Below are 112,983 nucleotides of genomic sequence, written 5' to 3'. Positions count from 1 at the left end.
GCAGCGCGGGGACAAAGCCGCTCACAGGCGACGCAACATCCAGTTGCCACGCTCGTAAGCGCAATTTTCGATGCACCTTGACGGCTGCGGCAGCGCTGAACCGCCGTCACACCGATTTTGATATCCAGCTCTATTACGCCGCAGTGGTCGTGGCGTAGTTGAACGGCAGCAGGTCGTCGATTTCGGCCGCTTCGTCCCGCTGCGGCAACTCAGTGAGCACATAGCGCAGCCAGGTGAGTGGGTCGACGCCACATGCGCGGCAAGTCAGCATCAAACTGTAGACCACTGCGCTGGCCTTGGCTCCGTCAGCGGTGTCGCTGAACAGCCACGATTTTCTTCCTGTCGCAAAGACCCTGATGTCACGCTCCAGAATGTTGTTATCGATCGGCATCCTGCCGTCGGTGATATAGCGCGTCAGATAATCCCATTGGTTGAGGGTGTAGGACACTGCATCGCCGAGCTTTGTATCAGGCATAATCTTCGGCGCGATGTTGTCAAGCCATGCCTTTAGAGCGTTCAGGACCGGCAAGCTGTGCTGTTGCCGGAAACGGCGAATGCAATCGGCCTGCGTTTCATCGGCGTCGGGCTTTTTGTCTCGCGCCTGTTTTTCGATCCGGTAGAGCTGCTCGAAGAACCGGAGTGCCTGTTCCGGCGGTCCGCCTCCATTCTTTCTGGTTTTGAGTGCCTCGACAAAGCGCCGCCGGGAATGAGCCATGCATCCGACATGGGTGGCATCATCGAAGGTGCGCCAGGCTGTGTAGCCATCCGTCATGAGTATGCCGCGGTATTTGCCAAGGAAGGTTTGTGGGTGAATCTGACCGCGGCCGGGCTGGTAGTCGAGAAGCACGATCGGCTCGTCACTGTCCTCGCCGCTGCGATAAGCCCACATATACGATGTGCTGGTGGCTTCCTTATTCTTTTCCTTGAGGACCTGAACGGTCGTCTCATCACCGTGAATGAGAGGCTGCGACCTGAGCCGCAATCTCAGCGCATCATAGATGCGGTGAAGATGCTTCTCGCTCGAGCCGATCACCCAGTGAGCGAGAGCGCCTCGGCTGATCGGAACGCCGGCACGCTCGAATGTCTGAGCCACGCGGTAGAGCGGCGTGCCATCGACGTATTTGTGGACGAGCGCGAAAGCCAGTGTCGAGGCGGTGGCGATGCTGCCCGGCAGGGGCTGCGTCGGCATCGGAGCGATCACGACAGGCGTATTGATCCCGGTGCGGTCGCAATGGCGGCAGGCATACTTGAACCGCACGTTCTGCAGGACTTTTGCCTTGACCTCGATATGGAGCTGCTCGGTGACGGCCTCGCCCATGCGATGCATTTGACTGTCGCAGCAAGGGCAAGCTTTCTGATCGTCGGCAAGGTCATATTCGACACGCTCGCGTGGCAAATCTTCCGGTAGAGGCCTTCTGCCACGCTTCTTTCCCGTTGTGCTTTGGACCACCGGCAAGCCTGTATCCGGGAGATCGGCGGCCGCGTCGCCATAATCAGGATCATCCTCGTCCGCGGCCTCTTCGGCCTCGTTGAAGATGCGATCAATGTGCTTTTCGCTGCGGGGGGCAAAACGATGGAGCCTTGCAAGCGCCAGTTCTTCTTCAAGCTTGACGACCCGCTGCGAGAGGGCCTCCTTCTCGGCTTTGAGCGCAGCAATTTCGGCGGCGTTGGCCGCCAAATGCGCCATCAGCTCTGCAACGCTCAGTTCGCCGGTTCGGGTCATCCCAGTTTTGAATCTGAGCCGTGCTGCCGCGTCAATAGCTCAATTCGCCACCTTTAGCCGGCGATCTGATACTGCCGCACGGGATGGCGGATCATCGCATCGATATCGATCCCGTCGAGGATCCAGTGCAGTTGCTCGGTCGTCAGTGTGACCACCGTCACCTCTCGGCGCGGCCATCGGAACTTGTCTTCGGTCAACCGCTTCAGGATGAGCACGAAGCCCGAGCGATCGAAGAATAGCAGCTTCACCCGGTCACGCCGGCGGTTGCAGAAGGCAAACACTGCAGGAGCAAACGGGTCCAGCGCCATCGTCTCCTGGACCAGGACCGCAAGGCTGTTGATGCCGGCCCGGAAGTCGATCGGTTCGCGATGCAGATAGACTTGAAGATCAGCGCCAAGCTTAAACATGACCCAGAGCTCCGATGATTGCCGTCAATGCGTTGAGATCGCGGCACTCCAGCGTCAATCTCACACCATTCGGCAATGATACACTCACCTTCGCTGGAGAGGTCAGCGGGTCGCTCCTCTCGTAAGCATCCGAGCAGCCACGCGGCATTAACGCGCGCGAGTGACTGCAAATCGGCTATAACGATGATGTTGGTTCAAAGTGCGGTGTTAGGCGTAGCGGGTGGTGAGGCTTTCCGGCGTGATCGACGCGCCCATTTCGCAGTGAGGTTTTCCACGGCTCTGTTGAGATCAGCGAAGGCTGCATTGTTTGGGTCGAAGTCTTTGGCGCCCAACCATTCGACAAACTCGGCGTGCCGTTCATGAGCGGGGTCGGCGAGCGCCTCGCGGAATTCCTGGTATCCCCACGGACCGCCAACGTCTTCAGGCGGGCAGCGCCCCATTGCCTCGATCAGCATTGGATCTGCAAGTGCGACGATGGGGAACGTGCGCTCGATCTTGATGCTGTGCGTCCAGCCGTCGCCGAAGTCATAGTGGTATTTGAAAGATTTCGCACCGGTGTCCTGGATTGCCGACAGGAGCGAGACCTTGCGGGCATCGAGTGGACCATCCCCCCATTCCAGATCGGGCAAACCAAAGCCAACGTCACGGATCTGGAATTCGTAGAGGTGGGTGTTCGTCCAACCCATCGCGGCCTGCAACACCTCATGCAACCGGCTAAGCCGGATGCGCCACGGCACGACAATGCGCCGTATCACGGTCGGTTCGACATGATCAAGGGTGACCTTCAGACGGACGAGAGAAGAGGCCATTGTCAAGCTGCCAGCATGAGGGCGGAGTTTTCGGCCTGGCGCATCCGCTTCCACTCCCAGGGGAGCAGTTCCGGCAGACGCGAGGCAGGCAGGTCGGCGATACGAGCAAGGACATTGGCGAGCCAAGCCTTTGGGTCTACGTCGTTCAACCGTGCGGTCATGATCAGGGTGAGCATGATGGCAGTGCGATCTGCGCCCCGGTCTGATCCGGCGAAGAGCCATGCTTTTCTTCCGCAAGCGACACCGCGCAGCGCTCTTTCCGCAGCGTTGTTCGTCATGCAGGTTCTGCCGTCATCGACATACCGGGCAAAGTCAGCCCAGCGCGACAGCATATAGTCGATCGGTCCGGCCACCGGCGATGAGCGCGATAGGCTGGCCCGCTCGGTGCGCAACCATTCTTCCATATCGCCCAGCAATGGCTTGCTCTTGTCCTGGCGTACGGCAAACCGCTCGGCCGCGCTCAGGCCGTTGATGTCGCGCTCGATGGTGAACAAGGCATCGATGCGCTTTACGGCTTCGAGGGCTACCGGCGAGATCGGCTTAGCGCCTTTGCCGCGCCGAGCGTTGCGAGCGACATCGGCCAGCTCGAAGAACTTGCGGCGTGCGTGGGCGAAGCAGAACGCGGGTGTTGCCGGCATCTGCTTCCTCGCCCTGTCGAACAACGGATTGAAGCCGTTGTAGCAATCAGCCTGAAGGATGCCGCTGAAGTCGGCTAGATGCCTTTGCGGGTGCTCGCCGCGCCGATCGCTGGAGGCGTAAAAGACCGCCGCCGGCGGTGCAGGCCCGGCGAACGGCTGATCGTCGCGCACGTAAACCCATATTCGCCCGGTTGTGCATTGGCCTTTGGCCAGGATCGGGATCGTCGTATCGTCGCCATGAAGCCGCTCAGCCTGGAACACATGTGCCTCGATCAGGTCGAAGACCGGCTTAAGGGCGAAGGTGACGTGCCCGACCTGATCGGCCAGCGTCTGGGTCGACAGATCGATGCCCTTACATTTGAACCGCGTGCTCTGGCGGTTCAGCGGGATGTGCTGCCCGAACTTGTCGAACACGATCGTCGCCAGCAACTGAGGGCCGATGAAGCCGCGCGGCGTGGCATGGAACGGTGCGGGAGCCTGACTGATCGCCTCGCAATCGCGGCAGGTAAACTTCTCGCGCACCGTCTCGATGACCTTGAAGCGGCGCGGGATCTCCTCCAGCGTTTCCGTCACATCCTCGCCCAGCTTCGACAGCCGCGAGCCGCCACAGCAGGCACATGCCGTCGGCGCTTCAATGATGATGCGTTCGCGCTCGACGTCTTCAGGCCATGGCTTGCGCACCGGCCTCTTGCGGGCGAAGGCGCGCACGGACTGCGTTTTGGCCGCGGCCTCTTGGGCGCCCAGTTCGTCCTCCGCGGCCGACGCCACGAGCTCCTCGAGCTGCAATTCCAACTGATCGATCAGCCGCTGTGTGCGCTCGCGGCGCGGCCCATGCTTCTCGCGCTCCAGCTTGCCGATCAGCAGTTGGAGATGCGCGTTCAGCGCCTCGATGCTCGACAGCTTCGCCTTCGCATTGGCCGCTTCCGCCTCGGCCTGAAGCCGGGCTGCGCGCTCGGCCAGCAGCGCCGCATGAGCGCTGGCAAGGTCCGATGGCAGTGAAAGCGGCTGCAATGTCATGATGACATTCAACCAGATTTCTCAATAATCTCAATGCAAAAATGCAGTTAGACCCGGCTAGGGCGCCAAGTTTCCTGCGGCGCGCGCCAGTCAATTCCAGACAGCAAATAGGAAAGCTGCGCCGTCGAGATGGACACCACACCATCGGCCATCGAAGGCCATATGAACCTGCCCCTTTCAAGCCTTTTAGTGAACAGGCAAGCCCCCTGGCCATCGTGCCAGACGACCTTGATCAGGTCACCACGCTTCCCCCTGAAGCAGAACAGATGACCGCCCAGCGGGTCGTGCTTCAGCACCTCCTGCACCCGTAGCGCCAGCGATGGGAACCCACATCGCATGTCCGTATGGCCCGTCGAAAGCCAGACCTTGACGCCTGTTCCCATTGGAAACGGATTCACCGTAGCGCCTCCAGTCCGCGCAGGACCCGAAGCAGCGCTTCAACGTCGACGTCGCGTCCTACGTTCACACGGCGACCATTGGCGCTGATAACCTCCATAAGCCCACTTTGTGTCATCAAAGAATTGGTCGGCGCAACAGCCGGCATGCCTGGCTCCGGGACCAGCAGTGCAGCAATAAACCCTTCACTCCGGCCATTGCTGAGCCGTCCCTCACGGGCTGCTTTACGCCAATCGTTCAACTGAAAGCGTGTGATCCCATGGCGACGTGCTGTCGCCGTGACCTGACGCGGGGCGGAATAACTCTCTGCCACGATCGCAAGTTTGACCTCGTTGCTGAAACGGCGACGCCGCCCGCTATCGACAATCTCCATGCGGCTAACTTGGGGCCGCTTCTCTATTGGTAAATCCACGGTTCTCACACTGTCTATATATTGACGTCCATATAGACAGAGCATCCAATTCGCCTCACTTCTCAGCAAGACGGCCTTCCTCGGAAGCTTACCTCCTCTCCGTCGTCGGCAATCGCTCTTCGCGATCCGTGGCAGGCATCTCAATGTCGAACTCGCTGCTCGGGGCGGCAATCTGAACTGGAATAAACGCAGATGTCGAAGACGGCGATAATGGATGTGCCGGGGTATGTTTCCTGATCCATTTCCAAACGAGGTTCGCGTTGACCCCGTGTTCTCGCGCCAGTTTCGATACTGATGCGCCGGGTTCAAGGCAGGCCGCAACAAGGCGATCTTTCGAACCTTGATCGAAGCGCCGTCTTCCATTCCGACCAACCAGCCGCACAGCAAGTTTTTGACCTTCACCCATACTTGGTGTCCACCTTTTTTAAGTGGACACCTCATGCCAAAGCTCACTCAATTACAGAAGGTGCGGAGAAATTCGCGCTTACCCACGCTCGTGCGAGCCGGCGCCATTCATATAACTGCGAGCGCGATATGCCATGTCGCCGCGCCGTCGTCGCACACAAGCCAGGTTCCGAATAGCTCTCGGCGACAATCTGCAGCTTCATCTCTTTGCTGAAGCGACGACGTCGCCCGCTATCGACAATCTCAAGTCGTTCCATTCCGCACTGTCCATATTGACGTCAATAAGGACAGTCAGTGCCAGATCCGACAGCTCCTACAAGGCGGCCCACCTCGGATGCGTACATTTTGGTGCTCGAGCTACCGCTTGAACACGCAAGTCGCGGTTCTCGACGTACTCGCGGTACCAACCCCTCAGAGCATTCTTTGTGGGATAACCCAACTGCCGAATGGTTGCCTTGAGCCGCTTGCCAAGCCGGATGTAGAGCTCAACGGCTCGAAGTCTGTCTGCGTAGGAATACATGAACTACCTCCTGCTGGTGGTCGAAGTTTTCGTCCGCACCCCCACCGGCTCAGTTCCGCATGAAAACCAACACTCTGGGACATAAACCCAGATTCGCAAATCTGAACGTAAATGTGAATCTTATGATTGCGCCAGTGCTCTAGCGGTGTATGACTTACCCATCGCGTACATGACTTTCCCGACAAGATCCGCGTTTGGGATATAACGCGATGTCAAGAAACGTCCGTCAGTCGGTTTCATGACTTCTATTTCCTCTGGATAGAGATATGTAACATCCACCGAAGAAAGCTTATCAAGAAGAGCAAAGTTACTGTTAATGTCTCGCGTTGGATTCAAAAGAATCAATTTCGGCGGATTTCTGATAAATATTATATTATGCACAAAGGATCCACCGCTACCGATTAAGACAGACGAATTGTCGAGAACAGAGAGTTGCTCTGTAAAAGATAGCGACTCCGGATAAATAATTGGCACAGCATTCTCTGACATTACCTCTTCAATTTCATGTTCGTTAACGAATCTACCTACACCACCTTTGAGTTTTTGCTTCGAGTAATACACTATATCGCGCTGTTGTGGGCTAGCCTTATTAGGAACTATAATATCTCCAATCGCAAGACACATCTCGCGATATTTCGGGAACGCGTAATTTTGCTCCATCAACGATGATTGAGGGATTAGAAGTGTCGGAAATATGCGCGGCTCGTCGAACTTTATAAAATCTGTACTTCGCAAGCCCATGACGCTAAAGATGTCTGCGATGAAAGAAATCTCAAAAAGCTCTTCAGGAGTTTGCTGCCCATGGTACACCAACTTGAAGGGCATAGTCACGCCATCGAAGATTGGCCAAAAACGAGGCAGTGAGTTTATGAGGAAATGGCCAAAATGCGAGTTAATTCGGCCCACATAGATATATAATGCATCGTCCATAACTATGGGCTGAAATTCATCTCTTGATATCGGCGATACATCCTGGTTATGTGTGATGCATTCAGGTCCCCGAAAGTCAACCGCGTCTGCAATGTTGCTTCCATTGATATCGTAGACCCCCCACTGACCTTCTAGTAGGAGTGGGAGATAAAGCACCGATTTGTGTTCGCCGGTGTGAGGGTGGTCTGATCGGATGTCAGCTGAACCCCATAGAGCATGGCAAATCGTCAGTTTTGCTTTGTCGCTTCCGACGAATAGTGAATTAATCATATTCGTCCTCTCTATATACTGCGCAAAATCGCCAGCACTCAGCCCGGTAATTGCAGGTATATGTTCCTTTAGTTGCGCGTCGTCCCAGTTCCACCAAGCGATCCGACGGAGCTTCATTATAGTGTCGCCGTTGAATCGATAACGTTTTAGCCGCGCCGGGTTACCTGCCACAATGGCATATGGCGGAACGTCTTTCGTTACAACTGCAGAGGCGGCTACTATTGCGCCGTCTCCGATAGTAACTCCAGGCAAGACTGTGCAATTTGCTCCCAGCCAAACGTCGTTTCCAATCACAATGCCATTTGCCCGGGTTTCATGGTCAGGAAGCCCACGTTCTGCGCCGGGCCAGAAGCCACTGAGGGTTCGGAAAGGATATGTACTTGCGAGGTCCGTTCGATGGTTGCCGAGGATCAAGGTCGTATTATGTGCGATTGAGCAGAATCTACCTATAGAGAGTGCACCCCACTCATGCTCCATAACCATTGGATTGCCGTAGCTATGGCTTCCTATTTCCCAACCATAACGATCTATTAAATTCGATAGATAACGTTTCGTTTCGTACTCAAAGTCCATTTTAACTCCTGCATCGAGATAGGAAATTTGCATATCCCATCGCCGTTGTTTGCGGCGAGCCTAAAAGCTAAGCTGCTGTTCAGTTGTCGCGTAGGCCTACTTAGTAGGATCAGCAATTACTCGCCTGTATAATGCAGCTAGTTCGTCGGCTTGGGAGGACGCCTTTCGAAGAGTGATGCGATGAGCGGGTGGTTTGCTATACTTCGTTTTATCCCCGTCGATTTTGTGCAAAACCTCCGAGATTGGTCCCACCGTTGAGACGTCAATTATAAATCCGTTCTCGCCGTCCGTGACATCCGCGCCCACTGCGCCACGATCTGATGCAACCACCCAGCAGCCACACGCTAATGCCTCTCTCGTCACGAGCCCAAAACCTTCAGGCCATACCGAAGGAGCTAGTAGGACATCTATTTCCGAATAGAGCTCACCTATGTTTTCCTGTTTAGTGCGCCCGCGGAAAGTGACTTTGGTCTTGCCCCAAACTTCAGTGCGCTCGACTCCAGACGGAAGAGTCGCATCTATAACTAACAGTTCAACATTTTCTAGCTGGTTTGACATAAGTCCGTATTTTACGAGATGGAAACCTTTATGTCGCTCCATGCCTCCGATGTGCGCTAGCCTCACACGACCGCGATCAGATGGTTTTTTCGGCAAGGCTGTTACTGTTGGAGCACCATTTGATATAGTTAGCACGTTTGGTACGCCGGCTTGTTTATATATTTTAGAAAATGCGTCTGAAATCGCAAGAACATGCTGAGCTCCGAATAAGGCTTTCCGTAGAAGCGCCGCACGTGAATTAATGCCCGCAGAAAAGCCACCAATGAGATCGTCCGCTGTCTGATACTCATATAGCTTAACTTTGTCGTTCTCATCTAAGAGGAACTGCTTATCCGAAATCCACCAACCATCGTGAGCCGTTATGACGTAAGGGATTTTTCGGTCGTAAGTAGTGTTAACGGCTGAAGCAGTGAGTCTCTGTATGCAATGGAAATGAATCATGTCGGGTCTGATAACGTCTAAGAGATTTGAGAACGCTTCGCCCATTTTGGTATGAACTGGATTTGAGTCGATGTCTGGCTCAGATGGGGCTGTCACGGCAAAAACTCGGACCCCGTCGATTGAGTAAACCTCGTGTGAATATGGGTCTTTCCCACCTTCCAAGGTGCAAATGATGTCGATCTCAAATTCGTCTCCATATTTTGCAAGTAAATCTAGAACGTTGTCACGAACAACTCTGGTGGCGCCTCCTATTGATTGTGGTGGGTAAAAAACGTTTACTATCAGAAGTCTTTTCTTTTTAGGTACTGTGGCTGAATCTAGTATCGTCTTCAAATTGACTGAAAGTGTCGGGATGCCGTATTGTTCAGTTGCAACAGAGTTAGCGGCAGCACCCACCGCGCTACGAAGGTTTCGGTCATTCACCAAAAGTTCAAGCGTGTTATAAAAATCTTCAGTCGTGTTACATAGATAACCAGTCGCACCGTGCTTGATTACCTTAGCGTGCGTATCAGTTCGGCTGACTATCGAAGGTATGCCAAACATAGCAGCCTCGAGCCACTTTATCTCGCTTTTTGCGTTATTCACGACCGAATTCGACAAGACTGCTAAATTTATGTCCATTTTGGAGAGAATTTCCCAATACAGACCAACGTCCCATACCGGGGGCATCATTGTCACATGTTTTCTTATTGACTGAAGCTTCTCGGTCCACTCAAAATATCCAAGCAGATAGATATGTACGCGACCAGAGAATTCGTAAGCTAGTCGAACGAGGGCGGGTTCCAGTATATCGTAGAAATCCTCTTTGTGAGCCTTAGTGCCAGATCCGTAGAATACACGGCATACATCATCAGGCTGCCTATTTGAAGTTGGTCTAGCCAGCGCAGTATAGTGCTCATGGCCTAGTCCATTCGGATGGACAGACACTAGCCCTGTCCTCACGTGTTTTGCAACCAGCGACGCGAGGGTAGGTGTAGATACAATTCCATAGTCACAAAGAGACATCGCGTGGCGGAACAACGGCACACCACATGCAATCTCCGCATGCTGCTCTGCAGTGATTGCACCGGCGTAAGTACTTAACGGCGGCGGGAACTCATTTTCATCAAAAATTAAGTCATCGATATCGTAAAAGGACGGGATACCCATATCATTCACGAGAGTAATTGCATCGATGACGGATGGAAATCCAGGAACTCTAAAGAAAATTACAGCGTCGTAATTACCAACTTCGGACACAAAATTACTCAGTTCAGTGTTATAGCCGAACGCTTTAACCGTTAATCCCGCATGCGCAAGCTGCTGCAGCTTTTGGTTGACACGGTACAGCTTGCATTGCGCGATATCGTAGCTTGCTACTAAAGCAACTCTCTGTATCGTTGCTGATCGATTTTCACAGGATACCGTACGTTCAGTACATAGATCTAGTTGTAATGCTATTTCGGATTGCGTAGCTTTGTAGCCCCTGATCAGCGCGCGGGAAGGAGCGCCGTCCCAAGACGATTCGAATAGACTCCGTGCTTGAGCTTGCTTTAGTTTTCTGATGTTGACGTCGCCAGGAAACTTAAGGCTCGCGCTTGCCAAAATCTTTGTAGCTTGATCGGGCTGACCGAGGGCTTTGTAGGACGTGCTGAGCGTCAAATACGACCATATGTCTTCACTCCCTTCCGAAATGGCCTTTTCTCTTAGTGCTACCGCGGACCCAATGTAACCTGCTCGCTCAAGCTGATCACTCTGATGTTGCAGGACCTTCGACAACATCGGCATAGAGGACGAGACGTTCTGATAAATTCTATCGGCGAGTTGTGGATTTCCGCCAAGTGCGTACCTGTCTGCCACCTTGGCCATAAACAAGCCCATCGAAGGAGAATCAATTTTGATTTCCACAATGGCAGGATGCCCCGCGGTGAGCATATGGGTTGCTATGTCATTGAGGGTCTGCGACACTAGTCCGGCGTTTAGCGCGTATAAACTTAGAGCCGTTTCAAAATCTTCCGGCAGTGCCACATTCACTCTTGAAGAGAGCCAAGCCCCCAGATTAGGAGAATAGTCGCGTTTGATTCCGTTGTGAAGCCAGTCCGCGTACAAAACACTCGGTGACGGCATGCGCTCAGCTAGATTAGCGTGATAAACCGAACCGTAGTAATCAGCATCGAACCTCATCTCATAACTAATATCTATTGACGAGAAGCGGCCTATCCGCCAGAAATGATCGATACACGTCCAGCGATCATGTGATAGAAATTCTTTATCTTGAACTTTACATCGGTAATATTCATGGTCGAAAAGATCGAGAAATTGCCTTTCGTCGATTTTATTATAAATAGCCCATTCTTCTTCGCTCAAAAAATATGCGTCGTCTTCAGAAGGTCGCTTTTTTCGCAACAGGGGAACCACATCACTTGCACGGATATCATTTGGCAATTCGAGGTCATAATATGATGCAATGAATGCACTATCGACGTGCGTAGGATCGCCAGACCGCCCTTCTTCTATGCCAAACTCGAGAAAGTGTACAAGCGCCAGAAATGGATCGTGTTTGGTAGCTTCAGCTATGTCTGGATTCTTTACCATGTACGAAATGATATTGAAACTCGAGTTCAACATTGCTCCGCGCGGATGATGATGTCGAAGCTGGCGGATTGACTTGGTTTCGAGTAGAGTTGTGACTGCTTCAACCCAACTGTCGCGCTGGGTGTCGTTGAGTAGGCGAAATTGCGTATCGAGGAGGTTCATATCGTAGTCGAGTCGTTCATGTACAGGTTCGCCGATGTCACGAACATCTTCATTGTCAATTTTAATGGAACGTTGAGTGTCCCTCACATTGTAGCTGTAACGCCGGTTTTCTTTCTGCCCGTAATCCAAGAAATGGATGATGCCCTCGAATGGCCATTGAATAGATTCCGCGACATCCTTATTCAGTTCTAAATAAGTGAATACGTCAAAGTTCGGCGGCAAATCTGGCAGTGCGCTCAATTTCCGCAGCGCATCTTCCGGACTGCTATAGAGGCCGGACGGATACCCAGTGCTTTCCCAGTGGCGCTGCAAATCCGTGTCTGTCAAATCATATCCAAGTGAATTATATTGTTTATAGAATTCAAGATCCAGCACAGTAACCCCTGATGTACTAATTCGTACTTGGTGAGATGTTATTTAGCACGCTATTCGTCGATTTGGTGACTAAACTGATTAGCCGCTACTGCTAGCAGTACTATAAGCCGAGCTGTTCGTTGTCAATCTAAGCCGCCGTCAATCCATGATGTGCGGCGAATATGAACTGAATTGACGGGGTTTTCTAATCGCCGCTGGGGGGCAAGCGTAAAGGCGTTGAGGCGGTCCTGCCGCGTACAAGGTTGTCTTCGCGGTCCACATAAGCGCCGCGTGATGGAGCTTTGTGGGACGAGCCTTCTATGTGGATGACGCATTCAGCTGCCACAGCGATGCAACCCATCCAACGAAATGACTTGTGTTCCGGCGTGCAAAATTGGCCTGACTCAGTTTTGATGCAGTTGTGACGATGCTGCTTTGCTGGTTTCCACAAAGGAATCAGCCTGATGAGCACCAAGTGTCGACCCTCTGATTTGGTACCGGCTGGTTTTATCGCCGAACGCATCACCCACATTGATGATGAGACCTGCATCTTGCTCTCCCGAGCCGGCGCTAATGCGTCATGTCCGGCATGCGTAAGCGCGAATTTCTCCGCACCTTCTGTAATTGAGTGAGCTTTGGCATGAGGTGTCCACTTAAAAAAGGTGGACACCAAGTATGGGTGAAGGTCAAAAACTTGCTGTGCGGCTGGTTGGTCGGAATGGAAGACGGCGCTTCGATCAAGGTTCGAAAGATCGCCTTGTTGCGGCCTGCCTTGAACCCGGCGCATCAGTATCGAAACTGGCGCGAGAACACGGGGTCAACGCGAACCTCGTTTGGAAATGGATCAGGAAACATACCCCGGCACATCCATTATCGCCGTCTTCGACATCTGCGTTTATTCCAGTTCAGATTGCCGCCCCGAGCAGCGAGTTCGACATTGAGATGCCTGCCACGGATCGCGAAGAGCGATTGCCGACGACGGAGAGGAGCGACCCGCTGACCTCTCCAGCGAAGGTGAGTGTATCATTGCCGAATGGTGTGAGATTGACGCTGGAGTGCCGCGATCTCAACGCATTGACGGCAATCATCGGAGCTCTGGGTCATGTTTAAGCTTGGCGCTGATCTTCAAGTCTATCTGCATCGCGAACCGATCGACTTCCGGGCCGGCATCAACAGCCTTGCGGTCCTGGTCCAGGAGACGATGGCGCTGGACCCGTTTGCTCCTGCAGTGTTTGCCTTCTGCAACCGCCGGCGTGACCGGGTGAAGCTGCTATTCTTCGATCGCTCGGGCTTCGTGCTCATCCTGAAGCGGTTGACCGAAGACAAGTTCCGATGGCCGCGCCGAGAGGTGACGGTGGTCACACTGACGACCGAGCAACTGCACTGGATCCTCGACGGGATCGATATCGATGCGATGATCCGCCATCCCGTGCGGCAGTATCAGATCGCCGGCTAAAGGTGGCGAATTGAGCTATTGACGCGGCAGCACGGCTCAGATTCAAAACTGGGATGACCCGAACCGGCGAACTGAGCGTTGCAGAGCTGATGGCGCATTTGGCGGCCAACGCCGCCGAAATTGCTGCGCTCAAAGCCGAGAAGGAGGCCCTCTCGCAGCGGGTCGTCAAGCTTGAAGAAGAACTGGCGCTTGCAAGGCTCCATCGTTTTGCCCCCCGCAGCGAAAAGCACATTGATCGCATCTTCAACGAGGCCGAAGAGGCCGCGGACGAGGATGATCCTGATTATGGCGACGCGGCCGCCGATCTCCCGGATACAGGCTTGCCGGTGGTCCAAAGCACAACGGGAAAGAAGCGTGGCAGAAGGCCTCTACCGGAAGATTTGCCACGCGAGCGTGTCGAATATGACCTTGCCGACGATCAGAAAGCTTGCCCTTGCTGCGACAGTCAAATGCATCGCATGGGCGAGGCCGTCACCGAGCAGCTCCATATCGAGGTCAAGGCAAAAGTCCTGCAGAACGTGCGGTTCAAGTATGCCTGCCGCCATTGCGACCGCACCGGGATCAATACGCCTGTCGTGATCGCTCCGATGCCGACGCAGCCCCTGCCGGGCAGCATCGCCACCGCCTCGACACTGGCTTTCGCGCTCGTCCACAAATACGTCGATGGCACGCCGCTCTACCGCGTGGCTCAGACATTCGAGCGTGCCGGCGTTCCGATCAGCCGAGGCGCTCTCGCTCACTGGGTGATCGGCTCGAGCGAGAAGCATCTTCACCGCATCTATGATGCGCTGAGATTGCGGCTCAGGTCGCAGCCTCTCATTCACGGTGATGAGACGACCGTTCAGGTCCTCAAGGAAAAGAATAAGGAAGCCACCAGCACATCGTATATGTGGGCTTATCGCAGCGGCGAGGACAGTGACGAGCCGATCGTGCTTCTCGACTACCAGCCCGGCCGCGGTCAGATTCACCCACAAACCTTCCTTGGCAAATACCGCGGCATACTCATGACGGATGGCTACACAGCCTGGCGCACCTTCGATGATGCCACCCATGTCGGATGCATGGCTCATTCCCGGCGGCGCTTTGTCGAGGCACTCAAAACCAGAAAGAATGGAGGCGGACCGCCGGAACAGGCACTCCGGTTCTTCGAGCAGCTCTACCGGATCGAAAAACAGGCGCGAGACAAAAAGCCCGACGCCGATGAAACGCAGGCCGATTGCATTCGCCGTTTCCGGCAACAGCACAGCTTGCCGGTCCTGAACGCTCTAAAGGCATGGCTTGACAACATCGCGCCGAAGATTATGCCTGATACAAAGCTCGGCGATGCAGTGTCCTACACCCTCAACCAATGGGATTATCTGACGCGCTATATCACCGACGGCAGGATGCCGATCGATAACAACATTCTGGAGCGTGACATCAGGGTCTTTGCGACAGGAAGAAAATCGTGGCTGTTCAGCGACACCGCTGACGGAGCCAAGGCCAGCGCAGTGGTCTACAGTTTGATGCTGACTTGCCGCGCATGTGGCGTCGACCCACTCACCTGGCTGCGCTATGTGCTCACTGAGTTGCCGCAGCGGGACGAAGCGGCCGAAATCGACGACCTGCTGCCGTTCAACTACGCCACGACCACTGCGGCGTAATAGAGCTGGATATCAAAATCGGTGTGACGGCGGTTCAGCGCTGCCGCAGCCGTCAAGGTGCATCGAAAATTGCGCTTACCGGCATGCGGACGAATGTCGCAACGGTTAGAAGTCGCTATTGCCGCCAGGTCGCGGACCTCCCTCTTTCGGGAAGGCGTGTCCGATTTCTAGAGCGGCACCCGATCTGACTGAATCGCACTGGCTATTCAAATCATGATTTGACTGATTCAATAGGAGCCGCCGGATAAAGGCGGCGGATATGTCGAAGGCTTTATCAATGGATTTGCGGGTGCGTGCTCTTGCTGCGGTTTTGCAGGGCCTGTCGCATCGGGCGGCGGCTGAACGTTTTGAGGTGAGCGCCGCCAGCATTAGCGGGAGTGTCAGGAATTTCGTGTACGGGCGTGCGGTTGAACATTCGCGTCTACGCCCTTGCGGCCTGAAAGCGGTCCGCAAACAGAATTGAGAATTGCGATTTTGCCATCGCCCATTCTCTCGGCGGCATCTTCCACTCTTTCTCGGATCTGTTCAAGACGAGGTAGAGCAGTTTGGTCGCCGCGTCGTCGCTCGGGAAATGACCTCTTGCCTGCCGGTTTCACAAAGTCGCGGACAGGGATTTCAGTAAGTCGCGGACACCGATTTCACTAAGTACGGGACAGTGATTTCGCGAAGTCGCGGACAGTTATCGCGGCGGATTTAGATCGATTTTCGTGAGCGCCGATCTGGCACTTTGCCCTCGTGGTTTGAGCGAGGACATGATGCCCAGGCGGAAGCAAGCGAGACATACTGACGTGAAGGATATCCGATCGATCCTGCGGCTAACGTTCGAGCAGGGATTATCGATACGTGCCGTTTCCGAGCGGCTGAAGATCAGCAAGACGTCGGTTTCGACGTACCTGCTGCGGGCAAAGGAAGCTGGGCTTGCGGTCTGGCCACTTCCTCCGGGAGTGTCAGGAATTTCGTGTACGGGCGTGCATAATGGGTACGAAGGAGATCACCCATGGCACGACGGAAAGAGCCTGTTATTTCGGATAGCATTCTGGACCAATTATTGGCCGGTTCTGATGCGAAGACAGCTTTCGAGAGCAACGGGCTTCTCGATCAGTTGAAGAAAGCCCTGGCGGAACGGGCTTTGAACGCAGAGATGGATCATCATCTCTCTGGCGAAGCGACTGCCGGCAACAGCCGCAATGGCTACGGCCGCAAGACGGTACTGACGGATAGCGGCTCGCTTGAGCTTTCCATCCCGCGCGACCGGCAGTCGAGTTTCGATCCTCAATTGCTGGCCAAATACCAGCGGCGCTTTCCGGGCTTCGACGAGAAGATCGTCTCGATGTATGCGCGTGGAATGAGCACGCGCGAGATCGTCGGGCATATCCAGGAGCTTTACGGCATCGACGTGTCGCCCGACCTGATCTCGGCTGTCACCGATGCCGTGCTGGACGAAGTTGCGACGTGGCAGGCTCGGCCCCTGGAGCCGGTCTATCCGCTGGTGTTCTTTGATGCGTTGCGCGTCAAAATCAGGGATGAAGGCCATGTTCGCAACAAGGCGGTGCATATTGCGCTTGGCGTGCGCGGGGATGGTACGAAGGAGATTCTCGGTCTCTGGATCGAAACCAACGAGGGTGCCAAGTTCTGGCTGCGGGTGATGAACGAGCTGAAGAACCGCGGCGTCGAGGACATTCTGATCGCCGTCGTTGACGGTTTGAAGGGCTTTCCAGAGGCCATCAATGCCGTCTTCGCAGAAACGACGGTGCAGACGTGCATTGTTCACCTGCTGCGAAATTCGCTGGATTTTGCCTCGTGGAAAGACCGCAAGGACCTGGCCCGAGAGCTGAAATCGATTTACGGCGCCATTGACGATAAGGCGGCGGAGACAGCCTTGACGACGTTCGAGGGTGGCTTCTGGGGCCGGAAATTCCCGGCCGTCGCCCAGATTTGGCGGCGCGCCTGGCAGGAGGTCATCCCCTTCTTTGCCTTTCCCAAGGACGTGCGCCGGATCATCTACACCACGAACGCCATCGAAGCCTTGAATTCCAAGCTGCGTCGCGCTGTGCGGGCAAGAGGTCATTTCCCGAGCGACGACGCGGCGACCAAACTGCTCTACCTCGTCTTGAACAGATCCGAGAAAGAGTGGAAGATGCCGCCGAGAGAATGGGCGATGGCAAAATCGCAATTCTCAATTCTGTTTGCGGACCGCTTTCAGGCCGCAAGGGCGTAGACGCGAATGTTCAACCGCACGCCCGTACACGAAATTCCTGACACTCCCACCATAAACGTGTCGCCAGCCACATCCGAAGCTCGCAGCGCTCGGGCCACGTCACCGTCAATGAACATATGCCCAAGGCGCATCAGCGCTACGCAAACACGACGCCCCAGACATTGCGCAGGGAAGCGGCGAAGGTGGGGACCAACACGGCGACGTTTATCGAACGTCTGCTCAGTCATCGCCCGCACCCTGAACAGGGCTACCGATCTGCTCAAGGCATTCTTTCCCTGGCGCGTCGCTACCAATCCGATCGGCTGGAGCTGGCTTGCGATCGGGCGCTGGTGATCAACGCGCTGAGCTATTCGTCTGTCGCCAACATTCTCAGATCTGGTCTCGATCAGGCTCCGGCCATGACCGACACCGTGAAGCCGGCGCCGCCGCACGGCAATATCCGCGGCAAAACCTACTACCAATAAAAAGGACATCAGATGCTGACACATCCGACACTGGAGCAAATGAATGCGCTTGGTCTGGCCGGCATGGCAACCGCCTATCGCGAACTCCTTGAGCAGGCTCATGGAAATGATCTGAGCTTCGACGAACGACTGGGGCTGATGCTTGACCGCGAGATCGCCCTCAGAACGGACCGAAGGCTGACAAACCGGCTCGCGACCGCCAAACTCCGTTTTGCCAATGCTTCCATTGAAGACATCGATTTTGGAGCGCACCGGGGCCTGGACCGCCGCAACGTCCTGTCTCTGGCGCAGGGGGCATGGCTCAAGGCAAATGAGAACCTGATCCTGACAGGCCAGACGGGCACCGGAAAGACGTGGATTGCGTGTGCCTTTGCACGCCAAGCGGCCCGCCTCGACCACTCCGTCCTCTATGTTCGTATGCCGCGGTTGTTTGAGGACCTCGCGCTTGCAAGACTGGACGGGCGCTTTCCGCGCCTCATCGACAAGCTTGCACGCGTTCATCTGCTGGTGCTCGATGACTGGGGAACCCATACCTTAAACGATCGGCAACGCCTTGATCTGCTGGAAATCTTTGAAGAAAGATACCGGCGAAAGTCCACCCTGATCACGGCCCAGCTTCCCGTGGCCGCCTGGCATGAGATGATCGGCGAGGCCACTTTAGCTGATGCGATCTTGGACCGTATCGTTCACAACGCCCACCGCATAACGCTCGAAGGCGAGAGCATGCGGAAGCGGAAAACACCAACGCTCTTGACCGGCGCCGAAATAAACGAAATCAATCACCCCTAACAGCAACCAGGCAGGCGGAATTCGATCGAACCCGCTGTCCGCGACTTAGCGAAATGCCTGTCCGCGACTTGCTGAAATGGCTGTCCCGATTCAGCGAAATCCGCATATTGCCCGCACAGCGCGACACAGCTTGGAATTCAAGGCTTCGATGGCGTTCGTGGTGTAGATGATCCGGCGCACGCCCTTGGGGAAGGCAAAGAAGGGGATGACCTCCTGCCAGGCGCGCCACCAAATCTGGGCGACGGCCGGGAATTTCCGGCCCCAGAAGCCACCCTCGAACGTCGTCAAGGCTGTCTCCGCCGCCTTATCGTCGATGGCGCCGTAAATCGATTTCAGCTCTCGGGCCAGGTCCTTGCGGTCTTTCCACGAGGCAAAATCCAGCGAATTTCGTAGCAGGTGAACAATGCACGTCTGCACCGTCGTTTCTGCGAAGACGGCATTGATGGCCTCTGGAAAGCCCTTCAAACCGTCAACGACGGCGATCAGAAGTAAGCGGTCAGCCGATCACGTCTGATTTGAAGTTCCAAGGCATGAGCGCCTCGATCTCTGATACTGGCCAGCCCTGAGCGATGCGGACCAAGGTCTGGGAGAGCCAGTAGAGCGGATCGACGCCATTCATTTTGGCTGTCTGCAAGAGGGTGGCGACCGTTGCCCAGGTGCGTCCACCACCCTCGCTGCCGGCAAATAGACTGTTTTTTCTCGTGATCGTTTGCGGCCTGATGGCACGTTCGACGATATGGGAGTCGATCTCGACCCGCCCGTCAGTCAGAAAGCGTTCCAGCGCTTCGCGCCGGGTGAGTGCGTAGCGGATCGCCTCGGCGGTCTTGGACTTGCCAGAGACCTTGCCCAGTTCCTTTTCCCAAAGATCAAAGAGGCCGGAGACGATGGTTGCAGATTTTTCCTGACGCAGTGTGGAGCGGCTGTCGGCATCCCGACCGCGGGCCTCATCCTCGATCTGCCACAACTCGGTCATCGCGATGATCGTATCCGTTGCAGCCTTCGAGACACCGCTGATGTGAAGGTCGTAAAACTTGCGGCGAAGATGCGCCCAACACCCTGCGAGCTGGATCGTTTCATTGCTGCCGGCTTTGGCACGCGTCTTGGCCAGACTGGTATAGGCCGAGTATCCGTCAACTTGCAGGATGCCGCTGAACCCGGAGAGATGCCGCGCCACGCAATCAGCGCCCCTACTATCCTCAAAACGATAGGCAACCATCGGCGGGCTGGTTCCGCCATAGGGTCTATCATCGCGAGCATAAGCCCAAAGCCATGCTTTCGTCGTTTTCCCCGAACCGGGCGCAAGCGTGGCGGCAATCCCGGACACCTCGATCTCCGGCCGCCGTATGGCTCGTGAACTGGCGGCACTGATACAACGGCGGGGGAAACCGGGAGTAGTTGTTTCGGACAACGGTACAGAACTCACCTCGAACGCCATCCTCGCCTGGTCGAAAGATCACAAGGTTGACTGGCACTACATCGCACCAGGAAGGCCAATGCAAAACGGCTATGTCGAGAGCTTCAACGGCCGCATGCGTGACGAGCTGCTGAATGAAAGCCTGTTCTTTGGTCTCGACCATGCCCGCAGCGCTATTGCTGAATGGGCGGGCGACTACAACCATTTTCGGGCGCACTCATCGCTCGGATACCAGACCCCGGCAGCCTATGCCGGAACCATCGCCGCAACCGGCTCCAACGCTACGCAATATGGAAACTTCGCGTTTCCGCCGGTTGCTCACACCACGCCATTTGGTGTATCAAAAACCGCCGAGGCTCTAATCGCTGCCGGATGAAAGTTCAGTGGCAGGTCACAGTGGCAGGTCAATACCGCACGATATCAGGCTGTAGTCGACGCTAGCACTCCATTGAGCTATAGGAACAAATATTCGATCCAGGGCTGTGTTCATATTGAAACAGCATCAAGCTATTAATTGTCAGCGTGTCTTCTGGTCGCAGTGCATTAGAACGCCAAGCGTGTAGCCAGCTATGCGTCTTGACAAACAAGAAGCTGTGCTGGATTGACTACGGGCGTGAAAAGGGACCATTCGTGGGAGTTTTGAGATTTCGCCATAAACCCAACTTGGGCATGACATCTGCTAGCAGCAATTACAAGGTCCAGGTCTTCTGCGACGGTAAACAGCTACTGACTACTGTGATGGGCATCGAAAGCCTTGAAGGTTTACTGTACAGGACGGGGGCAATGGCGGAAAAGCCAGTTTGGAAATGGGTACGTATTATCTCCAAAAGCGTGACACCTCACCAGTTCCCGCTCAACACTGAAGTTGGGATTTTCTTCACAGTTACTTTGACCACGGATGATATAGACTACGACTACCGCACGCTGGGCTGAGGAGACTACATCCCCGCTGGCGTCGGGAATACCCGAACGGGCTTCTGACCGGTACCGCATCAACAAGCTTTGTGCCGCTTTCGATTTTGCCACTGCCGACCTCTTCCGAGATGGCCGGTGCGCTCCGGTAGGACGGCGGCAAGACGATTGAGTATAGCGCGTCAATCAGGATGAGATGCTTGCGACAATCTGGATGAGATTCTTAGGTCGCGGTCGGGATGAAGTTATCATGCTGATTGCCGCTGGCAAGATCTTCGTCGTTTTCTGATTGCCGCTCCGCGACAGGCAAGGCTGAGGTCCTGATGGGCGCGAACGAGGCTGGTCGGCCGCGTTGCCGTTTCTCCTCAAGCGCCGCTCTGCGCCGGTAACTTTCGACATTCATCTCGAAGATCGTGGCGTGATGTACGAGCCGGTCGACCGCTGCGAGTGTCATCGCGGGATCGGGAAAGACCCGGTTCCATTCTCCAAAAGGTTGGTTTGCCGTGATCAGGATCGATCTATGCTCGTATCGTGCCGAGATCAGTTCGAAGAGCACGCTTGTTTCCGCCTGGTCCTTGGTGACGTAGGCGAGATCATCGAGGATGAGCAAGTCGTACTTGTTGAGTTTGTCGATGGCGGATTCGAGCTGCAGTTCCCGGCGGGCGACCTGGAGCTTCTGCACAAGATCGGTTGTCCGGGTGAACAGGACCCGCCATCCGTTCTCGATCAGCGCAAAGCCGATAGCGGCGGCGAGATGGCTTTTTCCTCCGCCGGGGGGACCGAACATGAGGATGTTAGCTCCTTTGGCGAGCCAACTGTCGCCGGCGGTCATTGCCATAACCTGCGCCTTCGAGATCATGGGTACAGCGTCAAAGGCGAAGCTGTCCAAGGTCTTTCCGGGCGGCAGGTGCGCTTCGGCGAGATGCCTTTCAATTCGGCGATTGGCACGCTCTGCCAGCTCGTGCTCGGCAATCGCCGACAGGAAACGAGCGGCTGGCCATCCCTCCCGGTCCGCCTGCTCGGCAAATTGCGGCCACAGGGTTTTGATGGTCGGTAGCCGAAGTTCGTTGAGCATGATGGCGAGCCGTGCTTCATCAATGACGTGGGCGTTCTTCATGCGGCTTCTCCCGTCCCGATCAGGGCCTCATAACCGTTGAGCGATGCGAGCTGCACATGAACGGTCGGTAGCTTCGCTGGGTCCGGACCAAAGAGTGTTCGCATGGCGACCAGATCCGGTAGGTCACCGGCGTCGAGTGTCCTGGCCAATTCTTCGGCAAGTTCGCGCTCGCAACCGCGGTCATGGGCCAGCGCCAGGAGTTCGACGGTGATCTTGCAAGCCTGCTTGTCGGGAAGATGCTCGATGAGGGCTTCGAAGGCCTTGCGATATTCCTGACGCGGGAAGAGCTTGTCGCGATAAACGAGGCCGCGGAGCGCCATCGGCTTCTTGCGCAGGGAATGGATGACGTGGTGGTAGTTGACGACCTGATCGTGTCGCCCGTCGGGGTGGCCGCGTCCTCGGCGCAATGTCATCAGATGCGTACCGCCGACAAAGACATCCAGCCGATCGTCGAACAGGCGAACTCGTAACCTGTGGCCGATCAGGCGGGATGGCACGGTGTAGAAGACCTTGCGCAAGGTGAAGCCGCCCGTCCGGGACACCGTGACGACAATCTCCTCGAAGTCGGTGGTCCGGCGCTCGGGCAGCGCCTGCAGATGGGATCGTTCTGCATCGATGCGCTTGCCATGGGCAGCATTGCGACGGCTGACGATCTCGTCGACAAAGGCGCGGTAAGAACTGAGATCGTCGAATTCCTTGGTCCCCCGCATCAGCAGGGCATCATGAACGGCGTTCTTGAGATGCCCGTGGGAGCTTTCAATCGAACCATTCTCATGCGCGACGCCCCTGTTATTGCGCGTCGGGGTCATACGATAATGGGAGCAAAGCTGGTCGTAACGGTGCGTGAGATCAACCTTGGCATCGGCGTCGAGGTTGCGGAAGGCCGCCGATAGGCTGTCGCTTCGATGATAGAGCGGCGTGCCACCCACGGACCACAGGGCATTTTGAAGTCCTTCGGCCAAAGCCACAAAGCTCTCCCCGCCGAGAATGACATGGGCATGTTCGAAGCCGGACCAGACAAGCCGGAAGTGATAGAAAAGGTGATCAAGCGGCTGGCCGGCGATCGTCACATCAAGGCCGCTGGCGTCGGTAAAATCCGACAGGCCCAGCCGGCCTGGCTCGTGCGTCTGGCGGAAGATGACCTCCTGCGCTTCGCCATGAACAGCACGCCACGACCGGATGCGTCGCTCAAGCGTGCGGCGGATACCTTCAGAAAGGTCTGGATGTCGGCGCAGCATCTCGTTGTAGACAGCGACGGCACGGATGCCGGGCGCGGCCTTCAGGAGTGGGACGACTTCTGCCTCGAATATCGGCTCCAAAGGATCAGGGCGCCGGCGTTTACGCGGCGCTTTGCCCTGAGATGGAAGTTGCGTCTCTTTGTCGAGGCGGTATGCCGTGGCCCGGCTGATCGACGCTTTTGACGCGGCGACCTCTACGGAATGCGTTTGTCGGTACTTCATGAAGAGTCTCATCTGATGATCGGTTACATGGCGACCCGGCACAAACTGGTTCTCCAATCGAGAAAACCGTAAATGTACCGGACCGACCGCGATCATGAGACGCCCAAAATTTACGCCACGCCGGGGTATGACTACGATCGGGCTACGCCCTCCCTCCGTCACACCCCGGCGCGAGTCTCATCCTGATTGACGCTGAATCTCACCTAGATTGTCGCTATGCAGGCAGCGCCACGTTGACGATGAAGAAGTCGAGCGGTGGCAAAAAGGCACCGGTCAAAAGGATGACCAGTGCCATCCATCGACGTGGATCGAGTTTGTTATTGGGATTGCTGGTGTCTCTCATAAGTCTCTCCACATCGACCAAAAAATCGATCGACGGTTTGCAATGGCAATGATTTGGAACTATTTGGTTCCAATTTTGGGTCAGCCAAGTGCCTTCAGCGCCAGTTCGACCATGGCCCTCGTCTCAGCGCGATCCGCTCCTGCCTTGGCCAGGACCCGCATACCTTGGATCTGACACACGAGGAACCTGGCGAGCGTTCGTTCATCCAGCCCTGGATCGATTTCGCCCACGGCCTGGGCTCTTATGATCGCCGCCGCATAAAGATCTTGCAGACGTCTGAACAGCCGGGAAATACGTGGTGCGACCTCTTTATCCTCTGGAAGCATTTCGACGGCTGCAAAGACGACAAAGCAGCCACGCAAACCTTCCGGTCCGGATGCTTGATCCACTTGTTGCGAGAAAGCGTCTCGAATTGCTGCTTTGGGCGACGGATTGGAATGCAGCGTTTCACCGACCGAGCGAACGGCGTCCTCGATGTAAGCGTCGAGGGCGCGCAGATAGATGCCTCTCTTGTCGACGAAAGCCTTATAAAAGCTGCCTCTGGAAAGTTCCATGCCCTCAAGCAAGTCGGGAAGGGATGCATCGTGATATCCACGATTCCAAAATACGTGCATTGCTTTTCGAACTACTTCATCGAGTTCGAATTCTCGAGGGCGACCGACGGACGCGGATATTTGATTGCGCTTGACCATGGCAAATATATGGAACCATTCGGTCCACAATACAAGCGATATTTTCGGGATGATGCGCCAAGCGTCGGTGCCCAACTTAGTTAGCGACGCCTATCGACGGGATAATCCCGAGAGAATTCCCTGACGGCCATCAAAATCGGCATAAGCCCGCGGCCTGCCGAACTCAGCGAGTATTCGACACGAGGAGGCTGCTCTTGAAAGTCGTGCCGGATTATGAGGCCGTCAATTTCCAGCTCCCTGAGATGTTGCGTTAGCATCTTCTGGGATATCCCAGGTATGTCTCTCATGAACTGCGATGCCCGCAATGATGGTTCGGCGAACAATCGGAAAAGGATCGGCAGTTTCCAACGTCCTGTGATCATCCGAAGCACCCTGCTGACATGAGAGACAGAACCGTCGGCTCCGAGGCACGTCGCCCTGTCCTCGACAGGCACTATAAAGTGCGTAATTGCCTGCTTCATCGACGAACCTCATATCTGCTGGAGACGGTAAGACGGATCAAATATCATGGACTTACAACTCCAAAACAAGGTTGCGCTGGTCACGGGAAGCAGCAAGGGGATTGGCGAGGGTGTGGCCAGAGGCCTCGCGAAGGAAGGGGCAACCGTTCTTGTCCACGGTCGCGACAGAATGAAAACAGAGGAAGTCGCGCATGATATCATATCCTCTGGAGGGCGGGCATTCGCGGTATTCGGCGACCTCACAGTGTCGGATCAGGTCGATCGTCTTGTTAGGGATTCCAAGGCTACAGCAGGGTCGGTCGACATCCTGGTCAATAATGCCGGCGGATCTGCCCCGGCGGAGGATTGGACCTCCACAAACTCTGAAACGTGGGCGGCTGTCTATGACAGGAACGTGCTCGCATCTGTGAGGATCATCTCGCTCGTTCTGCCCGCAATGAAAGCATCGCGGTGGGGTCGGATCATAAACATCTCAAGCCTGGCGGCCCTGATGCCGCCCGCAAGTCGACCGGACTACTCCGCCGCTAAGGCAGCCATGATCGCGATGACGGCGTCGCTCGCAAAAGACGTTGCTGCGCGCGGCATCACCGCAAACACCGTGTCGCCTGGAACGGTGCATAGCATTAGCCTGGATACCGCATTCCGTAAGAAAGCCGTTGAGAGGGGGATGCCCGTTGACGCCCCCTGGGACGACATAGAGAAAGAAATCCTGCCGTTGTTTGCTCAGGTGCCCGTTGGAAGGGTCGGAACCCTCGAGGAGATTGCGGATGCGATTGCTTTTCTCTCAAGCCCTCGTGCCGGCTATATCACAGGGGCGAACCTCCGACTTGACGGAGGAATGTGGCCAGGGACATAGCTGGGCAACAGAGAAGCTGCGCCAAACCTGTCTAAGTTCCCCGCCTCAGTTCCAGTTTGCCATGACGAACCGGTGAATCTCCGCTTCGAGTTCTTGGTCTTCCGGCGTCCCACCCATGAAGCCACCATGGGGCATAGCTTCGAAGACGTGCAATTCGGTTTCCACGCCAGCTTTTCGCAAGGCTCGATGCATCCTCACCGTGTTCGATAGGAACAGGTCACGCGTGCCGGTCTGCAGGAATGTCGGCGGAAAGCCCGCCAAATCGCCGAAGAGCGGCGATAGATAGGGATCGGAAAGATCGGCACCACCGGCGTAGAGCAGGTTGTTTGATCTTAGCGGGCGGGGCAGAACGAGATCGATCATCTGGTTGGTCTGGATGCTGTCACCGGATTCGGTGAGGTCAGCCTGTGGCGAGAGCAAGACTAACCTGCCAGGCATTGGCATGCCTTCATCTCTCGCCCGCAGCAGCATGGCGGTCGCGAGATTGCCGCCCGCCGATCTCCCCAGGATGATTACCTTGTCGGGGGAGTGACCTGCCAAGACATGACGGTACGTGGCTAAGCAGTCATCAAGAGCGGCCGGATAGGGATGCTCAGGCGGCATCCGGTAATCGACGCCGTAGCATCGCACGGCATGCTGGTGAGCTTGACGTCGCGCACTGACAAGACAGGCCTCACCGCCTCCGAACACCAATGCGCCGCCATGCAGGTCGATGAGTGCGCCACGCTCATGAAATGCTCCGTGCGGCGTCGCGACATGGATCGTTGCTTGTTCGACTACAATTGTCTTGACTGTGGACTGCAAACTCCCGGCAAGATCTTTGGCCGCGGCGGCGTAATGCGCATCTACTGCGGCTTTCATCATCATCCAGCCTGAAAAATCCTCTGGGGACGGCATTTCGAACCGCGCATTGATAGGGCTGCCGTCCTCGGCGACCAGGCGCGACAGTGCCGCTTGTGCTTCGACGCTGATGGACTGTGGGACCTGAATTATCCGTGAAGGGACGGCTGCACTGCGTAAGGAATTGCTCATTTCTTGCTCTGTCATGAAACGAAGCGATGACGATTTTTTCTCGAACCCGGGCGCCGGTCTGGCCTGTCGACTTTAGATGATCTGCCCGAAACATGAGATCGCTTCAGATTGGCGCTTGGGTCCGCAGCGAGATGACTGACTGTACCCATTGCGTTGAAGGGAAAATAGCATCTATTACCAAACTGACCTTGCTACCACCTCAACAGTTTGGGCCCGAATAACGCTCCCAGTGCCGTTACACATGCAATGGCGATCGAATACCATATCGCCACAAAGGCAGCGCCATCGTTGAGGCAGGCGATGGTATAGGCGAGACCACCCACGGAACCTGCAAGGAAACCTGCAACAGCGCCTGCCCGCCTGAGCCGCGTGGGCGTTCCGGCTCGCATCGCATAGAGAACAGCGGCGAGCGCCGGGATGGATGCCATGATGATAGTACCCGCACATTTTAGCACCGAGTAGGTGTGAACCCCAAGCAGGGGAAAGCCGCTCCGATCAAACAGAGCTCCGATAAGCAGGAACACCAGTGCTGGAGCAAGAAAAAGAACCGTATGAGGCGCCTGGCCCGGCTGGACCACTGTCAAAACAAGCTGAAACCCGCCGGCAGCTACAAGAACCATGCCGATGACCTTGAACAGGAACGTCCATGTCGGGAGTATCTGCATGAGGTCGGAGCGAGGTCCGGCGATCATCACAACGACACCAGTCGCTGCCAGGATCGAAAAGACCAGCGCGACAGGTAGGACGATCGAGAGACGGAGCGAAAGTGACGCGCCTTTACCAGCTTGCGCTGCAAGCCCTCGAATAAGATCGTCCGTTGGTTGTCGATTGTCATTCATGCCCGGGGCCTCTTCTCTGTGTTGCCGCCATCAGTTTCTTCAACGAGCGATGGAAAGCGACGCGCACCGCTCCCTCGGTGGAACCGATTCGCGCAGCGGCCTCTTTGGTAGAGGCACCCTCAAGCCCGATGGCTCGGACGGCTGCCTGTTCGCCAGGGGGCAAGGCGGAGATTAGTTTTTCAACATCTGCCGGATTGCGTTCAGGATCGAACACCTCAAATGAGAACAAGCCGGCCCACTGCTCCTCGGTCAAATCAACGCGCGTGCGTGCGTCACGGCCCAAGCGCCGGCTGGCATCAATGATCTTGTAGCGCGTAATTGCGTTCAGCCACGGAAGCAGAGACCGCTTCGTATCCCATTGGTGGCGACGGAAATGCACTGCTATGAGCACTTCCTGGACGACATCCTCTGCCTCGTAAAGACTGAAACCCATATATCGCAAATGCGCCTCGACGATCCGCCGCACCGAAGCGGCGAAAGCCCTGAGAAACGCCTCGTAGGCAGCGCTATCTCCAGTGCGTTCCGCGCGCATCGCTTTCGCCCATCTGTCTTCCCGTGTGTCCATGCACCCATGCTTTCGGTTGGACGAAACCCATTGTTACGACCTATCGCGAATTTATTCGAATTTACGCGCCGATCACATAGTCGTGACGATGTAAGATTGGGGAATTCCCAACGAAAGACTCCTCCGAAGCATGTGCTTTACGATGAAAGGAAGTCCGGAATGATCATGAACAGGCGCACATTTTCCGCTGCTATGCTTGCCGGCGCGGCAGCATCAATGCTTTCAACCAAAGGCATGGCCGCATCGGCGGCCGGCCACCCAGAAAAGGCCCGTAACGTTGTCTTCGTCCATGGGCTATTCGCAGATGGTTCCTGCTGGAGCGAAGTGATATCGAGGCTGCAGCCCGAGGGCTTGAACATCACATCCGTGCAGAACCCTCTGACTACTCTCTCGGAATCGGTTGCTGCTGCGGAGCGAGTACTGGCGCGGCAGGATGGGCCAACAGTATTGGTAGGGCACTCATTTGGGGGAATGATTGTAACTCAGGCCGGCATGCATCCTAATGTGTCGGCTCTCGTGTACGTCGCCGCCCGTGCACCAGACGCAAACGAGGATTTTGGCGCTTTGGCAAAAACCTTCCCTACTCCCCCCGCTTCTGCCGGGATCGTTTTCGACGGTGAGGAAGGGAGACTTAGCGAGAAGGCATTCCTCGAGGACTTCGCCGGCGACATTCCAACGGCCCGCGCGAAGGTGCTGTATGCAACGCAGTATCCGTTCCAGAAGGCGCTACTCTCAGGCAAAGTTATCGAAGCCGCTTGGCGCCACAAGCCCAGCTATTACGCGGTGTCGAGCGAGGACCGCACGATCAACCCGGACCTGCAGCGCTTTCTCGCCAAGCGCATGGACGCAAAGGCAATCGAATTGAAAGCCAGCCATCTCTCGCTGATCTCGCACCCGGACGAGGTCGCGGAGCTTATCCTGGAAGCTGCAGGCCAGAAAGCCTAACCCGATCCGCGAAATTCAGACAGTCAGACACCGCTGCGTGACCTCCCCTAAACCTGCGCTAGTCGTCCAGTGACCTCTTTGCAAAGCGGACGGTTTCTAGGCAACGAGGCAAGCAGCGCAGTCGAGAGAGGACGACAGCCAAGACTGGGGGTGTCGTTCTTTCTCCGAGCTGTTAGGCAATGAATATATGTGTGCCAGGTTGTTCAGATTTATCTCTCAAGCCATCTAGCTCTTTAACGGAATCGAACTGGAGACCCGCTAATCTCGGACACGAAGTTCTAAGCCTAGCTGGTTGGAAAGGAGTCTGGCCATTCTTGGGCTCCATGAAGAACGCGGAGAATACGAACCGCCGATGGTGTCACGGCATACGCCGCAACGTATGGAGTGCCGGTGATCACCAATTCGCGCGTACCGGCAATTCTACCGACGCGACCACTTGCCGGAAAATCGATCAGACGACGAGCGGCAGAGACAATCCTTTCGTCCACCATTATGGCAGCTGAAGGACTATCTGCCTCGATAAAGGTGAAGATGGCGTCTCGATCTGACAATGCAAATGCTGACCACGAAAGCTTCACGGCTTACGTGCCGCTGCTTTAATGCGCGCTGCCGCTCGACGTTTCTCAAAATGGGCCTGGACTTCATCATCCGGCACATCCGGTCTGGTGTCGTTCAACGCTTCGAGAACCTTGCTACGAAACCAAGCATCATGAGCTTCGCTGCCTGAAATAAGCTCGAGCGGCAGTGCTCCTTCATTGGCGGTACGGGTTAGCAAGATGCGAACCGCGTCCGACACAGTAAGGCCCATGCTTTCAAGCACCGCAGAGGCCCGATCCCGAACGTCCGCATCAATGCGAGTTTGTACTAATGAGTTCGACGCCATAGCTGTCTCCGACTACACACCACCTGTAATGCAGATGAACTACAGAGTCCATATGAAATGCTTACTCACTGGGCGACCAGGCTCTTCGCCTTGAAAGGAATCGAACCGCTGGCCCATCAAGTTCGCAGCGATTTCTTTGGTTAAACAAGATGTTGAAGATATGTCGGCAGAACTGGCGCACAGGCTAGACGAGAGACCGTGCTAGCTTCGGTGTTTCCGTTTTAACATCCGGTCCGGCTCTTAGGAGTCACCCCATCATCGCTCAACACCGAAGACAGCAGGCAAGAACCACAGTTGGTCCTCTGCCTTTGATGCGACGGCCGTAAAAACGAAAAAGCCTGCCGCGGGAGGAGGTGCGGCAGGCTATTCGAAAAGAACCGAACAGCAGAGGAGGTTTAGCATAGCGACGGCCAAGCCGGAAACCGATACCGACAGCCCCCGGCGCGCGGGTCTGCCATTGAAACGCCCGATGAGCGAAATCACCTTCCTTTTTTGGTAAGTGGTTTCATTTCATCTCAATGCGATTGGTCATGCCGGACTTTAATGATGTCCAGCAGTCGATACCGTCACACTGCAACGTTACTCGAGACATTGAAGCCCGAAGCTCGCGCGCTGAAGGGCGGCTCGAGAGGAGTTCGTCGACGAAAGCGTGCATCGACGCCGCGCTCGCCGTCGGTGGTAAAAACGCAAGAAGGAAAGTGAAGCTCCTCAAATGGACCGCCCGCAGCCACTTCATGCCGCTCTGCGTTGGGCAGCCAAAGAACCCGACACGGTTAACGGCCGGTCTCACGGCAGCCGGCATTCCGTCTTGCAGCTCATCCGCGGGTATTTCGCTGGGATATGTCATCTCCAGGAAGAGCTTCACATTCCGTCCCGCGGGCAGGCTCTGCCTCATTATGTACGGAAGCAACGGCTGAAACAGCGGCACGTCGGTGCCGCTCATACGTGCTGAGTTGTACGACATCTTCAGCAACCAACGTTTAAGCCGGTGATAGTCGTAATCCAGTGAAACCTTCTCTCCACGCTCGCGGATTACAGAAAAATCACGATCGAAGGCCTCGCAGATATAATTATCAAGCTTCGATAATTCGCCGTTGTTACAGACTGCACAAACATCCCGAATGGTAGGTTCGTTTGAAAGAGCCTTATCCAAACGGGCCACCCAGAATTTTTGCTCACCCCCGTCGAGCAAGGCTACGACGCGTCGATGGAGGCTCGCGGGCCAGAGGTGTTCCTTGGTTCGCTTCCGATCCGTTGGTCCACAGAATGCACAGACCCAGCTAGTCACCAGTCCTCCCATGCGAGTTGAAGCCGAGATATACCCATCATGTAGACTTTTCTTCAGATCGCGTCTATCCGCGCAGGCCGACGCCACGGCAGCGAAGCCGTCGTAATGTAGGGCCTGCAGAAGGTTCAGAGGTCAAGTGTTTCGATGTTAACAAGTTGAGCGAAGCCATCCAAAATCGCCGGAGGCTCGAGCAACACTAAGTTTGTACCCGATGGATGCTTCGTTGAACCAAATTCGATGGCATCGAAGCCAGCGTGGCGGGCACAGTCAGCAACAAAGCGGGTAAAAACGTACTCTCGTTTTGTCCATCCCTCCCCAAGCCGCGGCGCAGCGCAAAGTGCGGAGCGCGCCAGACATTGGAATACAATCTCTGAGCGTGTCTCTGCTTCTCCTAAGTAGCTCAAGTTCAGGACCCTTAAAGGAGACTGCAGCTCGACCTCTACGACATGGAAGCGTGCGCCAGCAGTTCCGACCTCGGCAAGTGCTGTATTTCTAGCCTTCGACAGATACATCATTGGATGGGCAGAATGATTGTATCGACCTTCAGGGACCACGTTAGCCGGAGGCGCAGCGAAATCCTGAAGTGTCGGGTATGGCAGCCCCTCCGCCCGTCTAGACCGGAAAAGTGTACCGTCTATCAATGCTGGCGTAACCTGAGGCGCGCGCGCCGCGATGGTCGAGAAAACTTCAGCGGCAAATTCGTGAGTGAGTAGGAGGAACGGCGTTCGATGAGCGATCTGAGCGATCTCACTCATCTGATTGAAAAACTCGATCGGAACGTCAAAAGGATGCTCATATATCCAGAAGTCCCGATCAAGGTCCGCACCACAGTTCGGGCACGTAAGAAATTTCGAATAATGTTCGATTTCTTCAGCATAGAATGCGTCTTGGATTCGGCTCTGTGCGATAAAGTCGTGGACGGTCTGATATCCATGCTGAAGTTCAACATCGTGAGATACGGTCCCAGGCCACTGTTCCTCGAATTCTTCTTGGCATTCGGCGCAGCAGCTGATGCTTGATGTAAAGAAACTTTCTATGTCCCTGTCAAAGTATTCCTGAAAAATTGATATCCGCTCTTCTTCAGTATTTTCTTCAAAATATTTACTACGCATAATTTTCCATATCTACGTGCCATCCGACGATCGCTTTGGTTACCACAAAACACCCGACCACTGGAGCTCGTAAGCGTAGCAATTTGTCATTCGACGCACGCATTTTGAAATTGCCGCCGAAATCTCGTCCCTTATGTAGCGAGGCTGATCGCCAACAGCTCCGTGCCAATAGAAACGTGAACACCTATGCGACAGACACGCTTAGGATAAAAGGAAGCATTTTTGCGAGTAGAACAAAACAAATACATATGCGGGGCTTACCCCGTATTGATATGGGCAGCATTCCGAGCTAATTGGAGTACATGCGTTACACTCAAAGTCAGATTCGCGAGCTACTTTCCATTTCAGTGGACGCGTTTCGTACGTGGCGGGATGCCATACCGGCATTGGCTGCGCATAAGGGGCACGCCCCAAGCTTCACACCTGGGGACGTGGTCGCGATGGCGATCGTGGCCGAACTGGTCAGAGATTTCGGTGTCCGCGTCGGCACGGTTGGCGGCCGTTTCGATCAACTGATCAGGGAGTGTCGCGGCAAGTCTTGGCTCGCGCTGGAAACCTCCGTTGCCCTGATCGAAGCCGATAGCATCCGTCTCGTTGACGCTGGCACGCATGCGCGTCCGTCGCCCGACGCCTCCACGCTATGCGTTCCTTGTGGACCCATCGTGTCGCGCTTGCAGGCGGCGCTTACGGCTACCGAAGCCGACCTGGCTCAAGGCTATCTAAAGTTTCCCCCCACTGCGATCGGCCCGCAAACTGCACGACGTGGAAGACGAGCATGACCACCATTTTGGCATCCACGTTGGCGCCGGAGTGGAAAGACCGCTTGGGGCTTACACATCGGCGCTCGCCTGAACTCTACGAGTCAGCCGAGGCCGTCAGCGACGTGCCACATGCGCCGGCCATCCGAGCCGCCCTTACAGAAATGGGCGTATCAGCGATCTTCTGCGTCCAGGGCGTCCCGACTGTCGCGATCCTGGAAGCCGATCACTATGATCGTGCCGCAATAATCGACCTTCACGGCGCGCTGTGGAATCAGGGCCTGGCAAGCCTATTGCTGGTCATCGCCGACGATACGCTCAGAGCGTTTTCGCTCGCCCGCACTCCGCTTAGCGATCCAGGCGACGCCTTTGAGGCCCGCTGCCTTATCGATAGCCTCAGCCTGATGACCGAAACCCTGAGATTTCAGAATCTCATCTACGGCGCGGAATCCGGACGTCTTTGGAAAGACTACGGCGAATATTTCCCGCCAAAAGAACGCATCGATCAGGTTCTCCTCGACAATCTGAATGCGTCCCACGACCTCCTGCAGAAGGCCGCGCTCGCCCCCGATGCGGCGCAAGCCCTGCTCATACAGGCGATGTTTATCGCCTATCTTGAAGACCGGGAGATCGTAACCCCCGCCTATTTTGCGGCCGTATCCGACAAGAGCGCCGAGAGTTTCTCGGCGCTGCTGGAAAGGGGCGACGTCGATCTCTTCCGATCCTTCTTCCGAACGCTGCATGCGGATTTCAACGGCGATCTGTTCGTCGCGCCGTGCTCTTTCGAGCCCATGGGCGAGGCACCCGAAGTCACGCCTGCCCATCTGACGATCCTGGCGCGGTTTCGGTCAGGCCGCGAAGAAATGGCGCATTCAGGGCAGCAGCGGTTCTGGGGCTATGACTTCCGCTATATCCCGATCGAACTAGTCAGCGCCGTCTACGATCGCTTCCTAGGTGAGCGCGAGGCTGAACGCCGCGCCAACGGCGCCTACTACACGCCAATGTTCCTTGCCGACACCGTCGTTTCCCAAGCCTGGGAGATGTTGCCAGATGCGACACGGACGACCGGAAACTTCCTCGACCCCGCTTGCGGTTCAGGCGTTTTCCTCGTCCGCTCGTTCCAGCGGCTGTGTGAACATTGGCGCGCCAAGCACAAGACGCAGTCGATTTCCTGGAAGACACTTCTGTCCTTGCTGAGTCAAATCCATGGCTGGGATCTGAATAGCGGCGCCGTTCGGGTCGCCGTGTTCTCGCTCTACGTCGCCCTCCTTGAGGAGGTATCACCACGCGACATCCGCAAACTCATCACTCGGGGAAAACTCCTCCCGGAACTCTGGGGTAAAACCCTTGTCTGCCGGGACTTTTTCAAAGTATCGCCTGATGGTCCCCGGTACGAGGTGATCATCGGCAATCCGCCATGGACCAGTCGGCGCGGTCCGGCACGTTCGTCAGTGCAGTGGAGCAAGAAGGCAGGGCATCCGATGCCCGGTGGCGAGGACGCCTGGGCATTCAGTTGGAAAGCCCTCTCGCATCTCGCCGACGGCGGACTGATCGCGTTCCTGTTGCCGGCGATGGGATTTTTGCACAACCACGCCCAAAACACGGTTGAAGCCCGTGACGCGTTCTTCCGGAAATCTCAGGTCCGCCGCATCATCAACTTCGCGGATCTTCGATTTCAGCTTTTCGAGAAAGCCCATCGCCCCACCGCCCTGATCATCTACAGCAGCGCCAATCCGGATAATTTCCCGTATCGCTTCGACTATTGGGCGCCAAAGGCCGACCTTAATCTGCGCATCAAGCGCGTCATCACGCTGAGCAGCGCTGACAAGACCACCCTCGGGGTGGGCGCGGTCCTGGATAACCCGCTCATCTTCAAGCAGCGCCTCTGGATGCGCGAGCCGGACGCCAAACTCTTCGGCTACCTCGCGAGGCTTCCCAAACTAGGGGCCTTCATCAGCGATTACGGCAGCCTGAGCCGTCGCCGCGAAAAGCCGGGCGATCGATGGGTCATCGGGCAAGGCTATCAGCCCTTCAATGAAGATAGCGATAGCGATGCGCCTCCGCTGGCCAGCGAGTATGTCGGTCGACTGCCTGACCTGCCGATCGCAGCCTATTCGCGCCTGGCTCAGGCTGCGGAAGGCTTGCTGCCGGCCCCGTCATCGACGGTTCGCCGCCGCGGGTTCGAGCCCGGCTTCGATGGCTCGCGCATCCTTATCCCGCGTGGGGTGGAGACAGCGCAAAACCGCCTTCGCGCCGCCTACTGCGATCAGCCGCTGACATTCCAGGATATCTTGCAAGCGATCGTGGTGCCGGACGGCCAAAGTGACCGCGCGAAGGTTCTCACGGCGATCCTCAATAGTCGCATCGCGGTCTGGTATGCCTTTCATGGCACCGCGTCGTTCGGTTCGGATCGCCCGGAAGTCAAGCAAGCCGACCTGTTGCGATTGCCGTTTCCATCACCCGACGATGTCCCTGATAAAGCCGCAGCCGCTCAAGCCGCCCATAAGCTGGTTGCGATCGTTGACGACGCATACGAACGCTCCAAGGAGCCCTTCTCGATGCAGATCGACGAGGGCGACGTTCTTCGGACGATCGACCGGCTCGCGTACCAATATTTTTGCCTGTCTCCCGATGAGATCGCGCTAATCGACGACACTGTCGAGGCGATCCTTCCTGCGCTTCAGCCCCATGAAGGCCACTTCCCGAAACTCTGGGGCGCGCCTGACGAACCGCAACGCGCTCAATACGCGCGCACATTGTCGGCGAGCCTCGCGGACTGGTTCAAAGGCAAGAAGATCGATGCGCGCCTTGTCGCGCGCAGCGCTGATCTTGCGATCCTGCGCCTGCATCTGGGCGGCCATGAAGAGTATGCCGAAGATGCGGCCGGCGAACTCAGCGACGTACTCGAGCAGCTCGCAGCCCACATCCACAGGCCCCTCGACGGTAACTTCCAGCTCATGCCCGATCTGCGCGTATTCGTCGGTGACTGCCTCTACCTCATCAAGCCTATGCAGATGCGCTTCTGGCTGCGCGCCACGGCGCTCGCGGATGCCGATGGAATAGCGCTGGACCTCCAGCAAGCTGCCGCCGCAGCCCAACAGCGGGGCGCGGATTGATGCTGATCGGTGATGTGCAGGGATGGGTCGACAACTTCGTTTCGTTTGACGATCGCTTCCTGGAGCGGATCGCGGCAGCGTGGCCAGAGTGCATGGCGGTTCTTCCCGAACAGCCAGGGGAAGATGTCATCACCATCAACCTCGTCGATCGCCTCGCCAAGGACGTTGTGGTCCGTCGGTTATGCCATTGGGTCGAGTATCAGTTCGAGCCGTTCGGCCTAGCGGCTGACGGGTCGAAATACAGCAAGGGCATCATCGACATCGCCGTACTCTTCGACTGGGATCGGGAGCGATACCTGGCCTATGAGTGCAAGCGGCTCAACGTGAACAACGGCGGAGGCCGCAGTTCCCTGGCCACCGTGTACGTCACCCAGGGCATGATGCGTTTTCTCACCGAGCAGTATGCCGAACAGCTGCCTGTGGGGTGCATGCTCGGTTACGTGCTCGACGGCGACGTGCCCTTTGCCAATTCACGGATTGCCGACGCCATCGGCAGCCATGTCCCTCTCGCGCTCGCTGAGGGACCTACACCACTTGCCGCGATCGAAACGATTGAGCGCTTCCGAACAAGGCACACCCGCCAAACCGGATCACAGATCGAACTTCGCCACGCGCTATTTTCGAAGCCGTCAGCGGTCGCGAAAAACGCTTGAGGAAGGCGTGCTTAGGGGCCTCTCGATTCTTGAAGCTTCAGCGCGCCTTGTACTGATCGATGAAGTATAAGTGACGAAATCATGGAAGGCCGCGACTGCCAATCAAGGGAAACTTGATGCGATCGGCCACCAATAAGGGGAGGTCGGCTAAAATGTTTATTGAGCGGCTCAGTCTGACGAATTTCCGTTGCTTCGGACCAGTCGCGACAAGCGTCGATCTAACCTCCGGCCTCACCACCTTTGTCGGCGTCAACGGCGCGGGCAAGACCGCCCTGATGCAAGCCCTGCAGCGCCTCTTCGGCGTGACGGGCGATCAGCGACGACTGCGGCGTCAGGATTTTCACGTCCCTTCCACCGAGCTTGTCGCGCTACTCCAGCGAAACTTCGTCCTAGAGGCAATCATTGCCTTTCCAGAACTAGACGCCGACGGCGCCGGTGGCGCGGCAATTCCAGAATTCTTTCATCAGATGGCAGCTGAGGAGGCGGGCAAGCTGAAATGCCGCCTGCGTCTCGAAGCGACCTGGACCGATGACGGTTCGCTCGATGGTGCGATTGAACAGAAATACTGGGCGGTCCGGACTTTCGGGGCGTTCACCGACGCTGATTGCACCGAGTTGAAAGCCGCCGACCGGGCGCGGATCCAAATGATCTACGTGCCGGCGACGCGGGACGGCGCCTCCCAGGTGACGGCCTTTCTGCGCGGCAGGCTGTGGCGCGCCATCAACTGGTCGCAGGGAGTCCGCGACACGTTCACAAACGCCGGCGCCGCCTTGAACGGCGCTTTCGCCGGGGAGCCGGCCGTCGATGTGATTGCCGCAGCGGTAACGCGGCGGTGGCAGGAAGTGTACACAGCCGGAACCGACACGACGCCGGTCTTCCGCCCGCTCGATCTGCGTTTTGAGCATTTCATCCGGAAGGTAGAGGTGGTCTTCCGCCCCGACGAGGTCGGCCGGGAGCGAGCCCTCGATGACCTGAGCGACGGCCAGAGGTCGCTCTTCCATTTGGCGATGACCGCGGCGACACTGGACGTTGAAGCCGGGATCGTCGCCGATCCTGCTGGGGCCGGTTTCCAGGCTGGCGGCGTACCGTTACCCGCGCTCACGCTCATCGCGATCGAAGAGCCCGAGAACAATCTCGCTCCCTTCTATCTCTCCCGCATCGTCCGGCAGATACAGGACCTGACGAAGTCGCCGCAGGCGCAGGCCGTTGTCTCCAGCCATTCCCCAAGCATCCTCGCCCGGGTGGATCCGACGCAGGTCCGGCACTTCCGGCTCGATCCGCACGATCGAACGGCCCGCATCCGCCCGATCAACCTCCCCGTCGGCGAGGAAGAGGCATCGAAATTCATTCGCGAGGCCGTGCGGACCTATCCCGAACTCTATTTCGCGCGCTTCGTCGTGCTGGGAGAAGGTGCGTCCGAGGAGGTCGTTCTTCCCCGTCTCGCCGAGGCGATGGGGCTCGACATCGATCGATCCTTTGTCGCGGTCGTTCCGCTGGGCGGTCGGCATGTGAACCACCTCTGGCGACTGCTGACCGATCTCGACATCCCCTACGCCACCTTGCTGGATCTCGACCGGGGCCGTTCTGGGGGTGGGTGGGGACGTATAAAAACGGCCTGCACGCAACTGCTCGCAAACAACGTCACGCCACAGGCCATCTTCGGACAGCATCTTAACCCCCAAGGGCCAGCCGCCAATCTGGCGGCTTTCGATGCTCTGCCGATCGAGGACACTGCGAATATCACAAATTGGATGAATTGGCTGCGCCAGTTCAATGTCTTCTTCTGCACGCCCCTCGACCTCGACTACTCGATGCTGAAGGCTCTCCCGCTCGCCTATCAGATCATCGAACCCGGCCGCCAGGGGCCCTCGCCTGCAGGGGAGCCGCGCACGGCGGTTCTCGGCGACGACGGTCTGCCTCACCTGTACGCTGCCGACCAGGACGTTTTGATGCGCTGGTATCGTTATCTGTTCCTGGGGCGCGGCAAGCCCAGCACCCACGTTCGGGTGTTGAGTGCACAAGACCCGGCTGCCCTCGCGGCCACCGCTCCCGAAGAACTGCGCGCACTCCTGACCTCAATTGTCGCTCGTCTTACCCCTCCTCCTCCCGCAGGTGCCTGACCATGCGCCTTATTCGGCCAGAGGACTGGCGCCCCAGCGGCATTAACGATCTCGAACCGGCAGCGTGGAATGCCCTGCGCCACGTCGGCTCGGCGTGCGTGGTCGCAGGCCCCGGCGCCGGCAAGACCGAGTTTCTGGCCCAACGCGCCGACTATCTGCTTGAAACGGGCCTCTGCCGAGCGCCGCACCGCGTGCTAGCGATTTCGTTCAAAACGGATGCAGCCAACAATCTCGCGTCGCGCGTCCGCCAGCGGTGCCCGCCAGAGTTCGCCAACCGGTTCGTGTCGGTAACCTTCGACGCCTTCACCAAAAGTCTGGTCGATCGCTTTCTCAACGCCATCCTCGCCGAATGGCGCCCGACCCGGCCTTACGAAATCGCCTTCCCAAAGCGCAAGACGATAGAAGGCTTCCTCACGCTTGCCCGGCTCGGTGCGCCGCCGGAATGGCAGGCGGAAATCGCCGGCTACAGTGCGGGCGATTTTGAAGCCAAGATTGTCGGCGGCTACCGCCTGCCGATGGGGCCTATCGCGCCCCAAAACGCCGCCGAGTTCACCATCGCCCGCTGGTGGTCGACGCAACTACCTCCAGGACAGCCTTCTTCACTCACCTTCGTCGGCATCAACCGACTCGCGGAGCAGCTACTCCGGGCCAATCCCCACATCCGCCGGGCGCTCGTCGCCACCTATCCCTTCGTGTTCGTGGACGAATTCCAGGACACGACCTACGCGCAATACGACTTCCTGCATTCGGCGTTCTCTGGCGGGCAAACCATCATCACCGGCGTCGGTGACGACAAGCAGCGGATCATGGTCTTCGCCGGCGCGCGTCAGGACGCCTTTCAGCGGCTGCAGGCCGATTTCGGCGGAGCAAGGTTCCCCCTCCTTTTCAACTTCCGTTCCTCGCCGGACCTGGTCGCGATCCAGCATATCGTCGCGCGCGCGCTCGATCCGAACACCGTCCCCACGGTCGCTCAGACCGCCCGTCAGGTCGATGGCGACGTGGCTCAGGTTTGGTCCAGCCAGACCATTGCGGCGGAAGCCGCCCACCTGGCGCAATGGATCGCCAATGACATTGCCACCCGCGGCCGGGCGCCGCGCGACTACGCGCTCCTCGTGAAACAGAAGTCCGATGATTATGAGCGCGAACTCGCTGGAGCCTTCGCCGTTCATGGCCTGCGGATTCGCAATGAGAGCCATTCTCTCGGCAAAACCTCTCTTCAGGATTTGTTATCTGATGACCTGAGCCGGCTCGCGATTGCAATCTTCCGCCTTGGCGCGACCCGCCGCGCACCGGCAGCCTGGCAGTTGGTCTCCTCTTCCGTCCAGGTGCTGCGCGCTATCGGGCAGGAGGATGACGCGCGCGCGGCCACTGTCGAGGCGGAGCTCACCGCATTCCTCGCGGCCCTCCGCACCGACATGGCGGCCACCGCCCCGTCGCAGCAGAGCGCCCTCGACTTCGCCACACGGGTTTTCGACTATCTGGATCTCGATGCAATCGCCCGCACCTATGCTGAATACGGCGTTGGCGAGCAGCTTGAGATCATCCTTGAAGCTTTTTGCATCCACTTCTTCGCTTGCGTCAACGGTGCGGTGACCTGGACGGCGTGCCTCGACGCGTTCGAGGGCGTCGGTCAGGTTCCGATGATGACTGTCCATAAGAGCAAGGGGCTCGAATACGACACCATCATCTTCGTCGGCCTCGATGACCGGGCTTGGTGGGCCCACACCCCCGGCGACCCCGAAGGCGTCGCTGCGTTTTTCGTCGCCCTCTCGCGGGCGAAACAGCGCGCCATCTTCGCCTTCTGCTATCAACGCGGAAACCGAAACAATGTGGCTGAGCTCTATCAGCTTCTGACTGATGCGGGCGTGCCGGAAATCGCAATATGAGTGGCTCGAGATCATGACCGCCGAGTGGACGCCGGTATTCGTCCTTCCTAATATTCCGCTGGAAGGTGCGATTGGCTGCGACATCGCGGCGCTTGCCCCCGCACACGATCGTCGCGTCGCGACCCTAAAGCGCACGCACCCGATGCTCAGGCGTTTCCTCAACCGTTTCGCCGACAACTTCGGGCAGAAGTTCGAACCCGTCGTCCTGATCCTGAACACGTCGGCGCCACCGATGTTTCGCGACGTCTCGGCGCTGGCGAGCTTTCGCGATCTTATCGCGCTCTCTGCGCTCACCTACGGCCGCGCGCTGGAACTCCGACATCCGCGCGGGCATCGGGTCCTCTTCGGTGAGGCCTTCTCGATCTACCCTTGGATGCTTGACCGACACTATGAGGATGTGATCGGCAGCACACCGGCCATCCTCGGCACGCATGAAGTTTCCAGCTTCAAGGGTCAGTCATCACCGGCTCTGTTCCGCACGTCTCTTGGCGAAGGCGACATCGATCAACCGATGCTCACGGCACTCATGGCGCGCTGGCGTCGACGCTATGAAGCTGCGGAGCCCGCCTGGGAAGATGTTGCGCTGATGCGTTCGCTCAACATGGCGTATCAGGCTTCGCTCCTGCCAGCAGGAACGGACACGACGTTCTACGACGTCGGGCGCGTCGTCTCCCTCTGGGTCAGCGCATTCGAGATCCTCGTGCATCCCGGCGGAAGCGGCCAAGCTAACCGGGATAAGGTGTTCGAAATGATCGAGCGCACGCCTTGGGCAATCCCCGCGAGCGGCCAGCTCGCGCACGACACGGGCGGAAAAACAAAGGTGAAGCGTACTCTGGCATCGTGGCTCTACCAAGTGCTCTACGAATGCCGAAACGACTTCCTCCACGGCAACCCGGTGGAGCGCAGCAATCTCGTCCTTTCGACGCCGCAACGGACGATCTTCGAGTATGCCGCACCGCTCTATCGCATCGCGCTGACTGCATTTCTGCCGCTCGCCCACGCAGCACCCATGCCGTCAGCTGACGATCCAAAAGCCTTCGGAGCCTATATCGCCAATCGCATGGACTTCGTGGGACAGCAGAAAAATGCCGAGGAAGCCCTCCTCACCGCGACACGTCCACCGGCCGAACGCGGCGCGTACCGTCCCAGGGTCACCCGACCAGCGCCCTAATCGTTTGACTCAGCATCCGGCTCCGCAATCAGCTCTTCGGCCAGTTCCGAAAGCCATGGCGAGACGTCATCGATCCGCACCGCGTTGGCGTGGGCCGCGAAATACTCTCCGACGGTCCGAAACGTCTCGCCGAAGCGGTTAGAAAACATCTTCTGCAGCTTGTCATTCCGGCTCAGCACGCTCGATAGCGCCCGGCCGCCTCGCAAAAACTTCAGCGCGTGCTCGGTTCCGAGCAGGTAGAGGTGCTTCCGTTTCCCCGTAGGATGCTCCGCGAGCAGCAGATAATCCTTGAACACCGAATTCTGGCGGATCGATTCCGCGCCGCCCCGCCATCGGATGAACTTGAATTCGGCGACCCGCAGATTGGTCTCCAGATCAAAATCCCGTCCGGTGTTTCCAGCGCCGAGGGACACATATTCCACCCGCTCATCCGGTTCGAGGATGTGTGGAAGGCACAACAGGATGCCGAGCGCATGGATCGTAACGTTGATTTGGCCGGCCAGGCGTTTCATTTCCGCCGCCGCGGCCAGTGCCTCTCGACCCGCCCCCGCGCTTTCGAGAAAGCTCGCACAGCCCTCCGCCGTTACGCCGCGAACCCCGCTCTCGATCCGAGCGAGGGTTCGTGTCAGGTCCGGACCCGTGAACCGCGCTAGCAGCTCGCCGATGTCTGCAAGGCCGGTCGTCACTCGCCCACCCGACCGGCGGGACGAAGCCGTTCGATCTGATTGTAGTTGATCACCGCTGCGTCGGCGCCGATGACCGGAAACCGGCTGACGACGTAATGCACGACCTTGTCCATAGTCAGTTCCTGTTTGAGCAGATGCTCGCGGCCGCGCTCCTTTTTCAGCGCTCGTGAATAGTAATTCGTCAGAGATCGATTATACCGGACGAACAGTTTACGTTCAGCCTCGATCTTCGAAAGATCGATCCAGTTGTTCTTGCATTGAATGTTGAAGATGACACCGTCATGGGTAGCGACGACGTCGAATTCCTTCCGATTGATGCGCTTGATGTTCGTGACGGTGAAGCCCATGCGCTCCAAGTCACGCTTGACCATGTCCTCAAAAATGAAGCCGGCGTGAATCTGAAAGCGTCGGCGGCTGCCGAGGTGGACATTCTTGAACGCGTATAGGAAGCGCGATAGCAGATTGACGTTCGAGACAACCCGATCGCCCAGGTCCAGAAACGGTTGATAGGCGTTGGTGTTGGTTGCGTAGTCCGAGGGTATGTTCACCAGCAGCGTCTCGAGTTCGGCGGGATTCAACTCGTTCTGCGCGCGCAGCATCGAGCGAAACTTATCCTTCTCGATCTGGACATAGTAATCGTCTCGGGAATAGCGGGCGAAGGCGACCACCAGCATGCCCATGGCGGAAAAGGCGGAATCTTTGAGGCCGAACGCCTCATAGGTCGCGCCGATCAGCTTGACGCCGTTGCGCAGTTCGGCGGTCGAGAAAATCTTCCGGCCATCCACCGGTTCCATGGCCGGCATTTCGAACTGATCGCCGCGCAGCTCGGCCATGACGTGGATCGACGCACGTTCCGGCTCAAGAAAATAGTCGTCCAAGGTCTCAAAGTCGTGGCTGGCCATCGCACCAATGCCGTCGACCTCCAGGCTGAAATCCGGCAGCGCCTCGAGGAGCGCAAGCTTAAGGTGAAAGCCGGCGATGGCGATGCAGCTATGCTCGACCTGGGGCAGAAGGACGGTCAGCGCATCATAGGGCTGAAGAACCAGCGAGCCGGAACACGCATGGGGCATGGTGTAGAGCAGCGAGACGAAGTGCCGTCGCCGCGATTGAAAATAATCGACTGCCCCGCCGATCGTGTCGAGCGTGATGCTGGCGCTACGAGCGTCCTGGCCATGCGCGGCAAAGGCCACACCCATTGCCCCGGCGTACAGCATGATCCGCGTGAACCGGGCAATGACCGATGGTTCGAGATGGGGCGCGAGAGCCTGACGCACGGCCAGCCATGTCGGACCCGGATTTGAAACAAAAGCGCCGTCCAATCGGATCGCGCATAACCAAGCTCGAAGCCGAACGTCGGCGATCCCGAATCTTGGCAGATTGATGAATTCCTCGACGGCCCGGATCGTCTCATGCCATGCCGCCACCGCGTCATCTCGCCGATACTGCGCGAGGACGGTGAACACGCCGTGGCCGTGCGCAGCCAACTGGCTCTCGATCAGGGCCCTCGCTTCATCTCCCGATATCGTCCGCATGACGCTCAAATTTTCCCCGTAGGCATGGTAACCTCTCCTTTCCGGAGGAAGATTGGTCCTATTGACACCAATTTCTATATTGGCGCATATTGGTTCTGACAGAACCGAATTAGGTGCGCAATGGAACAGACCGTCACGACGGCGAAGGCAGCGGAGATCGTCGCTATCGGATACGAGGGGCTACGCTCATACCTGAAACGTGGCTTGCTCGGTTCGAGCGGATTGATGGCGCCGTTCGTTCATCGCGATTCACCGGCTCCCGACTTGAGCCGGGTCCGCGCCAAGTGGAAACGCTTTGGCTTAGTCGACCTCTGTCTGATGCGTCTGGCGAAGCAACTGATTGACCTTGGCCTTTCATTCGAACAGGCAAATGGCATCGCTTCGCGTGACGATGTTCGAAAGGTGTTTGCGCGGGACTCAAGCGCCGCAGGCACGACACTGATGGCTTGGCCGCCGTACTACGACTTCATTCTCTTTGCGGGCGACGACCTACGACACCTTCCGGACCGATTGGCCGAGGCAGGCGACGTCGCTCTGCTCGTGCAACTCGATCGGATCGCCGAACACGTCCGATCAGAGATCGACAGAGTAAGCGAAGGCGAGGCTTGATCTCCGAATGACTGCTGTCACCGCCTCTCACCTCTACTACATCAAGCTCGGTCGCGGCGGAGACTGGGAGGCCGAAAGCCTGCGCGATGGCGTCCTGCGGTTCGGCTATCGAGAGGCGCCGCACGATCTGTGTGCTCGCGGCGACTGGCAAGGTGTCTGGGAGGCAATGAAATCCATCCGCGGTGATGCCGGCGCGGCGACCCGTGACGTCAATCAAATCCGGGCTTATTATGAGGCCGACGAGCATTCGATCTTCATCACGTTCGTCGGCGGACTCCTGTATTGGTGCCGACCCAACGGCCCCGTCGAATTGCTCGATAATCGCAGCCACCGTCGTCAAACCGCGGAAGGATGGCGCAACACAAGCGTCAACGGCACCCTGCTCTCGGCCGACCGGCTATCGGGACGTCTGCTGAAGGTGCAGATGTTCCGAGGGGCGATCTGCGATGTTCGGGCGGGAGACTATCTCCTGCGAAAGCTCAGCGATCAGCTCTCCCCCGAGGTCGCCGCAGCCGAAGAGGCCGAACGTGCGCTGATGACGGCGATCGTGGAGCTGATGCGCCTTCTCACCTGGCAGGACTTCGAGCTCCTCGTCGATCTGGTTTTCTCGACCAGCGGTTGGCGCCGGGTTAGCCAGGTCGGGCGCACGCAGAAGACTGTGGACCTGGAGCTCATCTTGCCCAGCACGGCGGAGCGCGCTTTCGTTCAGGTCAAATCGCAGGCCACATCCGCGGCCCTGAACGACTATGTGGCACGCCTGGCAGAAGCCGATGCCTATGACCGGATGTTCTTCGTCTGGCACACTGGCGACATCGCCGAGGAAAGCAGTCCGGCAGGCGTCATACTTCTTGGTCCTCGAAAGCTTTCTCGCATGGTGCTCGACGCAGGCCTGTCATCGTGGCTGCGGGAGAAAGTCTCATGATGTAGCCTCGACTGAAATCTTCCTACCTCATTCCGAACGTCTGGACACCTATGGTGAGAACAATAGGAAAAGCCTCTCGCATTGCCGTAGAGTAGCGCTCCGGAGAGGTTTCATGACCGGCGCGAATTCTTTAGAGAGACTATGGGGAAATCTCGACGCGCGTGGGCCAATTCACTATATTAAAGTATGGCACAACATTCTTCTCTTAACGCAGCAAAAGTGAAACTTGATCCGATACGGCCCGTCGAGACGATGGGCCCATATGAATCGTGCTGGTGCCGCTCCGGCAAGAAGTACAAATGGTGCCATTTTCGTCGTGAGCAGCAAAAGCCCGTCAACATCTTCGAGATCGAAGCCCGGATGATTGCTGAACTGCGGGATGGCTATTGCTCCCATCCCGACCCTTCCGCCGACCCTTGCAGTGCAACGATCACCAAGGCTCACACCGTACAGAAGAAGGGCGGTCTTGCCGCTATCGCTGAGGCCGGTCACGTGTTGACCGTGAAGCCCTCGATGAAGGAGATGATCGAGACCGACGGCAACCCCCGGCCGCGCAAGGTGGGTGTCAATAACGCATCTGTGTTTCCGGGTTTCTGCAGTAAGCACGACACTATGCTCTTCAAGCCCATCGAGGGCAAAACGTTGTCGCTGACTAAAGACACAGCCTTCCTCTTTTCCTATCGTGCCATCGCCTATGAGCGCTTCGCAAAGGAGGCGCAACTCAGGAATACCGATATTCAACGCGAGGCGGATTGCGGGCACCCGTTCTGGAAGCAGGCAATGATCCAAACGCACCTCGCCGCTATCATCGACGGCATCAAGATCGGCATGCGCGACATGGATCTGTGGAAAGGTCAGTTGGATGAGCGACTCCTGTCCGGTGAGCGCCAGGACTTCCACTACGTTGCCGTCCGGTTCGATCAGGTCCTCCCGGTCGTCTCGTGTGGCGCGTTCCACCCAGAGTTTGACCTTCAGGGAAGGCCGCTGCAGCAGCTCGGCCGGGAAAGCGTCGACTTCGACCACATTACACTCACGGTGACCACCTTCGAATCGCAGACCATCGTTGTCTTTGGCTGGATCGGTACCGATAACGGCCCGGCGAAGGCGCTCGCAGATTCGTTCGCCGCGGTTGAAGACACCCGCAAAGCCGATGCCTTGGTGCGACTGTTATTCATCCATACCGACAATCTCTTCCTTCGGCCAAGCTGGTGGGAGTCCCTGCCCGAGGCCAGCAGGAAGGCCCTGAACGAAATGACGCGAAGCGGCACCACCATGCGAAGCCGCTCCGGCGGCGAGATGGCTGATGACGCGACATCATTTCTTGCCGCAGGCGTTGTCGAAGTCGTCAGTGGCTGACCTATTTTACCGCACTTAAATTGGACAACGACTAGGTAACTCCCCACGCCCGAAACCTCCCCCTGCCCGTCATCTCCCTGAGGCCGAGCTCCAAAACAATCCGCCGCGCCGCCTGCGGGGTCACCTCGAGCGCCTTGGCGACCATCCCCGCCGACACCAACGGCTTCGCCATTACCAACTCGGCCAGCTCAGGCAGTTTTGACGACGTCCGCCGTCCTTCCAGTTTTCGGTCCATCATCGTTTTCGCCAGCGTCAGCCGGTCATGCTCTTTTATGCCGATCTCCGCGGCCGCCAAAAACCCGTGGGCGATGGCCAGCAGCCGGGTTTCGCGGTCGCGATGCCGGCGTCGATCGACCGCAATGGTTTTGAGGCCGAGATTGATGGCGGCGAGATGGGCACCTGACGTGATGCCCGCCTGGCGCAGGATCGAGGCGGAAAACAGCCGGCCAAGCCAGGGCGCATGCTGCAGGACGGAGAGTTCGTTCCAGGCATCGAGGGCAATAATGGCCTGCAGCACCGCCGGCAAGTCTTCTGCCTGCCGGAGGACGGCGCGCCAATCGTCCAGCCTGGAATCCTCGTCCCAGTCGAGGTCATAGATAATCGGATCTTTGTCTTGGCCGCCGCCGCGGCCGGGCCGCCTTGCGTTCTCGATCGCCGCTTCCGAGCGGGCGAGCACCGCATCAATGGCGGCGTAGTCGACACCCGGAAGGATCTCGACGTCATCGCCATCTTCCCCCTCCCGTTCCAAATCAGCTACGACCACGGGCCGAATGTTGCCGACCGCGCCACCCGCCTCGTCTGCGCCAACGGGATTGATGTCCGACGTTTGTCGCAAGGTCCGGATACCCTCTGCGGATAGCCCCCAGCCCGGTGATTGCGCGGCGATGCGCCGGCGAGTGCGCAGGACGTCGCGGGCGATGGTCAGCTCGTGGGTGGGTGTGCGAATATCGCGCGTAGCGTCGTGGAGAACGAGGTCTTCGAGATGGACTAGTTCGCCGTCGATCCACAGCGAGGCGCAGGCGTCGGTGAATTGGGATCGTTCGATCCATCCCTGGCCGACCGGCGAGCGGGCGATACGCTCGTCGAGACGCGTGAGCGCGATGCCGGCTGTGGGTTTTAGTTTAATTTTTCAACTCGGAAATTGTCATACGGACGTAAGGGTTAGGCGATAAATTTCAGTAGATTTTTCGCTAAGGATTTCAGCGAGGTCTGCCCATGCCAAAGCAATTGCATGATCAGGGATTGCCGGCGACACGCGCGATCTCAGATGAGCATTGGTCAGTCGCGCTCCGCATGGCCCGCGAACTGGACAAGATCCTTGATGGCATCGGGCCGAAGCAGGTGGCCGTTTCGCGCGCGGCGGCCGAGTTGCGGCTAACGCGGCGACAAATCTACAATCTCCTCGTCCGCTATCGCATGGACAGGAAGGTGACAGCCTTACTCCCGCGCACCGCAAAAAGCCGCCGCAAGCGGCTGTCAGAAAAACTTGAAGCAATCATAGCGACAACACTGCGCGAGCAATGGCTGACACTGGAAGCTCCGCCCCTTGCCCCGGTCGTGGCTGAAATCCGCGCTCGTTGCGAGGAAGCCGGGCTGACCTTGCCGTCATACGTTACGGTTGCCCGACGTATCCCGATGCTGTTTAGCGCTGAAGAGATCGCCAAGAAACGGTCAGCCAATCCGAAACACCTGCTCCGGCTGAGGCCACGACCAGGATATATTCACGCAACTCACCCGCTCGACGTCTGTCAGATCGATCACACTCCGGCTGATATCAATTTCGTGGAGGTCGTTGACGGAACTGGCGTGTTTGTGGGTCGGCCTTATCTCACGATCGTGACCGATGTGGCATCACGCGTTATTTTAGGTTTCTGCCTGACTTTGGAGAAACCATCTGTTCTGTCGGTCGGACTTTGCCTTGCCCATGCGATGTGCGCGAAGGACGAATGGCTTGCCAACCGTAGCCTTGCTCATGCCTGGTCGACATTTGGCAGGCCTCGGGTACTCGTCACCGACTCGGCGATGGAATTCAAGGGGCACGCTTTCCAGCGTGGCTGCGACGATTATGGCATCCGCATTCGATATCGTGACCGCGGAAGAGTGCATCAAGGCGGCGTGGTCGAACGACTGCTGGGCAAACTCAACGCTATCCTCGCCACCTATCGCGGTTCGACCGGAAGGTCTGTGGTTGATCGCGATGAATATCCCTCGGAACGGCGCGCCTGTCTCGGATTCGCGGACCTGGAGCGGTGCGTTGCGCTGGCCATCCTCGATCACAACCGGCAGGAAAACACCAAGACACTGAATGTGCCGAATACGGAGTGGCAGCGCAACAACGCAGCTTTACCGCGCTTCAATGACGATCCACACACCGTTCTATTGTCGTTTCTGCCGGGTACGGAAAGAAGATTGTCGCCGCAGGGGATCAGCATGTTTGCCGTACATTATTACGCGTCATGGCTTGGCGGCCTCATTCCGCAGCGCGACCGGCTGGGAAAGCTGGAAGTAAGATATGACCCTCGAGACATCAGCCATATCTATGTCCGGGATCCGGAAGGCAGACACTTCCGACCCGTCGAACGGCGCGATGGCAGGCTTACGTCGCTGACGCTATGGGAACATGAGGCTGAGCGCGCCCGCCGGCGCGATGCAAACCATCGCTCAAGTGTTGCAAGGGTGGAGTTTCGCCGCGAAATCGCTGCTATCGTCGGGACTGCGAAACAACCCAGACGCCAGTTGCGAACTGCTGTCCGCGGTATCCACGCGGGCGCGTCGCAGAAGCCTTATGCGGCTATGCAGGAACAGGCGCGCGTTGCCTCACCTCATCCCACCCGTCAGAAAAGCCGACTACCGGTCGAAGACTGGTAGCATGGCATGTCGGACCATCTGCTCGACCATGTCCGATCCTACCTTGAACGCGACCAGGATGAGCGGATCGCCTACATCCGTGCCCCACGATGGATCGGACATCAGGTTGCTCAAGACAGCCATATACGGCTCACCGAGCTACTCTCAAGACCGCCGTCATTACGAACCCAGGGCCTGATGCTGGTCGGCCCCTATGCCAATGGCAAGACGATGATTGCGGAGCGGTTTGCCGTCGAACACCTGCGAACATCTGTCCAGCAGAAGCTTTGGATGGTCCAGACGCGAGAGGGCGCGGGCCTTGGCCATTTCTACGCGAGCATTCTCCAGGCGCTCCACGCTCCTGGGGGCGACATTTGGAATGTCAGCCGCAAGGCGGAACAGCTGGATCACTTGCTGGCAAATCTCAAGCCAAAGGTGTTGATCTTCGACGAGTTTCACAACGCATTGCGCGGACGGGCGCGCGACATCGAGGCGATTTTTGCATTCCTGCGACGAATCGGCCGTCAGTATGACATCGCCCCGGTTCTGATCGGGGACGTATCCGTCTACGACTTCCTCAACGCCACCAGCGAGATGGCAAGCCGTTTTGATCTGGTCGCAGTCCCGCGATGGCAATACGATGAGCCCTATCTGATGTTGCTCGATAGCCTTGAAGCAGCGTTGCCACTTGCCAGGATCTCGGATCTGTCCAGCGAGCCGTCGGCGCGGCTTATCTTCAGGTTATCGGAAGGTTTGATAGGCGAGACCGTCACCATCGTCACAAGAGCGGCCGTCGCGGCGGTACAATCCGGAGCCGAACGTATCACCAAGGCGGGCATCGTCGAACTGCGGCACATACCAATATCGCAGCGGCGCCTACCGGCTTTACGGGACAACCTGTTATGACGATGGGCGATGCTGGTATCCCGACAATCAGCATACAACGGAGATACCGTCACGTCGTTTCCGACCAGTGGCCCATCGACGTCTTACCGCAAACCGACGAATTGCTGTCGAGCTGGCTGCACCGCCTTGCTTATGCCAACGGTGTTGCACCACGTGGATTCGCCCGCGTCTTCGGACTTGGATCTGGCATGTGGTCACCAGCCATCGATTTCAGACCCTCGAGCGACATCGAAAACCTGCTTCGCGCAAATGCCGGTGTATCCCACGCTCAGATCGTGGCAATGACCCTGGCAAGTGGCATCCCGACGGAGCTCTTGCTGCCGTTACGAAACAGCGGTCGGCGCGGGACTTCAACCTGGTTGCAGTACTGCCCCCAATGCCTGGCTGGCGATGAGCATCCATATTTTCGCCGCAGCTGGCGTTTGGCGACCAAAGTATCTTGCCGCCACCACCGCTGCGGCTTGCGCGACCGGTGCCCATCCTGCCAAAGACGTATCGAAGCCTACGGTCAAAGCAAGCTTGTTCCCCAGCATTTTTGCGTCCACTGCGGTTTCGATTTGCGCAAGGCGTCAAAGGTCATCATCAGCGTTGCAGCGCACCTGGTGGATTATCGCATTGATCAGATGTGCCGCGGGGCGAGTGTCACTCCAGAACATCAGCGCGTTTTCCTTGCACGATTGCTGCAAATCCCCACGCTGGTGATGACCCACACTTCCGGCTCGCTGCTCAACTTTTCCAGCTCGACGCGAATCCGATGCTTCGAAAAGTTTGCAGATCGCGTTTGCGTACGAATAATGCGTGATGACGATAGTGCTGTCTGGCCAAGCCCCTATAGGGCCGAATCTGCTGGAAATCGTCGAGCAAATACCCTAGTTTAAAGCTTACAGTGCGTGCTGCGTGCGCTGCGGGCTTCCCCCGAAATTGACGGATACTTCGATCAACCTCTCACAAGGAGCGCGAACCCATGTCTTCGACATTTTCTCAGGGCCGCATTCAATCCACTCTCCGTCAGTTCCTCGATAATGAAGCATCGGGGGGCATCATCCTGATGGCAGTTGCTGCTCTGGCAATTGCCACGGCGAACTCGCCGTTGGCAGAGAGCTACTTCCATGTGCTGCACGTCTATGTCGGCCCGCTGAGCATCCAGCACTGGATCAACGACGCCTTGATGGCCGTCTTCTTCCTGCTGGTTGGCCTGGAGATCAAACGCGAGATGCTCGACGGCCAGCTTTCAAGCTGGAGCCGGCGCGTCTTGCCAGGCGCGGCTGCTGCAGGAGGCATGCTGTTTCCGGCACTGTTTTACCTCTACTTCAACTGGAGCGACCCGACAGCTATCCGTGGCTGGGCAATCCCGACTGCGACCGATATCGCCTTCGCTCTTGGGGTCCTTTCCCTTTTCGGTAATCGTGTTCCCGCATCGCTGAAGATATTTCTGGCGGCGCTGGCCATCATCGACGATCTCGGCGCCGTTGTGGTTATCGCTCTCTTCTATACTGCGGAACTGAACCTGCTCGCATTGGCTGGCGCGGGCCTCGTCGTTGGAAATCTGATCATCTTCAATCGCATGGGCGTGAAGGCCCTCTGGCCCTATCTCGCCCTCGGCGCGGTCCTGTGGGTGTTGGTTTTCGCATCAGGCGTGCATGCCACCCTTGCAGGTGTCTTGCTGGCGTTGACGATACCGCTGAAGCTGACGCCGGGGACGCCGGAGGCCACACACGATGAATCACCTCTGCACAGGTTCGAACACTTGCTGCACAAGCCGGTCGCCTTCGCGATCGTGCCGATCTTCGGCTTTGCCAACGCAGGTGTTTCGTTTGCCGGTTTATCGATGTCGGTCTTCGAAGAGCCGCTCACAATGGGCGTAGCGGCCGGCCTGTTGCTCGGAAAGCTGGTCGGCGTTCTGGGAACAGTGGTCGTTCTGGTAAGACTGGGCCTAGCCGATCTTCCAGCGAGCGCCAGTTGGGGTCAGATGACCGGCGTGGCCCTGCTGTGTGGAATCGGGTTTACGATGTCCCTTTTCATTGGCCTGCTGGCCTTCAGCGATCCAGTTGTACAGGATCACGTCAAGATCGGGATCCTGATGGGGTCGCTTGTGTCCGGTCTTTTGGGTGCGGTCTTTTTGACCGTCTCGGGCCGGCGAGCGAGGCGTGCGGTCTGAGTTGCTATTACTCTCCCGCGACCTTCTCCGACCTCCGCACCCCCCAAATATGTGCTGAGATAAATCGGTATCACTTAAAAAACTGCGTTCAGGTCGAAGATGTGGCCACCGTGCCAAGCAATCCCGCTCACCATGGTGAGTGGGATTGACATTATTCGGATCAATTGGCTATTGAAGTCACAACGGTAATGGATTCTGCCGGGCATTACGCCGAACCGCTTCCCCGATGAAGCTGATGACTCCTACTCAACGCGCAACACGCGAAGGAGTAGAGTCGTGCCTAGAATTCTGTACCTGTCCTCCAAGACGAAATGTGACCGTGCGGGAGCGTCCATCTGATGGCGTTTTCTGCATTTTTCGGACTTCGTATCGCCCAGGTCCGTAGCCTCGCGAAATGGATCGTGATCGTCGTACCGATGGCTGCTGCCGTCGGCTCGCTCGTAGCCCTGTTTCTCTGGAGCCTTGACCGGGCAACGGAGCTTCGTTTCGAATTTCCCTGGTTGATTTACGGCATGCCTGTCGCAGGTTTTGCGATGGTCTGGGCCTACCAGAAATTCGGTAAATCGGCGGAGGGTGGCAACAACCTCATCGTCGACCAGATCCATGAGCCGGGCGGCGGCGTGCCGCTGCGCATGGCGCCCTTCATCCTCGTCACCACCGTACTTACCCACCTCGTCGGCGGCTCGGCCGGTCGCGAGGGAACCGCGGTCCAACTCGGCGGCAGCCTGGCCAGCGCTTTTGGCAAGATGTTCAAGCTGACGCCGGGCGATGTGCGCATTCTGCTAATGGCCGGCATTGCTGCAGGCTTCGGTGCGGTGTTTGGAACACCCATTGCCGGCGCGATCTTCGCGCTCGAAGTCCTGACCATTGGCCGGATGCAGTATGAGGCCCTGTTGCCGGCTTTGCTGGCTGCCGTCGTTGCCGACTGGACCTGCCATGCATGGGGCATCGGCCACACCCACTACGCAATTGCCTATCTCGGCGGCGTTGGAGAAGCGGTCGGTTTCCACCTCGATGCCCTCCTCCTGCTCAAAGTGGTCACTGCCGGTTTGGCTTTTGGCCTGGCGGCCCATTTCTTCGCCGAACTTTCCCACCTCGCGTCGTCCGCCTACAAGGCGATCCTGCCTTATGCGCCGCTGCGTCCGGTACTCGCCAGCGCCATATTGCTGGGCCTCGTCTACCTCCTCGGTACGCGGGAATATCTCGGTCTGGGTGTCTGGTCCCCCAATCCCGACGACGCGACGATCCTAGGCTTTTTCCGTCCCAATCACGTGGATTACTGGAGCTGGGCCTGGAAGGCGCTGTTCACGATCGTCACATTAAACGCCGGTTTCAAGGGCGGCGAGGTCACACCGCTGTTCTTCATCGGCGCAGGTCTCGGCAGTGCGCTGGCCGGTGTTCTCGGCGCACCGGTCGATCTTTTTGCGGCACTTGGCTTCGTGGCCGTCTTCGCCGGCGCCACTAATACGCCGCTGGCTTGCATGATCATGGGGATTGAGCTCTTCGGCGCCACCCATTCGGTCTACCTCGCTGTCGCCTGCTTCGTTGCCTATCTGTGCAGTGGCCATTCCAGCATCTACCTGTCGCAGCGCGTCGGCGTTCCGAAAACCGCTGCCGCCAACGATATTCCTCCCGACATCTCGGTTCGCCACATGCGTGACATGCGGACTCAGAGCCTCGGCGAAATCGTCGGAAAGGTCCGTCTCCGGTCGATCGCCACAACCGCAACACTCAACGAAAGGCCCATCATCGTGAAGCAACACAAGCTGCATTCTACCGAAATTGGCATGGTCCGTATCTACATGAAGCCGCGTGAGAAGACGCCCGGCAAGGGCGGTTGGTTCGGATCGAAGCCTCTTTACCGGGAATTGGTCGTGCAGGCGAAGTCGGCCGGCATCAAGAATGCCGTCGCGCACCATACGCATTTTGGCTATTCGAACAGCGGTAAGCTTCAGGACGAGGGCTTCGAGATCCCCAATCCGGATCTGACTATGTGCGTCGAGATGATTGCATCACGCGACCAGCTCGAAGAGTTCTGCCGGACCCATGGCGCGGTCCTGAAACACAAGGTGATCGTCTACAAGCACCTGGAACAGTGGGATGTCGTCCATCACGACGTCGAAACGGCAGAAGCGCTCAAAGTCACGACATCCTGAAGGAGGCGCGATCTTGGTTTATCTGATCGTTTCCTTGGCGCAGGTATCGGTGGTGTTTTCCGGCACGCCGTCAACATGGGAGCGGCGCGCCTGTTCGGCTTCGGCTTTCCCTACGGCACACTCACCGTCAATGTTGTCGGCTCCGTCGTCATGGGCCTGCTCACGGAATTTTTCGTGTTTCGCTCAGGCCTGCCACAGGAGTTGCGCCTGTTCCTGACCACCGGGTTGCTCGGCGGGTTCACCACCTTCTCGACCTTTTCGCTGGATGCCGTGACGCTGTGGGAACGCGGGCAATGGGGTGTTGCTGCCGGATATGTCGCTCTTTCGCTGGTCCTGTCGATGGCGGGACTTTTTGTCGGCCTCATGCTGATCCGGATGGCCGGACATGGACAAGCCGCATGAAAATCTTCCTTACAAGCTGGCCGTTCTGGGCCCTCCTTTCGGCCGGCTTTGCAGCCCTGACGGCGATCTTCGCCAAGATCGGCGTCGAAAACGTCAATTCCGACTTCGCCACCTTCATTCGCACCATCGTCATCCTGCTGGCCGCTGGCGCGATGGTCTATATCACCGGAAATTGGCAGGAGCCGTCGACGGTCTCGACCAGAAGCTGGCTATTTCTTGTACTTTCCGGTTTTGCCACGGGCGCATCCTGGATTTGCTACTTCCGGGCGCTGAAGCTTGGTGACGCCGCCCGCGTCGCGCCGATCGACAAGCTGTCCGTGGTGTTCGTGTCCATTTTCGCTGTGCTGCTTCTCGGTGAGCGCCTGACGCTCCCGAACTGGCTCGGTGTCGTGATGATCGCGGGAGGCGCCGTTCTCGTCGCCTACAGGGCTTAAGACCGTCAAAAAACTTCAAGGGGGAGGAATGCACGATGTTGAAGGTGTCGTTTTGCATTTAATCGTGAGATTCCAGTCCTAACAGTTTCAGTAAGATAGCCCGGCACTTAATTTGAGACTTGGCATTTAATTTGAGACTCTGGCTTCTGTTTGGCACTTAATGTGAGATTCGCCGCCAGGAAAATATGGCTGTTTACGGCCACGCCTCAATGGAATTGCGAGAGACCGATTGTCGTCAATGGCCTTGCAGCCATGTGATTACAGACACATGCCGCTACCACTGGTCATCAAAGCCCGTCGTGCTGCTTCGACGTGGCTGCAATTCTGTCCTGCGTGCCTCGGTTCTGATCAGCCCCCATATTTTTCGGAGGCGATGGCGACACTCGACTAGAATCTCCTGCTTTATCCACGGGTGCGGATTACGCGACCGTTGCCCATCGTGCCACCGCGGAATTACTGCCTTCGCTCAGCCACGGCTTGTCGGCCAGCATGTCTGCACCTCTTGCGCTTATGACCTGCGGCGGGCGTCCAAGGAGCCGGTGACAATTGAAGCGCAATACTTTGAACAGATAATCAATCGTTCTATCGGTACAGTGGCGAATATCCTTGCGACGAACAATCCGCCGAAATGGCCTTGGCGACGAGATTTGATCGCAGTTCTACCGACTCGGTTTCCAGCCGGATACGCTTGTTCGAGCGCTTCATTCCCGACGACGCCTATCTGGATGAGGGCTTCGTCCTTCCCATTCGGCGGTCAAAGCGGATTATGAAAGATAAAATCGAACCGGCCCGTCAAACTGCAGCTCGCTGATCGTCGTGGTGGCATTCGCCTCTTCTGAGGCTGGCGCCTATTCTCCAAAATTAGGCGGAGAATAGGCGTGCAATCTCCGCACATCTTTTGTGCCAGCCTCCGCATCCCGCGATATCAGGATAAAGCGTCGCGCTCGCCGACAAGCTCTTCTATCGTTTTGTCCAGCATACTTTTCTGAAACCCGTCCAGATCGAGACCTTCAACGACGCTATAGTCACCGTCCTTGCACATCACAGGTACGCCACACACAAGCCCTTCCGGTATGCCATACTGCCCCTGCGATATAACAGCCATCGATGTCCAGCGCCCATCAGTACCACGCATCCAATCACGCATCTGATCGATCGCTGCATTGGCGGCAGATGCTGCAGAGGACGCGCCGCGCGCCTCTATGATCGTAGTGCCCCGCCTTGCGACCTCAGGGATCAGCACCTCCTTGTACCAATGGTCGTCGCCGATGGTGTCCGGCAGGGGCCTGCCGGCAGCCGTTGCGTAGGTCCAGTCGGCAAACATGGTCGGCGAGTGATTGCCCCAGATCACGAGCTTATCGATGTCGCCGACGCCACAGCCGACCTTGCGCGCCAGTTGAGTCAAAGCCCTATTGTGATCAAGCCGGATCATCGAGCTGACCTGCCTTGGGTTAAAGTCCGGCGCATTGGCGATCAGGATGGAAGCGTTGGTGTTGGCCGGATTGCCAACGACCAAAATTCTAGCTTGTCGTCCGGCGACCTCGTTGATCGCCCTCCCCTGCACCTTAAAGATCTCTGCATTCGCTGCAAGCAGGTCTCGCCGTTCCATTCCCTTTGACCGCGGCCGGGACCCGACCAAAAACGCTGCGTCGACACCGTCAAACGCTTGCCGAGGATCGTCGGTCGTGACGATGCTGTGTAGCAGCGGAAAAGCGCAGTCCTCCAGTTCCATGACGACGCCGCGAACGGCGTCCTGGGCTTGAGGCAAATCGAGCAGCCGCAGTTCGATCGGCTGCGACTTGCCATAAAGGTCACCATTCGCCAATCGAAACAGCAGGGAATAGCAGATCTGGCCGGCAGCACCGGTCACGGCGATCTTTTTGGGAGTGGATTGCATTGTCATTATCTTTCCTGAGACGGGATAAGGTTATTCGAGGGCGTGGTCCAGCCGGCCTTGGCAAAGATCGCCTTGGCCTCGGTGCCCTGAAGGAATTCCGAAAACGCCTTGGCGTCGGCATTCTTGCCTCCGCGCTCGGTCAGCACGATCCCGGTGTCTCGGTAGATGCGATAGTCCGGTTCGACCTCGACGACGTCTGCGAGTTCTGGGTTGGCGACCTGCCAGATATTCCAGATGATCCAGGCATCGAAGGACTTGTCCTCGGTCCAGGCCTTCTTGGCTTCGGCACTGTTGGCGGCAAAGGTCCTGATGTTGGCGCGAAGGGCCTTCACCTTCTCGATGTCACCGGTCCGGCCGGCCATGTCTTCCCAAAGACCGTTCTGCCCGGCACCATTGACGACAAGCACTTTGTGGCCGGGCTTGAACAGATCAGCGAGGCCGGTGATCTTCTCCGGGTTCCCCGGACGCACCAGGATAGCGGAAGGACGCAAGTAGAGCGGTACGACATCGGCGTCCTTGATCTGGCCGTCCATCGCCTTCACGAAATCCGACATCATCGTCTCTGAGCCGCTGAAGATCAGGTCGGCATTGTCTTTAGCCTTGCCGATCCATTGCGGCGTTGGGCCGGCGGTAACGATCACCGTGTTGCCGGAGCTTTTCTCGAAGGCGGCTGCCGCCTCCTTCATGGCAGGGAGTGGTCCACCGGGACCATAGACGTGGATATCGGCGGCAAGCGTTGGTGCTGTCGTGGCGCCAAGCATCACCGCGCCGGTGATGATGGATTTCAGCATGGTATTTCCTCCGTGTCTGGTAGGAGAAAACTAGCGCCATTCTGCATCAGTTCCATCGCATAATTTTGCTACGAACATTCGGATAAATCGATTATAACTCGGAGCCGATTCAAGGTTGCTATCCTCATGACCCTCGACCAGTTGCGCATCTTCGCCGAAGTCGCCCGCCAACAGCACATCACCAAGGCTGCCAAAGCGATGAACATGACGCAGTCGGCCGTCAGTGCTGCGGTCATCGCGCTTGAGGAACGGCACGGCGTGGCTTTGTTCGACCGGATCGGTCGTTCTATCGTTCTCAATCAAACCGGAACGATCTTTCTCGAGCATGCACTTCAGGTCTTGGCTGAAGCGAAAGCCGCCGAGTCTGCGCTAAGCGACCTTGCCGGACTTTTGCGCGGGGAATTGTCGGTTATGGCGAGTCAGACTGTTGGCGCCTATTGGCTGCCCTCCAGGCTTGCGACGTTCCACACACGCTATCCTGGTCTCGGTCTCGACGTCGGGATCGGCAATACCGAGGCGGTAGGCGACGCGGTTGAGGCAGGGCGGGTTGAGCTCGGCGTTGTAGAGGGCGCGGTCGACAGACCGGCCTTGTCGTCGCGCATGATCGCCACGGATGAGATGATCCTCGTCGTGTCGCCAACTCATCCATGGGCCAAAGGCAAAAAGCTCGGAAAGGCCGATTTTGAAGACGCGACATGGGTTCTTCGCGAACCCGGATCGGGAACACGGCTCGCCTTCGAGACGATGATGACGAAAGAGAAATTGAAGCTGCAGGCGTTGAACGTTGCAATTGTCCTGCCCGGAAACGAGGCCGTGCTCGGCGCAGTCGAGGCCGGCATGGGGGCAACACTGACATCGCGAAGTGCTGCCCAGACCGAACTCAACAGCGGCCTGCTGGTCGAGGCCAATGCTTCTCCGCTTCCGCGCCCATTCTTCCTGCTCCGGCATAAGGAGCGGTATCGCTCCAAGGCGGCCGATGCGTTCGAAGCCCTGTTGTCGGAATAGACACGATGACCTATCGCGGACCTGATACGCTCTGGCACGAGCATCGACGCGAGGAGCGGTTGGCCGCGCTTGACAGTGCGCATATGCAGCCATTGAACGCCTTCCGGGAGCACGTTCAGCTCAACTCCGACCGGGATATGCCGAACTTCGATCCATACGATGGCGGTATCAGCGCAAGACTGCTGATCCTTTTGGAGACGCCTGGACCAAGTCCGGTTGAACGCGGCCAGCGTTTCGTTTCGATCGATAACCCGACCGGCACGGCGAAGAACCTGCGCAAGGCACTGACTGGCGCAGGGATATCGCGCCGGGACATCGTTCTGTGGAATACGGTCCCGTGGGTCCGCGCAACCCGAAGCTCGATCGTGGCCAGCGAGCGGCGCGAGGGCATCAAGGGACTTGCAGGCCTTCTGCCGCTGCTGCCGAACCTACGTGTCGCCGTCCTGGCGGGCGCGGTGGCGAGTGGTGCTGAAGATGTACTGGTGGATGCCGGCATCGAGGTGATCCTCTGCCCCCATCCGAGCCCGACGCTGATCAATACCTCGCGGACGCTGCGCGACCGCCTTCACGCGGCTTTCGAAGCTGCCGCCGCAAATCTAGATCAATCGGAAACGGCGATTGAAATATCCTGAACTATGCGTTGGAACTAATCGTTGTACCCACGTATTTTCTCCTCGACGATCAGGAGAAATTCGATGCACAAGATTGTTGCCTTCAAGGAGCCGGTAGCGCCAGCCTCGGATGTTCCTATGCAAGGCCATGTCATACGGAACTTTACGCCAAATTGGTTCGCGACCACTATGGGCACCGGCATCCTTTCGGTCGCCTTCGCACAGTTTCCTGGGCATCCGGGGCTTTTCGCGATGGGTCAGGCGCTTTGGCTCTTCAATATCCTGCTGTTTGCAACCTGCACAACGCTCTACGCGGCACGCTGGCTGCTCTATTTCCAAGAGGCAAGACGGGTCTTTTCCCATTCCGTCGTGTCGATGTTCTTCGGCTGCATTCCGATGGGATTGGCCACGATCATCAATGGCTTCCTGATCTATGGCATCCCACATATCGGCGACACGGCGGTGTCGATCGCAACGACGCTTTGGTGGTTTGACGTCGCTCTGTCGCTTTGTTGCGGCCTCGCCATCCCGTTCATGATGTTCACGCGCCAGTCGCACTCGATCGACCAGATGACCGCAGTCTGGTTGCTGCCGATCGTGGCAAGCGAAGTAGCGGCCGTCAGCGGTGGTCTGCTTCTGCCCCATATCGGCGATGCTCAGACGCAGTTGACGGTGCTGATGACGAGCCTGGTTCTCTGGGCCTGTTCGGTCCCGCTCGCCATGAGCGTTCTCGTCATCCTCTTCCTGCGCATGACGGTCCACAAGCTTCCGCATGTCAACATGGCCGCCTCGAGCTGGCTGGCTCTCGGCCCGATCGGAACCGGTGCGCTTGGTCTTCTCGTCATGAGCCAGACCGGACCCGCCGTGTTGTCGGCGAATGGATTGGCGAGCGTTGCTCCGGCCTTCGGTGGCGCCAGCTTCCTCGGCGCGATCCTCCTGTGGGGCTACGGCATCTGGTGGCTGGCGACTGCTGTCCTGATCACCCTGCGCTACCTTCGCGAGGGCCTTCCATTCAATATCGGCTGGTGGGGCTATACCTTCCCGCTTGGCGTGTTCGCCGTCGCCACGCTTCGTCTCTCAACGATGGTGCCGATGTCGTCTATCGCAATCTTTGGCGCGGTTCTTGTTATAGCACTTGTCTGCATGTGGCTGCTGGTCGTGGCCAAGACGATCAAGGGCACTCTTGACCGCTCGCTCTTCGTCTCGCCCTGCCTCAAGGCCGACTGATGATCGAAACACTCCGGCATTGCTCATGCCGGAGTGTTTTTTCTCGTAACCGAACAGGAGAAGACATGACGTTTCGTATGATGGCCGTGATCGTCGGCATTGCCTTAGGATGCGTGACATCGGCCGAGGCCGAACCCGTGCAGGATTTGATGACCCCGGCCGTATTCCAAGACAGCTTCGTTGGGCAGAAGACCGCTCCAGTCACGCTGGTCGTCTATTCCTCCCCAACCTGCAGCCACTGCGTCGACTTCCATGAACGAGACCTGCCGAAACTGCAGGATACATATGTCGCATCGGGTAAGTTGAAGATCGCGTACCGGCCCTTCGTGCGAAACTCGGTGGATGCCGTTATCTTCATGCTGGCGAATGCGCGGGGCCGAGACAAATTCGACGAGACGGTATCGTCCTTCATGACGAAATTCGATGAGATTGCCGGCGCCGCCAACGCCGAGGATGCATTGCGCGAGATCGCCGCTAGCATGGGCATCGACCGCGCAGGTTTCGATCGCGCTGTCGCCGATCAGGCCTATCTCGACAAGCTCAATGCTGCGACAACCGAAGCGAACAAAAAATTCGGAGTCGCCGGCACGCCATCGTTTTTCGTCAACGGCCAACAGGTTCGGATTAAAATGAGTTTCAACGAGGTCGCCAAAGCAGTCATGAAAGCCACCGCCAGCCTGGAGTGAAACCAAAATCTGAGAGTGGCGGAATTCCCTGTAGGAAGTTTTCCTACGATCGACCAGGCTGGTTTTCCTCTGAAAAGACGGACGACTGGGCGCCGTCGTCGAACGGCTTAGAATGTCTGCTTTTTCGCCCTGTTCCAACCGGCCGTTCATTCTCCATACCGCAATCCGCTGCGAGTATCGTCCTTCAGACATCGTTCACAGGCCGATTGGATCCAACACGCGTGATCCTCTTGGCGGCATATGAACAAGCCGTATTTCGGCACGCCTCGAGTCACCATCCGCGTTCCGTCGTTCTTCGCGCAGACCGGTATAGCACCGCGCGTGCCAACCGCTCACGCCGACGTGAGAACAAATACGGATGAGCAGTGGAATAAACGGCGACCCACAGCGTTCTTATCCACTAAAGCCAAAAGGATTCCGCCATGCGCGTTTACAGTTTCATACTTGTTGCCAGTTTTGCCATTGTGGGAAGTGCAACTGCTGAGCAGTTCCACGACCACCAACCGGCGATGAGCATGGAGGATAGCGGCCCTTCAACTGCGTTCTCGAAAAGCATGAAGGTGGCCATGGACAAAATGCATACCGGCATGATGGCGGTACCCGAAACAGGCAATCCAGACCACGATTTTCTGGCGCAAATGATCCCGCATCACCAGGGCGCCATCGACATGGCCAAGGCCGTGTTGCTCACCACCCAAGATCCGCAAATCCGAAACCTCGCCCAGTCGATCATCACAGAGCAGGCTTACGAAATTCAGTTGATGAATTCGATGCTCACACAACAGCGCGGCTCCGTCGCCGCCAACCCGGAGACTTCGAAATGAAACGTTCCGCAGCCCTGCTGATCGCCTTGATGGCGAGCACGCCAGCCTTTGCCCTGCCCGAATCCAAGGACCGGGTCTATGCTGCTGACCAGAACAGCAACACCGTATCTGTCATCGACCCATCGACCAACACGCTTCTCGGCCTGATCAAGCTCGGCGACCCACGCCCGAATGTCTTGAGCCCGCTTTACAAGGGTGAGGTCAACGTCCACGGCCTTGGCTTCTCGCCGGATCACCGTACCATCGTCGCCGTCTCGACGGTGACCAATTCCGTGACCTTCATCGATACCGCGACAAACAAGATCAAAGGTGTCGCCTATATCGGCCGCAACCCGCACGAGGCCTTCTTCACGCCGGATGGCAAACACGTCTGGGCAACCGTGCGTGGCGAGGATTACCTTTCGGTCATTGATGCGAAGACATTCAAGGAGACCGATCGCATCAAGACCGAGAGCGGTCCCGGCATGACCATCTTTACGCCAGACGGCAAGCGCGCCTTTGTGGCCAACAGCTTCAATCCGGTCGTTCAGGTGTTCGATGTCGCGTCGAAAAAGCTGCTTGCATCCATTCCGGTGGTCTCGCCATTCTCGCCGTTCATTCAGGTGACGCCAGATGGAAAGGAAGCCTGGCTAACCCACAAGGATGTCGGCAAGGTGACGCGAATTGATACCAAGACATTGAAAGTCAAGGGCGTGATCGATAGCGGTCCGATCACCAACCATCTGGCGTTCGCCGACACATCCGCCGGAACTCTGGCTTATGTGACCATCGGCGGCGAGAACGTCGTGAAAGTCTACACGCTGGACGACGAGGCCAAGCTGATAGCCACCATTCCCGTCGGCGCCTTGCCGCACGGTGTCTGGGGTTCGGGCGACGGCAGCCGCGTCTTTGTTGGCCTCGAAAACGGCGACGCGGTGGACGTGATCGACACTCAGAAGAATGAGAAGATCGCCCATATCCCCTCAGGCCAGGCCCCACAAGCGCTGATCTACGTTCCGGATGCGGTCCCGACAGGCGATGGCCGCCAAAACCTTGAACCACGCAAGGACATGCCGGAGAACATCACACTTATGCTGAAGCCTGCCGCAGATGCGCAAGGCGGCGGAATGGTCGTCTCGCGCAATCTTGGCCTGATCGATATCGTAGATCTCAGCGTTTCGAAATTGAAGCCGGACACGGCTTATGCGCTGTTGTTCGAAGGTCAGCCGGAACCGATCGTGGCGTTCAAGACGGATGCCAAAGGTGCCGCGATGGCATCTGCCACCAGTCCGACCCGCTCCATCGTCAAACCGGGCGAAGCCTCCAAGACACCTAAGGTTATCCTCGTTGAGGGAACAGAACCGTCAGCAAATGCGGTCTTGCAGAGCAACTAACAGTTTGGCTACCTGTTATGGGCAACCCCAAAACAAGTTGACTGCGGCGTTCTTACAATGCCGCAGTCATTTTTGATACCGCACTGAGATTGACCGGATTCAAATCATTCCTTGATAGATCGCAGTTGCGATCGGAAGGAGCTTTGCCCGATCGACCGAGGCGGATACCGCGAAATCGAACCCCTGATCCACCCAGACAAAGCTGGACACGCCGTTTTTCTCTTCAAACGTGAACGCTGTCTGCGCTGATTGGCCGGCGCGTAGATAAACGGCCAGCCTCTCGCCTTTGTCATCCTCGTACATGAGTTGTGCAGCCGCAGCGCCACCGCCCGGAAGGACGCGTCCGCCGAGCAGCTTATACCCGAATGCCGAAAGGTTCGGTGGCGTCAGTGCCCGGCCGGATCGCTTCGACAGCCATGTGACCAGATGTGCCTCGTCATCCGCTCCAACTTCGACCGGATGGGCTACTTCGACCACGAAGGTCCGATAGGCGTCAGATGCGTTCGCGGCGAAACCCGCCTCGGACAATCGCGCTGCGTTGATTTGCACGCCTTCAGGCTTTAGCCACCAGCCACCGGCCAGGCCCATTCCCAAGAAGATGCAAGCTGCCATGGCGGAGCGATACCAACCTTGTCTTCGCAAAGCTGCATTGGACTGAAGGTTGGCGATGCGCAGCCGCGCTGGAATGGGCTCCGAGAATTTCTCAGACAGCCGCACACGCAAAGCTTCCCGATCCGCAAGCTGTTGCGTGACCCTTGCGCTCGCTTCAGGATGACCAGCAAGATAGGCGTCGACAAGCGCCTGCCGGTCAGGCGTCAGCTTTCCGTCGATGTAAGCCTGAAGATCATCTTCGCCAATCGGCGAACCGGTGTTCATCATTTTACCCTTCGCAAGGTCACGGGCGTCTTGTTGTCGAGAATGGATCGGAATTTCTGCCTGGCGCGCGACAGCCGCGACATCACGGTTCCTACCGGAACACCAATGACGGCGGCAGCCTGCTCATAGGACAGATCCTCGACGCCAACCAGAAGCAGAAGCGATTTTTGATCGTCGGAAAGCCTATCGAGCGCTTCGAGTATATCGCGTACGGCGATGCCATGATCCTGATCGGCGGGCGATCCGGGGAGCGTGACGGTATCGAGCTCGTGGTGTGGCCCCCGTCGCTGGGATTGGCGTCCAGCCGAAATGTGCAGGTTTCGCATGATGGTAAACAGCCATGCCCGCAGGTCACCATCGGTCCGACGCAGATACCAGCGTGATATCGCACGCTCGAGGCAATCCTGCACGAGATCGTCGGCGCGGTTGTGATCGCGCAGAAGCGCGAAGGCATAGCGTCGCAGTGCCGGTATTTCCGCCTCCAGTCGCATCGCCATTGTCGACATCATCAGCCCTTCGGATCGGTGGCCATACCGGGGATGCTGGCATGGCCACCATTCGGCTTACTTTGCAGGCGGGTTAACCTGCCAGATTTCGTCGACAAGTTTTCCGTCACGATAGGTCATGATATAGAGAACGGGAACCTTGTTCTTGCCGGCAAAGACAACATTTGCTGCAACGGTCGCGCCCTTCGGATTGGCTGCCTCCCAGACTTCGCCGACTGTGGCGGTCTGTTCGCCCTGTGCCGTCGAGAATTTGGTCCAGACTTCAGCTATCGCCTTTTCCGACGCATAGGTGCCGTCGAGCGGACCACCAATCCAGGCAAGGGAAGGATCCTTACCGTAGTCCTTGGTGATTGTCGCGACATCGCCCTTGGCGATCGCTTCGATACGGGTTTTGGCCATGTCCATGGCAGGGCCAGCAAGGGCTGCACCGGTGCACATGAGAAAAGCGAGCGGCAGAGCCATCAGAACTGTTTTGCGCATAGTATAATCTCCTTGTTGAAATGACAGGAGAGAGACGCTGGCAATCACGCGTTATTCCACCCGGCAGCAAAATAATTTTCTCCTCGCTCACCGCGCTCAAGGATATTGAACTCCCTTTGGCTGGTAGAACGGATTCCAAGGGCGAAGTTCTACAGGAGGATGTGTCGTACGTAGGCCTAATGGCTGAGAAACACGGGCAAACTTGTGTGATCCATCACTGTCTTCGTGGCCCCGCCAAAGACGGTCTCGAGGAATAGGCCATGACGGTAGGCGCCCATCAAAAGCGTATCCGCGCCGCCCCTATTGGCCTTCTCCAGAAAATCGTCGGCGTTTTTCGCCACGGAGGTCTGCAGCCGCCCTGTCCCGCTGACATGCAATGTCTGAAAGAACGCAACCGCCTCTGAGATGTCGTTCTCGTGTGCTGCGAGAATTATCAACGTATCAGCAGCGCGGAGCCAAGCTCTGGCCTTTTGAAGGCAAGAACGTATTCCGTCATCGTCCCTCCAGAAAATGGCGATTGAGCGGCCGAAAGAAACCGGAGTGCCGTTAGTATCCGGCGTAAAAACCACCAGCCTATGGTGATCGAAGAGCGCCGCATGCAGGGCATCGCCGCCGTCCATCGATTGCGGGTGGGCGATGGTCACAAGATCGGCTGATCCAAGATGTTTGCGGACACCGTCTTCTTCTCCACCATCAGCTTCCACCCACTCGACCTTGGCGCCAGCCGGCGACGGTTCACGCCCTGCCGACCACTCCTCGAAGATCTTTCTGACCTCGTTCCGTCGCTGAAAGGCCGTGCCCTCATCGCGGATCCGCATTTCCTGCATGTCGACTTCCTCTACACTGCCTCCGATCTTGGCGGGATCGACGCAAACATGGAGCGCCGTGATTGTTGATCCCGGTTCGACCGCTGATGCAGCGTCGGCGATGAGCAGGCTGGAAAGGGCTGTTTTAGGATGTGGGATGAGTGCAACAATGTGCATGGTTTTCCTCCTGGTTCAGGTTTCCTGCGACGCAGCTTCCGCGTCTTTTTGTTCGTGGCTCCGAACAAGCGATACCATCATCGCCGTGCCGTCGTATCCCATCGCCTCCAAACATACTCCAGTCAGAATACGCGATCATCCTCGGGCAGAACCGGGGTGCCACGCGTACCAGACCTGCCATATCGGGAGGCAAAGTGGGTTCGACATCGGATCTGCTCTAGGCTCGGTAAGCGACGAGGATAGCGCCGCAGGCAATCAGGCAGACGCCAAGCCAATTGGGAAGCGACAGACGCTCCCCTAGAAAGAGTACGGCGAAGATTGCGACGAAGACGACACTGAGCTTGTCGATCGGCGCAACGCGTGCGGCATCACCGAGTTTCAACGCCCGGAAATAGCAGATCCACGACGCGCCGGTTGCCAGGCCTGATAGAACAAGGAATACCCAGCTACGGCCGGACACCGTACCCGGCGATTGCCAATTTTCGGTGACATAGACCATCATCCCGGCGGCCGCCAGAATGACGATCGTGCGAATGAAAGTCGCGAAATCGGAATTGACGTTTTCGACCCCGACTTTTGCGAAGATAGCCGTCATTGCCGCAAAGCCAGCCGATAATAGCGCCCAGAAGGGCCAGCCGAGAAAAATACTTTTCATGCCGTTTGACCTCCAGCCATACCACGCACCAGCACCATGCCAGCGAACATTGCAATGAATGCCAGGATGACAGAAGCGCTGGCGTAGAGGATGGCGGCGCTAGCCTCTCCCCTTTCCCAAAGCCCTACAGCATCCAGCGAAAACGTCGAGAAGGTCGTAAAACCGCCAAGAATGCCGGTTGTCAAAAACAACCGCAGTTCTTGCGGCAGCCCGATGTGCGCTACCGCGGCGCCAAGCCCAAACCTGTCAATCTTCCAACATGTCGTCTCCGGCGGCCGGGTCAGTATCCACGGCGCTACCCTGTTTACTCAAGAGACCAGCGTCTTCCAGCGCCTCGATGTTTGGCAGGTCCCGCAAGGTCTCCATGCCAAAGGCCGAGAGGAAATATGGCGTCGTGACATAGGTATATGGCGCGCCCAGCGTAGGGCTCCGTGGGCCGGAGCCGATAAAACCTGCTCCACGCAAACCGCCGATCGTATCGCGGCTGACTTCCTTGCCAAATAACTTTGACAACTCACCGCGCGTGATCGGCTGGAAATATCCGACAGCTATCAGCACCATCGCCTCAAATTCAGACAACGCCGCCACACCGCCTCGCGTAGGCGCGGACGAAGCGCGGATCGTCTCGGCAAACCTTGGTCGGGTCCGGTGTTGCCACCCGCCTGCGACCGAGATCAGTTCATAAGGGCGATCTCGCAGCTCTCCGACCAAGTCGTCGATCAGCAGATCGACGCTGCAGTCTTTGCCGACCACCCGCGCCAGAGTCTCGCGGCTGACCGGCTCGGCGGACGCAAAAATGACCGCCTCGACGCGCATCATCCATTCCCGCCAGCGCATTTCCGACGGCAAGTCCAGTAGCTCGCGATCATACAGGAGCTCTTGCTTGCGTCCTCCGGCTTGACGGCGGCGTTTAGCTGCGCTCGCTCCTGCCATTGTCACAATCCAAATATTCGGAAGGAGGACCGGCCCGAGAGCTCGCGTATCGCCTCAAAGCCTTCGAGCCGCTCGAACAGCCGGTTTGCCGCCCATCGTGACAGGCTGGCCCCGGCTGCCGAAGCGGATACAGCGTCTTCGTTCAACAGCCGACGGATGACCGGTTCAGCTCCTCTGGTCCTGACTTTGGCTGCGATGGCCAACAAGCGGCTAGCGCGGCGATCGATCTCCGCAGCGGAACGCAGTGCCAGTTCGGCGCCATCGACAATCGCCATGCAGATTGCTTTCGAATAGGCTGACTCACCCGGCTTCACGCGACCCCGGCCACCGATGGTGCGGAAAGCTGGGCCAAAGCGCTCGGGTAGCAACAGGGGAACCGGTTGCGACCAGTTCAGCTTCTGAGCCAGCACCATCTCGCCAAGACCAAGTGCCAACACTTCTGCGTCCGGGCGAGCCGCAGAAATCGCCATTATAAGGTCCGCCACCGCGAAAGGTGCCGAACGTCCGGATCGGATGGCAGAATCGACAAGATCTGGGACCAAGGCAAGATCGTCGTCCCAACGGATCGATAGAAGCGTGGCCAATTCCTTAGTAAACGATGTGCCCGGCATGCCGATCCGGCGGGACAGCATTCGTGTGGCCAAAAACAGCTTCCCGGCAGGACCGGGATCACCGTCCACGGGCGTCAACAAAACGGCGTCCCGCAGCGCGGGCTCTTCCTCGTTGCGACCGAGCATCCTGGCCGCGACGGCGGCTGACTTGAGAGCAAGACGATCGCGCCAGCAGCCTATCCATGGTGTATCCGAACGGATTAAATCGTCGAGTGATTTCAGCGCGATACCTGCGGCAAAAGCAGCATCCAGCTCGTCAATGTCACGGCCACGCGCCAGCGCCCAGCTTGGGAGGTAGCCGGTCCATGTGGAGGTTGCAGAGAACGAAGATGTGATCGAATCCATACGCAGCAGCATAAATCAGATGTGCAGTTTGTGCTACTTTTTCGTTATAAACCGCACAGCCTATCGCGAAGATAAAACGTCCGATAATCTTGCATTATCGGACATTATGGTCATTATAGAGAAATGGCCCAAATCATCGAGCAGAACACCGAAATCCACGTCGAGGAAACCTCAGCGCCGTCTCTCAGCACGGCGCCTGAGCGCGATGTTTCCGCGCCGGAGGTGTCGGGCGAATGCTCCCTCCCCTCTCTCGCCGTTCAGGACCAGACGCCCGCCCATCTTGCAAGCCTTGCCGATCGCGCCCGGGGGTATGTCCAGGCGGCCAGTTCCGCCAACACGCGCAAGGCCTACGCGGCCGACTGGAAGCATTTTTCGGCGTGGTGCAGGCGCTCCAATCTGGCCCCCCTCCCCCCGCATCCGCAAACCGTCGGACTTTACATCACAGCCTGCGCTTCCGGCACGGCTGAACGGGGTGCAAAAGCGAACTCTGTCTCGACCATCGAACGCCGCCTCTCCTCACTCTCGTGGAACTATGCCCAGCGTGGCCTCTCGCTCGATCGCAAAGACCGGCATGTCGCCACCGTGATGGCCGGCATACGCAACAGCCACGCCAAGCCACCGGTCCAAAAGGAAGCGGTCATGGCTGAGGATATAATTGCCATGGTCGAAACGCTCGACCGCGGTTCTCTGCGCGGCCTGCGCGACCGCGCCATGTTGCTCATCGGCTTTGCTGGAGGTCTTCGGCGTTCCGAGATCGTCGGCCTTGATCTGAAGGCAGACCAGACCGAAGACGGGCGCGGCTGGATCGAAATCCTCGACAAGGGCATGCTCATCACCCTGCGCGGCAAAACCGGATGGCGAGAGGTTGAGGTGGGTCGCGGCTCGTCTGACGCGACCTGCCCGGTCGCCGCGATCGAGATGTGGATCAAGTTCGCCAAGCTTGCGCACGGTCCCCTCTTCCGTCGCGTGACGGGACAAGGCAAAGCAGTTGGGCCAGAACGGCTGAATGACAAGGAAGTAGCTCGGCTTGTGAAAAGGGCCGCAATGGCTGCAGGCGTTCGCGGCGAGCTCAGCGAGATCGAGCGGGCCTTCAAGTTCTCCGGGCATTCCCTTCGCGCGGGGCTCGCCTCCTCTGCCGAGGTCGACGAACGTTATGTCCAGAAACAGCTTGGCCATGCGTCCGCAGAGATGACCCGCAGATACCAACGCCGGCGCGACCGCTTCCGTGTGAATTTGACCAAGGCTTCAGGTCTATAATCTGCCCCTCCCCTCCCCCAAAGTTTTGGACGTCGATCCACGTAGGAGATTTTCGCCTTGCCCTTTGATCGAGAATGAGAGAGCAGACCCTTAATCTCGAACAACGCGCCTGAACGCCCCCGACGAGTCGAACCGGCACTCAAAGGTGGTCACCCTTGATCCCTCAGGGGGAAACTGGCCGAAAACGGTGAAGCCGCCGCCTGTGCGTTCGACAGGAAGTGTGAGTATCTCCTGAGGTTTGCGGCCGAACGTGGCGGACGCCTCACCCTGGCAGAATTTTGCCATGCTGCCGACCGAAACCCTCTGCCTCGATTTCGTTTCGACATCGCGTAGAGGTGGCGGTGAATACGTGTTGCCGCGGAACGCGAAGTCCGGCTTCTCGCCACGAGAGTTCGGGCACTCGTAGCTCATCGAGTACCAGGTTACAGGCCCGGGAATGCTGTCGCCCAGGAGCCCGCCAGCGTGGCTTTCGCTGAAGAGAACGTGGTACTCGCCACCGCAAACGCGCTGGGCTTCCTGGATGCAGGCGCCGCTGTTGCCCTTGCACTTCGTCTGATGAACGTCATTTGCGAGAACGGGTATGGCCGACAGCAGGATCATTCCCATGAGAGATGTCGCGACGAGACGCATGCCTAACTCCTTTCGTTCAAACGTTGCGGCGCAAAGGCCTTTTAGGTGAATTCCATTTCGGCGTCTGGCATCGCCAGTCATTCTACTGCGTTGATTGGCACGTGGCCGAATTCAAACATAAAGATGAACCCCGTCCAGTCATTGATGATATGAGCGCCTGCCGAGACCCAAAGGTTTCTCGTGACGATATAGGCGAGCGTCAGGATCACGCGGGCGAAGCCGATCCCGATCAATGACTGCGCCCAGTGCCAGTCATAGGTTGGCAGATGCGCCGCGCCGAAGAGCAGGCCGGAGATGACAAGCGCTACAAGGATTCCCAACCTGCGCGACAGGTTCAGATGCTGCACGCACAACCACAGGACGGCGAGGAACGGCAGTATTCCGAAAAGCTCTTCGCCGACCAACTGGATCCCGGTCACCAAAAGTGTAGCGCCCACCTGCGACGCTGACATTACGGCGATCTCATCTGCCACCGGGTTGGAGTGAAGCTCGAAAAACTGCTGCAGGACCCAGCCCATCGCCATGGATCCGACCAGCGTTGCTGCTCCGAACAGCACCATCAGCGCCGCGGATCGAAAGCCTACGGGGCGCAACAGACACTTCCAATGCCTGCCGGCCACCCTGTGAAGCGCCAGGATCGCGATCCCGACGAACAGGAGCGCCGGAATGAGATTGTATGGGAAGGCGCGGAGGGGGATAAGTGTGAGTGCCAAAAACGCCAGCGCAACAGATGCCATGAGAACGAGCCAGCCCGCTCCATCGATTTTGACGGGCTTGCCGTTGTAGAACGGGAGATCGCGATCCGATGAGGTCATCTCAGGGCCTCGGCATCTGACTATTCCACGTAAAGGGTGAGGTCGTAGCTTGCAGTCTCGTTGCGCCGGGCCGCGTTGCGCATCAGATAGACGTCAATGACGTACTTGCCGCTGGACGGGATCGTGATGCTTGTGCCGTTGCCATCGATCGAGCTGTTGTACATCGCCGCATCGGCGCCCGGCGCCGTCACGTTGAAGTAGAGGCTCGTATTGCGGGAATCGAGTTGGACATTCATCTTCTGGCCGGCTGTGACAGACAAGGCGTACTGGACGGTCTGATAGCCTTTCACGGATGCCTTGATGGTTGAACTCGACGACCCGGGGGCGAAACGGACGGTCTCCCGCCGCATGTCGTCGGCGACCGCGGGCACGGCTGCCAGCAAGGCAACGCCTAAAATCAGGCCTCTCATTATCCTCATCGATTGGCTCCTCGTGTCCGATACAGGAGCAACCGTTCTCTCAGGGCATCGCACCCTGACAGCGCTGCTCGGGTCGTGTGACTATATCTTGGACTTCCAGTCCAAGCGCCTTTACGCGCGCAACATAGCCGCCAAATCCCGTAGTGGAAAGACTAGATGGCGAAGAGTTCAATGTTTACAACTTCGGGCTTGCCATTGCCGCGGTGACGTCGGGCACTGGCGCTGCTATGAAACGGATCCATAGGTAGGGATCATACGGGAAGGACTGGCACTTGGACTTCATGAAACTGCTGAAGTCGCTCGAAGAGCTGCTCTACGAACTGGTGTCATGGCTGGTTTTCTATCCTGTCACGATGTGGCGCTCGGTCGTCACGCCGCTCAGCATGATGCGCTACGCTGACATCGAACTCGCCGATAAGCCGGAAGACCAATATCAGGATACCCTCAGCCCGCCGCTGTTCCTGCTGATCACTCTGCTTCTTTCGCAGGGACTGTCCAATTCGCTGCCCTCGGTTTACGATCCGACTGAAGCCGCCCGTGAACTTGGGTCCGGATCGAACCTTCTGATCGCACGTGGGGTAATCTTCGGGATTTATCCCCTGTGCATGGCCGTGACGCTTCTGCGTTCGAAGACGGCCAGTATCACGCGCAATTCACTCCGCCCGCCCTTCTTCAGCCAATGCTACGTCGCGGCACCCTTTGCCTTCGTACTCGTGCTGGGATTTGATTTCTTCAGCATGCCTCAGGATCAGGGTACTCTTGAAGGTGTCGTCGCATTGGCGGTCGCCGCAATCTGGTACGCGCAGGCGCAAGTGCGTTGGTTCATGCGTGATCTGGGCATCGGCGCGGCAAGAGCACTTGCCATCTTCGTCGGAGCATTTGTGCTTGCCACCGTCGCAGCATTCCTTGTCGCGCTATTGATTACTCTCGATGTCAAAAGCATCGCACCCGCAACGGGCTGACTACCCAAGGGGGTAGCGCAAATAACGTCGCCGACACGAAAGCTTGAGGTAAATCTGGCCAAGGCTTCAGCGGGTTAACTGCCCTTCCCCTACTCTGGAATGAAATCGCAAGCGGAGAATTTGACGTCGAGTTTTTTGCTTAGCACTTCAATTGAAATTGGGGGCTAAAATCCACAAACCCTCGATAAATATCTCTTATCGATGGTTAGCCATCCGTCGTTGTTTTGTTGCCATCTCAGACAGAAAATGCTACGGTACGGCCTCAGTTCGACGAAGAATATCACGTCCGAGCCACAGCTTTCCATCCGTAGCACCAAGGCGAGAGATCTGGCGCATGCGCTTTCACGGCGCACCGGGCAGCCGATCAGCCGGCTTGTCGAACTGGCGCTTGAACGCTACGACGTCGAATTGAGACAGCAGGATAAAAAGCATCCGCTGTATGCCGTCTGGGAACTTGCCACGGAAGGCCGTCGCAATGTTCCGGCTGGCACCACCTCTGCGCATGATGATCTTTATGACGAAAATGGCTTACCGATATGATTGCTATCGATACCTCGGTGATTGTTGCAATCATCCTTGGGGAGCCAGAAGCCGAAGCCTTCAAATCAGTCCTACGGCAAGAAGAGATTGTTATCGGCTGGCCAACTCTGTTTGAAACAAGAACGGTTCTGACAGCCAAAGGTTTTTCCAATCCCGCCGACATCGTCTCGAGATTCATTGACGCACCGAATATCATGCCTGTCGCCTTCAACGAGAAGCACTATCGTGAAGCTGAAGCCGCGTTAGACCGATTTGGCAGAGGACGCCACCCGGCCAGCCTGAACATGAGTGATTGTTTCTCCTATTCTGTCGCTGCTGTTGCCAAGGCGCCCCTGCTCTTCAAGGGGCGAGATTTCGGCCAGACGGATTAAAACTCCATCCAGCGTCGTCAATGGAATGACAGTTATTGGCCGTAACCCTGTCACGCGTCGGGCCGAGGAGCTTGATACGATTGCGGCCGTCCTTCCGCTTGATCGGCGAGACGAACTCGCCGATCTGCTGACTGACCAGGATGTCGAGACTCTCCGCCACCTGATCAACGAGGGCATGGGTGAAAACACGCTGCGCGCGCTCACGTCCGACCTTGCCTATCTGCAGGCCTGGTCCCTCGCCGCTACCGGCGCTTCCCTCCCATGGCCAGCGCCGGAGGCCATGCTACTAAAATTCGTTGCCCACCATCTGTGGCAGCCTGACCAGCGCGATATCGATCCTTGTCACGGCATGCCGGCCGATGTCGAGCAGAGGCTGCGAGAACAACGTTTCCTTCGATCCTCCGGGCCGCATGCGCCCGACACGGTGCGCCGGCGGCTTGCCAGTTGGTCAACGCTGACGAAATGGCGGGGCCTGACAGGCGTCTTCTCGTCACCCGCGCTAAAATCGGCGATCCGGCTTGCGGTGCGCGCCACTCCCCGACCGCAGAAACGCAAGAGCGCCAAGGCTATCACTGGAGATGTGCTTGCCAAAATGCTGGCGACCTGCAGCATGGGCAGTCTTCGTGATGTCCGTGACCAGGCTATCCTGATGATAGCCTTTGCATCGGGCGGCGGCCGACGTAGCGAGATCGCCAGTCTCCGCACCGAACAGCTTACAATCGAGCCGCCCATTGCTGTCGAAGGCGGCCCTCCCCTCCCCTCTCTCGCCATCCATCTCGGCCGCACCAAGACATCAGGTGCAGAACATGAAGACGTCGTCTACCTCACGGGTCGTCCGGTGGACGCACTTAATGCTTGGCTTGCGGCGGCCAGAATCGAGAGCGGGAGTATTTTTCGGAAGGTTGATCGTTGGGGCAACGTATCGAAGCGGGCAATGGAGCCGGGTGCGGTCAATCAGATCGTCAAGCAGCGGGCGGACATGGCCGGGCTGGAACCTGGGGAGTTTTCCGCCCATGGGCTGCGCTCTGGCTATCTCACGGAGGCTGCCAATCGTGGTATTCCCCTGCCAGAAGCGATGGAGCAATCCCGACACAGATCGGCGCAGCAGGCGTCCAGCTACTACAACAACGCGACACGGAGAAGCGGGCGAGCAGCTCGCATGCTGTAGTCGCAAGAGGGGTAACCGGCTCTGCCACTCATGACGATGATTTGAACCCAGCCATCACAGGGTTGGTTTCGACTGAGGGTGGTGGGGTCCTTGAGCTGGAAGATTTCGCCGCAAGCTGCTTGTGAGCCCATCCGAGCGAGGGCCGATCGCCATTCTCGTCAACAATGCCGGCATGCAGCATCGGGCGCCGCTCGATGACTTTCCGCCGGAGGCCTTCGAGCGATTGCTGCAGACGAATATCGCCAGCATGCAGAGCGCACTCGCACGTCCCTGGATCGCGCCCCACACGGCGACGAAAGGTGCTGTGGCGAACCTCACCAAGGGCATGGCGACGGACTGGGCGCCCTACGGGCTCCAGTGCAATGCGATCGCGCCCGGCTATTTCGAGACGCCGCTGAACGCAGCTTTGGTCGCGGACCCGGACGTCTCGGCCTGGCTCGGAAAGCGCACGCCGGCCGGGCGATGGGGGCAGGTAGACGAACTGGTCGGCGCCTGCGTGTTCCTGTCATCCCGCATCCTCTTTCGTCAACAGCCATATCCTCTATGTCAATGGCGGCATTACCGCCTCGCTCTGAAACTTCAGGCAGCGGGTTGGACGCGCCGAAACGCCCGGACAGAAAAAATATCAGGATCTGCTGAAGATTGCCGCAATCATGGGGATGTCTGGCGTGGGGTTCGGCCTATGTCCGTTCCGTCGCCTCCGGAGATTTCCCCCGTGTCCCATATCCGCCATGTCCTGCCCGCAGTCCTGTTCGGTGCGCTCTTCGCCCTTGCCGGATGCAACGAGAAGACCGAGCAGAAGCCTGCGAACGCGCCGGCGGTAAAGCCCGAGGTCAGCGTGATGACGCTGCACCCGACCTCCGTCGCCATCACGGCGCTTCTGCCGGGACGCACGGCCGCATCGCTGATCGCCGAAGTCCGGCCGCAGGTCGGCGGGATCGTGCGCAAGCGCAATTTCCAGGAGGGCGGATCGGTCAAGGAAGGCGATGTGCTCTACGAGATCGACCCCGCGACCTATCAGGCGGCCTATGACAGCGCGGTCGCTGCCGTCGCCAAGGCGAACGGTGCGGTGCCGAGCGCGCAGGCGAAGGTCGATCGCTACAAGGGCCTCAGCCGCAGCGACGCGGTGAGCCAGCAGGATCTCGACGAGGCACAGGGCGCCCTGGCGCAGGCCAATGCCGATGTCGCCTCGGCGAAGGCGGCGCTCGAGACGGCCCGCATCAACCTCGACTATACCAAGATCCGTGCGCCGATCAGCGGTCGCGTCGGGGCGTCCACCGTCACGGTCGGGGCGCTGGTCACCGCCGACCAGACGACGTCGCTGACCACGATCCGCCAGATCGACCCGATCAATGTCGATGTGACCCAATCGAGCGCCAACCTCCTGAAGTTGCGGCGCGCCATCGAGGACGGGCGCCTGAAGACGACGGGCGCCAATGTCAGCGTCAAGCTGAAGCTGGAGGACGGCTCCGATTATGACCAGACCGGCCGGATCGAGTTTCTCGATGCCGCCGTCGAGGAGACCACAGGCTCGGTCACCGTCAGGGCGGAGTTTCCCAATCCCCAGCAACTGCTCCTGCCTGGCGTCTATGTGCGCGCCATGATTCAGGAAGGCATCCGTCAGAACAGCTATCTGGTGCCGCAGCGCGCCGTGTCTCGCAACACCAAAGGCGAGGCAATGGCCTTGTTCGTCTCCCCGGAGGGAAAGGTGGAGCAGCGCGTGCTGACGGTCGATCGCAGCATCGGCAACAGCTGGCTGGTCGCCGAGGGCATCAAGGACGGCGAGAACGTGGTGGTCGAGGGAGGTCAGCGCGTGCGTGCCGGCCAGGACGTGACGACATCAAACGTCATCGTCAACGACGCTACCGGCGAACTCGAACAGGCCCAGCAGACCGGAGGGCCGGCACCCGTCAAGGCCGAGGCCGGTTCGACGGCCGCCGCGCCGGCGAAAGAGGCCTCTGCTGCTCCCGTCCTGCCTGCTGCAAAGAATTGAGGTCGGCCCATGTCCCGTTTCTTCATCGACAGGCCGATCTTCGCCTGGGTCATTTCCATCTGCATCATGCTGGCGGGCGTCCTCGCCATCACCACGCTGTCGATCTCGCAATATCCGCAGATCGCCCCAACATCGGTGCGCATCAGCGCCAACTATGCCGGGGCAGACGCGCAGACGGTCGAGAACTCGGTGACCAAGGTCATCGAGCAGGGCATGACCGGGATCGACAATCTCGATTATATGACCTCGACCTCGCAATCGACGGGCTCGGCGACGATCTCGCTCACCTTCACCAATGCCGCCGACCCGGATGTCGCGCAGATGCAGGTGCAGAACAAGCTCCAGCTCGTGGAATCGCAGCTGCCGCAAAGCGTGCAGTCGAGCGGTATCACGGTCGCCAAGGCTTCCACCGGCTTCCTGATGGTCGTCGCCCTGGTCTCCACCGATAACAGCCTCTCCTCGCTCGACCTGTCCGATTACATCGACAGCACGCTGAACGACACGATCAAGCGCGTGCCCGGGGTCGGCGACACGCGTATCTTCGGTTCCGGCTATGCGATGCGCATCTGGCTCGATCCCGCCAAGCTGGTGAAGTACAGCCTGATGGCGAGCGACGTTTCGAGCGCCATCGAGGCGCAAAACACGCAGGTTTCGGCCGGGCAGCTCGGCGGCCTGCCGCAGCGCCAGGGCCAGCAACTGAATGCGACCGTAACCGCCAAGAGCCGGCTGCAGACGCCCGAGCAGTTCGAGAACATCATCATCAAGAGCCTCCCCGACGGTTCATTGGTCCGTCTGAACGACGTCGCCCGCGTCGAGCTCGGCGCCGAGAGCTACGACACGTCCGGCATGTACAATGGCAAGAACGCCTCCGGCCTCGGCGTCTATCTCGCCGCCAACGCCAATGCGCTGGACACCGCAGAGGCTGTGACGACCGCCATCGACAATCTGCGCGAAACCCTGCCGCAGAATGTCGAGGTCGCCTATGCCAACGACACCACGCCCTTCGTCCGGCTGTCGATCAAGGATGTGATCAAGACGCTGATCGAGGCAATCGTGCTGGTCTTCGTGGTCATGCTGGTGTTTCTCCAGAGTTTTCGCGCCACGCTCATCCCGACGCTCGCGGTGCCGGTCGTTCTGCTCGGCACGTTCGGGGTGCTCTCCGCCTTCGGCTACTCGATCAATACGCTCACCATGTTCGCCATGGTGCTGGCCATCGGGCTTCTGGTCGACGATGCCATCGTCGTCGTCGAAAATGTCGAGCGCATCATGGAGGAGGAGGGGCTGGAGCCGCGCGAGGCGACCATCAAGTCCATGAACGAGATCACCGGCGCGCTGGTCGGCATCGCCACGGTGCTGTCGGCCGTCTTCATTCCGATGGCGTTCTTTTCCGGCTCGGTCGGCATCATCTATCGGCAGTTCTCGGTGACGATCGTCTCGGCCATGGTCCTGTCCGTCGTCGTGGCGCTGACGCTGACGCCGGCGCTGTGCGCGACCCTTTTGAAGAAGCCGAAGGAGGGGGCGAAGAAAAAGGGGCTTTCCGGGGTCTTCAACCGGGGTTTCGACCGCACGACCAATGGCTATCAGCGCAGCATTTCCGGCATGATCCGCCGACCGTTCGCCTTCCTCCTCGTGTTCTTCCTCATTATCGGCGCCGTCGTCTATCTCTTCAACCGGCTGCCGAGCTCGTTTCTGCCCGAAGAAGACCAGGGCATCCTCATCACCAGCGTCCAGCTGCCGCCGGGCGCCACGCAGGACCGGACCATCAAGGTCATGCGGCAGGTGACGGATTACTACCTCAATCAGGAGAAGGCCTATGTCGACGGCGTGTTCGGTGCTGCGGGCTTCGGCTTCGGCGGACAGGGACAGAATGTCGGCCTCACCTTCGTGCGGCTGAAGGGTTTCGATCAGCGGAGCGATCCCAGTGGCAGCGCGTCCGCCATCGTCGCCCGGGCACGGAAAGCCTTCTCGAAAATCCAGGACGGTTCCGTTACCGCGCTTGCGCCCCCCGCCATTCCGGGCTTCGGCAACTCCGGCGGCTTCGACGTCTATCTCCAGGACATCAACGGCGAAGGGCATGAGGCGCTGATCGCGATGCGCAACAAGCTGCTGGCCGCCGCCAGGCAGAGCCCGCTGCTACAGGGAACCCGGCCGAACGGGCAGGAGGACCAGACGCAGTATCAGGTGAACATCGACCAGGAAAAGGCAAGCGCCCTCAATCTCGGCCTGTCCGATATCGATACGACCATGTCCACGGCCTGGGGCGGGAAATATATCAACGATTTCATCGATCGCGGACGGGTGAAGCCGGTCTATCTGCAAGGTGACCGGAATTTCCGCATGCAGCCGGAAGACTTCGATACCTGGTATGTCCGCAACTCCGACAATGCCATGGTGCCGTTCTCCGCCTTTTCGAGCGGCAGCTGGTCGTTCGGCTCACCGCGTCTCGAGCGCTATAACGGCTCGTCCGCAGTCGAGATCCAGGGCTCGGCCGCACCCGGCGTCAGTTCCGGCGACGCTATGAACGTCATCGATACGATCATGGCGGAGCAGGGTGCGGGATTTGCCCATGAATGGACGGGGCTCTCGGCGCAGGAGCGGCTGTCGGGCAGCCAGGCAACGCAATTGTACCTGATCTCCGGCCTCGTCGTGTTCCTCGCGCTCGCCGCGCTCTACGAGAGCTGGTCTATCCCCTTCGCCGTCATGCTCGCCGTGCCGATCGGCATTTTCGGCGCGCTGTTTGCCGCTACCATCATGGGGGAATCCAACGACGTCTATTTCAAGGTTGGACTTCTCACGACCATCGGGCTCGCGGCGAAGAATGCGATCCTGATCGTCGAATTCGCCATGGAGCAGCAGGCCCATGGGAAGGATCTCGTCTCGGCGACGATGGAAGCGTCCCGCCAGCGCCTTCGCCCGATCCTGATGACCTCGCTCGCCTTCATCCTCGGCGTCACGCCGCTGGCGATCGCGAGCGGCGCCGGTTCGGGCGCGCAGAACTCGATCGGTATCGGCGTCATGGGCGGCATGATTGCGGCGACCTTTATCGGGATCTTCTTCATTCCGCTGCTGTTCGTCACCGTGCGCCGCATCTTTAAGGGGCGCCAAACGAAGCCCGGCGAGGGAGCGCCGGTCCCGGCCGCGACTTAGGCCGGATTGACATTCAACGAAGCCAAATCATGGCGGCGGCGAGATGAACGAAGCCGGTGAAGTGCACGGTGCGGCGGTCGTGGCGGGTCGCGAAGCGACGGAAATGCTTGAGGCGACTGAAGCTTCGCTCGATCTGGTTGCGATGCTTGTAAATGGCAGGATGGTGCGGGATGGCGACCTTGCGGTTACGCGTTTAGGGGATCACGGCGACGGCGTTCATGGCTGCGATCCGGTCGCGCAAGTCGTTGCCGTCATACGCTTTGTCGGCAAGAACGGTTCCGCCTCGCTGGCCTTCGAGCAGGGGGGCGCAGAGGCGACAAATGGCGCCAGATATGGTTGGAGCGCACACTCTGTTCAGCGACTGCCGAGCCGGACGCCTGTATCGAGCCGGCACAACCGAGCGCCACGTCATCGGCCTGGCTGAAGATGAGATAGAGATTGGGCGTCCTAGCGACCATCTCCTTGCAGAACTCCACGCAGGACTCCAGTGTCCAGTCGACGGCAATGCCTCGACAATTTCATCTTCTGCCCAGGCGCGGCGCGTGATTGCCCAACACGTCGAAGGATCCGGCCGGCTTATTATCGAGCCGATGCGTTTTAACGCCTGACCCGCCCACGCGGAACGCTGGAAAACAAGATAAGAGGATTTTCCGAGAGATTGCATCCATTCTCGCAACAAGAATGTGCCATTGGCGATGATTATCTCCTTCAGTGTGGCTAGGCGGATGAGGCACTCTTGTATCACGGGTTAAGCGCTGGTAGCGGACGTAAGCCGAGATCAAACATTGTGAGGCGTTCCCAAAACGTCTTGTTCGAGTCGGTCGTCAAGGCCACTGGAGCGACATAGCCGGATCGTGGTCGAGTAGCTATGCCATTCGGCTTCGCCCTCACAGATCCGGGCGGGCGGATTTCCCGCACCCGGCTCTTCCCGAGAGTAACCCGCGTCATCTCCTGGCCTGCGCCCAAGTTCGAGTAATACGTGGGACTGGCAGCGCGAAGCGTGCGGTGAGGATTTCAAATTCCAACCAACCCATTCGCCGGCTTTTCTGACTTCGCCGCCTCAGGCAGCGGAACCATATGCGGCGTGTTTGCTGATAGAAACCGTTGAGCGCGGGATAGTTATGCGGCCTGCCGTAGTAGCCGTAGTGTCCACGCAGCACAGCGGCAAGCCACTTGTGCTGGGTAGCCAACGTCAAGTGCATGTGCCGCCATGCTCCCTCGCGCAACGCCTTCAGCTTTCGCGTCAGGCGTTTCCCTTCCGTCTTGTGCTTCACGATAAACCTGCCATCACGGGTCACTCCACAGTAGTGAATGAAGCCCAGGAAGGCGAAGGTCTCGGGCTTTCGCTCGCCACGCCGCTGCCGAGTCAAAGCCGCGAACCTGCCAAACTCGATCAGCCGCGTCTTGCCTTCGTGGAGCGCTAGGCCAAAACTGCCTAGTCGCTCCTTGAGGGCCAGAAGCATATTCAGCGCATCATCCTTGTTCTCGAAGCCCATAACGAAGTCGTCGGCGTAGCGCACGATCACAATTCGGCCGCGTGCATAGCGTCGACGCCATTGATGAACCCACAGATCGAGGATGTAGTGCAGAAAGATGTTGGCGAGGAGCGGACTAATGCCAGCTCCTTGCGGGGTACCCTTGTCAGTCTCATACGTCTCGCCGCTCTCAAGGATTCCCGCCCGCAGCCACAGCTTGATAAGCTGGAGGATACGGGGATCGGCTATCCTGTGCGCCACCATCTGCAACAGCCACTCGTGGTCAACCGAGTCAAAGAAGCTGCGGATGTCGGCATCGAGCACCCAGTTCACGCGCTGGCTCATGATCGCTGTATGCAATGCATCCAGTGCCATGTGCGGGTTGCGCCCTGGCCTGAAGCCATAGGAGAACCCGCAAAAGTCGGCCTCATAGACGGCACTAAGCACTTCAGCGACCGCGCCCTGGACGATCTTATCCTCCAGGGTCGGCACTCCAAGTGGCCGTTTTCCGCCATCGGCTTTTGGAATGTAAACACGTCGCACCGGCTGTGGCCGGTAGCGACCCGTGTGGACCCGTTCGCAGAGATCGTGAAGATTTTGCTCCAACCTCTCTTCGTACTTCGCCACAGTCATCCCATCGACGCCTGCGCTTGCCTGCCGTTTTTGCCGTCTGAATGCACGATGAAGCGCATTCAGATCGACGTGATGCAGCAGTGCAGTGAACCGAGTTCGGGCAACCTGTCTGGCTGCCGCGTTCACCCGCTCGAGGTTTGGCATCAGGACAACCCGGCTCTGTGTCCGGACCCTGGCCTCCTCTTGCGAGATCCTCTCGGGCCGATCCCTTCCCTCCACGCGTTTCGTTTCCTTCAACGGTTTCATTGGTACTATGAACCAGTCCGACTCCCGACCTCAGCTCGGTCAACAACTCCGGCAGTGCCTTGTTGCTGCCCCCCACCAGAGACCAGTCTGGCGGACCCGGTCGGGCCTCTCATGTTCCGATAACTGCCTTCCATACGTGATCCGGCCATCGACCCCGACGGAGCGGCATCATCTCGCATAACGACGATACGCGTGTTGCCTTCGTGTTTAGGGAACACACTCGGCCTCCGTGAACATCCACCTTTCGAGGCTCATTCCCGCACCCCGCATGGCTCCTGTCTACACTTCAGACCCCGCGTTACCGCGACGCCCGCAAGACTCGGTCCCGGCTTGCCTGCTAAGGCTTTGGCCGGATGGGACTTGCACCCACAAGCAGTTATCAGCTTGGCATGACGTACTCCCGCAGCGTGGTGTAGCTGACAGGGTGGTCACCGGTGTTTTCCGTTAGGGTCGGGTTGCTTAGAGCCAACCTGAAGGACACCACCGATGACCGACGATATGATGAACCTGCGCTCACTCGTTGAGAAGAGCGCTGACGCTGATTTGCTGCGCGAGATGATCGGCTTTGCTGCCGAGAAGCTGATGGCGCTGGAGGTCGGCACAAAGACCGGCGCGGGCTATGGCGAGAAGAGCTCGCTTCGTGTTGCCCAGCGCAACGGCTATCGCGACCGTGACTGGGAGACACGTGCGGGAACCGTCGAGCTGCGCATTCCCAAGCTTCGCACAGGCAGCTATTTCCCGAGCTTCTTGGAGCCTCGCCGCATGGCGGAGAAAGCCCTGACGGCCGTGATCCAGGAAGCCTATATCCAGGGTGTTTCGACTCGTTCTGTCGATGACCTGGTCAAGGCCATGGGCATGAGTGGCATCTCCAAGAGCCAGGTGTCCCGGCTTTGCGAGGAGATCGACGACAAGGTCAAAGCCTTCCTCGACCGCCCCATCGAGGGCGAATGGCCCTATCTCTGGATCGACGCGACCTAACTCAAGGTTCGTCGCGGCGGGCGCATTGTTTCTGTTGCCGTCATCATCGCCGTGGGCGTGAACACCGATGGCCGACGCGAGGTGCTTGGCATGGAAATCGGGACATCCGAGGCCGAGGCAATCTGGACTGAGTTTCTGCGAAAGCTGACCAGGCGAGGCCTGCGCGGCGTGAAGCTCGTCGTCTCTGATGCGCATGAGGGCATCAAGGCCGCGGTATCGAAGGTGCTCTCCGCCACCTGGCAGCGCTGCAGAGTCCACTTCATGCGCAATGCTTTGGCCCATGCAGGAAAGAGCGGACGGCGCGTCGTCTCCGCCTTCATTGCCACGGCATTTGCCCAGGACACCCCAGAGGCCGCAAGCACCCAATGGCGCAATGTTGCCGACCAGATCAGGCCGAAGGTGCCGAAACTCGCCACGCTGATGGATAGCGCCGAGCAGGACGTGCTCGCCTACATGACCTTTCCCAAGCCGCACTGGGCCAAGCTTCATTCAACAAACCCGATCGAGCGTATCAAAGGCGAGATCAAGCGACGCACCGAGGTCGTCGGCATCTTCCCTAACGACGATGCCATCGTCAGACTGGTCGGTGCCTTGCTGCTTGAGCAGAATGACGAGTGGGCCATTCAGCGATCCCGCTACATGACACTGGAAACCATCGCCACGATGAGCGATGATCCACTCATCAGCCTGCCAGCCGCAAGCTGATCCTTTCCCGGCTCCGTCCGGAAGGCACGGCGGACGCCGGAGCTACACCACTCCATGGGACACGATCCATAGCCGGATCGCTTACCTGCCCACTATCCACTGAAGACAACCAGATCTCGATCAAAATCCGTTCAATCGAATTGACTTGATTTCCTGACAGGAAGATCGTCACCTCGCAACGAGGAACGGACCGGTACATGCTTCCATGAACCCATATCGTCATACGAATTCCAGAATGTCATCTGATCTCGCAAGGCCTCTCCAATGAGTGCAGCACCACAAAGGGGGCGCCGCTATTCGAGTGACGTCGTTGACATCATCAGAGCCCAGATCAAGGAGGGCGTCTATGCAGTTGGCGACAAACTTCCAACGGAACCAGCCTTAATCAGTCGCTTTGGCTTCAGTCGGACCGTCATTCGGGAGGCGATAGCGGCGTTGCGGGCAGACGGGATGGTCGAGTCGCGCCAGGGTGCAGGGGTTTTCGTCGTCGCGTCGCGACCTAGTGATCTGCTGCAGGATCTTTTTAGCCGGGAAACGGATAAAATCTCCGACATCATCGAAGAACTGGAGCTTCGCATCGGCGTTGAAGTCGAGGCCGCAGGCCTTGCTGCGTTGCGTCGGTCACCTGCACAGGAGGCGGAAATTCAAGCACAGGTCCATCGTTTCGGAGATCTGATGGAAATGAAAAAGGCGACGGACGAGGTCGATTTCCAGTTCCACATGGCGGTGGCCACCGCCACGAACAATGCACGCTTCAGGTTGTTCCTTGAGCATATCGGCCGCCGGATGATCCCGCGCGTGAAGTTCAAAAGCGTCATGGGCGGCGTCGATCCCCTGCCAAGCCGCGATCATCCAATTCTGGACGAGCATCGCGCCATTGCCGATGCCATCTCAGCCCAGGAGTCTGAGCGTGCCCGCGAAGCTATGCGCGTGCATCTTCTGACCGGCATGGAGAGATACCGCTCCTTGGTGTCACGGCCGAAGCATAAGCCGACGGTTGCAGATTGACTCATCTTAAAAGTCATAATACGACTTAGCCTTCAACGAATGGGAGGTTCTGTTGTCGCCTGAGGAAATCAAGTCTGCCATCGCATCGGGTCTCCTGTCGTTTCCCGTCACCCATTTCAACACCGACCTGAGCCTTCATCTGGAGAGTTACAGCCGGCATGTGGCGTGGCTTTCCGGCTTCGAGGCGGCGGCGCTCTTTGCCGCCGGTGGCACGGGCGAGTTCTTTTCCCTATCGCCCGAAGAAGTTGGCCTGGTCACCAAGGCCGCCAAGGAAGCCTCCGGCAGCGTGCCGATCATCACAGGCTGCGGCTACGGCACCTCGCTTGCCATAGACACCGCGCGCCAGGCGGAGCGGGCCGGCGCAGATGGTTTGCTGCTGCTACCGCATTATCTGATGGAAGCGTCGCAGGATGGGATTTACCGGCACGTCAAATCGGTCTGCCAGTCCACACCGCTCGGGGTCATCCTTTATAACAGAGCCAATTCGGTTGCGACCGCCGATACTGTCGCGCGGCTTGCGGAGGCCTGCCCAAATCTGATTGGCTTCAAGGACGGCACAGGACGGGTCGACCTCGTCCGTCACGTCACCGCCAAGCTGGGGGACAGGCTCTGCTATATCGGCGGCATGCCGACACATGAGCTGTTTGCCGAAGGGTTCAACGGCGTCGGCGTCACGACCTACTCCTCCGCCGTGTTCAATTTTGTGCCGGCGCTGGCGCAGCGCTTCTACAAGGCGATGCGGACGAGTGATCGGGCGACGATGGAGGATATCCTCAACCGCTTCTTCTTCCCGTTCGCCGCTCTGCGCGACCGCGAGGCCGGCTACGCCGTTTCCATCATCAAGGCCGGCGTCGAACTGATCGGCCAGACGCCGGGGCCGGTTCGTCCGCCCCTGACGGACCTGACCCCTGACGAAAAGCAAATGCTGGCAAGCCTAATCGAAACCGCCGGCGCCTGACGAGGCGTTCCGCCGTCGCGCACGGTGAGGCGATGGCCGGATCCATCGGTTCATGGATCGGGCGATACACGCCGTGATCATCGCGCGTATCGGTTCGAAAGAATTTAGACGACATCGTGTTCAATCGGGAGGAGCAACATGACTGGCATCACATTACGTCTTATCGCAGGAGGCCTGCTGGCGGCGGCGTCAGCATCCTATGCCATGGCGCAGGACGCCACGGCGATCCGCATCGTGCTGCCGGAGCAGCCGGCGAACCTTGAGCCCTGCGGCACCATCATCACCAATGTCGGGCAGATCCTCGCCCAGAACGTGGTGGAGCCGCTGACGGTCATTGATGCGGCGACCGGGCAACCGCGCCCCAAGCTCGCGACCGAATGGAGCCAGGTCGATCCGCAGACATGGCGGCTGAAGCTCAGGGACGGCGTGACCTTCCAGGATGGCGAGCCCTTCAACGCGGCGGCGGTCGCCTTTTCCATCGAGCGCATGACGGGCGGCAAGCTGAACTGTAACAACATGGCGAAGTTCGGCGATGCCAAACTGACGGTGACCGCCGTTGACGACCTGACTGTCGAGATCAAGTCCGATCGCCCGGAGCCGATCCTTCCCACCTTGCTCAGCGTGGTGATGGTGGTGTCGCCGAAGACGCCGGCCGACAAGGCCGTCAACGATCCGGTCGGCACGGGACCGTTTCGCCTGAAGACCTTCAATACGCAGACCGTCGAGCTCGTCAGTTTCGACAAATACTGGGGCGACAAACCGAAAGTGACGGCCGCGACCTATGTCTGGCGCGCGGAATCGTCGATCCGGGCCGCCATGATCGAGACCGGCGAGGCCGACCTGACCCCGTCGATCGCGATCCAGGATGCCTCCAATCCGGAAACGGACTTTTCCTATCTCAACTCGGAGACGACGGCGATCCGCATCGACGCGGCGCAGCCGCCTCTTGACGATCTGCGCATCCGCAAGGCCTTGAACCTCGCCATCGACTGGGACGGGCTTGCCCAATTGTTCGGAGACGACATCAAGCGCGCGTCGCAGATGGTCGTGCCCGGCATCAACGGACATGACGATGCCCTCTCGCCATGGACATATGATGCCGCTGAGGCCAAGAAGCTGGTGCAAGAGGCAAAGGCTGCGGGCGTCCCGGTCGAAACCGAGATCACCCTCATCGGCCGCAACGGCATCTATCCCAACGGCTCGGAAGCCATGGAGGCCATGGTCGCCATGTGGCAGGACGCCGGGCTGAACGTGAAGCTGACGATGCTCGATGTCGCCGACTGGTTGCGGTACCTGCAGAAGCCATACCCGGAGAACCGCGGCGCCAATTTGCTGCAGATGATGCACGACAACAACAAGGGCGATGCGGCGTTCACCATTCCGATCTTTTACCGCTCGACCGGCAACTATGCGACCGTGAACGACCCGGCGCTCGACAGGCAGGTGGACGAGGCCCTGGCGGCAACCGGCGATGACCGCACGGCGAAGTTCAAGGCCCTCTTTGCCAAGGTTCGCACCGATGTCGTGTCCGATATCCCGATGTTCCACATGATCGGCTACACGCGCGTCGGCAAGCGCCTCGACTGGAAGCCGGATATCACCACCAACAGCGAAATCCCGCTGGCCAATATCGGCATCAAGTCATGAGGACGGACAGACGCGCGGTGCCTTGCCGCGCGTCTGTCCGTCATGCCGGCTTTCTCCCGGCTGATACGGTCTCAAACGAGGGCCTGCCATGCTCCGCTATCTCGGACGTCGTGCGTCGTACAGCCTGATTTCGATCATCGGCCTCGTCACGCTCGTCTTCTTCCTGACACGCCTGACAGGCGATCCCTCTGCGCTCTACCTGCCCCTGGACGCGAGCGCCGATGCGCGCGCCCAGTTTGCACGGCTGAACGGGCTCGACCAACCGGCGATCGTCCAGTTCTTCACCTATCTCGGCAATCTGGCGCAACTCGATTTTGGCCAGTCGCTGCGGCAGAACCGCTCGGCCATGGAGGTCGCGCTGGAGGCGTTTCCCGAAACGCTGAAGCTCGCCTTTCTCGCCATCACGCTTGCGACGTCGCTGGCTATCGTTGTCGGATCGCTCGCTGCGGCGCGTCCGGGTAGCCTGTTCGACCGCATCGCCAGCCTCGTGTCGCTGGCCGGCGCCAGCGCGCCCGATTTCTGGATCGCTATCGTCGGCATCCTTCTCTTTGCCGTCGGGTTCGGATTGCTGCCGACCTCCGGCACGGGAAGTGCGGCGCACTGGGTGCTCCCGATCTTCGTGCTGACGCTGCGCCCGTTCGGTCTCCTGGTGCAGGTGGTTCGCGGCACGATGCTGTCGGCCCTGTCCGCCGCCTACATCAAGACGGCCCGGGCCAAGGGCATGCCGCGCCGCGAGATCATCTTCGGCCATGCGCTGCGCAATTCGCTGTTGCCGATCGTCACGGTGGCGGGGGACCTTGCGACAGGGCTCGTCAACGGCGCGGTCGTGGTCGAATCCATCTTCGGCTGGCCGGGCATCGGCAAGCTGATGATCGACTCGATCATCCAGCGCGATTTCGCGGTCGTCCAGTCGACGATTCTCGTAACGGCCGTCGCGATCTTCCTTCTCAATATCGCAATCGATCTTCTCTACGCATTCCTCGATCCCCGCATCCGTTACTAGAAGGCAGGCCCGATGACGCTTGTTTCGGCTCCCGTCGCGGCGATCTCTCCGCGCATGCCGCTCCTCTCCTACCTCTGGCGCGACAAGATGGCGTTTGCTTCCGCCCTCTTTCTCGTGCTGCTCCTGCTCCTGGTCCTGTTCGGCCCTTTGCTCGTCGGTGACGCTGCCGGACGGCTCGGCCTGCGCCAGCGGAACCTTGCGCCTTTCACCTTCAATGGCGGCTTTCTCTATGTGCTCGGGGCAGACACGCTCGGGCGCCCCATCCTTGCGCGGCTGATCGTCGGCGCGCAGAACACGATCCTGATCGCTGCGGCGGCCGTGTTCAGCTCCATGCTGATCGGCGGCGCACTCGGGCTGATCGCCGGCTATTCCGAGCGCTGGTACAGCCATGTCATCCAGCGTTTCGCCGATGTGATCATGAGCTTTCCCTCGCTCCTCCTCGCCCTGATCGTCCTCTATACGCTCGGGCCGAGCATGACAAACCTCGTCATCGTGCTGGCGATCACGCGCCTGCCGATCTACCTGCGAACAGCCCGCGCAGAGGTGCTGGAGCTTCGCGAGCGGATGTTCGTGAGCGCGGCCCGCTCGATGGGTGCTTCGCCGGTGCGCATCGTCTTCCGCCATATCGCGCCGCTCGTTCTGCCGACGCTGGTCACGATCTCGGCCATCGATTTTGCGACCGTGATCCTTGCGGAGTCCGCGCTGAGCTTCCTCGGCCTCGGCATACAACCACCCGATTTCACTTGGGGTGCCATGGTGGCGAACGGGCGAGGCTATCTGCAGACGGCGTGGTGGATCGCCTTCTGGCCGGGCCTTGCGATCATGATGACCACCTTGTCGCTCAACATTCTCTCCAACTGGGCGCGCACCGTCGCCGACCCGCAGCAGCGCTGGCGGTTGCAAGCCCTGAGAAAGGCTGCCCGATGAGCAAGATCGAAGACGCGGGAATGCCCGCACCCATCCTTCAGGTCGAGGGACTGACGGTCGACTTCCTGTCCGATGGCGATCCCGTCCGCGCGGTCAATGATGTCTCGTTCCATGTCGCGCGCGGCGAGACGCTGGTCATTCTCGGCGAGAGCGGCTCGGGCAAAAGTGTCAGCACCAGCGCGCTGATGGGGCTGGTCGATTGCCCGCCCGGCCACATCGTCTCCGGCCGCTGCCTGTTCGACGGCCACGAGCTCGCGCACCTCGACGAGGACAAGCGGCGGGGCCTTAACGGCCGGCGCATCGCGATGATATTTCAAGATCCCCTCGCCTCGCTGAACCCGGTCTACACGGTCGGCCGACAGATAGAAGAAGTCTATCGCAGCCACGGCGAAGGCCACGGCGACCTGCGCTCCCGGATCCTCGACCTCCTGCGCCGCGTTGGCATTCCAGACCCCGAGCAGCGCGTCGATCATTATCCGCACCAGTTCTCCGGCGGCCAGCGCCAGCGCATTATGATCGCCATCGCCATCGCGCTGAAACCCGATATCCTCATTGCCGATGAGCCGACCACGGCGCTCGATGTCAGCGTTCAGGCACAGATCCTGGACCTGCTGCGCGATCTTCAGCGCGAGACCGGCATGGCGCTGATCATGATCACGCACGATCTTGAGGTGGCGGCGTCCATGGCGGACCGGATCATTGTCATGAACAGCGGCAAGGTGGTGGAGGCCGGACCCGCCAGAGAGGTGTTTGAGACGCCGCAGCACGCTTACACCCGGAAACTGATCGCTGCGCTGCCGCATGGCGAGGTTGCTGATGCCGGGCACAAGCGCTCCAGGGAACGGGCCGACGAGGTACTGCTGAAGGTGGAAGGGCTCGGCAAGGATTACGTCTTGTCATCTGGCGCTTTTGCCGGGAAATCCGTGTTCAAGGCGGTGGAGGATGTCGGCTTTCATCTCTGCAAAGGCGAAACGCTGGGCATCGTCGGCGAGAGCGGCTCCGGCAAATCGAGCGTCGCGCGCATGCTGATGCGCCTGAACGAGCCGACATCGGGCACGGCTATCTTTGCCGGGCAGAACATCTTCGATCTTACGGGAAAAGACCTGATGGCCTTTCGTCGCCGGGTCCAGATGGTGTTTCAGGACCCGTACGGCTCGATGAATCCGCGCATGAGTGTCCGCTCGATCATCTCCGAACCGTGGCAGATCCACGGCGACATCCTGCCGCGCACGCGATGGAGAGACCGTGTCGTCGAGCTTCTGGAACTCGTCGGACTGAAGGCCGAGCATGAAGGACGCTACATCCACCAGTTTTCTGGCGGACAGCGCCAGCGGATCGCCATCGCCCGCGCGCTTGCCAGCGAGCCGGAACTCATTATCTGCGACGAGGCGGTTTCAGCCCTCGATGTGTCGATCCAGGCGCAGGTCATCGATCTGTTGGCGGATCTGCGCAACCGGCTTGGCCTGTCCTATATCTTCATCACGCATGACCTGCCGATCGTGCGCCACTTTGCCGATCGTATCCTCGTTATGAAACAAGGTCGTATTGTCGAGGAGAACGAAACCACTGCACTCTTCGCCACGCCCCTTCATGATTACACCAGGACGTTGCTCAACGCAGTTCCGTTGCCGAAATGGCAGACTTGGAGCGAAACTGCCTAGCTTTATCGTGAACAGGTTTCCGGGGTTTGTTCTGAGTACCGATGAAGATGTAACCTAAGCCTCCGGCGTCGGCCGCGAATGGACCAGCACTCATTCCCGATCAAGGGACACGTGTCTTTCCTACCTTAGGACGTCGCAGAATAAGGCGCTTTGCGGGAGGCGCAACGTCCGCTACCGGCGCAAAGGCGACAGACGTGGCGTACGCGTCTGGGGCCGTCATCAGCCAAGTATTCAACGTCGGTGGGATCGGCCTTATCGTTTAAAGCGGAGCAGCGTTGTGACCGCAACAGCTGCCAGCAGCGCCAGGATGATAATTCCACCTGTCGAAACACGGATGCCGAACCACTCTATCGTGAGGGCAAGTGCGAAAGGCGCGAGTGCCGAAGCGATCAGGCGGGCTGCCATCATCCGGCCCTGAAGCTTGCCGTAGCCTTCACTGCCGAACAGCGCCAGCGGGAGCGTGCCGGAGACGATGCTCAGCAAGCCGTTGCCCATGCCGAAGATGACGGCAAAAACCATGGCACCCGGAATCGACGGAGCACTCAGGATCAGGATCGCCGTGCTGACCGGAATCAGGGCCGCCGAGATCAGGGCCAGATGCAGGGCGTCGAGGCGTTTGCCGAACACCATGTTGATCAGGCGGCTGGCAACCTGCGACGGGCCGAACAGCGTGCCGACGATAGCGGCACTTGCGCCCAGCCCAAGTCCCGCCAGCAGCGGCACCATGTGCACCAGAACGGCTGCGCCCGCGAGGTATTGCAGAGCGAAGGCCGTGGTCATGAGCAGGAACCCCGAGCGCCTGCGTTCCGGTGGCAGTGTGCCGATCACCGGCTGGGCCGGAGATAATGCGGCCCGTTTGCGGCTGTGGGTAACTCTCGTTGCCAGCCAAGCATGCAGCGGCACGCAGACCAGCAGGTTGAGGCCTGCAAAGACCAGATAGACGTTCTGCCAGGAGAGATGGGTCTGAAGGCTCGACGTGAGCGGCCAGAAGAGCGTCGAGGCGAAACCCGCGATCAGGGTCAGGTAGGTGATGCTGCGCTGGGCCACGGTCGGCTGAAGCTGAACCAGGAGCGCAAAGGCAGCCCCGTACTGGACGAGGTTAGCGGCGACCTCAATGCCGATCAGGGCGGCGACATAGGTGGTTCTGCCGGGCGCATAGGCGCAGGCAACCAATGCGGCGGCGGCCACGGCAGAGCCGACGGTCATCACCACGCCCGCGCCGACCCGGTCGATGAGGCTGCCGAGCCACGGCGCGGTGAACCCACCGATCAACAGGGCGACCGAAAGCGCGCCGAAGATCCATTCCTGTGACCAGCCGAGGCTGGCGCCCATGCCCGGCGCCAGGATGCTGAAGCTGTAATAGAGGGTGCCGTAACCGATGATCTGGGTGACACCCAGTGCCAGGATGGCCGCAACCGGCAGCCGTGCGGTCATATGGACGCGAGGCTCACGCGCTGCTCCAGCTTTTCGGCGTTTTCCTTCCGTTCGCTGTAGCGATCGGTGAGATAGCCGGATGCGTCCCGCGTCAGCCATGTGAACTTGACCAGCTCCTCGCAGACGTCGATGACCCGGTCGTAATAGGACGAGGGCTTCATGCGACCGTCTGCGTCGAACTCCTGGAAGGCCTTGGCAACCGAGGACTGGTTGGGGATGGTGATCATACGCATCCAGCGACCGAGCATGCGCAGGTGATTGACCGTATTGAACGATTGAGAGCCGCCCGACACCTGCATGACGGCAAGGGTCTTGCCCTGCGTCGGTCGGATCGAGCCGACCGAAAGCGGAATCCAGTCGATCTGCGCCTTCATGATACCGGTCATCGCACCGTGGCGCTCCGGTGAGATCCAGATATGGCCTTCCGACCATTGGGTCAGGTCGCGCAGTTCCTGCACCTTGGCGTGCGTGACCGGCGCGGCATCGGGCAGCGGCAGGTCTATGGGATCGAAGATCCGCACTTCGCAGCCCAGTTCCTCCAGCAGCCTGCCCGCCTCGAACGCGAGCAGGCGACTGTACGATACCGTGCGCAGCGAACCGTAGAGGATCAGGATGCGTGGCTTGTGGGTCGAAAATGGCGGTCGCAGCGCGTCGAGGTCCGGCTGGCGCAGGTGGTCGCGGTCGAGGGCAGGCAGATCAGCCAATGCGCTTGCCCTCCGCATCGAGGACCTGCTCGCCGTCTTCCTTGGTGAAGGGACCCTTGTGCGTCTCCGGCAGGATGTCGAGCACGACTTCGGACGGGCGCGACAGCCGCGTGCCGAGAGGGGTGACCACGAACGGGCGGTTGATCAGGATCGGGTGCTTCAGCATGGCGTCGAGCAGCTGGTCGTCGGAAAGGTCCGGGGTGTCGAGACCAAGCTCGGCATAGGGCGTGCCCTTCTCGCGGATGGCTTCACGCACGGTGAGGCCCGCGTCCGCGATCATGGTGGCGAGCGTCGCTTTCGACGGCGGATGCTTCACATACTCGATAACGGTCGGCTCGATGCCGGCGTTGCGGATCATCTCCAACGTGTTGCGCGACGTGCCGCAAGCGGGGTTGTGATAGATGGTGACGTCCATGGTCTCAGACCTTTCTGATGGTGGCGGCATTGGTCCGGACCGCGGCGCCGCGCTCGTACCAGTTCTTGCTGCGGTTAACGATCCAGACCACCGACAGCATCACCGGCACCTCGACGAGGACGCCGACCACGGTGGCCAGCGCTGCGCCGGAGGTAAACCCGAACAGGCTGATGGCGGCAGCCACGGCCAGTTCGAAGAAGTTCGAGGCACCGATCAAGGCCGACGGACCGGCCACGCAATGCTCCTCGCCGCTGACGCGGTTGAGCAGGTAGGCAAGTCCGGAATTGAAGTAGACCTGGATCAGGATCGGTACGGCAAGAAGCGCGATGACCATCGGTTGCGCAATGATCTGCTCACCCTGGAAGCCGAACAGCAGCACGAGGGTGGTGAGCAGTGCCACTAGCGAGAGCGGCTGCAGACGACCGGCCATGCGTTCGACGTCCGTGCTGCGGCGCAGAACCTGGGCGACGATCACGGGCAGGACGATATAGAGCACCACCGAGAGGATCAGCGTATCCCACGGCACGGTGATGGCGGAGAGACCGAGCAGAAGGGCGACGATCGGCGCGAAGGCCACCACCATGATCGCGTCGTTCAGCGCCACCTGGCTCAGCGTGAAGTGCGGTTCGCCCTTGGTGAGGTTCGACCAGACGAACACCATCGCCGTGCAGGGTGCCGCCGCGAGGATGATCAGGCCAGCAATATAGCTGTCGATCTGCGTTTCCGGCAGGTAGGGGCGGAACAGCCAGCCGATGAACAGCCAGCCGAGCAGCGCCATGGAGAAGGGCTTGACCGCCCAGTTGATGAACAGGGTAACGCCGATGCCGCGCCAGTGGCGACCGACCTGCGCCAGAGACGCAAAATCGATCTTCAGCAGCATGGGAATGATCATCAGCCAGATCAGCACCGCCACCGGCAGGTTGACCTTGGCGACTTCGGCCGCACCGATGGCCTGAAACACGCCGGGCATGAGATGCCCGAGACCGATACCGACGACGATGCACAGGGCGACCCAAAGGGTCAGGTAACGCTCGAATGTGGACATCAGGCGACCTGTCCTTGCGGACGCGTGCTGCCTTCGAATGCGCCGATCTCGCGCAGACGGGTTTCCAGCGCCAGCTTGTCGATCGACGTCAGTGGCAGACTGAGAAACGCGGAGATCCGGTTCTTTAGGAAGCGCGCTGCCTTGGAGAATGCCTGGCCCTTCTCGATCTCTGTGCCTTCGACGGCGGCGGGATCCTCGACACCCCAGTGGGCCGTCATCGGGTGGCCGAGCCACACCGGGCAGGCTTCGCCAGCGGCGTTGTCGCAGACCGTGAAGATGAAATCCATCTGCGGCGCGCCGGGCTCGGCGAACTCGTCCCAGGTCTTCGAGCGAAAGCCGGTGGACTCGTAGCCGAGCGCGCGCAGCGTATCGAGGGCCAGCGGGTGCACCTGCCCCTTGGGCCGACTACCGGCCGAATAGGCCTTGAAGCGCCCCTTCCCCTCGCCGTTGAGGATGGACTCGGCAAGGATCGAGCGGGCGGAATTGCCGGTGCACAGGAACAGTACGTTATAGATGCGGGCGGTGGTCATTGCAGGTTCTCCGAAGCGGATGGGCCGCAGCAGGGGGTGAGAGCGGTGATGATGGGCGCACACAGTTCAGCGCTGCCGCCGCAGCAGTCCTTGACCAGGTAGAGGGTCAGGTCGCGCAGCGCGTCGATCTCGGCGCGGTAGATGATCGAGCGGCTGTGGCGCTCGCCTTTGATCAGCCCGGCGCGCGACAGGATCGCGAGATGGGCCGACATGGTGTTTTGCGGCACGCCGAGCAGGCGTGCGAGTTCACCGGCGGGCATGCCCTCCGGTTCATGGCGGACCAGCAGCCGGAAGGTGTCCAAGCGGGTGGATTGGGCAAGAGCGGCAAGCGCAGCAATGGCATTATTTGATTCCATATATCCAGATTATCGGATTAATGGGACTCGTCAAGGGGAATGACGCGACGCGTCCGGTATAGCCTCCCGAATAGACTGCTGCGTTGCTGCCCGAGTAAACACCGAGCCCGCAGGTTTTCCGCCTCATCGCTCGCGGGGTTGTCGGCATTTTTCAGCGTCCCGTCCGCTTGGTTCGCTCCCCTCCGCAGCCTCATCTTTGTCTTTGAAGGATGACAGTCGCATCGCGCTGCCATTCACGATCCCTAAAAAATTAACCTTTTGGTAACCACGAGGGTTTCTGATTGCCGTGTCCACCCCATCATTCGCCCAGCCGAGGGGCCGCACAGCTCAGGCCCTTCTGAAGAGACTTGCTGAGGAAACAGCCTATGAAGTTCTGCTACCTTACTGCCGTTTTCGCGATCGCTGCAGCAGCCAGCGCGAATGCGCAACCGACGATGGTGAAACAGTATGACGCCTGGGGCGTCTATTCCTACCAGACCGGCAGCTCGCCAACCTGCTACATGCTCACCATTCCTGCAGATGAAAGGCCAGCCGACGTCGATCATGGAGACAACTTTTTTCTCCTGGCTCCAACGAAGGCAGCACATGCGGAGTACGAACCTCAGGCTTTGATGGGATATCGGTTGAAAGCTGGCGCTCCAGTCTCCGCCCGTATCGGCGATGAGCGGTTCCATATGATGAGTGATGGAAAAAGCGCATGGCTCCGAAAACCCACCCGTATCCCTGACATGATCGATGCCATGAGAGGAGGTAGCGAAATGATCATCAAGGCTACATCGCGCCGCGGCACCAAGACGACCTACACCTATTCCCTGACTGGCGTAACGGCTGCCTTGAAGCACCTTAAAGAGTGCGACTAGCGTGCGCGTTTTTCCTTTTCGCTGCAAAATCCGCTCTCGCCAACGCTCTCTCCCCATGTGGCGCAGAACATTGTTTGTCATGACATGTTGCAGCATAGTGGCCAGCGCCGATATCGGCGTTCTGGCCATGCCGGCGGATACCACCGCTTCGATCCAATGGAAGAAGGGACGCGAGACGGGTTTGCCGATACCGCGATTCGTCTCGCTCAAGGCCAAAAATGCCAGGATGAGAGTCGGGCCATCGCAGGAGAACCCAGTAAAATGGCTTTACACAGCGCCAGGCTTACCCGTTGAGATCATCGAGGAGTTTGGAAATTGGCGTCAGATCCGGGATTGTGACGGAGTCTCCGGATGGATGCACCGCTCGCTGCTCAGCGGCCGACGGACAGCGGTCATCGGTCCCTGGATAAAGACGCCGGTGGCGCTGTCCCGCAGTGCCAGTCCGTCGGCACAGGGTATCGCTCTTCTCTCGGCCAAAGTCCGGCTCAATATCACGTCGTGCCAAGGCGCGTGGTGCAGGGTTGTTGTTCCCCATCATGATTTGGCCGGATACGTTCGGCGCACGGCGCTCTGCGGCATTTTCCCCTTCGAGACGATCCCGAATTGAGCGCGCCGTCGTTACGGTCTGCAAAGTGTAACGAAGAGAGGGCACCTTTCCTTGAGCTCTTCCCCTTCCGCCAGAACATGAGCCTCCGCTCCACGTCCGTGAGAAAAAAGCACTGCCGCTGCGACGGAAACGGCATATCCCGGCGTGTAAGGGATATTCGGATGCCAGTCATTCCGAAGCGAAACCAACGAGGATGTCATGAAAAAGTATCTCATCATCGCGCTGACGACGGTTGCCACCTTTGCAAGTCTTGCGCCTGTTGCCGAGGCACGGCAAGGATGCGGCAAAGGCTTCCACCGTGGCCCAGCCGGCTACTGCCGGGCCAACCGGGGTCCGCGCCCCCCTGTCGTGATCGTGCCGGCCGGACCGAGGGTCGGGATCTTCTATGAGGGTCGCGGCTACTGGGATGGTCACCGCTATTGGCGGCATCGTGCCCGCCATCACAGCGGCTGGCGCTACTACTGAGCATAGAAAACACAAGCCCCGTGGCCAGGACAATCCTGAAACCCTCGATCTGTCTCTCCCACCAACATTCCGGAGTGTTCGAGCTGGAACATCTTTGCGGGGAAAGCGTGTCTGGTGAGCCAGGCTGATTCGGATCTGGTCCTGATGCAGGGCATCGCGGGCGGCGATAGCGTCGCCGTCCGCACGCTCGTCGATACCGCGCTGTCGCGGATCTTCCGGTTCTCGGTACGCATTCTGCAGGATGCCGCTGACGCCGAGGAAGTCGCGCAGGAGGTGATGGTGAGGGCTTGCCGACAGGCTCCGCATTGGCAGAAGGGTGAAGCACGCCTCGATACTTGGCTTCACACCGTGGCGCTCAATCTTTGTCGCGACAAGCTGCGCGACAGAGCCCGCCGCGCGGTCCTCGGGGGCGTGCTGCTGGATATCGAAGACCCTGATGCCGATCCCGAAAGCCGGCTGGTGGAAACGGAGCGCAGTGCGCGCGTCGCCTCTGCAATTCGTTCCTTACCCGAGCGCCAGCGCGATGCGATCCTTCTCGTGCATTATCAGGACCTATCCGGTGCGCAGGCCGCCAAGGCGCTTGGTATCAGCGTTGAGGCTCTTGAGTCCCTATTATCCCGCGCCCGCCGCCGCCTTCGGCAAGACATCATGAACCAGGAGAGTGACGATGACTGACCCGATGACGATACAGCGCTTCCGAGCCCTGACCGAGATCTATGGAGCTGGTCTTGAACGCTGGCCAGTGACTGAGCGGGTCGCTGCCGAAAGGCTTTTGCGTGATCCCGTTGCGATGCAGGTGCTCCGCGAGGCCCACGCTCTCGACGCGGCTATGAACGTCTGGAAGGACACTCCGGTCCCGGCTGACCTCTTCGCCCGGGTCGCAGCCGCTCTGGACGATAATGAAAAGAGCCGCGGCATGGCCGGCAGAGAGAAGAGGGATGCATCTCAGGTCGCTGCGTCTGTTGGGCAGAATCCATTGAAAGGCATCGGGCATCGGCTCTGGTGGCTTGGTGTGGGCCTCGCTGCCGCAGTCAGCGGCCTGGCAGCCGGCAGCGTCGCCGCATCCACGCTCGTCCAAGACGATCCTTACGATGCCGCGGTTACGAGTTTTGGCAACCTTCCAGACCTGGAGAAATAACCGTCATGCACAAAACGGGTATCCTCCTCACCCTATCGATCATTCTCAACATTTTCCTTGTCGCAGGGATCGCGGGGGGAGCCTTCTGGCTGAACCGGGAGCACCGCATGATCTTCGCCGGCGCTCTGCGCGTCGCAGGTTCGGAACTTCCTCAAGAGACCCGCAAGGCTTTCCGCGCGGTTCTTCGAGAGGCTCGAAAAAGCGAAAACAATATGCTCATTGCCGCAAGTGAAGCGCGCCTGGAGGCTGCTCGACAGCTACGGGAACCCGTCCTCAATCAGGCGGCTGTTCTTGATGCCCTGACACGAGCCCGGGCCGCAGATGCTACCGTCCGCACGGCCGTAGAGCAGAGCGCCGTAACCTTTGCGGCAACCCTCACTCCCGAAGAGAGAAGTAAGCTTGCCGACGCGATCGAACAGCGCAGCCGACGTCGTCTCGACAATGCTGATTAGAAAGCTTCATGTACAACGTGTTGATCCGTTCCGCCGGCAGTAGTCCGCCGGTCGTCGAGAGGCCACGCGAGCGATAGCTTCGCGTCTGACTCGAAAGGTTTCAACGATATCCGTATCTTGCCAGGCGTCTGGCCAGCATTCGGATGTAAGCGATGGGCATCCGGGATCGTGACTGCAATTTTGGTTACCTGTGGACGGCCATGAGCGAAGGTTCTCTCTTGGCTCGAAGGTGACGGGATATAATGCGATCCATGCGGAACAGGTCGGTCCGACATCCCGTCACCCCGTGCGCCCTAGTGGCCGCCCGAAGGGGTCGTCGGGACAGGCGTGTTGAGGAGCTGTTGCTCCCACAGGTATGCAATACCGCTGCCACCTGCGTGCTGGATAATAACGTCCGTTAACGCGCCAGCGGTATCCTCGCGAGCCCAATCGCGCTGCCATTCAGCAGCAAGCGCAAGCCACGTCATCATGTTGCAGCCCGCCGCGATCATACGTTGGACAGATACCTCATGAGCTTCTACCGAGGTGCCACCCGATGCATCGGTGATAACCGTGACGTCCCAACCTTCACCAGCTGCCTGGATTGCCGGCATCGCGACGCAAATTTCAGTCCAGAGGCCCGCAATGATCAGCTGTTTACGCCCGGTTGCCTTGACCCTCTCAACAACCTTTTCGTCTTGCCAAGTGTTGATAAACGTGCGGTCGATCACCTCCTGTCCAGGAAAGACATCAGTGAGATGCTTGAACAGCAGGCCGCCCCTGCCGGCGACGACGCTTGTCAGGATGGTAGGAACGTTAAAAACCTTCGCGGCCTTCGCCAGCGCCGTCGTGTTGTTTACAACCGCTTGCGGATCGTGGCTGTTCAGATTTGCGAGCTGATAGGGCTGATGGTCGATCAAAACAAGAACGGAGTCTTCGGGACGAAGCAGCGAGTTGAGGCCGTTACGAAAATTCATAAATAGTTCCTTGGTAGCGGTCTGAGGGGACAGTTATGCGATGCTGAAAGCGCAGTTACAGTCGCAGTCGCAAGCCTGTCACCGCGGTGAGTGATGCGGTAGTGCCGAAACGTGCTAAGCTGTGTCGCAGGTAGAGGAACACTTCGTGGACATTGAAGATCTGAGGACGTTCGTTGAAGTTGCCGATGCAGGCGGCGTAACATCTGCTGCATTGCGTCTCGGTATATCCAAATCGATGGTTAGCCGACGTCTCCTGCGCCTGGAGAAAGAGGTTGGCGTCCAACTGCTTGCCCGATCCACACGCGGGGCGGCGATCACCGAGGCCGGCGCTACATTCCGAGATTACGCGGCCCGGGTCTGCGCGGAAATCGACATCGCAAAGGAGACAATTTTGCCTGCCGGAGAACTCCGAGGCCGTTTCCGCGTTGCAGCGCCGTTGACCTTTGGCACAACCCATTTTGCAGGTGTGATCTGCGAAATGGCGCGCCGCCACCCTCAGCTTCATATCCAGACCTGCTATAGTGACCGGTACGTCGATTTGATCGCCGAGGGGTATGACTGCGCAATCCGTGTCGGAACACTGCAGGACTCCAACCTCGTGGCAAGACGTGTTGGACCCATCTTCGGGAGCTTCGTCGCGAGCCCTGATTACGTCAAGGCGAATGGTTCACCTGAAACACCCAGCGAACTCGTTGAACATCAGGCGCTTATGCAGGGAACGGAGACCTGGCAGGTGATGGACGGCGACAAGATAGTGAACGTTCGCCCACAGGGAAGGTTCAAGGCTGACAATGGAGTGGCGCTTGCTGTCGCGGCAACGGCTGGGCTGGGCATTGCCGCTCTTCCTGACGACCTCATCAAGATGGAGCTGGACTCAGGCAAGCTCGTGAAAGTGATGAAACGCCATCCGCCGCCGCCAGCGGGCATCTTTGTCGTAAGGCCTCCCGGTCAGCTCCCTGCGCGGAAAGTTCGCGTTCTGACAGAGATGCTTATCGAATGCTTCGATGGCGGACCCGGGCCAACTGCGGTCTAGCTCAGTGGCATGCGTCCAAAACTCAACCCAAGACGTGTGATGGAGCCCGAGTCTGGAACTCGGACGGCAATACCCAGTCCAGCGGGCGATGACGTGGTTTCCGCACCAAAGTTCGGTCTGCTGTTCCCCATCTGGCGACAGAGCTTCTCAGGAACGAGGGCTACCCTGTTGTCTGCAGAGGTGACACCCTAGAATTCTAGACCGCAACCTGTCGTATGCCTGCTGACAATTGACAAATCGCTGCCTGCAAGCCGCTGTATGACGACAGGCTGGAAACGATGTTCTCGACTGACGACAGGCAAGGTAAAAGGCCCATAATGGAAATTGGTATCGACAGTTTTGCTGCCATCCTCCCCGACCCGGCTACAGGGAAGGTCCCGTCGGCCACCCTTCGGATGGCCGAACTGATCCAGGAAGTCGAAGTGGCGGACCAGGTGGGACTGGATGTCTTCGGCATAGGTGAACATCACCGCGGCGAGTTCCTTGATTCCGCGCCTACGATCATACTGGCTGCCGCCGCAGCCCGGACAAGCCAGATCAGACTGACCAGTGCGGTGACGGTCTTGAGTGCCGCCGATCCGGTGCGGGTTTTCCAGGAGTTTGCAACTCTCGACCTGATTTCCAAAGGTCGCGTCGATATCGTCGTCGGTCGCGGGTCCTTCGTTGAGGCTTACCCACTGTTCGGTCTCGACACGCGTGACTACGACGACCTCTTTGCGGAAAAGCTCGACCTGTTACTTGCGCTGCAAGCCTCGACACATGTCACCTGGGAAGGGCGCTTTCGTCCGGCGCTCAGCGGGCACGGCGTCTATCCGCGTCCCCATCAACACCAGCTGCCGATATGGATCGGCGTCGGCGGCACGCCGCAATCCTTTGCCCGGGCTGGTGCGCTGGGGCTGCCTTTGATGATCGCCATCATAGGCGGCAGCTTCGAGCGCTTTCGTCCGCTCGTCGATCTCTATCGGGAAGCCGGCAGGCGCGCGGGGCACAGCCTGGAGATGCTGAAGATCGGCATTCACGCCATGGGCTTCGTCGGCGAAAGTGAAGCGGCGGCCAAGGACGCCTTTTTCCCCGGCTGGGCGCATCTGACGGCCAACATCGGTCGCGAGCGCGGCTGGTCGCCGCCGACGCGTCAGCAGTTCGAAAGCATGGCGGGTCCCGAAGGTGCATTCCTGATCGGTGACCCAACGACGGTGGCAGCCAAAATGCTGAGGGCGAGTGAAACGCTCGGCGGCGTTTCGCGCATCACGTTTCAGATGAGCACGGCGGCTCTCGATACGGCCGGGATGCAGCGATCGATTGAGCTTCTGGGCAAGGAAGTGGCGCCGATCGTCAGGACGGCACTTCGGACTTGGTAGCTGGGCATGCGATGAATGCCTCAACAAACAGGGCGCAGTCGAGAGACTCTGACCGATCGCCAAGTGAATGGAAAGGTGTCTACAGATGAGTTGGAACCCTGCAATCGAGCCAGGCTGTCCGGACGAGGTCGGTATCGACGCGATTGAAACTCTCATCATTCCCCGCGCCCGCGACCTCGGCGGCTTCGAGGTTCGGCGCGCCCTGCCAGCCCCGAAGCGACAGATGGTAGGACCCTTCATCTTCTTCGATCAGGCAGGACCCGCAGAACTCCTGACAGGCCAGGGCATCGATGTCCGCCCTCACCCGCATATCGGGCTTGGCACGGTCACATATCTCTATCGCGGCGACTTTCATCACCGTGACAGCACCGGAGCCGACCAGATCATCCGCCCTGGTGCGCTGAACTGGATGGTCGCGGGCCGCGGTGTTTCCCATTCGGAACGAACATCCGCGACGGCCCGAACCGGGCCGAACAGCCTGTTCGGCATCCAGACCTGGCTCGCTCTGCCGGAAAAGAACGAGGACATGGCGCCGACGTTCAACCACTACGGCGAGGACATGCTGCCGGTCATCGAGGATCACGGGGTATCGCTTCGGCTCATCCTCGGCAACGCCTACGGCAAGACCGCTCCCGCAACGATGTTTTCCGAAACATTCTATGCCGATGTCACACTGGATGGGGGTGCGTGCCTCCCGATGCCGGACAACCACGAAGACAGAGGCATCTATATTGTCGAAGGCTCGATCTCGATCGCCGATCAGGAGTTCGAGGCACCGCAGATGATGGTCTTCCGCCCCGGCGACCGGATCACGGTTGCGGCCGGGCCGAGAGGCGCTCACCTGATGATCCTCGGCGGCGCCACATTGTCCGAGCCTCGCCACATATGGTGGAATTTCGTCGCCTCGTCGCGGGAGCGGATCGAGGAAGCCAAGGCCCAATGGCGGGCGCAGAAGTGGGGCGAAGGCCTGTTCGACCTGCCGACCGACGATCGCGACGAACATATTCCACTTCCGGAATGACGACAGTGACGCGATCGTCCGGGCGTGGGCGATCCAACCGAAACAGCATTCACGACCTGGTCGTGTTTCGGCAGAAACGGAGACGGAAAAATGAGCACAAAGTGGCCCCGCCTCGACTACCTCAGCTGGCGAGAGACATGTTCGGCTCTGCATCTCTACCTGCAGATCGTCGGCAAATACCGGCTCGCTCATACACCGTGGCTCAACCATTCCTGGAACGCGACCTTCTACGTCACCCCTTCCGGTCTGACGTCCTCTCCGATTCCCGATGGCTCCGGCATCGAGATTGTCTTCGACTTTCATCAACATGCGGTCATCGGTACGAATGGAGATGGGCTTCGCGCCTCGTTTGCGCTGGGGCCATCGACCGTCGCAGAGTTCCACGCCAATTTCGCCCGTCTGATCCTGGAACTCGGGGGCAAACCGGACTTCCATGGCCAGCCCAATGAAGTCGCAGACCCCGTGCCGTTCGATGAGGATCATCGTGACCGCGCGTACGACCGCGAGGCTGTCCGGAATTTTCATCAGGCACTGATGGCGATAGATCGGGTTTTCAAAGCGTTCCGGACATCCTTCATCGGGAAATCCAGTCCTGTGCACCTTTTCTGGGGGAGCTTCGATCTGGCCGTCACACGATTTTCGGGCCGGCAGGCGCCCATCCACCCGGGCGGCGTTCCTGCACTGCCAGACACCGTGGCGCAGGAGGCCTATGACCGCGAAGTGTCCTCGGCGGGCTTCTGGCCGGGCGGCGGCGGCCTCGATTATCCCGCATTCTATGCCTACGCCTATCCGGCACCGAGCGGTTTCAGGGCGGCGTCGGTTCAGCCAGAGGCGGCGTTCTGGCACGAAGGGCTGTCGGAATTCATCCTGCCTTACGAGGCAGTCCAGGCTGCGGCCGATCCTGACGAAGCGCTGACGGCGTTTTTGGTCTCGACATATGAAGCTGCTGCTGCTCTCGGAGGCTGGGATCGCGACAATCTCGAGTGCACGCACGGCCAGCCCGGCAAAGTTCGGGAATTGGACGTGAAGGCTCCGGACATTGCCGCTGCATCGGTAAGCGAGACGGTGGAAAGGGAGGACGGGACGTCGAAGGGGCGGTACCGGATCGTGATCGAGGGCGTCGAAGCGGAGATGACCTACAGCCGGGCCGGCTCACAGCTCATCATCATCGACCACACCGATGTTCCCGCCGCTTTGCGGGGCCGAAAGGTTGGTGAGCGGCTTGTGCGCCAGGCCGTCGAAGATGCACGACGCGAGGGTGTCTCCATCATTCCGCTCTGCCCGTTCGCGAAAGCCCAGATCGAGCGACATCCTGAATGGCAGGATGTCCTTCGCAAGTGAGGAGTGCTCCCGCATTGAAGGATAGTTTACAGCCAGAAACAGAAACTTGCCCTGTTCTCGCCCCCTCTGAAAGACAGATTGTCGATGTCATCACGAGCGCGGACCAGGCCTTGGCTGAAGCGGTGTCTCTGGCTCTGGAGCAGGCGGTCAAAAAGGCTGTCGAGGATATGAGAGCCATCGGCCAGGAGAAATCCGCGCCGTCGATGCAGTATTTTGCGAGCGTCGTTCACCAGAGGATGTACTGCTTGATGTGCGGCGCGGACCCAGGCACGCTCCAGGGCGGCGACCCCGAGATCGCGTATCACGTCATCCGCAATAGCCAGAATATCGCCAGACACTATTGGGCTGCGGATGTCGAACCCTACCCACCCAGGTGAGGAAATCTAATGCGCCTCATCGGATCGCCAGACCGGTTTCATCGGGCTGGCGATCCGATGCCGGCCGCGCGTTCATCCTGAACCGTCGTCCCTATCGTAACCAATCACTGCGTCGTTAGGGACGGTCCAGTTTCAAGACACCGCCGCCAGCCGCTTCCAGACGATTGAGGTAGGTTGCCGGATCGAGCAACTGGTAGGGGAAGTAAAGACCAGGCAAAGCGGGATCCCGTCCGTCCAGTCCGGTCAAGCGTTCGAGGATCATCGCAACGCCCAGCGCCGTCAAGGGCGCCGCCCCGCCGGGATGAAAGACCGCATGTTTCGTCAGCAGCGACCGACCATCACGCCCTTCGCCGGACAACTCGATGATGATCTCCGTCGACTTCGGTTCGCCGCGACGGCGCGTTGAACTGACGCCGGTTGCCAGATCGAACTGAACGTCTTTTGCGCCGGTTGCCGCTGCAAGGCCCGCGACATCGATCGACGAGAAGCCCGAGGCTTTGATTTCGGTGCCGTCGATTGCCAGAAACCGCGCCTGGGCGTCTTCACCGTCGCGCCAGATGTAGGTGCCATCGCGGCGCGTGAGTGCTGCCGGCATCATTCTGGACAAGCGTTCGAAATCTTCCGCGACAGCCGGTCCGCCGCCATCCTCCTCGTCCACCAGAGCGCCGATCTTGATGCTGTCGAGGCGATGGAAGCTTTTAGCAAGTTCGAGTGTGGGAACCGTTGTCGCGCCCACCAGCCATTCATAGCCGAGCACCACCGCGCCCGCGTCGGGCTTGTGCATGTAAGTCGCGATCTCCGGAGCGATCTCGAAGACGCCGGACGAGATGTTGAGATGGGGTAGCGAGCGCGCACGCGCAAACCGGAGACCGGCCAGGCGGTTGTCGGCGTAGAAGACAGCGACGGCACCGACGTCCCGATCCCCCAGACCGAGATCTTCGGCGGCGAGGTCCAGTTCCGCGGCATCGGCATTGCCAAGCTCCTCGGCAACAGCCTGCGCTTTGCTGACGTCCCGACCAGCCAGCACCAGAGGGACGTCAGGATACAGGCTGCGCAGGGTTTGGGCGCTCAGGCGGCCAATCGCGCCGGAGCCGCCCATCATCAGGATCGGTTTTACGGGCATGAACTCTTTCCTTCCATCAGTTCTTAAGTTACCATTGGTAGGTATGGGTAGTCATAACCTACTATTGGTAGGATGGCAAGGAGGGATCGATATGGAACAGAGCCGAACGCTCGAGCGACAGGGAACGACCGCCAAGCGGCTCTCGAAGGCCGAGCGGCGCCGGCAACTTCTCGACACCGCCTTGTTGATCGTTCGCGAGGAAGGTGCGGATCGTCTGACCTTGGGTCACCTCGCTGTCCGCGCCGGTGTGTCGAAACCGGTTGCCTACGATCATTTCGAAACCCGCTCCGAGCTACTCATTGCGCTTTACAGGTGGATCGATACGCAAAAGGTCGACGCCTTTCGCGACGCGATGTCAGGCAGTCAGCACAGCGGCGCCGAGACGGCGGGTTTGCTTGCAGCCGCCTACATCCAGTGTGCGGCCGACATAGATGGCGAGTTCCATGCGATTGGCGCGGCCCTCGCCGGCAGTGAAGAAAAGGCTGCCGTGTTCCAGGAATTGTTGGCCCACAGCGTGGCGATGTTCGTCGCAGTGCTGGCGCCGCACAGCCGATTACCCTCGGACGAGTTGAAGCGGCGCTGTGTCGGTCTGGTCGGCGCCGGTGAAGCCCTTGCGGCGGCAAAATTGCGGGGCGACTGCGACGAAGGCGAGGCCATCGCCACGTTCACCGGGATAATAGACGGAGCCGTGCGAAGCGCGGAGCCATCTTAAGCCAGGGAAGTTTCAGCCGACAGTGGGCATACGCAGTGGAACTGCTTCCTCAGGGTGAACGATATGGACGCTTCAAATAATCGATCATCGCTCTGAAGGCGGGAGCCGTCCGTGCCCTGTCCGGATAATAAAGGTTGAATCCGGGCAGGTCGATGAGCCAATCCCCCAAGACCGGCACCAGTCTTCCCGTATCTATATCGCTTTCGACTTGCGAACGAAACAGGTAGGCCAATCCGAGCCCATCCAATGCTGCACGGCGGATTGCGTCACCATCGTTGAAGATCAGTGAACCGTCTGTCGCATATTCGGCTTTCCTGTCCCCCTTCGCCAGGGGCCACCGATATAGTCTGCCGGAGGTGGCATAGCGGTAACCAATGCAGGCATGACCGGCGAGATCTTCCGGCTCGCGCGGTACACCCCGTTTTTGGAGATAGTCTGGTGAGCCGACAATGGACACAGCGGTCGACGAGGTCAGAGGCACCGTCACCATATCCTTGTGGATCAGCGTGTTGAAGCGGATACCTCCGTCAAAGCCGTCGAAAACGATGTCGCTTAGTCCCTCGTCGATCGAGACTTCCACGGAAATTTTCGGAAACATCTCCCTGAACGATCCCATCACAGGTCTGAGGATCGTCTCGTAGGCGATGGACACCATCGTCAATCGGACAGAGCCGGCGACTGTCGTGCGCATGTCCTGCAGGCCTGCCAATCCGTCTTCAATATCCTGAAGCGCCGGCACCAGTGCATCAAGAAGCCTTTGGCCTGCTTGGGTCGGCGAAACGTTGCGCGTGGTCCGGGCCAGGAGTGCCATGCCGATGCGGCTTTCCAGCTGGCTCACCGCGTAGCTCAATGAAGACTGTGAAATCCCGAGCTCTGCGGCGGCGGCCGTGAAGCTTCTGTGCCGCGCAACGGTCTCGAACACGGCAAGGTCACGAAGAACGAGACGATCCATTTATTCAACTCATCGATATCTTCATGCGGATATTACGGGCTAATCGATAACGGCAACAAGGCCTATCTTCCAGAACATCATTATCGAGACCCAAGGAAGACATGATCATGCGGAAATGCCTGCTTACCCTTTTTGCCGGCGTGGCGATCTGCAGTCCCGTCTACGCCGCCGCAACGAACGTGGTGCTCGTTCATGGCGCGACAATGGACGCATCCGGATGGCGGCGGGTCTATGACATCCTGACGGCAAAAGGCCTGTCCGTCAGCGCGGTTCAGCTACCCCATACGAGCCTTGCGGATGACATTGCGGCGACCCGTCTTATCATTCAGCAGCAGGTTGGTCCGACCGTCCTGGTGGGGCACAGCTACGGCGGAGCGGTCATCACCGAGGCCGGGCGCGAGGATAAAGTGCGCGCGATGGTCTATGTCGCGGCGCTCCAACCGGACGCAGGTGAAAATCTTACCGAACTCTCTCAGCGCTTTCCGATGAAGATTGACATGGAGATGCTCGACGAGCGGAGATTCGTTCCGTCTCCCGGTTCGTATCGCGAGACGATCGCTGCGGATCTGCCGAAAGAGGTTACCGACTTCATGTCGGCATCGTCCAAGCCGATGGCACTCGAGCCGTACCAGACCCGGTTCAAGCATGCCGCGTGGCACGACAAGCCCAGCTTCGCCATCGTGTCGACCGAGGACAAGGTGATCCCGCCGGCTCTGATGCGCTGGATGTACAAGCGTGCCGGGAGCGTCACAACTGACATCACGTCCAGCCATATGGTTTACATGTCTCACCCTGACGAGACGGCAGATGTCATTCTCAAGGCGGCAGCATCGGTGGACTGAATGAACGCTCGTGCGTCGAGTGGCCTGTCTCGATGAAGCTGACAAGAGAACAAGCACCGCTGCGCTCTTCTCAGCTATTCAGCGACATCGGTTTTGTTCCTCCACCGGGCAGACCGAAACGGTGTCTGACCCAGTTGAGAAATGCCCCGTAGGGCCGCCCGAGAACCAGCATCATGACCGCGGCACCAGCGATCCCACTCAGCAGTCGGTCACCCTCTGCGCCGCTAAGCGCGATGATGGCCGCGTAGATCGGCACCTGGAACGTCATGAGAGCAGCACTGTCCCACAGCAGTCGCGACGGCCTCGTCTCGTTGGCACGCTGCATGAGCCAGTCACGCCAAAGGCCGTACGGCCGCGCGACCGGCACCATGAGGACCGCGCCCAGCAAACGAGCGTGGAGGACCTGCTCCCACGTCATTCCGGCGATGAAACGCTCGTTGATGACCCCGGTCGTCGTGAAGAACAGGAGCAACGCCAACGTGTCGGCGATGAAAGACCGCCGACGGGCGGTTTTCGCTTCCACACCAGTATTCATGCGATCGCCCTTCTGTTTCGCGCACCTTCTGACTTGGACAACTCGAAGGTTTTTCGCCAAGGTTTGCGTTCTCCGGATTTGGTGCGCGTCTGCCACGAACTCCGGTTCCGAAACGATCACCACATGCGATGCTCTTTCAACAACGACAATTCGTTTGGAGTTTGCATGCCGATAGATGATCCGGATTCCTTAGTTCGCAGAATTTCCTCAGATCAGCTAGGGGGTCGGCGTTCCCTTATCCGCGACAGACTTTCGCAATCCACGCGCCTATCCAACCCATCTCTGCACGGTTACGGGTCGCAGTGACGCGCTGGGGACATCGCGCCATTCGGCTGGTCCCGTTGGTCATGCTCACAAATCGGGAGGCGGATGATTGGCTGAAGGCAATTTGGGGCAGACGATAGGACCTGCGATCGTCCTGATGGGAGCAGCTGTTGTCGCAGTGCCGCTGTTTCGGCGGCTCGGGCTCGGGTCCGTCCTTGGCTATTTTGCGGCCGGTGTGCTGGTCGGCCCCTCATTTCTCGGCCTGTTCACCGACGCCCTGTCCATCCTGCATTTCTCCGAGCTTGGCGTGGTGAGAGCGGCGGTGCAAAATTAGACCACGGTAGCGGCGGGATTGTCCCGCTTCGGGCGGCGTAAAAGTCGGCCACCTATTTCTCTTCTGCAATGAGCGCAGGAGGGCCTGGGGATCTATACCGTGGAATTATATCTGAAGGTTCGACTGGCTTGCTCGGAAGGCATGAGCCGGCGTCAGGCTGCAAAGCATTTCAACATATCGCGCGACAGCGTTTCCAAGATGCTGTCCTATTCGACGCCACCTGGCTATCAGCGACAATCACCGATCCGGCGGCCCAAGCTGGATGCGTTTGTCTCGACGATCGATCACTGGCTGGACGAAGACAGACAAGTGCCGCGCAAGCAGCGCCATACGGCCAAGCGGGTGTTTGACCGGCTTCGAGACGAATGCGGGTTCACTGGCGGCTATACGATCATCAAGGATTACATGCGCGAGCGGGATCAGCGCCGCCAGGAAGTGTTCGTGCCGCTGTCGCATCCGCCCGGCCATGCGCAGGCCGATTTCGGTGAGGCGATGGTGGTCATCGGCGGTGTCGAGCAGAAGGCGCATTTCTTCGTGCTCGACCTTCCGCACAGCGACGGCTGCTACGTGCGGGCCTATCCGGCGGCAGTGGCCGAGGCCTGGGTCGATGGCCATGTCCATGCGTTCGCTTTCTTCGGCGCCGTGCCGCAATCGATCGTCTACGACAACGACCGTTGCCTGGTGGCGAAGATTTTGCCTGACGGCACCCGCAAGCGCGCGACGTTGTTCAGCGGCTTCCTGTCCCACTACCTTATCCGGGATCGCTATGGCCGTCCCGGCAAGGGCAACGACAAGGGGAACGTCGAGGGTCTCGTCGGCTATGCCCGGCGCAACTTCATGGTACCGATCCCGCAGTTTGCGACATGGGAGGCGTTCAACACCTTTCTGGAGGAGCAGTGCCGGAAGCGCCAGCGCGACAGGCTGCGCGGCGAGAGCGAGACGATCGGCGAGCGCTTGCGGCGCGATCTGGCTGCCATGCGCGCCTTGCCAGCCTCGCCATTTGATGCCTGCGACCAGGCAAGTGCCAAGGTGACGGCGCAGTCGCTGGTGCGCTACAAGACCAACGACTATTCCGTCCCGGTCGCCTATGGCCATCAGGATGTGTGGGTGCGCGGCTATGTCAACGAAGTGGTCATTGGTGGCCGTGGCGAGATCATCGCCCGCCATCCTCGGTGCTGGGAACGGGAAGACGTCGTCTTCGATCCTGTCCATTACCTGCCGCTGATCGAGCAGAAGATCAATTCGCTGGATCAGGCAGCGCCCCTCCAGGGCTGGGACTTGCCGCAAGAGTTCGCTACGCTGCGCCGGTTGATGGAAGGCCGCATGGCCAAACACGGCCGGCGTGAGTACGTGCAGGTCCTCCGCCTGCTGGAGAGCTTCGAACTCGCCGATC

General features: G+C 58.8%; 106 protein-coding genes, 13 pseudogenes and 1 riboswitch (1 of these 120 running past the window's edge). Of the genes and pseudogenes, 65 read left to right on the top strand and 54 right to left on the bottom strand.

Translation table 11 applies throughout. The features are described from left to right. Positions 1–133: 133 nt before the first annotated feature. From GA0004734_RS22085 to GA0004734_RS22030, 12 genes and pseudogenes are all read right to left on the bottom strand, one after another. Positions 134–1,723 carry an IS66 family transposase gene (locus tag GA0004734_RS22085; protein ID WP_092932082.1) on the bottom strand — a complete coding sequence of 530 codons (1,590 nt, stop codon included), beginning with the start codon at positions 1,721–1,723 and terminating at the stop codon, positions 134–136. Positions 1,724–1,776: 53 nt separating this feature from the next. Then, a complete protein-coding gene (gene tnpB, locus GA0004734_RS22080; protein ID WP_060716621.1) occupies positions 1,777–2,130 on the bottom strand; it encodes an IS66 family insertion sequence element accessory protein TnpB in 354 nt (117 codons plus the stop codon). Beyond that, a pseudogene (locus tag GA0004734_RS26530) lies at positions 2,123–2,248 on the bottom strand (IS66 family insertion sequence element accessory protein TnpB); the annotation flags it as partial. The pseudogene GA0004734_RS26530 and the gene tnpB (GA0004734_RS22080), both read right to left, overlap by 8 nt. Positions 2,249–2,324: 76 nt before the next feature. Next, positions 2,325–2,939, bottom strand: coding sequence for a plasmid pRiA4b ORF-3 family protein (locus tag GA0004734_RS22070; protein ID WP_092930651.1), 615 nt, complete (start codon positions 2,937–2,939; stop codon positions 2,325–2,327). A 2-nt stretch (positions 2,940–2,941) separates the two neighbouring features. Then, positions 2,942–4,594, bottom strand: coding sequence for an IS66 family transposase (locus GA0004734_RS22065; RefSeq protein ID WP_092935760.1), 1,653 nt, complete (start codon positions 4,592–4,594; stop codon positions 2,942–2,944). A 47-nt stretch (positions 4,595–4,641) separates the two neighbouring features. Continuing rightward, positions 4,642–4,977, bottom strand: coding sequence for an IS66 family insertion sequence element accessory protein TnpB (gene tnpB / locus GA0004734_RS22060; protein ID WP_092930653.1), 336 nt, complete (start codon positions 4,975–4,977; stop codon positions 4,642–4,644). Positions 4,978–4,988: 11 nt separating this feature from the next. After that, the gene (locus GA0004734_RS22055; RefSeq protein ID WP_245292462.1) at positions 4,989–5,363 is read right to left on the bottom strand and encodes an IS66-like element accessory protein TnpA; all 375 of its coding nucleotides are present in this window, start codon (positions 5,361–5,363) and stop codon (positions 4,989–4,991) included. Positions 5,364–5,496: 133 nt separating this feature from the next. Then, a pseudogene (locus tag GA0004734_RS22050) lies at positions 5,497–5,808 on the bottom strand (transposase); the annotation flags it as partial. 43 nt (positions 5,809–5,851) lie between these two features. Continuing rightward, positions 5,852–6,010, bottom strand: coding sequence for a transposase (locus GA0004734_RS22045; protein WP_245292607.1), 159 nt, complete (start codon positions 6,008–6,010; stop codon positions 5,852–5,854). 140 nt (positions 6,011–6,150) lie between these two features. Next, positions 6,151–6,327 (bottom strand): annotated as a pseudogene (locus tag GA0004734_RS22040) (transposase); the annotation flags it as partial. 120 nt (positions 6,328–6,447) lie between these two features. Next, the gene (locus tag GA0004734_RS26740) at positions 6,448–8,133 is read right to left on the bottom strand and encodes a glycosyltransferase 61 family protein (protein WP_175386618.1); all 1,686 of its coding nucleotides are present in this window, start codon (positions 8,131–8,133) and stop codon (positions 6,448–6,450) included. A 63-nt stretch (positions 8,134–8,196) separates the two neighbouring features. Next, positions 8,197–12,210: a glycosyltransferase gene (locus GA0004734_RS22030; protein ID WP_139056322.1), complete on the bottom strand. Its 4,014-nt coding sequence runs from the start codon at positions 12,208–12,210 to the stop codon at positions 8,197–8,199. Between the two features lie 654 nt (positions 12,211–12,864). Here GA0004734_RS22030 and GA0004734_RS22025 point away from each other — a divergent pair. The 4 genes and pseudogenes from GA0004734_RS22025 to GA0004734_RS22010 all read left to right on the top strand — a co-directional run. Next, positions 12,865–13,299: an IS66-like element accessory protein TnpA gene (locus GA0004734_RS22025; protein ID WP_092932084.1), complete on the top strand. Its 435-nt coding sequence runs from the start codon at positions 12,865–12,867 to the stop codon at positions 13,297–13,299. Next, on the top strand, positions 13,292–13,645 hold the full coding sequence (tnpB, locus tag GA0004734_RS22020; RefSeq protein WP_060716621.1) for an IS66 family insertion sequence element accessory protein TnpB: 354 nt from the start codon (positions 13,292–13,294) through the stop codon (positions 13,643–13,645). Before GA0004734_RS22025 ends, tnpB (GA0004734_RS22020) begins: the two co-directional genes overlap by 8 nt. Positions 13,646–13,698: 53 nt before the next feature. After that, positions 13,699–15,288, top strand: coding sequence for an IS66 family transposase (locus GA0004734_RS22015; protein WP_092932082.1), 1,590 nt, complete (start codon positions 13,699–13,701; stop codon positions 15,286–15,288). A gap of 259 nt (positions 15,289–15,547) precedes the next feature. Then, positions 15,548–15,661: pseudogene (locus GA0004734_RS22010) on the top strand (IS630 family transposase); the annotation flags it as partial. A gap of 48 nt (positions 15,662–15,709) precedes the next feature. Here the strand turns inward: GA0004734_RS22010 and GA0004734_RS26515 are convergent. Next, positions 15,710–15,907: pseudogene (locus GA0004734_RS26515) on the bottom strand (IS256 family transposase); the annotation flags it as partial. Positions 15,908–16,043: 136 nt separating this feature from the next. On the opposite strand from GA0004734_RS26515, the pseudogene GA0004734_RS22000 reads away from it, so the two are divergent. The 4 genes and pseudogenes from GA0004734_RS22000 to istB (GA0004734_RS21985) all read left to right on the top strand — a co-directional run. Then, positions 16,044–16,226, top strand: a pseudogene (locus tag GA0004734_RS22000) (sigma factor-like helix-turn-helix DNA-binding protein); the annotation flags it as partial. A gap of 59 nt (positions 16,227–16,285) precedes the next feature. Next, positions 16,286–17,506 carry an IS256 family transposase gene (locus GA0004734_RS21995; RefSeq protein WP_092937880.1) on the top strand — a complete coding sequence of 407 codons (1,221 nt, stop codon included), beginning with the start codon at positions 16,286–16,288 and terminating at the stop codon, positions 17,504–17,506. Positions 17,507–17,556: 50 nt separating this feature from the next. Continuing rightward, positions 17,557–17,970, top strand: a pseudogene (locus tag GA0004734_RS21990) (IS21 family transposase); the annotation flags it as partial. A 12-nt stretch (positions 17,971–17,982) separates the two neighbouring features. Next, positions 17,983–18,759, top strand: coding sequence for an IS21-like element helper ATPase IstB (gene istB / locus GA0004734_RS21985; protein WP_092937878.1), 777 nt, complete (start codon positions 17,983–17,985; stop codon positions 18,757–18,759). Between the two features lie 108 nt (positions 18,760–18,867). Here istB (GA0004734_RS21985) and GA0004734_RS21975 read toward each other — a convergent pair. Together GA0004734_RS21975 and GA0004734_RS21970 are read right to left on the bottom strand one after the other, a co-directional pair. Further along, positions 18,868–19,248: pseudogene (locus tag GA0004734_RS21975) on the bottom strand (transposase); the annotation flags it as partial. Between the two features lie 7 nt (positions 19,249–19,255). Continuing rightward, positions 19,256–20,065 (bottom strand): annotated as a pseudogene (locus tag GA0004734_RS21970) (IS66 family transposase); the annotation flags it as partial. Here GA0004734_RS21970 and GA0004734_RS21965 point away from each other — a divergent pair. After that, positions 20,064–20,549 (top strand): annotated as a pseudogene (locus GA0004734_RS21965) (integrase core domain-containing protein); the annotation flags it as partial. The pseudogenes GA0004734_RS21970 and GA0004734_RS21965 sit on opposite strands and share 2 nt — an antisense overlap. 200 nt (positions 20,550–20,749) lie before the next feature. Next, the gene (locus tag GA0004734_RS26145; protein ID WP_175386616.1) at positions 20,750–21,106 is read left to right on the top strand and encodes a hypothetical protein; all 357 of its coding nucleotides are present in this window, start codon (positions 20,750–20,752) and stop codon (positions 21,104–21,106) included. A gap of 202 nt (positions 21,107–21,308) precedes the next feature. Here GA0004734_RS26145 and istB (GA0004734_RS21955) read toward each other — a convergent pair whose 3' ends face one another. The 5 genes from istB (GA0004734_RS21955) to GA0004734_RS21940 form a co-directional block, all read right to left on the bottom strand. Beyond that, entirely contained in the window at positions 21,309–22,202 is an 894-nt protein-coding gene (istB, locus tag GA0004734_RS21955; protein WP_092937252.1) for an IS21-like element ISRel5 family helper ATPase IstB, read from the bottom strand. Then, complete coding sequence (gene istA, locus GA0004734_RS21950) at positions 22,199–23,674, bottom strand: IS21 family transposase (RefSeq protein WP_175386635.1); 1,476 nt, start codon at positions 23,672–23,674, stop codon at positions 22,199–22,201. The genes istB (GA0004734_RS21955) and istA (GA0004734_RS21950) overlap by 4 nt, the downstream gene beginning before the upstream one ends. A 202-nt stretch (positions 23,675–23,876) precedes the next feature. Further along, positions 23,877–24,005 carry a hypothetical protein gene (locus tag GA0004734_RS26735; protein ID WP_280949527.1) on the bottom strand — a complete coding sequence of 43 codons (129 nt, stop codon included), beginning with the start codon at positions 24,003–24,005 and terminating at the stop codon, positions 23,877–23,879. Between the two features lie 80 nt (positions 24,006–24,085). Then, positions 24,086–24,619 (bottom strand): TetR/AcrR family transcriptional regulator, encoded by a 534-nt coding sequence (locus tag GA0004734_RS21945; protein ID WP_092937874.1) that lies wholly within the window; start codon positions 24,617–24,619, stop codon positions 24,086–24,088. A 158-nt stretch (positions 24,620–24,777) separates the two neighbouring features. Further along, positions 24,778–25,158 carry a winged helix-turn-helix transcriptional regulator gene (locus GA0004734_RS21940; protein WP_092937872.1) on the bottom strand — a complete coding sequence of 127 codons (381 nt, stop codon included), beginning with the start codon at positions 25,156–25,158 and terminating at the stop codon, positions 24,778–24,780. A gap of 46 nt (positions 25,159–25,204) precedes the next feature. On the opposite strand from GA0004734_RS21940, the gene GA0004734_RS21935 reads away from it, so the two are divergent. Beyond that, positions 25,205–26,014 carry an SDR family NAD(P)-dependent oxidoreductase gene (locus GA0004734_RS21935; protein WP_092937870.1) on the top strand — a complete coding sequence of 270 codons (810 nt, stop codon included), beginning with the start codon at positions 25,205–25,207 and terminating at the stop codon, positions 26,012–26,014. Positions 26,015–26,059: 45 nt separating this feature from the next. Here GA0004734_RS21935 and GA0004734_RS21930 read toward each other — a convergent pair whose 3' ends face one another. The 3 genes from GA0004734_RS21930 to GA0004734_RS21920 all read right to left on the bottom strand — a co-directional run bounded on the left by GA0004734_RS21930 (position 26,060) and on the right by GA0004734_RS21920 (position 28,450). Continuing rightward, positions 26,060–27,061 (bottom strand): alpha/beta hydrolase, encoded by a 1,002-nt coding sequence (locus GA0004734_RS21930; RefSeq protein ID WP_245292580.1) that lies wholly within the window; start codon positions 27,059–27,061, stop codon positions 26,060–26,062. A 176-nt stretch (positions 27,062–27,237) separates the two neighbouring features. Beyond that, positions 27,238–27,885, bottom strand: coding sequence for an NrsF family protein (locus GA0004734_RS21925; protein ID WP_092937868.1), 648 nt, complete (start codon positions 27,883–27,885; stop codon positions 27,238–27,240). Further along, positions 27,878–28,450, bottom strand: coding sequence for a sigma-70 family RNA polymerase sigma factor (locus GA0004734_RS21920; RefSeq protein ID WP_092937866.1), 573 nt, complete (start codon positions 28,448–28,450; stop codon positions 27,878–27,880). The genes GA0004734_RS21925 and GA0004734_RS21920 overlap by 8 nt, the downstream gene beginning before the upstream one ends. Before the next feature lie 159 nt (positions 28,451–28,609). Between GA0004734_RS21920 and GA0004734_RS21915 the strand changes: the two genes are divergently transcribed. Beyond that, positions 28,610–29,395, top strand: coding sequence for an alpha/beta fold hydrolase (locus tag GA0004734_RS21915; RefSeq protein ID WP_092937864.1), 786 nt, complete (start codon positions 28,610–28,612; stop codon positions 29,393–29,395). Positions 29,396–29,679: 284 nt separating this feature from the next. On the opposite strand, the gene GA0004734_RS21910 is transcribed toward GA0004734_RS21915, so the two are convergent. From GA0004734_RS21910 to GA0004734_RS21890, 4 genes are all read right to left on the bottom strand, one after another. After that, positions 29,680–29,973, bottom strand: a complete 294-nt coding sequence (locus GA0004734_RS21910; RefSeq protein ID WP_092937862.1) for a type II toxin-antitoxin system RelE/ParE family toxin — start codon at positions 29,971–29,973, stop codon at positions 29,680–29,682. Then, the gene (locus GA0004734_RS21905; protein WP_092937860.1) at positions 29,970–30,278 is read right to left on the bottom strand and encodes a type II toxin-antitoxin system RelB/DinJ family antitoxin; all 309 of its coding nucleotides are present in this window, start codon (positions 30,276–30,278) and stop codon (positions 29,970–29,972) included. Before GA0004734_RS21905 ends, GA0004734_RS21910 begins: the two co-directional genes overlap by 4 nt. A 505-nt stretch (positions 30,279–30,783) precedes the next feature. Then, positions 30,784–31,440 (bottom strand): hypothetical protein, encoded by a 657-nt coding sequence (locus GA0004734_RS21895; RefSeq protein WP_139056320.1) that lies wholly within the window; start codon positions 31,438–31,440, stop codon positions 30,784–30,786. 251 nt (positions 31,441–31,691) lie between these two features. Beyond that, complete coding sequence (locus GA0004734_RS21890) at positions 31,692–32,678, bottom strand: RES family NAD+ phosphorylase (protein ID WP_092937856.1); 987 nt, start codon at positions 32,676–32,678, stop codon at positions 31,692–31,694. A 440-nt stretch (positions 32,679–33,118) separates the two neighbouring features. Here GA0004734_RS21890 and GA0004734_RS21885 point away from each other — a divergent pair, with 440 nt between their 5' ends. From GA0004734_RS21885 to GA0004734_RS21860, 6 genes are all read left to right on the top strand, one after another. Then, the gene (locus GA0004734_RS21885) at positions 33,119–33,457 is read left to right on the top strand and encodes a hypothetical protein (RefSeq protein WP_210173767.1); all 339 of its coding nucleotides are present in this window, start codon (positions 33,119–33,121) and stop codon (positions 33,455–33,457) included. Continuing rightward, positions 33,454–36,552 carry an HsdM family class I SAM-dependent methyltransferase gene (locus GA0004734_RS21880; protein ID WP_092937852.1) on the top strand — a complete coding sequence of 1,033 codons (3,099 nt, stop codon included), beginning with the start codon at positions 33,454–33,456 and terminating at the stop codon, positions 36,550–36,552. The genes GA0004734_RS21885 and GA0004734_RS21880 overlap by 4 nt, the downstream gene beginning before the upstream one ends. After that, on the top strand, positions 36,552–37,205 hold the full coding sequence (locus tag GA0004734_RS21875; RefSeq protein WP_092937850.1) for a hypothetical protein: 654 nt from the start codon (positions 36,552–36,554) through the stop codon (positions 37,203–37,205). The genes GA0004734_RS21880 and GA0004734_RS21875 overlap by 1 nt, the downstream gene beginning before the upstream one ends. A 152-nt stretch (positions 37,206–37,357) precedes the next feature. Continuing rightward, a complete protein-coding gene (locus GA0004734_RS21870) occupies positions 37,358–39,325 on the top strand; it encodes an ATP-dependent nuclease (RefSeq protein ID WP_092937848.1) in 1,968 nt (655 codons plus the stop codon). A 2-nt stretch (positions 39,326–39,327) separates the two neighbouring features. Continuing rightward, positions 39,328–41,211 carry a UvrD-helicase domain-containing protein gene (locus GA0004734_RS21865; protein ID WP_092937846.1) on the top strand — a complete coding sequence of 628 codons (1,884 nt, stop codon included), beginning with the start codon at positions 39,328–39,330 and terminating at the stop codon, positions 41,209–41,211. Positions 41,212–41,224: 13 nt separating this feature from the next. Continuing rightward, complete coding sequence (locus GA0004734_RS21860) at positions 41,225–42,382, top strand: hypothetical protein (protein WP_092937844.1); 1,158 nt, start codon at positions 41,225–41,227, stop codon at positions 42,380–42,382. Here the strand turns inward: GA0004734_RS21860 and GA0004734_RS21855 are convergent. After that, positions 42,379–43,068, bottom strand: a complete 690-nt coding sequence (locus GA0004734_RS21855) for a hypothetical protein (protein WP_092937842.1) — start codon at positions 43,066–43,068, stop codon at positions 42,379–42,381. The genes GA0004734_RS21860 and GA0004734_RS21855 overlap by 4 nt on opposite strands. After that, positions 43,065–44,600 (bottom strand): hypothetical protein, encoded by a 1,536-nt coding sequence (locus GA0004734_RS21850; protein ID WP_092937840.1) that lies wholly within the window; start codon positions 44,598–44,600, stop codon positions 43,065–43,067. The genes GA0004734_RS21855 and GA0004734_RS21850 overlap by 4 nt, the downstream gene beginning before the upstream one ends. A gap of 120 nt (positions 44,601–44,720) precedes the next feature. Here GA0004734_RS21850 and GA0004734_RS21845 point away from each other — a divergent pair, with 120 nt between their 5' ends. The 3 genes from GA0004734_RS21845 (at position 44,721) to GA0004734_RS21835 (ending at position 47,487) form a co-directional block, all read left to right on the top strand. Then, on the top strand, positions 44,721–45,209 hold the full coding sequence (locus GA0004734_RS21845; RefSeq protein WP_092937839.1) for a hypothetical protein: 489 nt from the start codon (positions 44,721–44,723) through the stop codon (positions 45,207–45,209). A 166-nt stretch (positions 45,210–45,375) separates the two neighbouring features. Beyond that, positions 45,376–46,131, top strand: a complete 756-nt coding sequence (locus GA0004734_RS21840) for a restriction endonuclease (RefSeq protein ID WP_245292579.1) — start codon at positions 45,376–45,378, stop codon at positions 46,129–46,131. 219 nt (positions 46,132–46,350) lie between these two features. Then, positions 46,351–47,487: an SEC-C domain-containing protein gene (locus GA0004734_RS21835; RefSeq protein WP_245292578.1), complete on the top strand. Its 1,137-nt coding sequence runs from the start codon at positions 46,351–46,353 to the stop codon at positions 47,485–47,487. A gap of 31 nt (positions 47,488–47,518) precedes the next feature. Here GA0004734_RS21835 and GA0004734_RS21830 read toward each other — a convergent pair whose 3' ends face one another. Next, on the bottom strand, positions 47,519–48,613 hold the full coding sequence (locus GA0004734_RS21830) for an RHE_PE00001 family protein (RefSeq protein ID WP_092937834.1): 1,095 nt from the start codon (positions 48,611–48,613) through the stop codon (positions 47,519–47,521). Between the two features lie 89 nt (positions 48,614–48,702). On the opposite strand from GA0004734_RS21830, the gene GA0004734_RS21825 reads away from it, so the two are divergent. The 7 genes from GA0004734_RS21825 to GA0004734_RS21795 all read left to right on the top strand — a co-directional run bounded on the left by GA0004734_RS21825 (position 48,703) and on the right by GA0004734_RS21795 (position 56,390). After that, positions 48,703–50,355: a Mu transposase C-terminal domain-containing protein gene (locus GA0004734_RS21825; protein ID WP_042617858.1), complete on the top strand. Its 1,653-nt coding sequence runs from the start codon at positions 48,703–48,705 to the stop codon at positions 50,353–50,355. A 6-nt stretch (positions 50,356–50,361) separates the two neighbouring features. Next, positions 50,362–51,240, top strand: coding sequence for a TniB family NTP-binding protein (locus tag GA0004734_RS21820; protein WP_042617857.1), 879 nt, complete (start codon positions 50,362–50,364; stop codon positions 51,238–51,240). Next, positions 51,237–52,118 carry a TniQ family protein gene (locus GA0004734_RS21815; protein ID WP_052496828.1) on the top strand — a complete coding sequence of 294 codons (882 nt, stop codon included), beginning with the start codon at positions 51,237–51,239 and terminating at the stop codon, positions 52,116–52,118. Before GA0004734_RS21820 ends, GA0004734_RS21815 begins: the two co-directional genes overlap by 4 nt. Positions 52,119–52,204: 86 nt before the next feature. Continuing rightward, a complete protein-coding gene (nhaA, locus tag GA0004734_RS21810) occupies positions 52,205–53,398 on the top strand; it encodes a Na+/H+ antiporter NhaA (RefSeq protein WP_042617856.1) in 1,194 nt (397 codons plus the stop codon). Between the two features lie 175 nt (positions 53,399–53,573). After that, positions 53,574–53,650, top strand: a riboswitch (Fluoride riboswitch). 86 nt (positions 53,651–53,736) lie between these two features. Continuing rightward, entirely contained in the window at positions 53,737–55,554 is a 1,818-nt protein-coding gene (locus tag GA0004734_RS21805; protein WP_042617855.1) for a voltage-gated chloride channel family protein, read from the top strand. Positions 55,555–55,629: 75 nt separating this feature from the next. Then, on the top strand, positions 55,630–55,956 hold the full coding sequence (gene crcB, locus GA0004734_RS21800; protein WP_082249875.1) for a fluoride efflux transporter CrcB: 327 nt from the start codon (positions 55,630–55,632) through the stop codon (positions 55,954–55,956). Next, positions 55,953–56,390, top strand: a complete 438-nt coding sequence (locus tag GA0004734_RS21795) for an EamA family transporter (protein ID WP_042617853.1) — start codon at positions 55,953–55,955, stop codon at positions 56,388–56,390. The genes crcB and GA0004734_RS21795 overlap by 4 nt, the downstream gene beginning before the upstream one ends. 925 nt (positions 56,391–57,315) lie before the next feature. Here GA0004734_RS21795 and GA0004734_RS21790 read toward each other — a convergent pair. Together GA0004734_RS21790 and GA0004734_RS21785 are read right to left on the bottom strand one after the other, a co-directional pair. Next, positions 57,316–58,287: a malate dehydrogenase gene (locus tag GA0004734_RS21790; protein WP_042617880.1), complete on the bottom strand. Its 972-nt coding sequence runs from the start codon at positions 58,285–58,287 to the stop codon at positions 57,316–57,318. 5 nt (positions 58,288–58,292) lie between these two features. Beyond that, complete coding sequence (locus GA0004734_RS21785) at positions 58,293–59,078, bottom strand: substrate-binding domain-containing protein (protein ID WP_042617851.1); 786 nt, start codon at positions 59,076–59,078, stop codon at positions 58,293–58,295. Positions 59,079–59,204: 126 nt separating this feature from the next. Here GA0004734_RS21785 and GA0004734_RS21780 point away from each other — a divergent pair, with 126 nt between their 5' ends. The 6 genes from GA0004734_RS21780 (at position 59,205) to GA0004734_RS21755 (ending at position 64,804) form a co-directional block, all read left to right on the top strand. Continuing rightward, positions 59,205–60,083 carry a LysR family transcriptional regulator gene (locus tag GA0004734_RS21780; protein ID WP_042617850.1) on the top strand — a complete coding sequence of 293 codons (879 nt, stop codon included), beginning with the start codon at positions 59,205–59,207 and terminating at the stop codon, positions 60,081–60,083. A 59-nt stretch (positions 60,084–60,142) separates the two neighbouring features. Then, positions 60,143–60,715: a uracil-DNA glycosylase gene (locus tag GA0004734_RS21775; protein WP_207903056.1), complete on the top strand. Its 573-nt coding sequence runs from the start codon at positions 60,143–60,145 to the stop codon at positions 60,713–60,715. A 63-nt stretch (positions 60,716–60,778) separates the two neighbouring features. Further along, positions 60,779–61,921, top strand: a complete 1,143-nt coding sequence (locus tag GA0004734_RS21770; protein ID WP_082249874.1) for a TDT family transporter — start codon at positions 60,779–60,781, stop codon at positions 61,919–61,921. A gap of 65 nt (positions 61,922–61,986) precedes the next feature. Then, positions 61,987–62,607, top strand: a complete 621-nt coding sequence (locus GA0004734_RS21765) for a DsbA family protein (protein WP_052496827.1) — start codon at positions 61,987–61,989, stop codon at positions 62,605–62,607. Between the two features lie 422 nt (positions 62,608–63,029). Beyond that, the gene (locus GA0004734_RS21760; RefSeq protein ID WP_042617848.1) at positions 63,030–63,431 is read left to right on the top strand and encodes a DUF305 domain-containing protein; all 402 of its coding nucleotides are present in this window, start codon (positions 63,030–63,032) and stop codon (positions 63,429–63,431) included. Beyond that, positions 63,428–64,804, top strand: a complete 1,377-nt coding sequence (locus GA0004734_RS21755; RefSeq protein ID WP_092937832.1) for a YncE family protein — start codon at positions 63,428–63,430, stop codon at positions 64,802–64,804. Before GA0004734_RS21760 ends, GA0004734_RS21755 begins: the two co-directional genes overlap by 4 nt. Before the next feature lie 99 nt (positions 64,805–64,903). On the opposite strand, the gene GA0004734_RS21750 is transcribed toward GA0004734_RS21755, so the two are convergent. The 8 genes from GA0004734_RS21750 to GA0004734_RS21715 all read right to left on the bottom strand — a co-directional run bounded on the left by GA0004734_RS21750 (position 64,904) and on the right by GA0004734_RS21715 (position 70,193). Then, on the bottom strand, positions 64,904–65,683 hold the full coding sequence (locus tag GA0004734_RS21750; protein ID WP_042617846.1) for an anti-sigma factor family protein: 780 nt from the start codon (positions 65,681–65,683) through the stop codon (positions 64,904–64,906). After that, positions 65,680–66,186 carry a sigma-70 family RNA polymerase sigma factor gene (locus GA0004734_RS21745; RefSeq protein WP_042617877.1) on the bottom strand — a complete coding sequence of 169 codons (507 nt, stop codon included), beginning with the start codon at positions 66,184–66,186 and terminating at the stop codon, positions 65,680–65,682. Before GA0004734_RS21745 ends, GA0004734_RS21750 begins: the two co-directional genes overlap by 4 nt. A gap of 57 nt (positions 66,187–66,243) precedes the next feature. Next, positions 66,244–66,666, bottom strand: coding sequence for a hypothetical protein (locus tag GA0004734_RS21740; RefSeq protein WP_042617845.1), 423 nt, complete (start codon positions 66,664–66,666; stop codon positions 66,244–66,246). Between the two features lie 176 nt (positions 66,667–66,842). Beyond that, positions 66,843–67,649: a universal stress protein gene (locus GA0004734_RS21735; RefSeq protein ID WP_042617844.1), complete on the bottom strand. Its 807-nt coding sequence runs from the start codon at positions 67,647–67,649 to the stop codon at positions 66,843–66,845. 217 nt (positions 67,650–67,866) lie between these two features. Further along, complete coding sequence (locus GA0004734_RS21730) at positions 67,867–68,304, bottom strand: EamA family transporter (RefSeq protein ID WP_042617843.1); 438 nt, start codon at positions 68,302–68,304, stop codon at positions 67,867–67,869. Further along, the gene (locus GA0004734_RS21725) at positions 68,301–68,555 is read right to left on the bottom strand and encodes a fluoride efflux transporter FluC (protein WP_268753664.1); all 255 of its coding nucleotides are present in this window, start codon (positions 68,553–68,555) and stop codon (positions 68,301–68,303) included. The genes GA0004734_RS21730 and GA0004734_RS21725 overlap by 4 nt, the downstream gene beginning before the upstream one ends. After that, positions 68,551–69,237 (bottom strand): SMC-Scp complex subunit ScpB, encoded by a 687-nt coding sequence (locus GA0004734_RS21720; RefSeq protein WP_042617842.1) that lies wholly within the window; start codon positions 69,235–69,237, stop codon positions 68,551–68,553. The genes GA0004734_RS21725 and GA0004734_RS21720 overlap by 5 nt, the downstream gene beginning before the upstream one ends. 2 nt (positions 69,238–69,239) lie before the next feature. Beyond that, positions 69,240–70,193, bottom strand: coding sequence for a DUF1403 family protein (locus tag GA0004734_RS21715; RefSeq protein WP_042617875.1), 954 nt, complete (start codon positions 70,191–70,193; stop codon positions 69,240–69,242). Between the two features lie 123 nt (positions 70,194–70,316). On the opposite strand from GA0004734_RS21715, the gene GA0004734_RS21710 reads away from it, so the two are divergent. Beyond that, positions 70,317–71,450: a site-specific integrase gene (locus tag GA0004734_RS21710; RefSeq protein WP_092937828.1), complete on the top strand. Its 1,134-nt coding sequence runs from the start codon at positions 70,317–70,319 to the stop codon at positions 71,448–71,450. A 90-nt stretch (positions 71,451–71,540) separates the two neighbouring features. Here GA0004734_RS21710 and GA0004734_RS21705 read toward each other — a convergent pair whose 3' ends face one another. From GA0004734_RS21705 to GA0004734_RS21695, 3 genes are all read right to left on the bottom strand, one after another. Beyond that, positions 71,541–72,080 (bottom strand): hypothetical protein, encoded by a 540-nt coding sequence (locus GA0004734_RS21705; protein ID WP_092937826.1) that lies wholly within the window; start codon positions 72,078–72,080, stop codon positions 71,541–71,543. Between the two features lie 77 nt (positions 72,081–72,157). Then, positions 72,158–72,895, bottom strand: a complete 738-nt coding sequence (locus GA0004734_RS21700) for a CPBP family intramembrane glutamic endopeptidase (protein WP_092937824.1) — start codon at positions 72,893–72,895, stop codon at positions 72,158–72,160. Between the two features lie 20 nt (positions 72,896–72,915). Continuing rightward, the gene (locus tag GA0004734_RS21695; protein ID WP_092937822.1) at positions 72,916–73,314 is read right to left on the bottom strand and encodes a DNA breaking-rejoining protein; all 399 of its coding nucleotides are present in this window, start codon (positions 73,312–73,314) and stop codon (positions 72,916–72,918) included. A gap of 272 nt (positions 73,315–73,586) precedes the next feature. On the opposite strand from GA0004734_RS21695, the gene GA0004734_RS21690 reads away from it, so the two are divergent. The 8 genes and pseudogenes from GA0004734_RS21690 to GA0004734_RS26510 all read left to right on the top strand — a co-directional run bounded on the left by GA0004734_RS21690 (position 73,587) and on the right by GA0004734_RS26510 (position 81,919). Further along, entirely contained in the window at positions 73,587–74,276 is a 690-nt protein-coding gene (locus GA0004734_RS21690) for a permease (RefSeq protein WP_092937820.1), read from the top strand. Positions 74,277–74,522: 246 nt separating this feature from the next. Beyond that, a complete protein-coding gene (locus GA0004734_RS21685; protein WP_092937818.1) occupies positions 74,523–74,816 on the top strand; it encodes a type II toxin-antitoxin system VapB family antitoxin in 294 nt (97 codons plus the stop codon). Then, on the top strand, positions 74,813–75,187 hold the full coding sequence (locus GA0004734_RS21680) for a type II toxin-antitoxin system VapC family toxin (RefSeq protein WP_245292576.1): 375 nt from the start codon (positions 74,813–74,815) through the stop codon (positions 75,185–75,187). Before GA0004734_RS21685 ends, GA0004734_RS21680 begins: the two co-directional genes overlap by 4 nt. 25 nt (positions 75,188–75,212) lie before the next feature. Continuing rightward, positions 75,213–76,355: a site-specific integrase gene (locus GA0004734_RS21675; RefSeq protein ID WP_092937816.1), complete on the top strand. Its 1,143-nt coding sequence runs from the start codon at positions 75,213–75,215 to the stop codon at positions 76,353–76,355. A 130-nt stretch (positions 76,356–76,485) separates the two neighbouring features. After that, positions 76,486–76,930 (top strand): annotated as a pseudogene (locus GA0004734_RS21670) (SDR family oxidoreductase); the annotation flags it as partial. A 107-nt stretch (positions 76,931–77,037) separates the two neighbouring features. Then, on the top strand, positions 77,038–78,348 hold the full coding sequence (locus tag GA0004734_RS21665; RefSeq protein ID WP_139056319.1) for an efflux RND transporter periplasmic adaptor subunit: 1,311 nt from the start codon (positions 77,038–77,040) through the stop codon (positions 78,346–78,348). A 9-nt stretch (positions 78,349–78,357) separates the two neighbouring features. After that, positions 78,358–81,495, top strand: coding sequence for an efflux RND transporter permease subunit (locus GA0004734_RS21660; RefSeq protein ID WP_092937812.1), 3,138 nt, complete (start codon positions 78,358–78,360; stop codon positions 81,493–81,495). 43 nt (positions 81,496–81,538) lie between these two features. Then, entirely contained in the window at positions 81,539–81,919 is a 381-nt protein-coding gene (locus tag GA0004734_RS26510) for a hypothetical protein (RefSeq protein ID WP_245292575.1), read from the top strand. A 520-nt stretch (positions 81,920–82,439) separates the two neighbouring features. Here the strand turns inward: GA0004734_RS26510 and ltrA are convergent. Then, positions 82,440–83,747 (bottom strand): group II intron reverse transcriptase/maturase, encoded by a 1,308-nt coding sequence (gene ltrA, locus GA0004734_RS21645; protein ID WP_245292574.1) that lies wholly within the window; start codon positions 83,745–83,747, stop codon positions 82,440–82,442. A gap of 588 nt (positions 83,748–84,335) precedes the next feature. Here ltrA and GA0004734_RS21640 point away from each other — a divergent pair. The 7 genes and pseudogenes from GA0004734_RS21640 (at position 84,336) to GA0004734_RS21610 (ending at position 92,736) form a co-directional block, all read left to right on the top strand. After that, positions 84,336–85,532: pseudogene (locus GA0004734_RS21640) on the top strand (IS256 family transposase). 264 nt (positions 85,533–85,796) lie between these two features. Continuing rightward, positions 85,797–86,540 (top strand): FadR/GntR family transcriptional regulator, encoded by a 744-nt coding sequence (locus GA0004734_RS21635; protein WP_092937806.1) that lies wholly within the window; start codon positions 85,797–85,799, stop codon positions 86,538–86,540. Between the two features lie 52 nt (positions 86,541–86,592). After that, entirely contained in the window at positions 86,593–87,498 is a 906-nt protein-coding gene (gene kdgD, locus GA0004734_RS21630) for a 5-dehydro-4-deoxyglucarate dehydratase (protein ID WP_092937804.1), read from the top strand. A gap of 138 nt (positions 87,499–87,636) precedes the next feature. Continuing rightward, complete coding sequence (locus GA0004734_RS21625) at positions 87,637–89,145, top strand: ABC transporter substrate-binding protein (protein ID WP_092937802.1); 1,509 nt, start codon at positions 87,637–87,639, stop codon at positions 89,143–89,145. Between the two features lie 88 nt (positions 89,146–89,233). Continuing rightward, complete coding sequence (locus tag GA0004734_RS21620) at positions 89,234–90,148, top strand: ABC transporter permease (protein WP_092937800.1); 915 nt, start codon at positions 89,234–89,236, stop codon at positions 90,146–90,148. Between the two features lie 12 nt (positions 90,149–90,160). Further along, positions 90,161–91,075 (top strand): ABC transporter permease, encoded by a 915-nt coding sequence (locus GA0004734_RS21615; RefSeq protein WP_092937798.1) that lies wholly within the window; start codon positions 90,161–90,163, stop codon positions 91,073–91,075. Positions 91,076–91,095: 20 nt separating this feature from the next. Continuing rightward, on the top strand, positions 91,096–92,736 hold the full coding sequence (locus GA0004734_RS21610; protein ID WP_092938300.1) for an ABC transporter ATP-binding protein: 1,641 nt from the start codon (positions 91,096–91,098) through the stop codon (positions 92,734–92,736). Between the two features lie 252 nt (positions 92,737–92,988). Here GA0004734_RS21610 and arsK read toward each other — a convergent pair whose 3' ends face one another. Genes arsK through GA0004734_RS21580 form a run of 6 tightly spaced genes read right to left on the bottom strand, consistent with a single transcriptional unit; the run spans position 92,989 to position 97,220 of the window. After that, on the bottom strand, positions 92,989–94,170 hold the full coding sequence (gene arsK / locus GA0004734_RS21605; protein ID WP_092937796.1) for an arsenite efflux MFS transporter ArsK: 1,182 nt from the start codon (positions 94,168–94,170) through the stop codon (positions 92,989–92,991). Then, complete coding sequence (arsH, locus tag GA0004734_RS21600) at positions 94,167–94,892, bottom strand: arsenical resistance protein ArsH (RefSeq protein ID WP_175386612.1); 726 nt, start codon at positions 94,890–94,892, stop codon at positions 94,167–94,169. The genes arsK and arsH overlap by 4 nt, the downstream gene beginning before the upstream one ends. Next, a complete protein-coding gene (gene arsC / locus GA0004734_RS21595) occupies positions 94,867–95,289 on the bottom strand; it encodes an arsenate reductase (glutaredoxin) (RefSeq protein ID WP_092937792.1) in 423 nt (140 codons plus the stop codon). Before arsC ends, arsH begins: the two co-directional genes overlap by 26 nt. Positions 95,290–95,293: 4 nt before the next feature. Continuing rightward, positions 95,294–96,334 (bottom strand): ACR3 family arsenite efflux transporter, encoded by a 1,041-nt coding sequence (gene arsB / locus GA0004734_RS21590; protein WP_092937790.1) that lies wholly within the window; start codon positions 96,332–96,334, stop codon positions 95,294–95,296. Beyond that, on the bottom strand, positions 96,334–96,864 hold the full coding sequence (locus GA0004734_RS21585) for an arsenate reductase ArsC (protein WP_092937788.1): 531 nt from the start codon (positions 96,862–96,864) through the stop codon (positions 96,334–96,336). The genes arsB and GA0004734_RS21585 overlap by 1 nt, the downstream gene beginning before the upstream one ends. After that, positions 96,861–97,220, bottom strand: a complete 360-nt coding sequence (locus GA0004734_RS21580) for an ArsR/SmtB family transcription factor (protein ID WP_092937786.1) — start codon at positions 97,218–97,220, stop codon at positions 96,861–96,863. The genes GA0004734_RS21585 and GA0004734_RS21580 overlap by 4 nt, the downstream gene beginning before the upstream one ends. A gap of 365 nt (positions 97,221–97,585) precedes the next feature. Between GA0004734_RS21580 and GA0004734_RS21575 the strand changes: the two genes are divergently transcribed. The 6 genes from GA0004734_RS21575 (at position 97,586) to GA0004734_RS21550 (ending at position 100,742) form a co-directional block, all read left to right on the top strand. Further along, positions 97,586–98,080 carry an invasion associated locus B family protein gene (locus GA0004734_RS21575; RefSeq protein WP_092937784.1) on the top strand — a complete coding sequence of 165 codons (495 nt, stop codon included), beginning with the start codon at positions 97,586–97,588 and terminating at the stop codon, positions 98,078–98,080. A gap of 97 nt (positions 98,081–98,177) precedes the next feature. Beyond that, positions 98,178–98,687 (top strand): SH3 domain-containing protein, encoded by a 510-nt coding sequence (locus GA0004734_RS21570; protein WP_245292573.1) that lies wholly within the window; start codon positions 98,178–98,180, stop codon positions 98,685–98,687. A gap of 198 nt (positions 98,688–98,885) precedes the next feature. Next, complete coding sequence (locus GA0004734_RS21565; RefSeq protein WP_092937782.1) at positions 98,886–99,152, top strand: GCG_CRPN prefix-to-repeats domain-containing protein; 267 nt, start codon at positions 98,886–98,888, stop codon at positions 99,150–99,152. A gap of 114 nt (positions 99,153–99,266) precedes the next feature. Next, a complete protein-coding gene (locus tag GA0004734_RS21560) occupies positions 99,267–99,827 on the top strand; it encodes a sigma-70 family RNA polymerase sigma factor (RefSeq protein WP_139056318.1) in 561 nt (186 codons plus the stop codon). Continuing rightward, the gene (locus GA0004734_RS21555; RefSeq protein WP_092937780.1) at positions 99,820–100,290 is read left to right on the top strand and encodes a hypothetical protein; all 471 of its coding nucleotides are present in this window, start codon (positions 99,820–99,822) and stop codon (positions 100,288–100,290) included. Before GA0004734_RS21560 ends, GA0004734_RS21555 begins: the two co-directional genes overlap by 8 nt. Before the next feature lie 5 nt (positions 100,291–100,295). Further along, on the top strand, positions 100,296–100,742 hold the full coding sequence (locus GA0004734_RS21550) for a periplasmic heavy metal sensor (RefSeq protein ID WP_092937778.1): 447 nt from the start codon (positions 100,296–100,298) through the stop codon (positions 100,740–100,742). 293 nt (positions 100,743–101,035) lie between these two features. Here GA0004734_RS21550 and GA0004734_RS21545 read toward each other — a convergent pair whose 3' ends face one another. Further along, a complete protein-coding gene (locus GA0004734_RS21545; RefSeq protein ID WP_092937776.1) occupies positions 101,036–101,698 on the bottom strand; it encodes a hydrolase in 663 nt (220 codons plus the stop codon). A gap of 145 nt (positions 101,699–101,843) precedes the next feature. On the opposite strand from GA0004734_RS21545, the gene GA0004734_RS21540 reads away from it, so the two are divergent. The 5 genes from GA0004734_RS21540 (at position 101,844) to GA0004734_RS21520 (ending at position 106,828) form a co-directional block, all read left to right on the top strand. Further along, positions 101,844–102,731 carry a LysR family transcriptional regulator gene (locus GA0004734_RS21540; RefSeq protein ID WP_092938294.1) on the top strand — a complete coding sequence of 296 codons (888 nt, stop codon included), beginning with the start codon at positions 101,844–101,846 and terminating at the stop codon, positions 102,729–102,731. A 317-nt stretch (positions 102,732–103,048) separates the two neighbouring features. Continuing rightward, positions 103,049–104,089 (top strand): LLM class flavin-dependent oxidoreductase, encoded by a 1,041-nt coding sequence (locus tag GA0004734_RS21535; protein WP_092937774.1) that lies wholly within the window; start codon positions 103,049–103,051, stop codon positions 104,087–104,089. Positions 104,090–104,174: 85 nt separating this feature from the next. Then, positions 104,175–105,110, top strand: a complete 936-nt coding sequence (locus GA0004734_RS21530; protein WP_092937772.1) for a pirin family protein — start codon at positions 104,175–104,177, stop codon at positions 105,108–105,110. A gap of 90 nt (positions 105,111–105,200) precedes the next feature. Beyond that, positions 105,201–106,451, top strand: a complete 1,251-nt coding sequence (locus GA0004734_RS21525; protein ID WP_092937770.1) for a DUF5996 family protein — start codon at positions 105,201–105,203, stop codon at positions 106,449–106,451. A gap of 14 nt (positions 106,452–106,465) precedes the next feature. Continuing rightward, positions 106,466–106,828 carry a hypothetical protein gene (locus GA0004734_RS21520; protein WP_092938292.1) on the top strand — a complete coding sequence of 121 codons (363 nt, stop codon included), beginning with the start codon at positions 106,466–106,468 and terminating at the stop codon, positions 106,826–106,828. Positions 106,829–106,943: 115 nt separating this feature from the next. On the opposite strand, the gene GA0004734_RS21515 is transcribed toward GA0004734_RS21520, so the two are convergent. After that, the gene (locus GA0004734_RS21515) at positions 106,944–107,951 is read right to left on the bottom strand and encodes a saccharopine dehydrogenase (protein ID WP_092937768.1); all 1,008 of its coding nucleotides are present in this window, start codon (positions 107,949–107,951) and stop codon (positions 106,944–106,946) included. A gap of 91 nt (positions 107,952–108,042) precedes the next feature. On the opposite strand from GA0004734_RS21515, the gene GA0004734_RS21510 reads away from it, so the two are divergent. Beyond that, entirely contained in the window at positions 108,043–108,663 is a 621-nt protein-coding gene (locus GA0004734_RS21510; protein ID WP_092937766.1) for a TetR/AcrR family transcriptional regulator, read from the top strand. A 49-nt stretch (positions 108,664–108,712) separates the two neighbouring features. Here the strand turns inward: GA0004734_RS21510 and GA0004734_RS21505 are convergent, their stop codons facing one another. After that, a complete protein-coding gene (locus tag GA0004734_RS21505; RefSeq protein ID WP_092937764.1) occupies positions 108,713–109,615 on the bottom strand; it encodes a LysR family transcriptional regulator in 903 nt (300 codons plus the stop codon). Between the two features lie 101 nt (positions 109,616–109,716). On the opposite strand from GA0004734_RS21505, the gene GA0004734_RS21500 reads away from it, so the two are divergent. Continuing rightward, the gene (locus tag GA0004734_RS21500) at positions 109,717–110,457 is read left to right on the top strand and encodes an alpha/beta fold hydrolase (protein ID WP_348626107.1); all 741 of its coding nucleotides are present in this window, start codon (positions 109,717–109,719) and stop codon (positions 110,455–110,457) included. A gap of 70 nt (positions 110,458–110,527) precedes the next feature. On the opposite strand, the gene alaE is transcribed toward GA0004734_RS21500, so the two are convergent. Continuing rightward, positions 110,528–110,992 (bottom strand): L-alanine exporter AlaE, encoded by a 465-nt coding sequence (alaE, locus tag GA0004734_RS21495; protein WP_092938288.1) that lies wholly within the window; start codon positions 110,990–110,992, stop codon positions 110,528–110,530. A 421-nt stretch (positions 110,993–111,413) separates the two neighbouring features. Between alaE and GA0004734_RS21490 the strand changes: the two are divergent. Together GA0004734_RS21490 and istA (GA0004734_RS21485) are read left to right on the top strand one after the other, a co-directional pair. Then, a pseudogene (locus GA0004734_RS21490) lies at positions 111,414–111,569 on the top strand (cation:proton antiporter); the annotation flags it as partial. A gap of 120 nt (positions 111,570–111,689) precedes the next feature. After that, a protein-coding gene (gene istA / locus GA0004734_RS21485; protein WP_139056207.1) for an IS21 family transposase crosses the window boundary here: on the top strand, positions 111,690–112,983 show its 5' portion. It continues 203 nt past the right edge of the window; the window shows 1,294 of its 1,497 coding nt (coding positions 1–1,294); its start codon is at positions 111,690–111,692; the stop codon falls past the right edge of the window.

Source organism: Rhizobium sp. 9140, from assembly GCF_900067135.1.
Taxonomy (GTDB): Bacteria; Pseudomonadota; Alphaproteobacteria; order Rhizobiales; family Rhizobiaceae; genus Ferranicluibacter.
The sequence above is the reverse complement of the archived record's forward strand: the minus strand, read 5'-3'. Positions and strand labels throughout refer to the sequence as shown.

Coding starts and splice junctions, on each gene's coding strand:
- arsK (WP_092937796.1), bottom strand. CDS start 94,170: ATGACCGCACGGCTGCCGGTTGCGGCCATCCTGGCACTGGGTGTCACC.
- GA0004734_RS21825 (WP_042617858.1), top strand. CDS start 48,703: ATGCCAAAGCAATTGCATGATCAGGGATTGCCGGCGACACGCGCGATC.
- GA0004734_RS26735 (WP_280949527.1), bottom strand. CDS start 24,005: ATGAGAGACACCAGCAATCCCAATAACAAACTCGATCCACGTCGATGG.
- GA0004734_RS21620 (WP_092937800.1), top strand. CDS start 89,234: ATGCTCCGCTATCTCGGACGTCGTGCGTCGTACAGCCTGATTTCGATC.
- GA0004734_RS21860 (WP_092937844.1), top strand. CDS start 41,225: ATGACCGCCGAGTGGACGCCGGTATTCGTCCTTCCTAATATTCCGCTG.
- istB (WP_092937252.1), bottom strand. CDS start 22,202: ATGAAGAACGCCCACGTCATTGATGAAGCACGGCTCGCCATCATGCTC.
- GA0004734_RS21815 (WP_052496828.1), top strand. CDS start 51,237: ATGACGATGGGCGATGCTGGTATCCCGACAATCAGCATACAACGGAGA.
- istA (WP_175386635.1), bottom strand. CDS start 23,674: ATGAGACTCTTCATGAAGTACCGACAAACGCATTCCGTAGAGGTCGCC.
- GA0004734_RS21635 (WP_092937806.1), top strand. CDS start 85,797: ATGAGTGCAGCACCACAAAGGGGGCGCCGCTATTCGAGTGACGTCGTT.
- GA0004734_RS21790 (WP_042617880.1), bottom strand. CDS start 58,287: ATGCAATCCACTCCCAAAAAGATCGCCGTGACCGGTGCTGCCGGCCAG.
- GA0004734_RS22070 (WP_092930651.1), bottom strand. CDS start 2,939: ATGGCCTCTTCTCTCGTCCGTCTGAAGGTCACCCTTGATCATGTCGAA.
- GA0004734_RS21710 (WP_092937828.1), top strand. CDS start 70,317: ATGGCCCAAATCATCGAGCAGAACACCGAAATCCACGTCGAGGAAACC.
- arsB (WP_092937790.1), bottom strand. CDS start 96,334: ATGTCCACATTCGAGCGTTACCTGACCCTTTGGGTCGCCCTGTGCATC.
- GA0004734_RS22045 (WP_245292607.1), bottom strand. CDS start 6,010: ATGAAGCTGCAGATTGTCGCCGAGAGCTATTCGGAACCTGGCTTGTGT.
- arsC (WP_092937792.1), bottom strand. CDS start 95,289: ATGGACGTCACCATCTATCACAACCCCGCTTGCGGCACGTCGCGCAAC.
- GA0004734_RS21535 (WP_092937774.1), top strand. CDS start 103,049: ATGGAAATTGGTATCGACAGTTTTGCTGCCATCCTCCCCGACCCGGCT.
- GA0004734_RS21845 (WP_092937839.1), top strand. CDS start 44,721: ATGGAACAGACCGTCACGACGGCGAAGGCAGCGGAGATCGTCGCTATC.
- GA0004734_RS21745 (WP_042617877.1), bottom strand. CDS start 66,186: ATGTCGACAATGGCGATGCGACTGGAGGCGGAAATACCGGCACTGCGA.
- GA0004734_RS21565 (WP_092937782.1), top strand. CDS start 98,886: ATGAAAAAGTATCTCATCATCGCGCTGACGACGGTTGCCACCTTTGCA.
- GA0004734_RS21765 (WP_052496827.1), top strand. CDS start 61,987: ATGACGTTTCGTATGATGGCCGTGATCGTCGGCATTGCCTTAGGATGC.
- GA0004734_RS21890 (WP_092937856.1), bottom strand. CDS start 32,678: ATGCGTAGTAAATATTTTGAAGAAAATACTGAAGAAGAGCGGATATCA.
- GA0004734_RS21580 (WP_092937786.1), bottom strand. CDS start 97,220: ATGGAATCAAATAATGCCATTGCTGCGCTTGCCGCTCTTGCCCAATCC.
- GA0004734_RS21865 (WP_092937846.1), top strand. CDS start 39,328: ATGCGCCTTATTCGGCCAGAGGACTGGCGCCCCAGCGGCATTAACGAT.
- GA0004734_RS21750 (WP_042617846.1), bottom strand. CDS start 65,683: ATGATGAACACCGGTTCGCCGATTGGCGAAGATGATCTTCAGGCTTAC.
- GA0004734_RS21870 (WP_092937848.1), top strand. CDS start 37,358: ATGTTTATTGAGCGGCTCAGTCTGACGAATTTCCGTTGCTTCGGACCA.
- GA0004734_RS21550 (WP_092937778.1), top strand. CDS start 100,296: ATGCACAAAACGGGTATCCTCCTCACCCTATCGATCATTCTCAACATT.
- GA0004734_RS21545 (WP_092937776.1), bottom strand. CDS start 101,698: ATGAATTTTCGTAACGGCCTCAACTCGCTGCTTCGTCCCGAAGACTCC.
- GA0004734_RS26510 (WP_245292575.1), top strand. CDS start 81,539: ATGAACGAAGCCGGTGAAGTGCACGGTGCGGCGGTCGTGGCGGGTCGC.
- GA0004734_RS21920 (WP_092937866.1), bottom strand. CDS start 28,450: ATGGACACACGGGAAGACAGATGGGCGAAAGCGATGCGCGCGGAACGC.
- GA0004734_RS21680 (WP_245292576.1), top strand. CDS start 74,813: ATGATTGCTATCGATACCTCGGTGATTGTTGCAATCATCCTTGGGGAG.
- GA0004734_RS21720 (WP_042617842.1), bottom strand. CDS start 69,237: ATGGCAGGAGCGAGCGCAGCTAAACGCCGCCGTCAAGCCGGAGGACGC.
- GA0004734_RS21905 (WP_092937860.1), bottom strand. CDS start 30,278: ATGGCGTCGAACTCATTAGTACAAACTCGCATTGATGCGGACGTTCGG.
- GA0004734_RS22025 (WP_092932084.1), top strand. CDS start 12,865: ATGGGTGAAGGTCAAAAACTTGCTGTGCGGCTGGTTGGTCGGAATGGA.
- GA0004734_RS21930 (WP_245292580.1), bottom strand. CDS start 27,061: ATGACAGAGCAAGAAATGAGCAATTCCTTACGCAGTGCAGCCGTCCCT.
- GA0004734_RS26740 (WP_175386618.1), bottom strand. CDS start 8,133: ATGCAAATTTCCTATCTCGATGCAGGAGTTAAAATGGACTTTGAGTAC.
- GA0004734_RS22055 (WP_245292462.1), bottom strand. CDS start 5,363: ATGGAGATTGTCGATAGCGGGCGGCGTCGCCGTTTCAGCAACGAGGTC.
- GA0004734_RS21840 (WP_245292579.1), top strand. CDS start 45,376: ATGAAATCCATCCGCGGTGATGCCGGCGCGGCGACCCGTGACGTCAAT.
- GA0004734_RS22015 (WP_092932082.1), top strand. CDS start 13,699: ATGACCCGAACCGGCGAACTGAGCGTTGCAGAGCTGATGGCGCATTTG.
- GA0004734_RS21740 (WP_042617845.1), bottom strand. CDS start 66,666: ATGCGCAAAACAGTTCTGATGGCTCTGCCGCTCGCTTTTCTCATGTGC.
- GA0004734_RS21875 (WP_092937850.1), top strand. CDS start 36,552: ATGCTGATCGGTGATGTGCAGGGATGGGTCGACAACTTCGTTTCGTTT.
- GA0004734_RS21730 (WP_042617843.1), bottom strand. CDS start 68,304: ATGAAAAGTATTTTTCTCGGCTGGCCCTTCTGGGCGCTATTATCGGCT.
- GA0004734_RS21700 (WP_092937824.1), bottom strand. CDS start 72,895: ATGACCTCATCGGATCGCGATCTCCCGTTCTACAACGGCAAGCCCGTC.
- GA0004734_RS21510 (WP_092937766.1), top strand. CDS start 108,043: ATGGAACAGAGCCGAACGCTCGAGCGACAGGGAACGACCGCCAAGCGG.
- GA0004734_RS21880 (WP_092937852.1), top strand. CDS start 33,454: ATGACCACCATTTTGGCATCCACGTTGGCGCCGGAGTGGAAAGACCGC.
- GA0004734_RS21530 (WP_092937772.1), top strand. CDS start 104,175: ATGAGTTGGAACCCTGCAATCGAGCCAGGCTGTCCGGACGAGGTCGGT.
- GA0004734_RS21820 (WP_042617857.1), top strand. CDS start 50,362: ATGTCGGACCATCTGCTCGACCATGTCCGATCCTACCTTGAACGCGAC.
- istB (WP_092937878.1), top strand. CDS start 17,983: ATGCTGACACATCCGACACTGGAGCAAATGAATGCGCTTGGTCTGGCC.
- arsH (WP_175386612.1), bottom strand. CDS start 94,892: ATGCGGAGGGCAAGCGCATTGGCTGATCTGCCTGCCCTCGACCGCGAC.
- GA0004734_RS21995 (WP_092937880.1), top strand. CDS start 16,286: ATGGCACGACGGAAAGAGCCTGTTATTTCGGATAGCATTCTGGACCAA.
- GA0004734_RS21660 (WP_092937812.1), top strand. CDS start 78,358: ATGTCCCGTTTCTTCATCGACAGGCCGATCTTCGCCTGGGTCATTTCC.
- GA0004734_RS21705 (WP_092937826.1), bottom strand. CDS start 72,080: ATGCGTCTCGTCGCGACATCTCTCATGGGAATGATCCTGCTGTCGGCC.
- GA0004734_RS22085 (WP_092932082.1), bottom strand. CDS start 1,723: ATGACCCGAACCGGCGAACTGAGCGTTGCAGAGCTGATGGCGCATTTG.
- GA0004734_RS21500 (WP_348626107.1), top strand. CDS start 109,717: ATGATCATGCGGAAATGCCTGCTTACCCTTTTTGCCGGCGTGGCGATC.
- GA0004734_RS21780 (WP_042617850.1), top strand. CDS start 59,205: ATGACCCTCGACCAGTTGCGCATCTTCGCCGAAGTCGCCCGCCAACAG.
- GA0004734_RS21755 (WP_092937832.1), top strand. CDS start 63,428: ATGAAACGTTCCGCAGCCCTGCTGATCGCCTTGATGGCGAGCACGCCA.
- tnpB (WP_060716621.1), top strand. CDS start 13,292: ATGTTTAAGCTTGGCGCTGATCTTCAAGTCTATCTGCATCGCGAACCG.
- GA0004734_RS21555 (WP_092937780.1), top strand. CDS start 99,820: ATGACTGACCCGATGACGATACAGCGCTTCCGAGCCCTGACCGAGATC.
- alaE (WP_092938288.1), bottom strand. CDS start 110,992: ATGAATACTGGTGTGGAAGCGAAAACCGCCCGTCGGCGGTCTTTCATC.
- nhaA (WP_042617856.1), top strand. CDS start 52,205: ATGTCTTCGACATTTTCTCAGGGCCGCATTCAATCCACTCTCCGTCAG.
- GA0004734_RS21665 (WP_139056319.1), top strand. CDS start 77,038: ATGTCCGTTCCGTCGCCTCCGGAGATTTCCCCCGTGTCCCATATCCGC.
- crcB (WP_082249875.1), top strand. CDS start 55,630: ATGGGAGCGGCGCGCCTGTTCGGCTTCGGCTTTCCCTACGGCACACTC.
- GA0004734_RS21945 (WP_092937874.1), bottom strand. CDS start 24,619: ATGCACGTATTTTGGAATCGTGGATATCACGATGCATCCCTTCCCGAC.
- GA0004734_RS21675 (WP_092937816.1), top strand. CDS start 75,213: ATGACAGTTATTGGCCGTAACCCTGTCACGCGTCGGGCCGAGGAGCTT.
- ltrA (WP_245292574.1), bottom strand. CDS start 83,747: ATGCCAAACCTCGAGCGGGTGAACGCGGCAGCCAGACAGGTTGCCCGA.
- GA0004734_RS21615 (WP_092937798.1), top strand. CDS start 90,161: ATGACGCTTGTTTCGGCTCCCGTCGCGGCGATCTCTCCGCGCATGCCG.
- GA0004734_RS21505 (WP_092937764.1), bottom strand. CDS start 109,615: ATGGATCGTCTCGTTCTTCGTGACCTTGCCGTGTTCGAGACCGTTGCG.
- GA0004734_RS21625 (WP_092937802.1), top strand. CDS start 87,637: ATGACTGGCATCACATTACGTCTTATCGCAGGAGGCCTGCTGGCGGCG.
- GA0004734_RS21695 (WP_092937822.1), bottom strand. CDS start 73,314: ATGAGGATAATGAGAGGCCTGATTTTAGGCGTTGCCTTGCTGGCAGCC.
- GA0004734_RS21515 (WP_092937768.1), bottom strand. CDS start 107,951: ATGCCCGTAAAACCGATCCTGATGATGGGCGGCTCCGGCGCGATTGGC.
- GA0004734_RS21885 (WP_210173767.1), top strand. CDS start 33,119: ATGGCGATCGTGGCCGAACTGGTCAGAGATTTCGGTGTCCGCGTCGGC.
- tnpB (WP_060716621.1), bottom strand. CDS start 2,130: ATGTTTAAGCTTGGCGCTGATCTTCAAGTCTATCTGCATCGCGAACCG.
- GA0004734_RS21940 (WP_092937872.1), bottom strand. CDS start 25,158: ATGAAGCAGGCAATTACGCACTTTATAGTGCCTGTCGAGGACAGGGCG.
- GA0004734_RS21525 (WP_092937770.1), top strand. CDS start 105,201: ATGAGCACAAAGTGGCCCCGCCTCGACTACCTCAGCTGGCGAGAGACA.
- GA0004734_RS21795 (WP_042617853.1), top strand. CDS start 55,953: ATGAAAATCTTCCTTACAAGCTGGCCGTTCTGGGCCCTCCTTTCGGCC.
- tnpB (WP_092930653.1), bottom strand. CDS start 4,977: ATGGGAACAGGCGTCAAGGTCTGGCTTTCGACGGGCCATACGGACATG.
- GA0004734_RS21805 (WP_042617855.1), top strand. CDS start 53,737: ATGGCGTTTTCTGCATTTTTCGGACTTCGTATCGCCCAGGTCCGTAGC.
- GA0004734_RS21915 (WP_092937864.1), top strand. CDS start 28,610: ATGATCATGAACAGGCGCACATTTTCCGCTGCTATGCTTGCCGGCGCG.
- GA0004734_RS21785 (WP_042617851.1), bottom strand. CDS start 59,078: ATGCTGAAATCCATCATCACCGGCGCGGTGATGCTTGGCGCCACGACA.
- GA0004734_RS21585 (WP_092937788.1), bottom strand. CDS start 96,864: ATGACCACCGCCCGCATCTATAACGTACTGTTCCTGTGCACCGGCAAT.
- GA0004734_RS21850 (WP_092937840.1), bottom strand. CDS start 44,600: ATGCGGACGATATCGGGAGATGAAGCGAGGGCCCTGATCGAGAGCCAG.
- GA0004734_RS21935 (WP_092937870.1), top strand. CDS start 25,205: ATGGACTTACAACTCCAAAACAAGGTTGCGCTGGTCACGGGAAGCAGC.
- GA0004734_RS21575 (WP_092937784.1), top strand. CDS start 97,586: ATGAAGTTCTGCTACCTTACTGCCGTTTTCGCGATCGCTGCAGCAGCC.
- GA0004734_RS21685 (WP_092937818.1), top strand. CDS start 74,523: ATGCTACGGTACGGCCTCAGTTCGACGAAGAATATCACGTCCGAGCCA.
- GA0004734_RS21760 (WP_042617848.1), top strand. CDS start 63,030: ATGCGCGTTTACAGTTTCATACTTGTTGCCAGTTTTGCCATTGTGGGA.
- GA0004734_RS21770 (WP_082249874.1), top strand. CDS start 60,779: ATGCACAAGATTGTTGCCTTCAAGGAGCCGGTAGCGCCAGCCTCGGAT.
- GA0004734_RS21735 (WP_042617844.1), bottom strand. CDS start 67,649: ATGCACATTGTTGCACTCATCCCACATCCTAAAACAGCCCTTTCCAGC.
- GA0004734_RS21610 (WP_092938300.1), top strand. CDS start 91,096: ATGCCCGCACCCATCCTTCAGGTCGAGGGACTGACGGTCGACTTCCTG.
- GA0004734_RS22065 (WP_092935760.1), bottom strand. CDS start 4,594: ATGACATTGCAGCCGCTTTCACTGCCATCGGACCTTGCCAGCGCTCAT.
- GA0004734_RS21715 (WP_042617875.1), bottom strand. CDS start 70,193: ATGGATTCGATCACATCTTCGTTCTCTGCAACCTCCACATGGACCGGC.
- GA0004734_RS21925 (WP_092937868.1), bottom strand. CDS start 27,885: ATGAATGACAATCGACAACCAACGGACGATCTTATTCGAGGGCTTGCA.